Source organism: Chryseobacterium sp. UF-290, assembly GCF_058245615.1.
This window is the reverse complement of the sequence record NZ_JBSICB010000008.1, coordinates 57,672-173,014: the sequence shown is the minus strand read 5'-3', so window position 1 is coordinate 173,014 and position 115,343 is coordinate 57,672. Positions and strand designations below refer to the sequence as shown.

The 115,343-nt window shown below is 38.4% G+C and carries 105 protein-coding genes and 1 tRNA gene (1 of these 106 only partly in view); 32 read left to right on the top strand and 74 right to left on the bottom strand.

Annotated features, from left to right (window positions below; translation table 11 throughout):
• Positions 1-889 carry the 5' portion of a tRNA dihydrouridine synthase DusB gene (gene dusB / locus AC4IF5_RS11765; RefSeq protein ID WP_490734715.1) on the bottom strand. 107 nt of this gene lie to the left of the window's left edge, so only the first 889 of its 996 coding nucleotides appear in the window; it begins with the start codon at positions 887-889; the stop codon falls past the left edge of the window.
• A 199-nt stretch (positions 890-1,088) separates the two neighbouring features.
• Positions 1,089-4,316: a DUF8818 domain-containing protein gene (locus AC4IF5_RS11760; protein WP_490734713.1), complete on the bottom strand. Its 3,228-nt coding sequence runs from the start codon at positions 4,314-4,316 to the stop codon at positions 1,089-1,091.
• A gap of 151 nt (positions 4,317-4,467) precedes the next feature.
• Between AC4IF5_RS11760 and AC4IF5_RS11755 the strand changes: the two genes are divergently transcribed.
• Together AC4IF5_RS11755 and AC4IF5_RS11750 are read left to right on the top strand one after the other, a co-directional pair.
• Positions 4,468-5,241, top strand: a complete 774-nt coding sequence (locus AC4IF5_RS11755; protein ID WP_490734711.1) for a T9SS-dependent surface endonuclease, AS87_RS02955 family — start codon at positions 4,468-4,470, stop codon at positions 5,239-5,241.
• A gap of 130 nt (positions 5,242-5,371) precedes the next feature.
• Entirely contained in the window at positions 5,372-6,175 is an 804-nt protein-coding gene (locus AC4IF5_RS11750; protein ID WP_490734709.1) for a T9SS type A sorting domain-containing protein, read from the top strand.
• Between the two features lie 117 nt (positions 6,176-6,292).
• On the opposite strand, the gene AC4IF5_RS11745 is transcribed toward AC4IF5_RS11750, so the two are convergent.
• The 9 genes from AC4IF5_RS11745 to AC4IF5_RS11705 all read right to left on the bottom strand — a co-directional run bounded on the left by AC4IF5_RS11745 (position 6,293) and on the right by AC4IF5_RS11705 (position 16,603).
• Positions 6,293-9,115: a gluzincin family metallopeptidase gene (locus AC4IF5_RS11745; protein ID WP_490734708.1), complete on the bottom strand. Its 2,823-nt coding sequence runs from the start codon at positions 9,113-9,115 to the stop codon at positions 6,293-6,295.
• 53 nt (positions 9,116-9,168) lie between these two features.
• Entirely contained in the window at positions 9,169-10,548 is a 1,380-nt protein-coding gene (gene pyrF / locus AC4IF5_RS11740; RefSeq protein ID WP_490734707.1) for an orotidine-5'-phosphate decarboxylase, read from the bottom strand.
• 225 nt (positions 10,549-10,773) lie between these two features.
• Positions 10,774-11,370, bottom strand: a complete 597-nt coding sequence (locus AC4IF5_RS11735) for a hypothetical protein (protein ID WP_490734705.1) — start codon at positions 11,368-11,370, stop codon at positions 10,774-10,776.
• Between the two features lie 317 nt (positions 11,371-11,687).
• Positions 11,688-12,029 (bottom strand): YkvA family protein, encoded by a 342-nt coding sequence (locus AC4IF5_RS11730; RefSeq protein ID WP_490734704.1) that lies wholly within the window; start codon positions 12,027-12,029, stop codon positions 11,688-11,690.
• An 83-nt stretch (positions 12,030-12,112) separates the two neighbouring features.
• A complete protein-coding gene (locus AC4IF5_RS11725) occupies positions 12,113-12,652 on the bottom strand; it encodes a TlpA family protein disulfide reductase (protein ID WP_490734702.1) in 540 nt (179 codons plus the stop codon).
• A 10-nt stretch (positions 12,653-12,662) separates the two neighbouring features.
• The gene (locus AC4IF5_RS11720; protein ID WP_490734700.1) at positions 12,663-13,226 is read right to left on the bottom strand and encodes a thioredoxin family protein; all 564 of its coding nucleotides are present in this window, start codon (positions 13,224-13,226) and stop codon (positions 12,663-12,665) included.
• A 17-nt stretch (positions 13,227-13,243) separates the two neighbouring features.
• Positions 13,244-14,314, bottom strand: a complete 1,071-nt coding sequence (aroC, locus tag AC4IF5_RS11715; protein WP_490734698.1) for a chorismate synthase — start codon at positions 14,312-14,314, stop codon at positions 13,244-13,246.
• Between the two features lie 50 nt (positions 14,315-14,364).
• Positions 14,365-15,999 carry an LIC_10190 family membrane protein gene (locus AC4IF5_RS11710; protein WP_490734697.1) on the bottom strand — a complete coding sequence of 545 codons (1,635 nt, stop codon included), beginning with the start codon at positions 15,997-15,999 and terminating at the stop codon, positions 14,365-14,367.
• Positions 16,000-16,051: 52 nt separating this feature from the next.
• The gene (locus tag AC4IF5_RS11705) at positions 16,052-16,603 is read right to left on the bottom strand and encodes a YMGG-like glycine zipper-containing protein (protein ID WP_490734695.1); all 552 of its coding nucleotides are present in this window, start codon (positions 16,601-16,603) and stop codon (positions 16,052-16,054) included.
• A 354-nt stretch (positions 16,604-16,957) separates the two neighbouring features.
• Between AC4IF5_RS11705 and AC4IF5_RS11700 the strand changes: the two genes are divergently transcribed.
• The gene (locus AC4IF5_RS11700) at positions 16,958-17,401 is read left to right on the top strand and encodes a hypothetical protein (protein WP_490734694.1); all 444 of its coding nucleotides are present in this window, start codon (positions 16,958-16,960) and stop codon (positions 17,399-17,401) included.
• 571 nt (positions 17,402-17,972) lie between these two features.
• On the opposite strand, the gene AC4IF5_RS11695 is transcribed toward AC4IF5_RS11700, so the two are convergent.
• The 7 genes from AC4IF5_RS11695 to AC4IF5_RS11665 form a co-directional block, all read right to left on the bottom strand.
• Complete coding sequence (locus AC4IF5_RS11695; protein ID WP_490734692.1) at positions 17,973-18,200, bottom strand: glutathione synthase; 228 nt, start codon at positions 18,198-18,200, stop codon at positions 17,973-17,975.
• Between the two features lie 567 nt (positions 18,201-18,767).
• Positions 18,768-19,103 carry a helix-turn-helix domain-containing protein gene (locus tag AC4IF5_RS11690; RefSeq protein WP_490734691.1) on the bottom strand — a complete coding sequence of 112 codons (336 nt, stop codon included), beginning with the start codon at positions 19,101-19,103 and terminating at the stop codon, positions 18,768-18,770.
• Positions 19,104-19,265: 162 nt separating this feature from the next.
• Positions 19,266-19,697, bottom strand: a complete 432-nt coding sequence (locus tag AC4IF5_RS11685; RefSeq protein WP_490734689.1) for a transposase — start codon at positions 19,695-19,697, stop codon at positions 19,266-19,268.
• Positions 19,698-19,752: 55 nt separating this feature from the next.
• Positions 19,753-20,571 (bottom strand): phage tail-like protein, encoded by an 819-nt coding sequence (locus AC4IF5_RS11680; protein ID WP_490734687.1) that lies wholly within the window; start codon positions 20,569-20,571, stop codon positions 19,753-19,755.
• Positions 20,572-20,582: 11 nt separating this feature from the next.
• On the bottom strand, positions 20,583-21,377 hold the full coding sequence (locus AC4IF5_RS11675) for a phage tail-like protein (protein WP_490734685.1): 795 nt from the start codon (positions 21,375-21,377) through the stop codon (positions 20,583-20,585).
• Positions 21,378-21,388: 11 nt separating this feature from the next.
• Positions 21,389-22,189, bottom strand: coding sequence for a phage tail-like protein (locus AC4IF5_RS11670; RefSeq protein WP_490734683.1), 801 nt, complete (start codon positions 22,187-22,189; stop codon positions 21,389-21,391).
• 10 nt (positions 22,190-22,199) lie between these two features.
• On the bottom strand, positions 22,200-22,865 hold the full coding sequence (locus tag AC4IF5_RS11665) for a hypothetical protein (RefSeq protein WP_490734681.1): 666 nt from the start codon (positions 22,863-22,865) through the stop codon (positions 22,200-22,202).
• A gap of 292 nt (positions 22,866-23,157) precedes the next feature.
• On the opposite strand from AC4IF5_RS11665, the gene AC4IF5_RS11660 reads away from it, so the two are divergent.
• The gene (locus AC4IF5_RS11660; RefSeq protein WP_490734679.1) at positions 23,158-24,396 is read left to right on the top strand and encodes a site-specific integrase; all 1,239 of its coding nucleotides are present in this window, start codon (positions 23,158-23,160) and stop codon (positions 24,394-24,396) included.
• 240 nt (positions 24,397-24,636) lie between these two features.
• On the opposite strand, the gene AC4IF5_RS11655 is transcribed toward AC4IF5_RS11660, so the two are convergent.
• From AC4IF5_RS11655 to thrA, 7 genes are all read right to left on the bottom strand, one after another.
• Positions 24,637-24,707: transfer RNA gene (locus AC4IF5_RS11655), tRNA-Cys, on the bottom strand.
• Positions 24,708-24,765: 58 nt separating this feature from the next.
• A complete protein-coding gene (locus tag AC4IF5_RS11650; RefSeq protein ID WP_490734678.1) occupies positions 24,766-25,275 on the bottom strand; it encodes an RDD family protein in 510 nt (169 codons plus the stop codon).
• Between the two features lie 27 nt (positions 25,276-25,302).
• Positions 25,303-26,667 carry a DUF4403 family protein gene (locus tag AC4IF5_RS11645; protein ID WP_490734677.1) on the bottom strand — a complete coding sequence of 455 codons (1,365 nt, stop codon included), beginning with the start codon at positions 26,665-26,667 and terminating at the stop codon, positions 25,303-25,305.
• 31 nt (positions 26,668-26,698) lie between these two features.
• On the bottom strand, positions 26,699-27,067 hold the full coding sequence (gene folB, locus AC4IF5_RS11640; RefSeq protein WP_490734675.1) for a dihydroneopterin aldolase: 369 nt from the start codon (positions 27,065-27,067) through the stop codon (positions 26,699-26,701).
• Positions 27,068-27,071: 4 nt separating this feature from the next.
• Complete coding sequence (gene thrC, locus AC4IF5_RS11635; protein ID WP_490734673.1) at positions 27,072-28,376, bottom strand: threonine synthase; 1,305 nt, start codon at positions 28,374-28,376, stop codon at positions 27,072-27,074.
• A gap of 22 nt (positions 28,377-28,398) precedes the next feature.
• Entirely contained in the window at positions 28,399-29,325 is a 927-nt protein-coding gene (locus AC4IF5_RS11630) for a homoserine kinase (protein ID WP_490734671.1), read from the bottom strand.
• An 11-nt stretch (positions 29,326-29,336) separates the two neighbouring features.
• Positions 29,337-31,784 (bottom strand): bifunctional aspartate kinase/homoserine dehydrogenase I, encoded by a 2,448-nt coding sequence (gene thrA / locus AC4IF5_RS11625; protein WP_490734669.1) that lies wholly within the window; start codon positions 31,782-31,784, stop codon positions 29,337-29,339.
• A gap of 27 nt (positions 31,785-31,811) precedes the next feature.
• On the opposite strand from thrA, the gene AC4IF5_RS11620 reads away from it, so the two are divergent.
• The 4 genes from AC4IF5_RS11620 to AC4IF5_RS11605 all read left to right on the top strand — a co-directional run bounded on the left by AC4IF5_RS11620 (position 31,812) and on the right by AC4IF5_RS11605 (position 34,044).
• Positions 31,812-32,012 carry a hypothetical protein gene (locus tag AC4IF5_RS11620; protein ID WP_490734667.1) on the top strand — a complete coding sequence of 67 codons (201 nt, stop codon included), beginning with the start codon at positions 31,812-31,814 and terminating at the stop codon, positions 32,010-32,012.
• Between the two features lie 1,116 nt (positions 32,013-33,128).
• Positions 33,129-33,332, top strand: coding sequence for a bacteriocin-like protein (locus AC4IF5_RS11615; protein ID WP_490734665.1), 204 nt, complete (start codon positions 33,129-33,131; stop codon positions 33,330-33,332).
• A 325-nt stretch (positions 33,333-33,657) separates the two neighbouring features.
• Positions 33,658-33,846, top strand: a complete 189-nt coding sequence (locus tag AC4IF5_RS11610; protein ID WP_490734663.1) for a bacteriocin-like protein — start codon at positions 33,658-33,660, stop codon at positions 33,844-33,846.
• A 30-nt stretch (positions 33,847-33,876) separates the two neighbouring features.
• Entirely contained in the window at positions 33,877-34,044 is a 168-nt protein-coding gene (locus tag AC4IF5_RS11605; protein WP_490734661.1) for a bacteriocin-like protein, read from the top strand.
• 130 nt (positions 34,045-34,174) lie between these two features.
• Here AC4IF5_RS11605 and nadA read toward each other — a convergent pair whose 3' ends face one another.
• The 3 genes from nadA to AC4IF5_RS11590 form a co-directional block, all read right to left on the bottom strand.
• Entirely contained in the window at positions 34,175-35,194 is a 1,020-nt protein-coding gene (gene nadA / locus AC4IF5_RS11600; protein ID WP_490734659.1) for a quinolinate synthase NadA, read from the bottom strand.
• Positions 35,195-35,301: 107 nt separating this feature from the next.
• Positions 35,302-35,865 carry a guanylate kinase gene (gene gmk / locus AC4IF5_RS11595; RefSeq protein WP_490734657.1) on the bottom strand — a complete coding sequence of 188 codons (564 nt, stop codon included), beginning with the start codon at positions 35,863-35,865 and terminating at the stop codon, positions 35,302-35,304.
• A gap of 60 nt (positions 35,866-35,925) precedes the next feature.
• Positions 35,926-36,783 (bottom strand): YicC family protein, encoded by an 858-nt coding sequence (locus tag AC4IF5_RS11590; protein ID WP_490734655.1) that lies wholly within the window; start codon positions 36,781-36,783, stop codon positions 35,926-35,928.
• Positions 36,784-36,878: 95 nt separating this feature from the next.
• On the opposite strand from AC4IF5_RS11590, the gene miaA reads away from it, so the two are divergent.
• A complete protein-coding gene (gene miaA, locus AC4IF5_RS11585; RefSeq protein ID WP_490734653.1) occupies positions 36,879-37,793 on the top strand; it encodes a tRNA (adenosine(37)-N6)-dimethylallyltransferase MiaA in 915 nt (304 codons plus the stop codon).
• A gap of 142 nt (positions 37,794-37,935) precedes the next feature.
• On the opposite strand, the gene AC4IF5_RS11580 is transcribed toward miaA, so the two are convergent.
• The 4 genes from AC4IF5_RS11580 to AC4IF5_RS11565 form a co-directional block, all read right to left on the bottom strand.
• Positions 37,936-39,348, bottom strand: a complete 1,413-nt coding sequence (locus tag AC4IF5_RS11580) for an efflux transporter outer membrane subunit (protein WP_490734651.1) — start codon at positions 39,346-39,348, stop codon at positions 37,936-37,938.
• Between the two features lie 234 nt (positions 39,349-39,582).
• A complete protein-coding gene (locus AC4IF5_RS11575; RefSeq protein WP_490734649.1) occupies positions 39,583-42,765 on the bottom strand; it encodes an efflux RND transporter permease subunit in 3,183 nt (1,060 codons plus the stop codon).
• Positions 42,766-42,802: 37 nt separating this feature from the next.
• Positions 42,803-43,963 carry an efflux RND transporter periplasmic adaptor subunit gene (locus tag AC4IF5_RS11570; protein ID WP_490734647.1) on the bottom strand — a complete coding sequence of 387 codons (1,161 nt, stop codon included), beginning with the start codon at positions 43,961-43,963 and terminating at the stop codon, positions 42,803-42,805.
• A 367-nt stretch (positions 43,964-44,330) separates the two neighbouring features.
• Positions 44,331-44,927 (bottom strand): TetR/AcrR family transcriptional regulator, encoded by a 597-nt coding sequence (locus tag AC4IF5_RS11565; RefSeq protein ID WP_490734645.1) that lies wholly within the window; start codon positions 44,925-44,927, stop codon positions 44,331-44,333.
• A gap of 318 nt (positions 44,928-45,245) precedes the next feature.
• Between AC4IF5_RS11565 and AC4IF5_RS11560 the strand changes: the two genes are divergently transcribed.
• Positions 45,246-45,800, top strand: coding sequence for a thioredoxin family protein (locus AC4IF5_RS11560; RefSeq protein ID WP_490734643.1), 555 nt, complete (start codon positions 45,246-45,248; stop codon positions 45,798-45,800).
• Positions 45,801-45,913: 113 nt separating this feature from the next.
• On the opposite strand, the gene AC4IF5_RS11555 is transcribed toward AC4IF5_RS11560, so the two are convergent.
• Complete coding sequence (locus AC4IF5_RS11555; protein ID WP_490734641.1) at positions 45,914-46,204, bottom strand: DUF3892 domain-containing protein; 291 nt, start codon at positions 46,202-46,204, stop codon at positions 45,914-45,916.
• 111 nt (positions 46,205-46,315) lie between these two features.
• Positions 46,316-47,221: an AraC family transcriptional regulator gene (locus tag AC4IF5_RS11550; RefSeq protein WP_490734639.1), complete on the bottom strand. Its 906-nt coding sequence runs from the start codon at positions 47,219-47,221 to the stop codon at positions 46,316-46,318.
• 123 nt (positions 47,222-47,344) lie between these two features.
• Here AC4IF5_RS11550 and AC4IF5_RS11545 point away from each other — a divergent pair, with 123 nt between their 5' ends.
• The 3 genes from AC4IF5_RS11545 to AC4IF5_RS11535 are packed head-to-tail and all read left to right on the top strand — an operon-like array spanning position 47,345 to position 52,510.
• Complete coding sequence (locus tag AC4IF5_RS11545) at positions 47,345-48,574, top strand: MFS transporter (protein WP_490734637.1); 1,230 nt, start codon at positions 47,345-47,347, stop codon at positions 48,572-48,574.
• 1 nt (position 48,575) lies between these two features.
• Complete coding sequence (locus AC4IF5_RS11540; protein WP_490734636.1) at positions 48,576-50,057, top strand: trehalase family glycosidase; 1,482 nt, start codon at positions 48,576-48,578, stop codon at positions 50,055-50,057.
• A gap of 23 nt (positions 50,058-50,080) precedes the next feature.
• Positions 50,081-52,510: a TonB-dependent receptor gene (locus tag AC4IF5_RS11535; RefSeq protein ID WP_490734635.1), complete on the top strand. Its 2,430-nt coding sequence runs from the start codon at positions 50,081-50,083 to the stop codon at positions 52,508-52,510.
• Between the two features lie 93 nt (positions 52,511-52,603).
• Here AC4IF5_RS11535 and AC4IF5_RS11530 read toward each other — a convergent pair whose 3' ends face one another.
• The 7 genes from AC4IF5_RS11530 to AC4IF5_RS11500 all read right to left on the bottom strand — a co-directional run bounded on the left by AC4IF5_RS11530 (position 52,604) and on the right by AC4IF5_RS11500 (position 57,681).
• Positions 52,604-52,843 (bottom strand): (4Fe-4S)-binding protein, encoded by a 240-nt coding sequence (locus tag AC4IF5_RS11530; protein WP_490734633.1) that lies wholly within the window; start codon positions 52,841-52,843, stop codon positions 52,604-52,606.
• A gap of 31 nt (positions 52,844-52,874) precedes the next feature.
• On the bottom strand, positions 52,875-53,378 hold the full coding sequence (locus AC4IF5_RS11525) for a cupin domain-containing protein (RefSeq protein ID WP_490734631.1): 504 nt from the start codon (positions 53,376-53,378) through the stop codon (positions 52,875-52,877).
• 21 nt (positions 53,379-53,399) lie between these two features.
• Complete coding sequence (locus tag AC4IF5_RS11520) at positions 53,400-54,134, bottom strand: pirin family protein (protein WP_490734629.1); 735 nt, start codon at positions 54,132-54,134, stop codon at positions 53,400-53,402.
• A 97-nt stretch (positions 54,135-54,231) separates the two neighbouring features.
• Positions 54,232-54,834 carry an isochorismatase family protein gene (locus AC4IF5_RS11515; RefSeq protein WP_490734627.1) on the bottom strand — a complete coding sequence of 201 codons (603 nt, stop codon included), beginning with the start codon at positions 54,832-54,834 and terminating at the stop codon, positions 54,232-54,234.
• A gap of 137 nt (positions 54,835-54,971) precedes the next feature.
• On the bottom strand, positions 54,972-55,850 hold the full coding sequence (locus tag AC4IF5_RS11510; protein ID WP_490734625.1) for a helix-turn-helix domain-containing protein: 879 nt from the start codon (positions 55,848-55,850) through the stop codon (positions 54,972-54,974).
• Between the two features lie 170 nt (positions 55,851-56,020).
• Positions 56,021-56,776 (bottom strand): hypothetical protein, encoded by a 756-nt coding sequence (locus tag AC4IF5_RS11505; RefSeq protein ID WP_490734623.1) that lies wholly within the window; start codon positions 56,774-56,776, stop codon positions 56,021-56,023.
• A 266-nt stretch (positions 56,777-57,042) separates the two neighbouring features.
• Positions 57,043-57,681, bottom strand: a complete 639-nt coding sequence (locus tag AC4IF5_RS11500; RefSeq protein WP_490734621.1) for an MBL fold metallo-hydrolase — start codon at positions 57,679-57,681, stop codon at positions 57,043-57,045.
• Between the two features lie 71 nt (positions 57,682-57,752).
• Here AC4IF5_RS11500 and AC4IF5_RS11495 point away from each other — a divergent pair, with 71 nt between their 5' ends.
• Both AC4IF5_RS11495 and AC4IF5_RS11490 read left to right on the top strand, forming a co-directional pair.
• On the top strand, positions 57,753-58,973 hold the full coding sequence (locus AC4IF5_RS11495) for a type IX secretion system plug protein (RefSeq protein WP_490734619.1): 1,221 nt from the start codon (positions 57,753-57,755) through the stop codon (positions 58,971-58,973).
• A 327-nt stretch (positions 58,974-59,300) separates the two neighbouring features.
• Positions 59,301-61,268 carry a M4 family metallopeptidase gene (locus tag AC4IF5_RS11490; protein WP_490734617.1) on the top strand — a complete coding sequence of 656 codons (1,968 nt, stop codon included), beginning with the start codon at positions 59,301-59,303 and terminating at the stop codon, positions 61,266-61,268.
• Positions 61,269-61,348: 80 nt separating this feature from the next.
• Here the strand turns inward: AC4IF5_RS11490 and hemH are convergent, their stop codons facing one another.
• From hemH to AC4IF5_RS11475, 3 genes are read right to left on the bottom strand one after another with little or no spacing between them, the layout of a single operon-like run.
• Positions 61,349-62,383 (bottom strand): ferrochelatase, encoded by a 1,035-nt coding sequence (gene hemH / locus AC4IF5_RS11485; RefSeq protein ID WP_490734615.1) that lies wholly within the window; start codon positions 62,381-62,383, stop codon positions 61,349-61,351.
• Between the two features lie 15 nt (positions 62,384-62,398).
• Positions 62,399-62,926, bottom strand: a complete 528-nt coding sequence (locus AC4IF5_RS11480) for an NADPH-dependent FMN reductase (protein ID WP_490734613.1) — start codon at positions 62,924-62,926, stop codon at positions 62,399-62,401.
• 12 nt (positions 62,927-62,938) lie between these two features.
• Positions 62,939-63,817, bottom strand: a complete 879-nt coding sequence (locus tag AC4IF5_RS11475) for a NifU family protein (RefSeq protein WP_490734611.1) — start codon at positions 63,815-63,817, stop codon at positions 62,939-62,941.
• 167 nt (positions 63,818-63,984) lie between these two features.
• On the opposite strand from AC4IF5_RS11475, the gene AC4IF5_RS11470 reads away from it, so the two are divergent.
• Positions 63,985-64,521 carry a gamma carbonic anhydrase family protein gene (locus AC4IF5_RS11470; RefSeq protein ID WP_490734609.1) on the top strand — a complete coding sequence of 179 codons (537 nt, stop codon included), beginning with the start codon at positions 63,985-63,987 and terminating at the stop codon, positions 64,519-64,521.
• 219 nt (positions 64,522-64,740) lie between these two features.
• Here the strand turns inward: AC4IF5_RS11470 and AC4IF5_RS11465 are convergent, their stop codons facing one another.
• Positions 64,741-65,193 (bottom strand): hypothetical protein, encoded by a 453-nt coding sequence (locus AC4IF5_RS11465; RefSeq protein WP_490734607.1) that lies wholly within the window; start codon positions 65,191-65,193, stop codon positions 64,741-64,743.
• Between the two features lie 81 nt (positions 65,194-65,274).
• On the opposite strand from AC4IF5_RS11465, the gene AC4IF5_RS11460 reads away from it, so the two are divergent.
• Positions 65,275-67,401, top strand: coding sequence for a helix-turn-helix domain-containing protein (locus tag AC4IF5_RS11460; protein ID WP_490734605.1), 2,127 nt, complete (start codon positions 65,275-65,277; stop codon positions 67,399-67,401).
• A 33-nt stretch (positions 67,402-67,434) separates the two neighbouring features.
• Here the strand turns inward: AC4IF5_RS11460 and AC4IF5_RS11455 are convergent, their stop codons facing one another.
• Positions 67,435-68,265, bottom strand: coding sequence for a M12 family metallopeptidase (locus tag AC4IF5_RS11455; protein ID WP_490734603.1), 831 nt, complete (start codon positions 68,263-68,265; stop codon positions 67,435-67,437).
• A 627-nt stretch (positions 68,266-68,892) separates the two neighbouring features.
• On the opposite strand from AC4IF5_RS11455, the gene AC4IF5_RS11450 reads away from it, so the two are divergent.
• Positions 68,893-69,255, top strand: a complete 363-nt coding sequence (locus AC4IF5_RS11450; RefSeq protein WP_490734602.1) for a DUF2200 domain-containing protein — start codon at positions 68,893-68,895, stop codon at positions 69,253-69,255.
• A 14-nt stretch (positions 69,256-69,269) separates the two neighbouring features.
• Complete coding sequence (locus tag AC4IF5_RS11445) at positions 69,270-69,707, top strand: DUF1801 domain-containing protein (RefSeq protein ID WP_490734600.1); 438 nt, start codon at positions 69,270-69,272, stop codon at positions 69,705-69,707.
• A 74-nt stretch (positions 69,708-69,781) separates the two neighbouring features.
• On the opposite strand, the gene AC4IF5_RS11440 is transcribed toward AC4IF5_RS11445, so the two are convergent.
• Positions 69,782-70,159 (bottom strand): winged helix-turn-helix transcriptional regulator, encoded by a 378-nt coding sequence (locus tag AC4IF5_RS11440; protein WP_490734598.1) that lies wholly within the window; start codon positions 70,157-70,159, stop codon positions 69,782-69,784.
• An 85-nt stretch (positions 70,160-70,244) separates the two neighbouring features.
• On the opposite strand from AC4IF5_RS11440, the gene AC4IF5_RS11435 reads away from it, so the two are divergent.
• The 3 genes from AC4IF5_RS11435 to ribB all read left to right on the top strand — a co-directional run bounded on the left by AC4IF5_RS11435 (position 70,245) and on the right by ribB (position 73,513).
• Positions 70,245-71,069: an alpha/beta hydrolase gene (locus tag AC4IF5_RS11435; protein ID WP_490734596.1), complete on the top strand. Its 825-nt coding sequence runs from the start codon at positions 70,245-70,247 to the stop codon at positions 71,067-71,069.
• Between the two features lie 240 nt (positions 71,070-71,309).
• Complete coding sequence (locus tag AC4IF5_RS11430; protein WP_490734594.1) at positions 71,310-72,323, top strand: LLM class flavin-dependent oxidoreductase; 1,014 nt, start codon at positions 71,310-71,312, stop codon at positions 72,321-72,323.
• A gap of 68 nt (positions 72,324-72,391) precedes the next feature.
• The gene (ribB, locus tag AC4IF5_RS11425) at positions 72,392-73,513 is read left to right on the top strand and encodes a 3,4-dihydroxy-2-butanone-4-phosphate synthase (RefSeq protein WP_490734592.1); all 1,122 of its coding nucleotides are present in this window, start codon (positions 72,392-72,394) and stop codon (positions 73,511-73,513) included.
• A gap of 168 nt (positions 73,514-73,681) precedes the next feature.
• Here ribB and fmt read toward each other — a convergent pair whose 3' ends face one another.
• The 6 genes from fmt to folK all read right to left on the bottom strand — a co-directional run bounded on the left by fmt (position 73,682) and on the right by folK (position 81,587).
• Complete coding sequence (gene fmt, locus AC4IF5_RS11420) at positions 73,682-74,632, bottom strand: methionyl-tRNA formyltransferase (RefSeq protein WP_490734590.1); 951 nt, start codon at positions 74,630-74,632, stop codon at positions 73,682-73,684.
• A gap of 194 nt (positions 74,633-74,826) precedes the next feature.
• On the bottom strand, positions 74,827-76,734 hold the full coding sequence (locus tag AC4IF5_RS11415; protein ID WP_490734588.1) for a RecQ family ATP-dependent DNA helicase: 1,908 nt from the start codon (positions 76,732-76,734) through the stop codon (positions 74,827-74,829).
• 78 nt (positions 76,735-76,812) lie between these two features.
• Positions 76,813-78,249: an OmpA family protein gene (locus AC4IF5_RS11410; protein ID WP_490734586.1), complete on the bottom strand. Its 1,437-nt coding sequence runs from the start codon at positions 78,247-78,249 to the stop codon at positions 76,813-76,815.
• A 209-nt stretch (positions 78,250-78,458) separates the two neighbouring features.
• On the bottom strand, positions 78,459-79,985 hold the full coding sequence (locus AC4IF5_RS11405; protein WP_490734584.1) for an OmpA family protein: 1,527 nt from the start codon (positions 79,983-79,985) through the stop codon (positions 78,459-78,461).
• A 52-nt stretch (positions 79,986-80,037) separates the two neighbouring features.
• A complete protein-coding gene (locus AC4IF5_RS11400; protein ID WP_490734582.1) occupies positions 80,038-81,153 on the bottom strand; it encodes an OmpA family protein in 1,116 nt (371 codons plus the stop codon).
• 17 nt (positions 81,154-81,170) lie between these two features.
• Positions 81,171-81,587, bottom strand: coding sequence for a 2-amino-4-hydroxy-6-hydroxymethyldihydropteridine diphosphokinase (folK, locus tag AC4IF5_RS11395; protein ID WP_490734580.1), 417 nt, complete (start codon positions 81,585-81,587; stop codon positions 81,171-81,173).
• Positions 81,588-81,607: 20 nt separating this feature from the next.
• Here folK and sppA point away from each other — a divergent pair, with 20 nt between their 5' ends.
• Entirely contained in the window at positions 81,608-83,365 is a 1,758-nt protein-coding gene (gene sppA / locus AC4IF5_RS11390) for a signal peptide peptidase SppA (RefSeq protein WP_490734578.1), read from the top strand.
• 68 nt (positions 83,366-83,433) lie between these two features.
• Here sppA and AC4IF5_RS11385 read toward each other — a convergent pair whose 3' ends face one another.
• The 6 genes from AC4IF5_RS11385 to rpmB form a co-directional block, all read right to left on the bottom strand.
• Positions 83,434-83,688 (bottom strand): GlsB/YeaQ/YmgE family stress response membrane protein, encoded by a 255-nt coding sequence (locus tag AC4IF5_RS11385; protein ID WP_123276559.1) that lies wholly within the window; start codon positions 83,686-83,688, stop codon positions 83,434-83,436.
• 72 nt (positions 83,689-83,760) lie between these two features.
• Complete coding sequence (gene ftsY / locus AC4IF5_RS11380; RefSeq protein ID WP_490734576.1) at positions 83,761-84,714, bottom strand: signal recognition particle-docking protein FtsY; 954 nt, start codon at positions 84,712-84,714, stop codon at positions 83,761-83,763.
• 15 nt (positions 84,715-84,729) lie between these two features.
• Positions 84,730-85,197, bottom strand: coding sequence for a RidA family protein (locus AC4IF5_RS11375; RefSeq protein WP_490734574.1), 468 nt, complete (start codon positions 85,195-85,197; stop codon positions 84,730-84,732).
• A gap of 89 nt (positions 85,198-85,286) precedes the next feature.
• Positions 85,287-85,439 carry a DUF4295 domain-containing protein gene (locus tag AC4IF5_RS11370; protein ID WP_073175385.1) on the bottom strand — a complete coding sequence of 51 codons (153 nt, stop codon included), beginning with the start codon at positions 85,437-85,439 and terminating at the stop codon, positions 85,287-85,289.
• Positions 85,440-85,459: 20 nt separating this feature from the next.
• Positions 85,460-85,642 carry a 50S ribosomal protein L33 gene (rpmG, locus tag AC4IF5_RS11365; protein ID WP_062697831.1) on the bottom strand — a complete coding sequence of 61 codons (183 nt, stop codon included), beginning with the start codon at positions 85,640-85,642 and terminating at the stop codon, positions 85,460-85,462.
• A gap of 7 nt (positions 85,643-85,649) precedes the next feature.
• Entirely contained in the window at positions 85,650-85,889 is a 240-nt protein-coding gene (gene rpmB / locus AC4IF5_RS11360) for a 50S ribosomal protein L28 (protein WP_007841810.1), read from the bottom strand.
• 242 nt (positions 85,890-86,131) lie between these two features.
• Between rpmB and AC4IF5_RS11355 the strand changes: the two genes are divergently transcribed.
• The gene (locus AC4IF5_RS11355) at positions 86,132-87,841 is read left to right on the top strand and encodes a T9SS type A sorting domain-containing protein (RefSeq protein ID WP_490734570.1); all 1,710 of its coding nucleotides are present in this window, start codon (positions 86,132-86,134) and stop codon (positions 87,839-87,841) included.
• Positions 87,842-88,212: 371 nt separating this feature from the next.
• On the opposite strand, the gene lnt is transcribed toward AC4IF5_RS11355, so the two are convergent.
• On the bottom strand, positions 88,213-89,847 hold the full coding sequence (lnt, locus tag AC4IF5_RS11350) for an apolipoprotein N-acyltransferase (RefSeq protein WP_490734568.1): 1,635 nt from the start codon (positions 89,845-89,847) through the stop codon (positions 88,213-88,215).
• A 55-nt stretch (positions 89,848-89,902) separates the two neighbouring features.
• On the opposite strand from lnt, the gene AC4IF5_RS11345 reads away from it, so the two are divergent.
• On the top strand, positions 89,903-90,316 hold the full coding sequence (locus AC4IF5_RS11345) for a VanZ family protein (RefSeq protein WP_490734566.1): 414 nt from the start codon (positions 89,903-89,905) through the stop codon (positions 90,314-90,316).
• Here AC4IF5_RS11345 and proC read toward each other — a convergent pair.
• The 4 genes from proC to AC4IF5_RS11325 all read right to left on the bottom strand — a co-directional run bounded on the left by proC (position 90,306) and on the right by AC4IF5_RS11325 (position 94,144).
• On the bottom strand, positions 90,306-91,109 hold the full coding sequence (proC, locus tag AC4IF5_RS11340; RefSeq protein WP_490734564.1) for a pyrroline-5-carboxylate reductase: 804 nt from the start codon (positions 91,107-91,109) through the stop codon (positions 90,306-90,308). The genes AC4IF5_RS11345 and proC overlap by 11 nt on opposite strands.
• Positions 91,110-91,420: 311 nt before the next feature.
• Positions 91,421-92,434 (bottom strand): UDP-N-acetylmuramate dehydrogenase, encoded by a 1,014-nt coding sequence (murB, locus tag AC4IF5_RS11335; protein WP_490734562.1) that lies wholly within the window; start codon positions 92,432-92,434, stop codon positions 91,421-91,423.
• Between the two features lie 4 nt (positions 92,435-92,438).
• A complete protein-coding gene (locus tag AC4IF5_RS11330) occupies positions 92,439-92,924 on the bottom strand; it encodes a hypothetical protein (RefSeq protein WP_490734560.1) in 486 nt (161 codons plus the stop codon).
• 14 nt (positions 92,925-92,938) lie between these two features.
• Complete coding sequence (locus tag AC4IF5_RS11325; protein ID WP_490734558.1) at positions 92,939-94,144, bottom strand: pyridoxal phosphate-dependent aminotransferase; 1,206 nt, start codon at positions 94,142-94,144, stop codon at positions 92,939-92,941.
• A gap of 215 nt (positions 94,145-94,359) precedes the next feature.
• On the opposite strand from AC4IF5_RS11325, the gene AC4IF5_RS11320 reads away from it, so the two are divergent.
• Positions 94,360-96,165 (top strand): T9SS type A sorting domain-containing protein, encoded by a 1,806-nt coding sequence (locus AC4IF5_RS11320; RefSeq protein WP_490734556.1) that lies wholly within the window; start codon positions 94,360-94,362, stop codon positions 96,163-96,165.
• Between the two features lie 109 nt (positions 96,166-96,274).
• The gene (locus tag AC4IF5_RS11315) at positions 96,275-96,730 is read left to right on the top strand and encodes a DUF1801 domain-containing protein (protein ID WP_490734554.1); all 456 of its coding nucleotides are present in this window, start codon (positions 96,275-96,277) and stop codon (positions 96,728-96,730) included.
• A 189-nt stretch (positions 96,731-96,919) separates the two neighbouring features.
• Here AC4IF5_RS11315 and AC4IF5_RS11310 read toward each other — a convergent pair whose 3' ends face one another.
• The 4 genes from AC4IF5_RS11310 to AC4IF5_RS11295 all read right to left on the bottom strand — a co-directional run bounded on the left by AC4IF5_RS11310 (position 96,920) and on the right by AC4IF5_RS11295 (position 102,955).
• Positions 96,920-98,188 (bottom strand): TolC family protein, encoded by a 1,269-nt coding sequence (locus tag AC4IF5_RS11310; RefSeq protein WP_490734552.1) that lies wholly within the window; start codon positions 98,186-98,188, stop codon positions 96,920-96,922.
• Complete coding sequence (locus AC4IF5_RS11305) at positions 98,178-101,273, bottom strand: efflux RND transporter permease subunit (protein ID WP_490734550.1); 3,096 nt, start codon at positions 101,271-101,273, stop codon at positions 98,178-98,180. Before AC4IF5_RS11305 ends, AC4IF5_RS11310 begins: the two co-directional genes overlap by 11 nt.
• A gap of 94 nt (positions 101,274-101,367) precedes the next feature.
• The gene (locus AC4IF5_RS11300; protein ID WP_490734548.1) at positions 101,368-102,468 is read right to left on the bottom strand and encodes an efflux RND transporter periplasmic adaptor subunit; all 1,101 of its coding nucleotides are present in this window, start codon (positions 102,466-102,468) and stop codon (positions 101,368-101,370) included.
• A gap of 4 nt (positions 102,469-102,472) precedes the next feature.
• Positions 102,473-102,955 (bottom strand): MgtC/SapB family protein, encoded by a 483-nt coding sequence (locus AC4IF5_RS11295; RefSeq protein WP_490734546.1) that lies wholly within the window; start codon positions 102,953-102,955, stop codon positions 102,473-102,475.
• A gap of 479 nt (positions 102,956-103,434) precedes the next feature.
• On the opposite strand from AC4IF5_RS11295, the gene AC4IF5_RS11290 reads away from it, so the two are divergent.
• Positions 103,435-104,280: an EamA family transporter gene (locus tag AC4IF5_RS11290; protein WP_490734544.1), complete on the top strand. Its 846-nt coding sequence runs from the start codon at positions 103,435-103,437 to the stop codon at positions 104,278-104,280.
• A 27-nt stretch (positions 104,281-104,307) separates the two neighbouring features.
• On the opposite strand, the gene AC4IF5_RS11285 is transcribed toward AC4IF5_RS11290, so the two are convergent.
• Positions 104,308-105,675, bottom strand: coding sequence for a sensor histidine kinase (locus AC4IF5_RS11285; RefSeq protein ID WP_490734542.1), 1,368 nt, complete (start codon positions 105,673-105,675; stop codon positions 104,308-104,310).
• Positions 105,676-105,686: 11 nt separating this feature from the next.
• Positions 105,687-106,388, bottom strand: coding sequence for a response regulator transcription factor (locus AC4IF5_RS11280; RefSeq protein ID WP_490734540.1), 702 nt, complete (start codon positions 106,386-106,388; stop codon positions 105,687-105,689).
• A gap of 100 nt (positions 106,389-106,488) precedes the next feature.
• Between AC4IF5_RS11280 and AC4IF5_RS11275 the strand changes: the two genes are divergently transcribed.
• The gene (locus AC4IF5_RS11275; RefSeq protein ID WP_490734538.1) at positions 106,489-107,157 is read left to right on the top strand and encodes a YiiX/YebB-like N1pC/P60 family cysteine hydrolase; all 669 of its coding nucleotides are present in this window, start codon (positions 106,489-106,491) and stop codon (positions 107,155-107,157) included.
• Between the two features lie 156 nt (positions 107,158-107,313).
• Positions 107,314-107,625: a cysteine methyltransferase gene (locus AC4IF5_RS11270; protein WP_490734536.1), complete on the top strand. Its 312-nt coding sequence runs from the start codon at positions 107,314-107,316 to the stop codon at positions 107,623-107,625.
• A gap of 280 nt (positions 107,626-107,905) precedes the next feature.
• Here the strand turns inward: AC4IF5_RS11270 and murA are convergent, their stop codons facing one another.
• Together murA and AC4IF5_RS11260 are read right to left on the bottom strand one after the other, a co-directional pair.
• Positions 107,906-109,213 carry a UDP-N-acetylglucosamine 1-carboxyvinyltransferase gene (gene murA / locus AC4IF5_RS11265; RefSeq protein WP_490734534.1) on the bottom strand — a complete coding sequence of 436 codons (1,308 nt, stop codon included), beginning with the start codon at positions 109,211-109,213 and terminating at the stop codon, positions 107,906-107,908.
• Complete coding sequence (locus tag AC4IF5_RS11260) at positions 109,214-109,864, bottom strand: DUF4290 domain-containing protein (protein ID WP_490734532.1); 651 nt, start codon at positions 109,862-109,864, stop codon at positions 109,214-109,216. It lies immediately after the preceding gene.
• Between the two features lie 187 nt (positions 109,865-110,051).
• On the opposite strand from AC4IF5_RS11260, the gene AC4IF5_RS11255 reads away from it, so the two are divergent.
• On the top strand, positions 110,052-111,485 hold the full coding sequence (locus AC4IF5_RS11255; RefSeq protein WP_490734530.1) for an alpha-amylase: 1,434 nt from the start codon (positions 110,052-110,054) through the stop codon (positions 111,483-111,485).
• A gap of 139 nt (positions 111,486-111,624) precedes the next feature.
• Here AC4IF5_RS11255 and AC4IF5_RS11250 read toward each other — a convergent pair whose 3' ends face one another.
• Positions 111,625-112,035 carry a thiol-disulfide oxidoreductase DCC family protein gene (locus tag AC4IF5_RS11250; RefSeq protein WP_490734528.1) on the bottom strand — a complete coding sequence of 137 codons (411 nt, stop codon included), beginning with the start codon at positions 112,033-112,035 and terminating at the stop codon, positions 111,625-111,627.
• Positions 112,036-112,040: 5 nt separating this feature from the next.
• The gene (locus AC4IF5_RS11245) at positions 112,041-112,508 is read right to left on the bottom strand and encodes a heme-binding domain-containing protein (RefSeq protein ID WP_490734526.1); all 468 of its coding nucleotides are present in this window, start codon (positions 112,506-112,508) and stop codon (positions 112,041-112,043) included.
• 474 nt (positions 112,509-112,982) lie between these two features.
• On the opposite strand from AC4IF5_RS11245, the gene katG reads away from it, so the two are divergent.
• A complete protein-coding gene (gene katG / locus AC4IF5_RS11240; protein WP_490734524.1) occupies positions 112,983-115,262 on the top strand; it encodes a catalase/peroxidase HPI in 2,280 nt (759 codons plus the stop codon).
• Positions 115,263-115,343 lie beyond the last annotated feature (81 nt).

Below are 115,343 nucleotides of genomic sequence, written 5' to 3'. Positions count from 1 at the left end.
AATGAGGAACTCCTCTGAAGTAATTGCTGTAATGCTGTCTCATTTCGACCAGTCCTAATCTTTCCCCTTTCCATTCTACACTCCATTCCGCGTGCTGACGTACTGCAAGCAAACGGTCTGCGATAGAAGGTTCTGGTAAATGCTCGCCTGTTTTAAAGAAATGCTTGATTTCATTAAAGATCCAGGGATAGCCGATCGCTGCACGGCCGATCATAATCCCGTCGCATGCATACTTCTGCTTGTAGGCTAATGCTTTTTCAGGAGAGTCTATATCTCCGTTTCCAAAAATTGGAATCTCAATATTAGGATTTTGTTTGATTCTTGAAATATGTTCCCAGTCCGCTTCACCTTTATACATTTGTGCGCGGGTTCGGGCATGTATCGTCAATGCTTTGATTCCTGTTTCCTGCAGACGTTCTGCTACTTCATCAATATTAATGCAGGTACTGTCCCATCCCAGGCGGGTTTTAACCGTTACAGGCAGATGGGTAGAGCTTACAACGGCTTTTGTAAGACGAACCATAAGGTCAATATCTTTCAAAACTCCGGCTCCGGCCCCTTTGCAGACAACTTTTTTTACAGGACATCCGAAATTGATATCTACCAGATCAGGATTTACGGTTTCAACAATTCTTGCAGACATGGCCATAGCCTCCTCATCACCACCAAAGATCTGTATACCAACTGGTCTTTCATAATCGAAAATGTCCAGTTTTTTACGGCTCTTGATTGCATCACGAATTAACCCTTCGGAAGAAATAAATTCCGAATACATCAGATCTGCACCATGCATTTTACACAAACGTCTGAACGGAGGATCACTTACATCTTCCATCGGAGCCAGCAAAAGCGGAAATTCCGGCAGTTCTATGTTGCCTATTTTTATCATGGTGCAAATTTACGAAATTCTAAATATCCGGAAATATGATATTATCTATCAGTGTGAATGATAAGCTTAGGGAGCTGAGCGTCGGAGAGTTTGAGGGTGAGAGAGTTTGGGAGCCGCGGGAGGGCGGATACGGAAGAGTATAAATAAGAAATACTTTTTCAATAGCGAACAACCTTAGATAAACCTTGAACCTTAACCCCTAGAAACTTGCCTTTACCTGCATACTTCCAATGTGAATTGTTCTTTCTCCGGAATTTCTTCCTTCGTAGTTTAAATTCAGCTGGATGAAAGAATTGATCGCCTGTTGGATAAATACACTCCATACCTGGTTTTTCCCGGGTTTCAGACCGTCAAGCATCTGATTTCCTACAATGCTGAAATTGTTTCCGGTAAAATTGTTGCTGATAAAGGAGAAATTCCCACGGATGGATGTTTTTCTGCGCTCCCACTGAATGGTTCCGGTGACGTCAAATGCTTTCAGAAGTTCTTCTCCATCCAGTCTTTGTTTCTGACGGAAAGCAGAAGAAAGCTCGGCCTGGATAGCATCCGTAAATTTATAAGTGGCTTTAGGCTTGGTTTCAAAATTATTGAGACGGTAATCCCTTGTTGCAAAAAGCTGTGAAGAGTTTTTGATATCATGAACGGAGTTTTCCCAATCTACCCTGAATTCTTTATTGAACCAATATCCTATATTCACAAAATGAGAAGTCTGTTCACGTTCCTCATTACTGAAATTAGCATTGATAAGATTGTCATTGGTGATTAAACGGTAGTTTCCGTTCCATCCTGATTTATCAGTAGGATTAAACTGTACGGAAGCCAGAATATTCTGATTTTTAAGGATTTGATCGCTGTTTTTTTCAAACGGGTTCAGAACCAGAACTTTATCTTTTTTATAGAATGAATTTTGAGAATTTAATGAAATATTGAAATTCCAGCGCTTTAAGAATGCATTTTCAGAATTGAAAACAATAGCTGGGTTTACGAATAATGCCAGCTGCAATTTATTTTTATTGGAAGGAATGTACCTTACAGAATTGGTGTAAATCCTGATATACTGTGCCAGATCAGAATATTCGGCAATTTCAAATTCATCAAGCTGTTGAATGCCGTCTCCATTGTAATCGGTCCATTTGTAAACTCCCTGTCCGTCCGTTACTTTGATATACTGGAACTCTCTTTGGGCTTCCTGCCCGTTTCCAAGCTCGTAAAATGCCTGCAGACGCATTCCGTTTCTGAAAAGCTGCTGATTATAAAGAATGTTACCAACCACAAAATCATTATTTCTGGTTACTTCACCTTCCGCACCGGAATAGAAAAATTTTCTGTAATGAATTAAAGCATTTAAAGTGGTTTTTTCCGTTTTGATGATCTGGCTTTCGGCCATGAATCCCAGAATGTTATTCATATTCTGGAGCCTGTTGTCACGTACCGAGTCATTGTCTCTCATATAGACTTTTGCCAATAGCTTTGTCCGGGTACTGTCACCGATTTTCTTTTGTACAAAGATCTCCTTCCAGCTGAAGCTTGTCACATCCATAAGCTGGGTATCATTGTATTTTTTCTCGTTGTGCTCCATGCTTCCTCCGATCGCCCAGCTCCCTTTTTTGCCGGTAAATTCCGTTGACGCTCCACCTCGTATGAATTTGGTATCCTGAAGAGTGGCATTGGTGCTCAGGTAAGATAAATTCCCTTTGGTAAAAAACTTTCCTGTGATCCAGCCGAAGTCAAGATCGTTTTTAATCCCTTTATAAGAATTCTGTTCATCCAGATAGTTGACGCGGTAATTTAGGGTAGATTTATTATTCCATTTATTCAAAAAGCTGAAAATAAATCTGTTTTGTGTTTTCTTATTGAATTCCTGGGCTAAGTTGAAATCCCTGGAGAATTCCACATCATTGATACGGTCCAGAATATGAAACTGTCTGTCGATATATTGGTATTCGAAACTGGGAGTTCCTTTCCATGCGTTTTTGGTAAAAGTTTTGTTTCCAAAGACCCTCCAGGCATATCCGATATTCTGATCCGAATCTCTTGAAGAGAATAAGTTGACATCATAGTTACTAAGAGAAATATCAGCACCTATTTTTCCTTCATTCAGTAAATATTCCGAGTTCAGGGAGTATACCTGTGATTTTTGAGGAGAAGGAAGCTTTCTTACCGCTCTGTAATCGCCTCCGTTAGGTCCCACATACTCAAAAACACGTCCGTTATTGGTAGTTTGCGCAATTTTATAGTCTCCCTGGTTGACACCGAAATACGTAAAGGAAACCTGATAAAGGGTCAGGTTAGGATCTGTGGAAAATTCATAGAAATTTCCGGCCGGGTTTAAACGGTATAAAATTTTATTCACATCATATTCAGTAATCACTCCTGATGGGGCATACATCAGATCTGGATTATTTCCGGCTTCTGCTAATATCTGTTCATCCTCTTTTGAAAGGTTTAAAGAAAGGGGAGCATTTTTATTATCATTTTCCATGAACCAGTTCAGCCCCACCTTGAATTTTTCCCGTTGATGTTCTAGCTTTCCTGTAAATAAGTATCTTGAATAGTTCCTGTTGGCGTAATTGTAAGAAATCGTAATGAAATTCTGCTGGAAAATAGGCCGGAAACTGGTAAAAGTAACTTCACCGGTATTATAGTTGATGACATAATCCTGATTTTCTCCCCGCTTCATCAGGATTCCGTCGATGAAGACCTGTTCAGATCCGGAGATCAGAGTGATAAACTGCTCACCGTTTTTACCGACCAGGCGGTAAGGTCCCTGGTTACCTTCAACCCCCTGAAAACGGATTCGGTGAAACTCACTTCGTGCAACCCCTGCGGAAATATCTACAAAGGTTTTATTATCCTTACCAAATTCTGTCTGGAACTGAAGTCCCATGCTTCTTCGCTGGTATTTGGCAAAGTAATTTTTAGGTTCTATAAGATCAAGATGTCCGGCTCTGAGAATGGATTTATCCTTAATATTAAGCTGCATATAGATCTTATCAAATTCCTCTAAGGTCTGGGTATATCCGTCAGCCTGAATAGGGAGATTATGATCTGAGATACTTGCTAAAATGGTAACGTCTTTGGAAAGCCGCCCGGAAATCTGAAGATCCATAGAGCTTTGGACAGACTGCCCCTGATTGTTCCCAAATGTGATTCCACGGATGATGGACCCTTTGGAATTGAGCTCCCCTAAAAATCTTTTCTTATCATTTTTTGCCAGTACGGCTTCATCAATGATGATCTTGTTATTGGTTTTTATAAAGTCCAGCGTATCTTTTGCGAAAAGGTCCTGTTCCAGCCTTGCAACGAGTATACTGTCTCTTTTGATACTGTCTTCAGAAACGTTCGGATTTTTCCATGAAAATACCTGAGCACTTCCTGAAAATATGCCTAAGAAAAATAATACGAATAGGATAATAAAATTCCGCAAGTCCTGAAAAATAATCCGTAAAAATAATTAAAAAATATTAAGAGTAATAGGTCAACTATTATTAACAAAAAGTTAACCTATTTATTGTATGAGATCAAAAAAATGGTGTAATTTTGCTACGAAATTATTAATTAAATAAAAAATTTAAATCATGAAAAAACTTTATTCTGTTTTTGCTACAGTAATGGTAGCAAGTGGTATTTTTGCTCAAACAGTTTTCAGTGCTACATTTGACGATGTAACGGGGACAGGTGGAAATGATGGTTTATGGAGCGGAAGTGCTGCTAATAGTGGTTTTACAGATGGAACAAGCTCTTATACAACTGGCGGGAACTGGTCACTAGCAAAGGTTTACAAAGGAAATGGTTGTGTTAAAGCAGGTACAAGTTCATTGAAAGGAATTGTTACTACACCAACTATAAATTTAACAGGATCTGCTACTTTAACTTTTAGAGCAGGGGCCTGGGATGGAGCTAATGAAAAAACTGTTTTGAATATAAGTGCCAATGGAGCTACTTTAAGTCAGTCAACTGTAACTATAGTAAAAGGAGCATTTTCTAATTACACAGTAGATATTACAGGAGCTACAGGGGCTGTAACTCTTACATTTGAGGGATCTACAGCTTCTAACAGCAGATTCTTCCTTGATGATATTGTTGTTACGACAGGAACTTTAGCTGTTGTAGATGCTAAAAACGTAAAGTCGACTAACTTCGTAAAGAATTCTTTCGTGAAAAACAGTGAAATTACTTTCGGAGCAGACGTTAAAGATGTAAAAGTATTCAACATGTTCGGGCAGCTTGTAAAAGAAGCTTCTGTAAAACAAAACGGAACTGTAAACGTTGCTGAATTAGCAAAAGGAAACTATATCGTAACAGGGACAGTGAACAACGAACCGGTATCTCAAAAAATTCTGAAAGACTAATCCGTTTTCTAGATAAAAATATAAAACAGCCATTTCATTGAAATGGCTGTTTTTTTATGGCCTTTATTTCTTAATTTGCTGGTATCGTTTTTGATGTTTTTATAATTAATCCATTTCTAAAATTATTACGATGAAAAAAATCTTTACTATTGCCGGCTTACTATTTATTGCTGTATTTTCCAATGCCCAAATTGTGATCAGTGAGATCTATGGGGGCAGTGAAAAAACAGGTACCCAACCCAAGAACAGCTATATCATACTCAAAAATATCGGTACAAATCTCGTTTCTTTAACAGGGGCGAGTATACAGTATGCCCCGGCAGTAGGGGCTTTTACTCAATATCATACCTTACCTGATCTTACTTTGGGGCCGGAACAGACCTATCTGATTCAGGAGGCTGTGATTGAAGGAGGTACTGAGAACTTGCCAACACCGGATTTTATAGCTACGATCATTACTAATTTTGACGGAACTGCGAATACATCTTCAGGGATAAAGATTTCAGGGGTATCCGGCAAAATTGCCTTAGCGAATAATATTGTACAGGTTACAGGGCCAACGTCTCCCAACGTACTCGATTTTGTTGGATATGGGGTTAATGCAGACCAATATAAAGGAGATCAACCGGCACCATCTCCTACGATAACGACAATTCTAAGAAAAGATGACAAAGCTGATACTATAACTGACCTTCTTTTTGAAGGAAGTGTGAAATCCGGTTTTGTGCAGAACCCTTTTATAAAAGAAGGTAAGATTGTATTCGGTACAGAGGTCCGGGATGTGAAAGTGTATGATTCTTACAGACAGGTAGTGAAAAAAGCACCTACAAAGCTGGCTTCAAGTCTGGATATCGTAGAACTTCCCAAAGGAACCTATATTGTGACAGGAACCATTAATAATGTTCCCATTTCACAAAAGATTATAAAAGATTAATTTTTAAATAGAAAAAGAACAGCTTGTAATTACGGCTGTTCTTTTATTTTAAAGGTACTACAGATATTCGTGTTGAGCAAATACCAGTAATTTCTTATTTGCAATTTGTTCATTCGTCTAATACCATCCTCTTCTGGCAGCATTGACGATAGAACCGAGGTTAAGAACCAATGTATATCTGATACGCTTTGCATAATCTTTGAACGAGGGTTCAAATCCTAAAGAAGACTGTATCGGGAAATATATTTCTAAAAAATCTGGTATAATTCTCACTTTAATCCCACTATCCCAGATAAATTTTGCAGGGAGATTCTTATTTTTATAGACTCCTGCATCGGCATAGACATGGAATATTTTCCAGATGCTGGAATCTACATTCACCGAGGAGATCCATTGATTGACCGTTCCCGGAATAAATGATTTAAATCCTCCGTCAGCCAGGATAAACTGCTGTGAAAGAAGACCGCTGCTTGCACTTTCCCCTAGCAGAGTATAAGAGAAGGAATAATTGGAAACTCTGGAAATCCCATAGTTGAACAGGTCATTTCGGGTATCATTCCTCAAAAAATATCCGGCAAATAAACGTAAACTCAATTTTTGCTTGGGTGCAAATTCCCACCTGTAGAAGCCTTCAGCTGTTATTTTATTGAAATCCTCCATTCCCTGGGTACTCAGGCTCAAGCTTTTTTCATGGATCATCTGGCTGTCGCTGTATCCATATCCGAGACTCCAGAGATTATATTTGCTGTAATCGTTGTTGGCGATCATTTTAGGACTCAGGTCTCTTTCGAAATAATTATATGATATTCCAATATTCCTGCTTACCGTACTTCTCGGATTTTTTCTGAAGCTGATCGATGAGGCTACAGAGATCTTTCTATAGGCTAAGTCATAATCATAATGAAAATAGGAGCCGGAAGTACCAAAGGTAAGGCTTCTGATAATACTTTCAGCAGGAAGGATAGAGTAGGAGACAGCGCCGGAACCCGTCAGCTTTCCTGTTCCTGTACTGTAGGTAGGAGTAACAGAATACAGAAATTTCTGATCAAAGAAAGACTGGTTTTTTAAATTAACTCCTAATAGAAATTTATCATAGGTGTTATTAAAACGTACTCTTGGGCTGATATAGATCTCGTTGTATTCCGGATCAGGAATGTCCTTTATTAATTTTAGCTTGATCTTTTTTGCATTGGAAAAGAGTCCTTTTGCATACAGAAAATTATCTCTGTAGTTCGATTCAGGGAAAATATAACCGCTATTTAAGGTGACCTTATAAATGTTATCTGATACAGGAAGTGATAAGTTGGTGGTGTGCTGATTTTCTTCAGTATCTACCCAAAACATTCTTTTTTCTCCCTCTTTGGTTTCTGTTTCCACTTTTACAGGAATGGAAGCTTCCGTATTTTTTACAATTCTTATCTGTAAGGAATCGTTTTCTTTTCTGACATGTCTTAATTTAAAGTCAACCCTGTTTTTCTGCTTAAGAAAATTAGACAGATAACCTGCCGATTTACTTTTTTCAGAAAGAGTGGTGAGGAATTCTTCAGGATTGATCCTTTTTCCTGAATTTTGAGAAATATAATTTTTTACAATATCATTAAAACCTTCATATCCCATTCTGTCTGCTGAATAATTGAACAGGCTTCCGGTTTCAAAGCTGCTGATCGCCATATCATTAAAGTTGCTTAAAACCGGGAAATGCTCATCGATCTTCTGATCCAGGTTTTGCAGCATAATATACTGATAAGCCAATCCGTAGCGGTCCAGAAGCTTTACTTTGGAAGCATGGAATATTTTTAGAGGCTGTATCCCGAATATTTTGGCGTCAGGTAATGTACCCAGAAGTTTGGTATCATTGTAAAACTGTTTCAGATACTGTATTTCAAGATATGATTTTAACCCATTCTTAAACCAGTGGTCCTTTTCTTTATCTGCAATGATCCTTTCATCAAGGATCTTTTTCGTAATTATTCCGAAATAGTCCAGATCGGTTTTTTCAGCATCTGTGAATAACCGGAATCTGAATTTCCAGAAAGTAATATCATTGTTTCCGAAAAAGTCTTCCTTAGCCCGGAATTTATCAGAAATAAAAATATGCTTCGGAAGAAATCCGATCTTTTCCTTAAGGAATTTCAAATGAAGAGGCAGATAAAACTCCAGATTCTGTTTTTCTTCCGGCTTCAGGTTGTAGCCAAACTTAACTTCGGTATCAGCACCGTCAATATTGGTTGTTATAGAAGGATGTTCATTGGGAGAAATCAAAAACTCCGGATCTGAATCCAGATATCCTTTGAAAGAATTGATTTGTACCTGCGGGAGATTTCCTTCAATAAAAGTGTTCACAGGAATATCAAAATTTACTGTCCAGAAAGTATTAAAGGTTACGGACTCTTCGATATCATGATAGTTTCTTTTGGAAATATTGTCCGGATCAAAATGATCCGGGACAATAAAGAAATATTTTAATGCAGTACTTTGGCCGGATGTTCCGTATCCCGTGAACTTATTGTCGGGAAGCTGCATCCGGTAATGGAGTTGTAAAGTGATGCTTTCACCTGGTTTTAGTGCTTCTTTCAGTGGAAGAAAAAGGTTTTCATCTGAGAGGGCATTGACCGGGATGACTTCATTTTCTGAATTTTTAATGCTCAATTCAAGAAGTTTTCCCAATTGATTACTTTTTGCAAAATGCAAATCGTTATTCCGGTCTTCCAGTTTTCTGTAGACTAAGGAGGTTCCCCGCTTATTATAGGCGGAAACCCAGTTCAGAAGTTTTACTGTATGAAGCTCCTTTTCAGAATGATTGTAATACACAATTTCCTGATTGATCTCAAGGTTCTTTTTGTCAGAAGACAGTTTAGCTTCAATGTATATGCTGTCTTTCTGTGCAGAAACCTGTACAACTCCCCAAAACAAAATAAAGCAAATGCTGATCTTTTTCAAATATTCGTGATAAAGCCCAAATATAACTTATTTTGTATATACTTTATAGGATTTTAACCCTGAATTGCTTTTTTTTCTAAAGAATTAATATACGCATTCCAGCCTTCCGTTTTATAAGTAACAGCAGATGCTTCAGGATCTTCAGATTTATAGATTCCCCTGCCTACAATGATGAAATCAGTATGCAGAGTTTTGAAAACATGTTCCGGTGTATTGTACTGCTGGCCCTTTCCATCGCCTGAATCTGCGAGGTTCACTCCCGGAGTGAATAATAAAAGTTCTTCAGGAAGTTTATTCTGGGATACTCCTCCAATAACGTTGGGGTGGGATAAAGCAACTTTCAGGGCTTCTTCACGATAGCTTGCAGTGGTCAGGGTACCTTTGGAAGACATTCCCACAATAGCTACCACTCCTACATTGCTGAAGCAGTCTAATGATTCAAAACCTCCGATTACCTGAGACGTTACAAAATCTGCCCAGTCGGTAATTTTAAAAACTCCGCTGGTAAACTGAAGCTCCTGCGTATTTCCGATGTCCGCAAATTTTCTGTCTTCCATCAACAGGAACTGATGTTTTGCAGCAATCTCTTTTAATGGAGTGATCGTTTTTTCGTATTCAAAGTCTGAAATGATATCGATATGCGTTTTTAAAGCAATGATATGAGGTCCTACCTTTTCAGCTAAAGCCAATAATTCCTGAGTTGTGGTAACATCAGCAGAAGCAATGAGGTTAGACTTTTTCGCCAGCGCTGTTTCCAGTAATTTTTTTGAAACGGAATGCTGTGTATTCTGAAGTTTCTGTTCATAAGAATCTCTGGTCTCTTCTTTGAACTGAATGTGATTCCCATGAAGGAAATCCTGAATTCTTTTCACCTCTTCGTCAGATAGTTCGCCGGTCTCCTGAAGAATGTCGCATACTTCAGAAATATTGAAAAGCGTGTGCACTCTGTAGCCTTTGCTCTCCAGCAGTTGTTTTCCTCCCTGTTCTCTGTCCAGCACCACAACAATATCTGAAACTTTAAGGTCTTCCTGTTCCACTTCAGCAATTGTTTCTACCAAAGATTTTCCGGAGGTGATCACATCTTCTACCAAAAGACAGTTCTGCCCTTTCTGATAAATTCCTTCGATCAGCTTTTTCGTACCGTAACTTTTTGCTTCTTTTCTTTTAATAATTAATGGAATGTAGCTTTCCAGAGACATTGCAGTAGCCATTGGAAGAGCAGCATAAGGAACTCCACAGATTAAATCAAAATTATCCAACGGAAGCATTTCCAATAAATAATTAGCAAGATTTTTTAAAATTTTAGGATCTGAAGCCAAAGGTCTTAAGTCTACATAAAAAGGGCTTTCGATACCACTTTTAAGAGTAAACCTTCCGAATTTGATGATGCCTAGTTTGTAGCACTCTAAGAAGAATTCTTTTTTACTTTCCATTATTTTTTATTAGATATTGCAAATTTAAGGAATTGAAATAAGGCTTAAAAATTTATAGTCCATTTGCCGGAAAAAACATTTTGATTAAATGACTAAGTTTATGTTTTTAATACAATATAAATAATCATTTCAATCTTATTTGAACGTTTTTTTGACTTTTGATATGGGGGCAGGACAGGCAATTATTGCTTTATTTCAATTCCTTAGACTGCAATTTACCATTAATTATGGAATAGGGTTTGGAGAACTTCCTGATGATCCGGTACTTATAGTTCCACTAATGTTATTTAAGGTATTGACCAAACTGTTATTGATTACCAATAGGTCGATTTTCCATTCATATTGGCCGTTGGTTACGGGAGATGTACTTTTAAAATCAGCATATAGCCTCCATGTTCCATTGGATATAAAAGGATAAGCTGATGGGCCTACCGCTCCTCCATCATACAGCTTTATAGGTGCTGCAAGAGATCCTGCCTTTTCAAGGGAGGCAGAAGTCATGATTACGGTATATTTACTGGATGAGATATTGGTATTCCAATTAGAGATCCAATCTTCATTAGGGGCAGGTTTTATATTGTATGTTATGGTATAGAAAGGCTTTTGTTGGGTTGTTGATCCTCTCAGGATTTTTCCTGTAGCAGCGTCCCATGAAAGAGGAATAGCTGACTCATTATAATCACCTAACGTTTTTATTCTCACTGTTCCCTCAACATCTAATGTTTCTTTTGGATTAGATGTATTGATTCCTACCTGGGAATACAAATAAGCCATTGAAAATAAAATGAAGAATAAAGAAAAAATTTTTTTAGTACTTTTCATAAATGTAATGTGTTTTTATTAAACTGAAAAATTGATTATTTCCTGCAAAAAGACAATAAAAAATTAAAATAGTAAAGTTCATGTATACCACATACGTACTACATAGATACAACTCGTGTTTATCAGGGTTTTTAGCCGCTTTGTTGGTATGATGAAGTGGGCGTTTCATTGAAATTCGGATCAGCTTTTTTAAAGAATAAGGCGCTTCAATGTGATGACTGTTTTTAATAATAAGCAATAAAATGAATCGGAATTTTGTAAATAAAAAAACCATCCCGGAATTTCCGGGATGGTTTTTTAGCTTATTAATAAAACTATTATTTTATGATCTCTGCATCAATGACTTGGGCACCTTTGTATTTTTGCTCGGCTTCCCAGAGTAAAAATTTGTCTACCTCTCTGATGAGCTTTGGAATGGTCAGCGATAAAACTGCCAGGTCATCCATAACTCCGAGTACCGGTATGGCAAATTCAGGAAGCAGGTCAATAGGAGAGATAACATATAAAACCCCCAGTAAAGGAAGAATGATATCGATGGATTTCATAGGATAGATCCCCTTTCTCCACATTCTGACCATTCTGAAAATATCAGGAATCTTTTTTACAAAGCCCTTGTGGCTGATAGCTTCTTTTGCAAGATTTAATTTTGAATATTTCATTTTGTGTTTGGATTAAATAAATTTTTCAACACTATAAATTTCACAAATCCTGTACCAATAAATTATAAAATTTAGTTAAAAAATTATTTGATAATATTATCAATGAACTGATGTACTGTTTCAGAATCCCAATCCTTTGATGCATCTTCCTTAATGAGGATTCTTCCGGTTTTATCCAAAAGAAAAGTAGTAGGAAATACTTTGGGAAGAATTTTTTCAGAAATAGGACTTTGAGCAATATAAACAGGAACGGTATAATTGTTCTCTTTCAGGAACTTTCTTACATCTTCTTCTTGATCATTCATGGCAATGAGTACAAAATCTACATGACCTTTTCTGGAATCATACAGTTTTTGGATGGATGGCCACTCTTTTCTGCATGGCGGGCACCAGGTTCCCCAAAAATTGAGAAAAACAGCTTTGTCCCTGAAGTTTTTAAGATTGGTGCTCGGCGCATTGATTCCCTTGAGATCAACGTCATAATCTTCTTCACTGATATGGACGGCATTTTCAATGGTCGCAACCGGGAAAAACAGATCCTGCAGTTTATTTTTTACCCCCGGAACGAAGGCAATAATACCAATAATGATAATCAATACAAGATAAATAATATATTTTTTCATGTCCGTTTTTTTATAGCAGATCTAATATTTCCTGAACAGCGTCTTTTCCTCTGTTCCTGGCGTAATATATCTGCAGATCATTATAAAAGCTGTCTTTTGGGTACGCTTCAGGATCTGCTTTATATTTCATTAAAAGCTCATATCCGTATTTTGGACGAGGTCCCCATGAATTTTTAACATTCAGGTCATTATCCAGGATCAGAACTTTAGGAATGGATTCCGTACCGTTGGTTAAAAACCGGCTGATCAAACTTTTATCACTGTCTCTTAAAAAGACTCTCACTTCATTATGTCCTTCAAAAAATCTGAAAAGAGCAGGAACCGTTGCGCTGGCATCACCGCACCATGCTTCAGAGATAATTAGTATTTTTCCGTCAAAATTTTTGGCAGCCAATTCTTTCAGCTGTTCTTCATCAGGGACGTATTTTTTTATTGTTCTGTCCATTCTCTGAAGGCCAAGCTCATAATACTGTTTATATTCAGCTTCCTGTTCGTTGGCCGGATTTTCTAATCTTTCTTTTGCAATCTGAAGGTATTCTTCAAAAGAAATCCCTTTATCCCAGTAATTTTTCATTACCAAAAATACTTATATTAAAAATTGTTGATATTTCTCGTTTTATTAATCAGGAACAGATCCGCCAATACAAATGCCGCAAGGCTTTCTACTACGGGAACCGCTCTTGGAACCACACATGGATCATGACGCCCTTTTCCTTCTACTACAACAGGGTTTCCATCTTTATCAATGCTGTCCTGAGGTCTCAGAATAGTAGCTACGGGTTTGAAAGCTACCCGGAAATAGATATCCATGCCGTTGGAAATCCCTCCCTGAATTCCGCCGGAAAGGTTAGATCTTGTAGTAAAATCGGTATTGAAGGCATCATTATGCTCTTTTCCTGTCATTTTGGCACCACAGAAACCGCTTCCATATTCAAAACCTTTGCAGGCATTGATATTCAGCATTGCTTTTGCCAGTTCAGCCTGGAGCTTTGAAAATATAGGTTCACCGATTCCTACAGGAACATTTCTGATCACGCAGGTAATGGTTCCGCCAATGGTATTTCCTTCTTTTTTGATTTCTTTGATCTTTGCGATCATTTTTTCAGCAGTTTCTGCGTCAGGGCAACGTACATCGTTACTTTCGGTTTTAGAAAAATCTAAGGCCTGGTAAGGCTTTTCACAAAAGATCTCCCCTACGGAAGAAACATAAGCATTGATTTCAATATCCGGTAAAAGCTGTTTGGCAAGGGCTCCTGCGACTACCCAGTTCATGGTTTCCCTTGCTGAAGATTTCCCTCCGCCACGGTGATCCCTGAAACCAAACTTCTGATCATAAGTGAAATCAGCATGACTGGGACGATATGCTCCTGCGATATGGTCATAATCCTTTGATTTCTGATTTTCGTTTTCAATGATAAAACCGATAGGAGTACCCGTAGTTTTTCCGTCAAAGATCCCGGAAAGAAACTTTACAGTGTCGCTTTCTTTTCTTTGGGTAACAATTGCAGACTGTCCCGGTTTTCTTCGGTTCAGTTCATATTGAACCTTATCGAGATCTACCGTTAAACCTGCCGGAAAATTATTGATGATACCGCCATAAGCCACTCCGTGACTTTCTCCAAATGTTGTAAGACTAAGAAGATTACCTAATGTGTTGAACATGATACAAAATTACCTTTTTTTCTCCACATAATAAAGTTTCAGGATTTGTTCTATTGATCAATATTTTTGATAGCATTGATCATTTTTTCCCCTTCCTTTTTTTCACTTGGAGACATTTTTTTCCAGATAAATCCTTTGCCGATATCATTTTTATCGATCAGCTGGGGGAAGATTCCGGCTTTACTATCATCAAAAATATAGCTGGTGGAAATTGCCGGAAGTGGGGTGTCAAAATTATAAGGATAATCTTTGGATACGTTAAATTTCAGGTTTCCGACCTTAAAAGTATTGAATTGATGATATTCGTAGGTGGAAGGCTTATAAAGCTGTTCTTTTTGTAAGCCTGCAATAAAGTTCCCGAGCCTGAAACTGGGAACATATTTTTGGATGAAACCGGGAAATGACAGTATTGCAATGATGAATAAGCTGAAAGCAGAAAAAACGATGACCGATCTTTTTTTATCAAGGTATTCATGGAACACAACAAAAAATATGACAAAAAATACATCGATAAAAAATCTGTATTGGGCCGAAAAAATCAATACCAATACACTTTTTATCAATAATGAAATACAGAGTAAGGTGATGAATTTTTTCTTTTTGATCCAGGCAAATACTGAAAAAAGAATAAGGCTGAAAATGAAAAGGATATTAATTTTTGACTTGATTCCTGCAAGAGAAAACCAGTTTTTAATATAATCAACCGCAGAAAACTGTTGAATTTCTTCATAAGAATACTGCATATCATACGTTTTCAGGATCGCATATTGTGAGGAGATCTTTAAAACTTCCGGGCTGGGTTTCCAGGCTATTCCCAGGTCTCCGATTGCTACAGGGAAAACCGGATAACCGAATGCCCAGATATTTTTGATAAAAAATAAAAATAGGATGGAAGTTCCGAAGAGCAGCGACCTGAAATTGGGTTTAAGAATAAAAAGGATATGAAGGAAAATAAATACAGGCAGCCATATCATAGTAGGCTTTATGGCAAAAACAAAGATTGAAAATGCAAAAAGAAGAGCGGTGTTTTTATTTCCGGAAGCTGCTTCATTTAAAATAATTAAAGAAAAGACAATAACGGGAAGATCAGGGCTCGGAGATTGTGAAAACAGCAGGAGAATGGGTAAAAAACACAGATGTACCCAATTTTTTCTTTCAATACTATAAATGGAATAGAGGATCAGCAATACCGTGTTGATTCTTAAAAACGGATCAGAAAAATTTGAAAATCCGGCCTGGAAAATATGCCAGAGAGACATCTGTCCCAAAGTAAGGTCCAGATTGGAGATTCCTTTGACCAGCCCATACTCTGTAAGCCATTTGACTGTCGGAACGTAATAGCCGAAATGATCCAATATATAGGGATGGTATGAGCCTGCCAGTAAAATGATCAAAAATATGATGCCTGCTAAACCATAATCCTTTTTTGAAAACCGGTACAGTGCCAGGTAGAGTTTATCTTTAAAAAAATAAAGCAATCCCAGCAGGATGGAAGGGATTTCTATATAAATATTCAATGGAATGAAAAACGAAAGCGCCGTCCAAATAAGAACGATTCCCAATATCCCGTAAAGGGCTTTGCCGGAAATTCCCTGAAACAGATTTTCTGAGAAATTTTCCATGATCTTTCCCCAGCCCATTAAGACCGGAATAATGAAAATAGAAGAAAGCAGAATCAGTATCATAAAAAAAGATTGCCTAAAAATAAGCAATCTTTATATTGTATCGGGTAAAATATTATCTGCGTGGCTGTACTCTTCCGTCTTTTCTATCCTGAGATCTACCGATGGTATATCCGGTAGCTCCTCCTACAACACCTCCGATGACGGCGCCTAATCCTCTGTTTTTCTTAGCAATGATGGCTCCGGCAGCGGCACCCCCTACAGTTCCGATGATCGTTCCTTTAGCTGCTTTACTCATCCCTTTTTTCTGAGTTGTTCCTTGTGAAGCGCTGCTTCCGTTATCCGCATATCCGCCGTTACTACCTCCTCCGGAATTGGAGCTTCTGTCTCTGTATACAGTTCTGGTTTCTCTTATAACCTGCGGTTTTGAATTATTCTGAGCAGTAGCTTTTGTATTTTTGCTTTCTGAAATACTGTCAGCCTTTTTCTGAGCTTCATATACCAGTTTTTCCTTTTCAATAGCCAACTTTTGTTTTTCTATTTCAAGTTGTCTGGCCTGAAATTCAAGCTTTTGTGCTTCCAGTGATTTTTCTGCGGTTCTGTCATCTTTCTTGCAGGCCGTTATTAAAAAAACGGATAAAAATCCTGCTAATACTATCTTTTTCATAATTCAAATTTTAATAAGCTTAAGCCAAAGCGGCCTTAGTTTTATTATATTTTCAATTATGAAGCCAATTTTAGTTAATGAATGTTAAAATTAGGCTTTGATGCATAAATAAATTATAAATCCTGATAAATATTACATTATCAATAGGGGATTTTGAGTGTTTAGGTACAGAGTTTGTGAATGCATATAAAGTTTTTAGTTATGAAAATTAATCTTCTAAATCAGATTCTTCATAAGCTCTCTAATATAAACCTGGGAATTTTTATCGTAGCCCATTGTAAATTTTAGTTAATCAATAGTTTTTATTGAATTCATATAAGTTGATTATATTTGAAGAACCAAAATTATCTTAATATGAAAAAATTAATTTTTACAGTATCAGCTTTTGTAGGAATACTGGCTGTTACGACTTCGTTTTCTTCCAGAGATATAGTGCAGGGACCATCTGAGACCCGTTCTGAAGTTTCTCATAAAGAATCAAAAACTCAGACCTTTCCCGTTCGTTATGGACTTCTTTCAAAGAATGGAACAAAGATGCTTTCCGGTTCAGGGTATGACTTAGGAGGCTTTGTTGCGGAAAATACCGTTACCGGAGAATTGTATTACAGTAATGGCTATAACCGCTCGCTTCCGCAATATTCTGAAGAGGACCTTCCGGCGGGAACATACAGTTTCTCAGGAATTCAGGGACAAGGAGGCTGGGTAGGTTACGGAACGGTAGTTGCTACTGTTTCTGAAGCTAATGTAGATGCAGATGGGTATATTACGATCTATGTTCCGATCGCATGGGAAGAATAACTTTGCGAAAACAAAATATTTAATTAAATTTACAATCCTCGAAATGAGGATTTTTTACTTACAACTATAAGCACCTGTTGATTTTTATCATTTCTGAGTAAAGATAATATAACAGTATACAATATTCTGTTTGGATTTTTCTAAATAGATTTTTTTCATCATTTGTGTTTTTTAGGCCTCCGAAAGGAGGTCGTTTCTTTTTAGTGTATCTGCGACCGGATGATTTCCACAGAATTATCAGTAGAGGCGTTATCCACAATCACAGCTTTTCAGTTTGTGTAGGTCTGGGAAATTAATGAGCTGTAACAGTCACTTTGTTATTTAACATAATGTGTATGGAAACTTGAAATTAAACCGGAATTATAATCCGGATAAAAAGAAATTTTATGACTATACTCATAAATATGACTACACTCATAAAATAGAAAAAGAGAGTGGTATAAATTTGGTGCTGAATTAAGCGATAAAATAATTTTTATTTCTGATATAAAATTTTTTTTCATCATTTGTGTTTTTTGAGGCCTCCGCTATGGGGGCTTTTTTCATTAGGGTCTAGCCGGGAAGGCTGAGTTTATGTATCAAACAATATTCTACCGTTAAAAGGCTGGTCCCAAACGACAAATACCTTATCGTCAGATCTTCTTACCGGAGCCTGAACTATTTCATATTCTCCTTTTTCGTTCAATCTTTCTACAATGAGATTGATGCCTTCTCCTATTTCATGAATTTTAAATTCAATCTGATATTCTTTTTCATTGTTTTGGATAAAATCTTCTTTATTGAAATCTTCTTGTGGCATGATATTAAATTTTCTGGTTTGGAATATATAGAGAATAAATTATGCCAATTCTCTGTCCATATTTTTTATTGTCATAGTGTGACAGCTGCCAAAAGAATTTCTTATTTTCCGGGATGAACTTTATTTTAATTAAATGTAAATTATTTTCTTTTTAACGATGTCGTTTTTGTTTTCAATTTATTTGAAATAATTATAAATAATTATGATCTTGTTTTTAATGATACAATAAAATCGAAATAAAATAATGAAATGACAAAGATTGTGCTGAAATAATAAATTAAATTTTTTTCCCAATAAATGTTATTCTTGGCACGATTTTTCAATATACATTTGCAACTCATGTTTAATTTGAGTTTTCATGGTTATTAGTTTTTATCCTCGGAATTTCCGAGGATTTTTTTTAACCATATGGCTCATAAATCTGATCAATCAATCTTTTATTCCTGGAGTTGTTTTCTTTTTTAAAATAAAACGATTGATCTTTATCGCTTATAATCAATGGGAGGGAGGCAATTCCCTGATAAAGATTTTACTTCTATTGTGTAAGATATCAATCAGTAAGCGGCGTCACTTAGTATAAAAATATTTCCGCCATTTGCTGACAGTATTTCTACTTAAGCCAAAATGATCGGCTAATTGAGAGTTGTTGAGCTTATTTTTCTTTTGATAATCCAGAATTTTTAAAATATCGGTTTTATTATAAGAGCGATACTTCTGGTTGAGCCTCTCACTCTCCCTATCTGTGCCAAATATCCGTTTGTTGAGTTCAACAATGTCAATTCCTGAAATATTCTTTTTTTCAAGAATGCTTTCGCAGTCCTTTTTTTTATGTGGATATTTTTTGTTGATTATATCTGTGTAAATCTGTTTATAGTCTGGAGTCGTATTATTTTCTGAGAGCATAACTTTATATAAATTTTTCCTATAGGAATGGTAGGTTGAAATGGCAGATTGTTAGGGACCATGTCCCGGTCTTAGCGTATTGAAATCCGCGTCTTTATTTTACGTTAGAGCTTAATGATTTTCTAACGGTAGTGCATCTCCGGCTGCATTGATCCAATGCGGCTAGCCTGGCTTATTTATGTGTTTACTTATCCATTTATGCAAGGTGGTTTTGGGTATTCTATATTTTTCTACGACCTCTGTCTGGGTCATCTCCCCGGATTCGATCTGTTCCATAATGAAATCTATAATCTCTTTGGTATAAATTCTTTTACGAAACTGTGGAAGCAACGATTTTTTTTCCGGGTTTATAAATTTTTCCACAGACGGCGGTGCGTATAATATCAAATGTTGAGAATAGAGTCTGAAAAAGTCATATTCCAAAAGTTTGCTCCATTTGAGTAAAAGCTCTGTATCTATGCTTTTTTGAGTATACATATCCTTGACCTGCTCTTCTGTACATTTAAAAAAATTACAGATGCGGGGTATTTCTACCCCACGTTCTGTAACAAGTTGATTAATTAAAATTCCTATTGATATGTTTTTATAATTCATTGAAAATTTTTTAATAAATAAAAAAAGGTATAAACCAACTATAGTAAGTACCTATCTACTCACCTAAATAAACAAATACATAGGAGCTGAGGTAAGTTGGCATAAACACAATAGGTTGGCTTGCTCCACCTGTAGGTACTGAAAAGGTATGAGTGTGGGCTCCGGCTGTACTCGTGGTTTTGGAAGAAGTCGTAAGGTCATCTACCCTGGGTACATTATTAACTTCATCACCTGTTGCGACACCATTGGCCCTATCGTTATAAGAATGGGTATGGCTGCCGGCAGAGTTAGTGGTTCCCGTAAAACTGACATTCGGTAGATTAGCCTGTGATAAAACGATATTTGCATTGCCTCCCGTACTTCCGGAGGTTTCACTGCTTGCTTTTGCCTTCAGGAACTTGTTGGACGTATCGGGAAGATTTGTTAGAAAGCCAAGTGATACCGCATTTTGTGCAGCGCTACTCCCTAAAGTGGAAACATTTCTTCCATTCAGCAGGTACCATCCGTCATGATCTGAATTCATTGCACTGTATTTTATATCTCCCACATCCGGTTTATTGTTAGACCTTAAACGAAGCCATTGCTGCCCGTTGTTATAATACAGTCCGGGATAGATGTAATCTGCTGCTGTTCCTGAGTTGGCTGTATTATATACCAGCATACCTGCCACATGATTGGTTAATGGCAGAGGAGAAGCAATAGATTGTAACGGGAGTCTGGGCAGAATCAAACCCTTATTGGCGTTCATGCTTTTGAGCTCTAAAATAATTTCACTTTCAGAAGTAGGTTGTGCATCATGACCGTCAGTAATTAAAACCTGACAATATGATAATGTTGATAACAACAATAAGATGGTTACATAAAAACTCTTCATAATTTTGCTTTTTAATTTCCTAAATAAATAAATGACTGTACACTCCAAAATGAAGGTTTAAGATTAATGGGAGTTCCACTACCTCCGGTTGGGATTGTAACGGTATGGGAATGGTTCCCGGCACTTCCTGTTGTTCTGGTTTCTCCATTTATATCCGTATGGCTGTTAATTCCGGATCCGGACCTGTTATGCCACATCGTGGCTCCTCTGTCAATATAAGTGTGATTATGTCCTCCGGCGCTGGCAGTAGTCCCTGTATAAGTTACATTAGGTAAATTTTCTCTTGTTAATGTAAATGATTCGTTTCCTCCGGTTTGTCCGAAATTTTCGGAAGAGTTAATCCCCTTGAAGAACATATTGGCCATATTGGGTAAACTTGTGGCAAATCCTAAGGCTATTGCATTTAATCTTGCCTTTTCGGGTAATGTTGATACATTCCTGCCGTTCATAATATACCAGCCGGAATGATCCGTATCGATAAGGCCCTGCTTTATGTCTCCCACTTTAAGGTTTTCGGTGTCTGACTCAATTTTTAACCATAAAGAACCGTCATTATAATATACACCTGGGGTAACGTTGGCGACAGTTGCCGAATTGTATATCAGCATTCCGGCAATATGACCGGACATCGGTGAAGGGAGGGCTGTTTCTATTAATTTAATATTATCCAGTAAAAACCCTTTCTGATTTCCATTCGTTAAATCCAGTACAGCACTGCTATTGGGGTTGGTATTTCCCATACTAACCTGTGCAGACAGGAATGTGCTGATGCTGATTAAAAGTAGAATTATTTTAAAATTTTTCATAAATATTTATTTTAAATTCCTAAGTAGATAAACATATTTGCTGTAACGTAAGGCGGAGCATAATTTATAGGACTGTTTGAACCTCCTGAAGAAACACTGAGGGTATGACTATGAGCTCCCGCACTGTCTGTATTATAGTTGCCATTTCCTGAGTTAGAAATGGGGTTGTTGCTACCGGAGGCAGAAGCTGCGGTAGCGGAAGAATTGTCTGTGTATGTATGGGTGTGAGCTCCCGTAGCGTTGGTAGTCCCTGTAAAATTTATATTGGGAAGATTTGCCCTTGAAAGAACAACAGCTCCGCCACCTGTGATTCCTGTATTTTCACTGCTTAATTTGGTTTTCAGGAAACGGTTTTGATTGTCGGGTAATGATGAAGCGTATCCCAGGGTAATAGCACTGTTTTTTGCTACTGAGGATAAGCTGTTAATACTTCTTCCGTCTAATAAATACCATCCGTTGTGATCTGAGGATTGGAATCCATATTTCACATCACCTATTTTTTTACTTTCAGCAGCCATTGGAACCCATGAAGTGCCATCATTGTAATACAATCCTGGCTGCACGGCATTATCTGCTGTTCCTGAGGTTGATGAATTATAAACAAGAACTCCTGCTCTGTGAACAGTCATGGGAGCGGGAAGATTCTTTGCCTGTAATTCCAACTGAGGCAGGAGAAAGCCTTTATTGGTGCTAAATAGTTCGAGCAGCGCATTTGAGTCGGGTGTGCTTGTGCCAATTCCCACTTGCCCGAAATAGAATGTAAAGGGCAAAATCATTAGAATGGCAGGTAATATATTTTTGTATTTATCCATTTTTTAGTTTTTAAATTGTTCGTAATATTTTATTCTGAATGTTTGTGTGTACCATTAAAGGCGGAGGCCTTATTTTAAATGCTTTCAAATAAGAATATATCTTTTGGCTGCTCCTGGTATAAGAAATTGTACTGCTTTCAATAAATTTTTTAATCAGCGGATCTGTTTCTGCCTGGTTGAAGATTGCTTTATCGATACGGGAGGTAACAGTGAATGAAAATGACTTTTCATAATAGTAAATAACGGATGAGGGAGTTCCGGATTCTTTAGAAGCCAGTATATTTGAAGAAGGATATGTATTGGTTTTATTTTTACTATTGACCTTCCGGACCTGTTTTGATTTTTTTAATTTTGCTCTTTCAGGTTTGCTCTTTAGAGATGGGGTGTGTGAATTTCTGGTATAAATCAATTCCGGACCGTGAATATATTCCGGATTCCGGATTAAAGTTCCTTCAACTATGTGTACTTGTATGCGTTTAGAACTTTCTTTTTGTAATGTTAAATGCTCAGGAATAGCAGAACCTCTTTGAATAGAATCCCTATTATTCTTCCCGTTGAGAGTCGTGGGGATAGCGGCTGAAGTATAGCAGGACAGATATAAAAGCAAGAACAACAGTAAGTTTCTGTTGCTCTTATAAGCAAAGTGCCTATAGCTATTATATTCTTTTTTTATCATGTGTCTTTAGAATCGTAATAGTCTTCATTAGACTATTTTTTAACTTATTGATTTATAAATTAGTAGGTTTTGTAAGCCCTGTCGATCCATTAAAGTATTTGTGATGTATTTGTTTTCAGAAGAGGGTTTGTAAATGCCAGCTTATTTGATTCCCAATATTTTCTTTTCCAGTGTATTAGAATTTTGCTACTTCAGAACTTTTTATATATCTTTGCTCAAAGAAGTAGTCTAATGAAGACTACTTTTATTATGTTAAATTCGTTGATTATTAATATCCTAAAATTTTAACGAAATGACATTTGAATTCTTTCTGCCGGAAACCGGGACCTTAAAAAACATCCATCTTAGCCTTACCGATACACAAATTAATAAGACTTTTACTTTCAGAACTTCTTTGCGAATCCACGCTGAAAATTGGGATATGGAAAAGCAACGTCCTGTTAATATTTATCTTAAAAATTTTAAGCGGTTAAACGCTAAATTGGATGTACTGAAAAAGCAGCTGGCAGAGCATATTCGTGAAAAACGTTTGAAGAAAAAACAAATTCAACACCGGCCTTTGTCAATACTTGTTAAAACAATTTGTGCGGGACATTCTCCAGAATTATACGACAATTCTTTGCTGTACTATATGCAGAAGTATATTGAGGCTAAAAAAGAACTGATCTGCCATTCAACCTATAAACGATATAAAGTATTTTTTCATTTGCTAGAACGTTTCGAAGGTTTTTTATGCAAGAGGCTGTATTTAGACGAAATCAATTCTGATTTTATAAAAGATTTTATGATTTTCGGAAGGGAAGAAGAATATAGTGACAACACCATTTATCGGACTATTCATTTTGTGAAAACGATATTGAATTTTGCGGAACGGAAAGGAATAAGAACTGCTGTAAGAGAACTGGAGATACGGAGAGACAGGCAGGATAAGGAAATCGTAACGTTGACTGAAGGAGAGATATTGCAAATAAAAAATACAGAAGTGCCTGAAGAGCTGAGGGCCACTAAAGACTGGCTGCTTATTAGTTGCTATACAGGGCAACGTTTTTCGGATTTTATGAGTTTTTCAAAAGAACAATTGATAAAAATAAATAATAAGGCCTGTATCAATTTTACACAGCAAAAAACACATAAAAAGATTTTGCTCCCATTGCATCCTGTTGTTCTTCATGCTATCAACAGGAATAATGATGATTTACCGCCACGCCTGGATATTCTGCACTATAACCAGGGAATTAAGAAGATTGCCAGACTAGCTAATATTACAAAAACAATTAAGGCAAGAAAAAGAATTGGACACAGAGTTAAATCGGTTTTTATAGAGAAATGTGAAATACTGACCAGTCACATTGGCCGGCGAAGTTTTGCCACCAATTTTTACGGGAAAATTCCTACTCCATTACTAATGGATGCTACCGGGCATAGCTCAGAGCAGATGTTTCTAAGGTATATCAATCCAGTTGATAAGGAAAGGATTTTGAGCTTAAGTACTTATTTTGATAAAATGTATGAGGAAAGGGCAGTGTGCTGACTTTCCGGACTATAAAAATAACTTATAATGTAAGGCTTCAATAGGTATGATGAAAGAGAGCTTAAGTCATATCTGCCCTTGTATTGCTTTTTTCCAGGCAAAATGCAATAACCATGTCTTTTTTCTAGCGAATTTTATGCCCGATCCGATCCGTAAGTCGTTATTTTTTGTAATTATAGATGCAAAATAAAAGCCTTTCTATAAATTACTGAAATTCAGTTTTATATAGAAAGGCTTTAGAGGTACCTAGCGGATTCGAACCGCTGTAGATGGTGTTGCAGACCACTGCCTAGCCACTCGGCCAAAGTACCATTTTTACCATTTTTGAGGTGTGCAAATATAGCAAAAATTCTTTATGAACAAAAGTTTTTAAGCAATTTCTTTCGCTCCAAGGCTGTCTATCTCGCTTTTTGATTGAATTTCAGCACTATATTTTTTCATGTCTACAACCCTTGTTTCACTCCATTTATCATGCCATCCGTTTTCTCCTAAAAAAGAAAGGGCATCAAACGGAACAAGTCTGGAAATATTCCGGATAACATAATCATTGAAGGTAGGTTCTGTGCCGTCTATACAAATAACTTTACTTCCTGTAATATACTTACCTACGGACCTTCCTTTGGTAAAATATTCTATAAGAAGCGTGTATATGAAATATACTGTAGAGGTTATCAGTATATCAGTAAATTGATTCGCTTCAGAAATTTTGTGACTAATATTGATGAAAAAGTCAATATCTGCCAACTTATATAGTAAAGACGAAATAAATCCAAAAATAAAAAATAGGGAAATGAGAACAATTCTGTCAATAAGAAAATTCGCAAATCTCGTCCATTTTTGGGATCTGTTTCTATCTACAATTATTAAATATTTTCTCATGGTTGAAATATTAGTTTTTGTTTCATTTTAAAATCCACTTACAAACAGCTGTAATGAGGCATTGGTGTCAATAACGGCCGTGATTCCCGTGTTGCTGAGCAGAATTTTACTTGGCTTAAGGTTGAATACTTTTCCATTCATCTTTAATCCTTTATAATATTCTTTATTAAAGGCATCTTCAATGCTTTTCCTGGAAGTTTCCTCCAGTTCCTGAGTGGGAATTCCATATTCCTCTTCAATCATTTTCACGATCTTTCCCTGAAACAGCATTGAGGCGGTCTTGTATAGAATATTGGCTGTTTTTAATTTAAATTTGGTATCTGACAGCACGATTTTCCTTTTGGCATCATCATACACCGGAATCCCGGAAATGATGGAAGTTCCTTTTATATAGCCATCCGTTTGAGCCTCAATGATGACTCTGTTATCAACACCATAGACCCTGATGTCTGTTACTTTCACTTTAGAATCCCGGATATCAAATTCTTTATTTAAAAAAGTTTTTCTTGCCATATTACTAGCTTCCGTAAAAGGAATATTAGCTGTAGTCTGCAAAATAAACTTATCGGCAACAACAGGAGTAGAGCTAAAATTGGCAACGGCCGTTACCGGGGAAGATGCTGCAGGCTTGCTTCCGGTAAAGGTTTCGGAATAAATATCAACTCCAAGAGTGGCATTGATCTGGTTGGCATAGAATTTCAAAGGGGTAATATTGACTCCGACAGGGCTTACCTTCAGCCAGGTATTATATTCTTCTGAAATATTGAACGGCTGCAGGAAAGTATTCCACGCCATCAGAGCATACTGTTGAAAATTCAGCTGAGTGGCCATTTGTTGATCTATGGTTTTACAGAATTTTTCCTGTTGTTCCTTTAGGCTTTTTTCCACAAAAGAAGTGATAGGAATCTGGATTTTCCCATAGTCAAGTACGGGTTTTGTTACCCATCTGAACCCGTTAGGCTGTGTATTGGTAATAATCGTCCAGTTATTTTTAAAATTAACAGTTGTATTAAAGGACATTACTGTCTCAAAGGTTGTATTCTGATAGGTGTATACTCCCAAAGTTCCGATCCCTTTTTCCGCCCAGATCTTTAAAGGCACTTCGATCAGCAGGTTCTGGCTGGTACCGCCTACAAGCCGGATCGGTCTGGTTTTCCATACCTTTACTTTAAACTGATCGTTATTATTATCAGTATAGGAATCATCCTGGTAGATCAGATCTTTTACAGAGGCATTGATCATATTGCTTAATTCCGAAAGCGGAATTGTTACCGGCATTGTAATGCTGGACTTGATCTTGGGAAAATTATAGGTTGCCAATTGATTATCAACGCTGCTTTGTCCGAGAGCATTGATAAAGATTACTAGAAATAATATTTTAAAGAGTTTCAATTTTTTATGTTTTTATGAACGAAAATAAAGTTTAATTCTCCGGCTTAAAGCTTTTCTCCAGCTCAATACTGGCGCCTTTCATTTCTCCCTGCATTGGGGGAGCGGTTTTGGTGATTTTTAATTTAATATAATCGATCTGTGGAAAACGGCTGTGAATTTTTGCAATGATTCTCCCCGCCACATGTTCCAGAAGCCTGGATTTTATTTTCATTTCCTGGTGGAGGATCTCATTGATGTCTGCATAGCTTATGGTATCATGCAGATCATCAGATCCGGCGGCTTTCCACAGATCGGTATGAAGCTCTATATTCAGAATATAGTAAGTTCCAATGATATTCTCTTCAGGAAGAACACCATGATAGGCATATATTTTTACATCTTCAAGATATATTTTGCTCATCGTTTCAAATTTTATAAAGCAAAAATCGTTTTAATTCTTCAAAATCTGAATTTATTTCAACAGTTTTTTTCTCCTTTTTCATCAGGTCATTCAGGGATTCCGGAATTTCTATGGGAGTACGGGTTGCTTTTTCTACGGCATCAGGAAATTTTACCGGATGTGCAGTTCCCAGAATAAATCCTTTTTTACCGGGATTTTCTTTCAGATATTGGTCCAGAGAAGCAAATGCTACAGCGCTGTGGGGGTCCAGAAGATAGCTGTATTTTTGATATACCTCCGTAATGGTGTTCATGGTTTCATGATCATTAATGGTGTAGGCTGATATTGTATTTTTTAAAGAATTAAACTGATGCCCAAAGAGTTCTAAAATCCTTACAAAATTACTGGGATTCCCCACATCCATTGCATTTGATAGGGTAGGTACGGCTTTTTGCGGCTGAAAATGTTGGGTTTCCAGATAATCAGGGATGATACGATTGGCATTACAGGCTGCAATAAAGTGCTCTGCGGGAAGGCCTCTGAAGTGTGTCAGCAGCCCTGCGCAGATATTTCCGAAATTTCCACTGGGAACACAGATCACCGGATTTTCATTTTCCTGCTGAAGCCATTGCTTATAGGCCAGCAGGTAATAGATCTGCTGAGGGAGCCATCTTGCTACATTGATCGAGTTGGCAGAAGTCAAAAGCAGTGCTGTATTGATTTCCTGATCTGCAAATGCCAGTTTGACCAGATTCTGACAATCATCAAAACTGCCATTCACTTCCAGCGCTGAAATATTTTCTCCAAGGGCAGTAAGTTGTTTTTCCTGTACCGGACTTACCCTGTTCTTAGGATAAAGAATGACCACATTAATGTCCGGAAGTTTATAAAATCCATGAGCAACAGCTCCCCCCGTATCTCCTGAAGTAGCCACAAGGACAGTAACCTTTTTCTGCTGATCTTTCAGAAAGTAAGAGAGACAGCGGCTCATAAATCTGGCTCCAATATCTTTAAATGCTAAAGTAGGACCATGAAACAGTTCCAAAATGGATATTCTGTCATTGATCTTTACAAGCGGGATTTCAAAATTGACCGTTTCAGAAACGATTTCCCACAATATTTCTGATGGAATCTCATCTCCAACAAAGTCCTTCATACATCTGTAAGCAATGTCTTCATTGGAGAACATAGACAGGTTCTGAATAAAATCTTTATCAAACCGGGGAATGCTTTCCGGAAAAAATAATCCTTTTTCTTTTCCCTGTCCTTTTATTGTGGCATTTCTGAAATCAATTTTTTCCAGATGATCTTTTAAATTATAATATATCATTTTCGATTGGAGTAATTAATGGTTAAGATTCTTCGACAATTTCAATACCGGAAGGATTGATCTTGGAAACATATATAAAACTTTCAATTCCGATTTTATCATAGACTGATTTCATCAGCCGGGCAATTTTTTCTGCGGTTTCTTTTTTCTCTGCTAACATAAAGACAGAGGGCCCCGACCCGGATATTCCCCCTCCCAAAGCTCCGGTTTCCAGACTCATTGATTTGATCTCATCAAATTTCGGAATTAAAATACTTCGGACAGGTTCTATAATAACATCATTAAGGCTTCTGCCAATCAAAGGAATATCATTTTTCTGGATTCCGGCTACAAGCCCGGCAATATTTCCCCACTGTTCAACCGCACTTTTCAGCGTGATGCTTTTCTTTAAGATCTGTCTTGCATCCGAAGTCTTTACTTCAACCTGCGGATGTACTGCTGCTACAAATAAATCGGGACAGTTCAATGGAATGATATCGATCGGCTCCGTTGATTTTACCAGTGTAATTCCACCATAGATGCAAGGCGCTATATTGTCTGCATGCCGGACACCGGAAGCTAGCTCCTCTCCGAACATGGCAAAATGGATCATTTCTTCTTTTGATAAAATATTTTTTAACAGGATATTGGCTCCGAAGGCGGCTCCTGCGGCACTTGCCGCACTGGAGCCGAGCCCGCTTCCGGGTTTTATATGTTTACGAATAATGACCTCAAAACCATTGGTTAATTTAAGATGTTCCCGGATTTTCAGCAGCACGATGCCGGCAACATTTTTAGAGGGTTCTTCAGGAAGTCCGAATGGATCTTTATGCCTGATGATGATTTCCGGAGTATCCAGTAATTTGAGTTCCATTTCATCATAGGGTTCATGTACTGCCATTCCCAAAATATCAAATCCACAGACCAGATTGGCAACAGTAGCGGGGACTTTTAATCTTATTTTTTTCATAATTTTTATTTTTAAATGGAACGTATAATATCTGCAAATACTCCGCTGGCGGTTACTTCAGCTCCGGCTCCGGCACCTTTTACTACCAAAGGCTGTTCTGAATATCTCAGTGTCCTGAAAATAACAATATTGTCTTTACCGTAAAGATGAAACAGATCGCTGTCAGAAGCTACATGCTGAAGACCTACTTTTGCTTTTCCGTCTTTAAACTCTGCCGTGTATTTTAATATTTTACCATTGCTTTGAGCACGGTTCAGCAAGCTTTTAAAATGCTCTTCATATTGAGTAAGTTTATCGTAAAAGTCCTCTACGCTTCCCTGCATGCATTCTTCCGGCAGAAAACTGATATTTTCAATATCCTCAAACTGGAGAGGATATCCGGCTTCCCGGGCGAGGATCAGAATCTTTCTTGCTACGTCGGTTCCGGACAGATCAAGCCTTGGATCAGGCTCTGTATATCCTTCTTTTTGTGCCTGGGCTACCACTTCAGAGAATGTTTTGCTGCCGTCATAATGATTGAAAACAAAATTTAAAGTTCCGCTCAGTACTGCCTGAATGGAGATGATCTTATCACCACTTTTGATCAGGTCATTGATGGTTCCTATGACAGGAAGTCCCGCTCCTACATTGGTCTCAAAATAGAAACTGCGGTTGTGGTTTCTGGCAGTGCTTTTTAAAGCTTTATACTGATCAAAATCTGAGGAAGCCGCAATTTTGTTGCAGGCTACGATATCAATGCTTCTTTTCAGTAAACTTTCATACACTTCGGGAACCTCAGAACTTGCCGTAACGTCAACAAATACTGAATTCCTTAAGTTTCTTGCGATAATTTCTCCTGCAAATTCCCGGACGGAAGCTTTTTCACTTTGTTCCTTCCAGTTGAGGTAGCTTTCGAAAGAAATTCCCTGGTCTGAAAACATCATATTACGGCTATTGGAAATTCCTGCAATTCTTAAATTGATGGAGAAGTTTTCCTGCAGATAGGCGTTCTGGTCATAGATCTGCCGGATCAGCTTTGAACCTACATTTCCGATGCCGCAGATATAGAGGTGAATTTGTTTTATTTCTGATTCAAAAAATTCTTCGTGAAGTACATTTACTGCTTTTTTGCTGTCCTTTTCTGAAATGACAATACTGATATTTCTTTCAGAAGACCCTTGTGCTATAGCTCTTATATTGATTCCGTTATTGCCCAGGCACCCAAACATTTTGGCGCTTACCCCACTTCTGCTTTTCATGCTTTCTCCAACCAAAGCGACAATAGAAAGGCCGGTTTCAATCTTCACAGGATAAACTCTTTTCAGATTGATATCATCTGCAAAGATTGTGTTGATCGCATTTTCTGCACGGAAAGCCTCTTTTTCGCTGATTGCAATCGTAATGGAATGCTCTGATGATCCCTGTGTAATAAGAATGATATTGATCTTTTCCTGGCTTAGACATTGGAATAATTTTGCTGAAATTCCCGGAATTCCTACCATTCCGCTGCCTTCTAAAGTCAAAAGAGCAATTTGGCTCATATTGGAAATTCCTACTGCGATCTGCTGTTTTTCATGATCTGCTTTTACGTGATGAGAGATCAGGGTTCCCTGTGCTTCAGGAGCAAATGTGTTTTTAATGAAAAGATCAATATTCTTTACCATGACAGGCTGAATGGAAGGCGGATAGAGTACCTTCGCTCCAAAATGGGAGAGTTCCATTGCCTCATGGTAAGAGATTTCTGAAATAGGTTTGGCATTGGAGGCCAGACGTGGATCTGCGGTCATCATTCCGCTTACATCGGTCCAGATCTGCAATTCCTCTGCATGAATGGCAGCGGCAATAATGGCAGCGGTATAATCTGAGCCACCTCTTCCTAATGTGGTTGTATTATTTTTTTCGTCACTGGCTATGAAGCCGGGTCCAATAATGATGGGGTTATGATGTTGATTCAGATAACTTTTTAAATGATTTTCAGTGCTGACAAAATCTACTCTTGCCTGGGTAAAATTGCTGTCTGTTCTGATCAGCTCCGCAGTGTTCATCCATAAACAGTCAAGCCCTTCATGCTGAAGCCTGGCTGCAATAATGCTGGACGAAAGAAACTCTCCATAGGAAGCGATTTTATCTTTGATTTTACCGGTAAGTTCACCTAAAACGGAAATTCCATTGTAAATATCTTCCAGATCATTAAAATGTTTTTTAACAAAACTTAGCAGGGAACTTTGTGCCAATACAGGAATAAGTTCTTTGACAAGGCTGATATGTTTTTCTTCAAGGTCCTGAACGATCCTGACATAGGTTTCATCTTTAGCGGAAGCGTATTCCGCTGCTTTGATCAATTGATCAGTGACACCTTGGAGTGCAGACACGATCACAACAACTCTGTCTTTTGAAGATTCCTTCTTTATAATATTTTCCACCAGCAGGATATTCTGGGAATGGGCGACTGATGTTCCGCCGAATTTTAAAACTTTCATCAATTATTTATTTGAAGTTGGGTAAAAATGAAGTGCTTACTCTTCGAAAAAAGAGTACAGGTACCGGAAATAATATGTGAAAATTTACCCCGCTATGGGGTAGTTGTTGTAGTTGTGAAAGCAGAAACGGAAGATACTCCTGAAATAGGTAATTTCAGGATAGAAATATCAGATATGTTTCTTAATACATTCATTATAATGAAACAAATGTATAAATTATTTGGATAAAAAAAGCTTTTAAACGGAAAATTAACATTTTCATTTTTTATATCAATATAAATAAAACACCTTGATGCTACTTATTGAAGATGGGGACATGAAAAATGATCTGCATTTTTGCTGAAAATATGCAGAGATACGAAATAACATTACACTTACTGAACAATTGCTTACACTTATTAGGTTGGGCTTTTTTTTATGACTTATGATTCTCATTTTTGAACAACAAATTCTATATAAGCGGTTTCCGAAAAGCTTGAGAGTAGGAGTAATTAAAACCAGTATTAATATGAAAATGCTAAAAAAATTATCAAGATCAAATTTAATGGTGATCAATGGAGGGGCATGTCCCGGGGGCTGCCCTTATCCTCCAGGAACAGGCTATGGACCAAGTAATGGTTCCCGCACCTGTGCCGCTTATCTGGCATTATCCACCTGCTGCCAAAATCAGTCATTTTTAGAGGTGTCGTGTGCCGGGCCTGTTAACTTTTAACCATAAAAAGCACTGCCTGTATTTGCAGTGCTTTTTTATTAATTCTTATGATTGTGATTAATTTATCTTCTTACAATAAAAAGAATTTATTATATTTATAAAACGAACTAAATCAATTTATTATGAGAAAATCAAAGAAATTAAACAGAGAAAATTTAAAGTTGATTAATGGAGGAGATATCAATGATTGTTTTGAATATTGTCCTCCGGGACCTTATGGACCTGGCCAGCCAAGATCATGTGCTGATTATCATGCTTTACCGGAATGTTGCAAAATGAGAGTTTTGGTGAGTTTTGAATGTTTTGGACCTTATTAAGGGGGAATCCAAAACCGTAGCCACTTATTTTATTGGCATTTTAAAGTTAAGGTATTGTGAAAACAACTAAAAAATTATCAAGAACAAAACTGAAAAATGTTAAAGGTAGAGGAGGATGTACAGGATGTTCAACGGCTGGAAATTATGGAGAAGGTCCTGAGTACACGCATAATTGCTGAAACTATTGGGGGGTACCTGCGAGCTGCAGAAGCTGTGTCGATGTAAGTGCAGATTGCTATGGCCCTGATTACTCTGACTTTTAGAACTGAAAAATATTCATTACAAAGTCAATATTTAACGATAATTAAAACTAATATGAAAAATTTAAAGAAATTAAACAGAAAAGAACTTGGTGAGTTACATGGAGCAGCAGGAGCAAGCTGCAACGGATGTCCACGGAACACAACTTACGGAAACGGGCCTAATGATGCTCCATGTGATGCATATCATATGCTTCCTTTACATTGTAAAATGTGTGTGATTGTAAGTATAGAATGTATGGATGGGGGTGTATCCTAATAAGTATTTGATAAATTAAAAAAAGTAAATCACTGTGTTTCACAGTGATTTTTTTGCAGTTGTCCGGAATTTATTGCCCTTCTGATATACAAAACAATTCATATTCTGCTCCACAGATTTTGTGTACTTTACAATTTCAGTTGCAGTTGCTCGTATTTTTTTGGATTGAAAATACAAAAACTATAAAAATACTTACACTTACTTAATCATTTCACACAGATACTAGATCTTACTTTGTTTTACTGTCCTGGAATCTCACTTTTGAGTAAAATAAATATTGAATGATATTCTGAATATTCAAACAAAAACCTAAAATCAAGTTATTATGAAAAATTTAAAAAAACTTTCAAGAGTTGAGTTGAGAACACTTACAGGAGCAGGACCAATTGGAGGGCCATTTCCTGCAGTATGTATTTACACCCATAAATGGTGCGAAAATCTAAAAATGTGTATTCCAAAAAATGGATCTTGTGATTTAAAGCCTTATGAACCCGGTACTGATGGTGGATTTTAACTGTAAAAAATAATGGAAGAATCAGGCTATATGAAAAATATTAAAAAGCTTTCGAGAGAACAACAGAAAAAAGTAAATGGTGGATTTACTCAATTTCAGATTGATACATGTGGAGGTGCTGCTTATGTATGTTTCCGGCAGGGAGGGTGGGGATGTTGGCGTACACCGGGAGGAACCTGTTATGCTCCTATGGTATAGTTGTTTGAATTCTGTATTATTGAAAATAAAAAAAGAGGCTGTCTCAAAAGTTCAAATTCTGCTCTGGGAATTTCCTAAATGAAAAGTTATTAAGGGGTCCGGGAGAGGATACTTTTGAGACAGCTTCTTTTTATTTTATGCTTTTTGAAAGATCAAGCATTGCCTCAATGGGTTTTAATGCTTTCAGTCTTAATTCTTCGTCAATAAGAATTTCAGGAAGCTCGTATTTCATACATAAATACAGCTTTTCCATCGTATTACGCTTCATGTAGAAACATTCTGAACAATTGCAGCTTTCGTCGAAGACTAATGCAGGAAGTAATTCTTTGTGGGGAGCACGTTTTTTCATTTCGTGCAGGATTCCTTCCTCAGTAGCAATGATAAATTTCTGACAGTCGTCTTTTTCCACATAATTCAATAGAGCAGAAGTGGACCCGATGAAATGAGCCAGCTTAAGAACAGCTTCTTCACTTTCAGGGTGTGCAATCAGTTTAGCATCCGGATTGTCTGCCAATTGTTGGGCGATTCTCTCCATAGAGAAGGCTTCATGTACCACACAGCTTCCATCCCAGAGAATCATGTCACGTCCTGTTTTCTTAGATAAATATCTTCCTAAGTTTTTATCCGGAGCGAAAATGATAGGTCTGTCTTTAGGAAGCGCTTCAATGACTGTTTCAGCATTAGAGCTGGTTACGATGATATCACTTTCCGCTTTGGTTTCAGCATTACAGTTGATGTAGGTCGCAATTAAAGCGTCAGGGTGCTGTTCACGCATTTTTCTAAGACCTTCTCCTGAACATCCGTCTGCCAAAGAGCATCCCGCCATAGTATCGGGAAGCACTACTTTTTTAGTTGGATTCAGGATTTTGGCAGCTTCTGCCATGAAATGTACTCCACAGAATACGATCATGTCAGCATTGGTTTCTTTAGCCTGTCTTGCCAGCTGTAAAGAATCTCCCAGGAAGTCGGCAATATCCTGGATCTCTCCCGGCTGGTAATAATGGGCAAGAATGACAGCATTTTTTTCCTCTTTAAGTTTAAGAATAGCTTTTACAAGCTCTTCTCCCTGAGGAATGGCTATATCTTTTATATCCAGAAATCCTTTTACAGGAATTGCAGATTTAGCTTTTTCTAATGTTTCGGTACTCATATCAACCTCAATGTTTTTTATTATCAGAAGTTAGAGATTAGAAATTAGAAGTTAGATTTTCAGAGTATGGTAATGATCTCCGTTTTCTGACTTCTGTCTTCTATCCATTAGTTACTGATAAAACTTTTTATTAAACTTTCTATTTCTTTTTTAGCTACATCAAGATCGGTGTTGATGACGATCTTGTCAAATTCGCCGGCGTAGGACATTTCTTCTTCTGCCTTTGCCACACGGATTTTTATGGTTTCTGCATCATCTGTATTTCTTGAAATCAATCTTCGTTCCAATTCTTCGATGGAAGGTGGTTCTATAAAAATAGACAACGCTTTTTCTCCAAAATATTTTTTCAGAGAAATGCCTCCTTTTACATCTACATCAAAAATAACAACTTTTCCCTGATTCCAGATTTTTTCCACTTCAGATTTTAAAGTACCGTAATATTTATCAGTATATACTTCTTCATATTCCACAAAAGCATCTTCAGAAATCTTCTGTCTGAACTCATCAGGTGTCAGAAAATGATAGTCCACGGCATGTACTTCACTTCCTCTCGGCTGTCTCGTTGTGCAGGAAATTGAAAATTCCAGTTCAGGAAATGTTTCCAAAGAATGTTTTACCAATGTAGTTTTTCCGCTCCCTGATGGTGCTGAAAATATAATTACTTTATCCATAGAGTTGTCACTTGCTGGTTGAGAGCTGGCTGTAAACTATTACCTCTCAACGGTCAACTATTATAATACGTTTAATGTTTGTTCTTTAATTTTTTCCAGATCATCTTTCATCATTACCACCAGTTTCTGGATGGCAGCATGATTGGCTTTGGAACCTAACGTATTGATCTCCCTGCCGATTTCCTGAGAAATAAAGCCCAGTTTTTTTCCGTTGAAAGATTCATTGTCCATTACTTCCTTATAATATTTCAAATGCTGGGCAAGTCTTACCTTTTCTTCTGAAATATCAAGCTTTTCTGTGAAATAGGCCATTTCCTGATAAAAACGTGTTTCATCTACGTTCTCGAACTCTTTCAATGCCTTTTGGTAGCGGTCTTTTACGCTGATGATTCTTTCTTCTTCAAAAGGAATGACCTCACCAAGGTATTTGTCAATATTTTCGATGTTCCTGTTTAATTCTTCATGTAAAATGCTGCCTTCGGTTTTCCTGAATTCTTCAAAACGGTCTACTGCTGCATTAACGATCTTAGCCAATGCTTCCCATTCACCTTCAGTCAGTTCATCAGGTCTGGAGGTGATGGCATCAGGAAGTCTTACCGCCATTTTAAGATATTCGAAATCCGGACCGTCTGAGGCTATATTCTTCAGTTCATTCATGTAAGAATCAATTAAATTCTTATTGATCTTTACATCATTAGACTCTTCAAGATTCTCTAAATTGACATAGCAGTCTACTTTTCCACGGATAATTCTATCATTAAGAATTTTTCTGATTTCAAATTCTTTTTCTTTATAACGCAAAGGAATTTTGATATTTAAATCAAAGCTCTTGCTGTTCAGTGATTTAATATCTATTGTAATTTTTTTTCCTTCAAAAACATCTTCGGCTCTCCCGAATCCGGTCATTGATAAAATCATAGTTTTTTATTGTTCTACAAAGATAAACATTTAAATTAGCACTGTGAAATCTGTAAGATTCCATCTGACCTTATAAAAATAATGAAAGTGAACTGATGAAAAATTTGATTTCTGTAGTAGGACCCACCGGAATCGGTAAAACAAGATTGGCTATTGATCTGGCCAAATATTTCAATACGGCGGTTATTTCCTGTGATTCCAGACAGTTTTTTAAAGAAATGAAAATAGGAACGGCGGCACCTTCTGAGGAGGAGCTGGCTGAAGCCTCTCATCATTTTATCGGAAATCTTTCAGTAGAAGATTACTATTCTATAGGGCAGTACGAAGAAGATGCCTTGCAAAAGCTCAACGAACTTTTTAAAGAACATGATACAGTCATCCTTGTGGGAGGAAGTATGATGTATGAAAAGGCTGTGATCGAAGGATTGCATGATCTGCCTGAAGCGAATGCTGAAAACCAGGAAAAGCTTCAGACCATACTGGAACAGGAGGGCATTGAAAAGCTTCAGGAAATTCTGAAAGACCTCGATCCTGAATATTTTAGTGTGGTGGATATTCACAACCATCGGAGGCTTCTGCGTGCGATTGATATTATCTGGCAAACGGATAAAAAATATTCCGAACACATTGCTGTTTCCCAGGACGGCAGGGATTTCAATGTGATCCGTATCGGAATTGAAGCTTCAAGAGAAGAGCTCTATGACAGGATCAACCGCAGAGTAGACATGATGATGGAAAATGGACTGCTGGATGAGGTAAAAGGGCTGCAAAAATTCAAAGGATTGACCGCTTTAAATACTGTTGGGTATGCAGAGCTGTTCAAGTATTTTGACGGAGAGTGGGATCTTGATTTTGCCGTATCTGAAATTAAAAAGAATAGCCGGAGATATGCCAAACGCCAGCTGACATGGTACAGAAAAGCGGACGATATTCATTATTTATCATTGGGATACTCTCAAAAAGACTTTGAGGATCTGATCCAATGGATTACGGAACAGTTTCAAAAATAATTGGATAAATTAAATCTGCTCAATTTGCGAGATTTTTATTGTTTCATGCAGATCACGGAGATTTCGCAGATACTTATGTGATCATTGAGAAATAAAAATGCGGCTCAATAAGAACCGCATTCAAACAATATAATTTAATTTACTACTTCCAACCGCCGCCCAGCGCTCTGTATAGATCTACAATGCTGCTTAATCTCTGTCTCTTAATGGAAGCCAGGTTCAGTTCTGCCTGTAGGGAATTTCCCTGTGCTGTAATCACTTCCAGGTAATTAGCTGAACCTCCTTTGTAAAGAAGTTGTGCACTTTTGATTCCGTCTTTTAGTGTAGTAGCCTGTTCAGTAGCCTTCTGTTCCTGAATTTTTAAATTTTCATTGGAAACCAAAGCATCAGAAACTTCACCTACGGCATTCAATACCGACTGGCGAAAAGCCAGAACGTTTTTCTCTCTTTGAATTTTAGCTACTTCCAGATCCGTTTTCAGCTGTCTTTTCTGGAAGATAGGCTGGGTAATTCCTCCCAGTACTGATCCGAACAGTGATGCCGGAATCTGGAACCAGTTATCGAATTTGAATGAGTTTACCCCTCCGTTAGCGGTAATCTTTAAAGCCGGGTACATACTGGCCTGAGCAATTCCCACCATTGCATTGGATTCTAATAGTACCAATTCCTGCTGTCGTACATCCGGTCTGCGGCTTACCATAGCTGCCGGAAGTCCTGCTGTGATGTTTTGGGGAAGGGAAGTGTCAGACATTTCAATCGTTCTGTTCACCTTATTAGGTACTTCACCTATAAGAATGCTTAATGCATTCTCCTGAATGGCAATATTTTGTTCCAACTGTGAGATCAGAAGCTCTGTGGCCTGCTTCTGAGCAGCAGACTGTTGTACTCCCAAAGAAGTAGTATCCCCGCTTTCCCACATTTTTTGTGTGATCAGTAAAGTATTGCTGCTCAGTTCCAGATTGGATTTTGCGATGGCCAGCTGTTTGTCCAGCATCAACAGGTTGTAATATCCCTGGGCAATCGCTGCCACAACCTGAGTCTGGATAGCTTTGGAACCTTCATAGGTCTGCAGGTATTGCATTCTTGACACTTCCTGCTGATTTTTGATTTTCCCCCAGATATCCGCCTCCCAGGAAAGGTTGAAAGCTGCATTATAATCCTCAACATGACTTTTTCCTAAAAACAGATTTAAGCTTTCTCCATTCATGCTGTTTTTGGATGGCCTTGAAATCTGAGCCGCCACTCCGAAGCCAACGTCCGGATATTGCATATACTTTGCCTGCTTCAGTTTTTCCTGTGAAGAAGCAACCTGTTTCAATGCGATTTGCAGGTCATAATTATGTTTGATCCCTTTTTCAATCAGTTCCTGTAAAATAGGATCATTGAAAAATTGTTTCCACTCCAGATTGGCAATGCTTGCTGTATCGGCAGTGGCTGTATACTGGAATTTTTCAGGAAGCGGAAGGTCCGGTTCCTTGTAGGCCAGTTTTGACACACACGAAACAGCTCCTATAGCTATTGCAAATGTTAGTATAATATTTTTTACTCTTTTCATAGTTTTTGTTTGATAGACTTTTAATGGATACAAAATTTTAAGAGTTATAGTTTTATTTTAATCACAGATTGCACAGATCTTCACCGATGATCATGATGGTATTGAGCCTGGAAAATCAGAGATTTTCAAAAATTTATATGGACTTCTTATATGCAATGTTTGTAGCTTAAAATAAATAAGATGCTAAAATTTTTATGATTTTATAAATCTCACTTTTTTGTTCATCCTTTTTTATTAATGAGTAGAAGCCAAAAGTTCTTCCTCCATCTGTTTTCTCAGAAGTCTTTTCTTTTTTCTGCTCGGCATTTTTTCATGCAGGTACTGGAAGACCACATACATCACCGGAATAATGAAGATTCCGAATACTACACCGGTAAGCATTCCTCCTACAGTGCTGTAACCGATCGAGTGGTTCCCTTTTGAAGAGGCTCCCTGTGTCCATACCAATGGAAGCATCCCTACGATAAAGGCAAAAGAGGTCATTAAGATCGGTCTCAGACGTAATCTTGATGCCTGAAGGGCTGACTCTATCAATGATTTTCCTGCTTTTCTTCTCTGGACAGCAAACTCTACGATCAGGATGGCATTTTTGGCCAACAATCCGACAAGCATGATCAATCCTACCTGTACATAGATATTGTTGTCAATTCCTGCTAATCCTGTGAAGGCGAATACTCCGAATATCCCTGTTGGAATAGTAAGAATAATGGCAAACGGAAGAATATAGCTTTCATACTGGGCTGCCAGCAGGAAGTACACAAATAAAATACTTAAGAAGAAAATGAAGGCAGTCTGCCCGCTTGTTTTGATCTCTTCACGGGTAATACCTGTCCACTCATATCCATATCCTCTTGGAAGTGACTTTTGGGCTACTTCCTCTACAGCTTTGATCGCATCTCCTGTACTATAGCCAGGTTTTGGCGTTCCGTTGATGGTTACCGCATTGAAGAGATTGTTTCTGGTTACTGTTTCAGGTCCGAAAGATCTTTTTAATGTAACCAGTGTTTTTGCTGGAACCATTTCTCCTGATTTATTTTTTACATAAATTCCTTCCAGAGAATTTACATCTGTACGGTAAGGAATATCTGCCTGCGCCATTACTCTGTAATATTTTCCGAATCTGTTGAAATCCGATACAAAGCTGCTTCCGAAATAGATCTGCATGGTCTGCATCAGCTCTGTAACGGAGACTCCCAGCTGGTTCGCCTTATCGGTATCTACATCAATGGTATATTGTGGATTTCCGGCAGCATACGTCGTAAAGGCAAAAGCGATTTCAGGTCGTTTCATCAATTCTCCGATGAATGCCTGGGTAGTTGTTCCCAGTTGCTCAAAAGAACCGTTCGTTTTATCCTGAAGCATGAATTCAAAACCGGAGACGTTACCGAATCCCTGTACCGTAGGGAAGTTGAAGAAAAATGCATTGGCATCTTTCACCTGGCTTACCTTTCCTGTCAGTGTTGCAGCAATCTGGTCCGGATCTTTCATTTCACCGCGCTTGTCATAATCTTTAAGTTTAATAAACCCGGCTGAATAGGGAGAAGCATTAGCATTACTGATAAAGTTCATCCCGTCTGCTACCCAAAGGTGGTTGGTCGCTTTTTCCCCATTGATGATCTTATCGATCTGTTCCGTTGCCCGGTGGGTTCTTTCCAGTGAACTTCCCGGAGGAGTGTTTACCGCATACAATACGAATCCCTGGTCCTCTGTAGGTATAAATCCTGACGGAGCTTTTTTGATCAGGAATACACTTGCAGCAGTAATAACGACAAGACCTCCTATAGCTACCCATTTATTTTTAATTAAAAATTTAAGGCTGTAAATATACTTTCGGGTCATGCTGTTGAAGCTTGCATTAAAGGCATTGAAAAATCTTGCTCCAAACCCTTTTTTGTGATGATGTTCCCCATGCTCTCCCTGAGGATCATTTAAGAACATGGCACATAAAGCCGGGCTTAAAGTCAATGCGTTCACTGCTGAGATCAGAATAGCAATGGCTAAGGTGAAAGCAAACTGTCTGTAGAAAACCCCTGCAGGTCCCTGCATGAAACCAACCGGAATAAATACGGCACACATCACCAGGGTAATCGAAATAATAGCTCCTGAAATTTCACTCATGGAGTTCATCGTAGCGTGTTCTACGGGCATTCCTGTCTGTTCCATTTTGGAATGGACGGCTTCCACCACTACAATGGCATCATCCACTACGATACCAATCGCCAGTACCAATGCAAACAGGGTAAGCATATTGATACTGAATCCAAACAGCTGCAGGAAGAAGAAGGTTCCGATGATCGCAACCGGTACTGCTATGGCAGGAATCAATGTAGATCTGAAATCCTGGAGGAAAATATACACCACGATAAATACCAGGATGAAAGCAATCACTAATGTTTCCACCACCTGATGGATGGATGCATCCAAAAAGTCTTTGGAATTATACATAATGATTGGATTTACTCCCTTCGGCAGGGTGGTTTCTATTACCTTTACCTGCTTTTCAATTTCAGTCAGGATCTCATTGGCATTGGAGCCTGCTGTCTGCAAAATAGCAAATCCGGCAACCGGTTTTCCATCCACTCTGTTTGTCGCGGTATAGGTATATGAACCGAACTCTACTCTTGCCACATCTTTTAGTCTTAGGAATGATCCGTCACTATTGGCCTTAATGGCAATACTTTCGTAATCTTCCCCTTTATTCAGTTTTCCTTTATACTTAAGGATGTATTCATACGTTTCTTTGCTTCCCTGCCCGAGACGTCCGGGAGCCGCTTCAAGGTTATGATCTTTGATCGCTGCAAGAACTTCCTGTGGAGAAAGATTATTGGCAGCCAGTCTATCAGGCTTCAGCCAGATTCTCATGGAATAATCCCTTGTCCCGAATACCTGGGCCTGTGCAACTCCCGGAATACGCTGTATCTGAGGAATAACATTGATCTTCAGGTAATTTTGAAGAAAAAGCTCATCATATTGCTTGGCATCTTCACTGGACAGTCCCATGAACATGATCATACTGTTCTGAACCTTCTGTGTGGAAATTCCGGCCTGTACCACTTCCTGGGGAAGCTGGCTCATGGCTTTCGATACACGGTTCTGAACGTTGACGGCTGCATTATCAGGGTCTGCTCCCTGCTTGAAGAAAACGCTCAGGGTCATCGTACCGTCATTGCTGGAGTTGGAGGTCATATAAGTCATATTCTCAACTCCGTTTACAGCTTCTTCGATCGGAGTCGCTACTGAACGGGCTACCACTTCAGCATTCGCTCCCGGATAGAAAGCCGTTACCTGTACACTTGGCGGAGCAATATCCGGAAAGAGGGCAATCGGTAAATTAAAGAGAGACAGAGCTCCCAATAATAAAAGTATTATGGAGATGACCGTTGAAAGGACCGGTCTTTCTATAAATTGTTTTAACATAAGAAGTTTATTTTTTTAAGTCTTCTGTTGGAAAGGATTATAAAGGCTTTGCTTTTAACAGGCTGTCAGAAGAAATATTTTTAGGATTGATCGATGCGCCTTCTTTTAAGTTTCCAATCCCTGTGAATACGATCTTTTCTCCTGGAGAAAGCCCTTCGGAAATGAAATAATAGCTATCGGTCTTTCCTGATATTTTTATCGGTCTTCCGGCTACCTTCTTATTCTTATCCATGACATATACATAGGTTTTATCCTGGATCTCGAAAGTTGATTCCTGTGGGATGACCACTGCATTAGAGATCAGCTGAGGCATACGCACCCGTCCTGTATTTCCTGTTCTCAAAGCTCCGTTGGTATTGGGGAAAACAGCACGTACACTGATCGCTCCGGTTGTTTTGTCAAACTGTCCGTCCACAATGCTCAGTCTGCCTTTTTCAGGATAGGTACTGTTGTCGGCAATGACCAGTTCTACCATTGGCATATTTTTCAGCTTCTCTTCTAAAGTGGCACCAGGATATTTATTCTGGAAAGCAATGAAATCAAGCTCACTTAAGGAGAAATAAGCATAAATCTCACTGATATCTGATAATAATGTCAACGGATTCGGGTCTGTTCTTGAGATCAGGCTTCCTTTTTTGTAAGGAATTCTTCCGATATATCCGCTTACCGGTGCTGTAATCGTTGTAAATCCTACATTGATTCTGGCATTTCCTACGGATGCTCTTGCCTGTGTTGCGGCTGCAACCGCTGCTTCATAATTTGCTTTTGCCGTTTTAAGCTGTACATCGGAAACTACTTTTGCAGCAACCAATGGCTGAAGTCTGTCTACTTCCACTTTCGCCTTTTGTATGTTGGCATTGGCAACCTGAAGATTGGCCTGAGCCATATTCACCTGCTCACCGTAGCTTCTTGAATCTATTTTGAATAAAGGCTGTCCGGCTCTTACATAAGCTCCTTCCTCTACATAGATTTTATCAAGATATCCATCTACCTGTGATCTTATTTCTACGTTGTTTTTACCTTCCAGGGCAGTTGGAAATTCCTGATATGTAGTGGCGGGTGAGGTGATAACGGTATAAACCGGAAGTTCAGGAGCTGGCGGTGCGGCATTGGATCCTTCTGCGGCTTTGGTGCAGCTCTGTAAAAGAATGATACTTGAAATAAGTACTATTAACCTTGTTTTTCCAGGTATTTTCATTTTGGTTTAATTTTTTTAATGAAGTGTTAGATGTAATAAGTAATGTTCTTTGTAATAAATGCTGTTTTTTTTCCTAACAGTGTTAATGATTTGTTCAAAAAAAATTACAGAATTTTTAATGGCTGATCAGATCAATTGTTCCCATAATTGAAATTGTTTTAATAGGTTTAAGTATATAAAAGATGAGGTGTATCTATGTTAATTTTACTAACAGTGTTAATTTATTAAGCAAAAATGCTTACTTTTAAATCCGGTTTTATCAAATGTGGCATAAATGGTTTTCGTTTTAAATTAGTTTTTATATGAATTTTTAAATTAATTCAGTGTTAAATTTCCTAACGGTGTTAATTTTTAGTTCAAAAAAAAATTATAATGACTTAATAAATGCCGAAACAGTTTCGTCCAATGTCGTTTTATTCATCGTAGAAGGGATATCCGCAGTACGCATCATCATAATGGAGATCATACCATGTACGGCAGAAAACAGAGCATGAGACATATGACAGGCATTATCTGGATTAGATCCATTCTTCTTGATAATGTTATAGGTACATTCATAGATCAACTCCTGGAATGACGAAAATTCTTTTTTCATCTGCCCTTTTCCACAACATTGCATTCCCAGACCAAACATCAGCTGATAATATTCTTTATTCTTAAAAGCAAAGTTCCAATATGCATCCACGATGGCAACAAGCTGCTCCTCCGGAGTGTCATGCTTCTGCTGAGCTTTTAATAATTCTATATGTAATTTGTGAAAGCCATCCAGAGAGATTTCAAACAGAATGGCTTCCTTGTTTTCAAAATAATCATACACTACCGGTGCGCTGTATTCAATAGCATCTGCTATTTTGCGCATGGAAAGCGAACCCCAGCCTTCGGTTTTTGCCAAAGTAAAAGCCGCCTGCAAAATATTTGCACGAATGGATTCTTTTTCTCTTTGACGACGTTCATGTAGGCCCATGATTTGATTTCTAACAGTGTTAGCAAAACTACAAACTTTTTAATATAACTTCCAAAGGATATTATAAATTTAATTTCCAAAGATGGTTTATAGAAGATTTAATTAATTGGCCGACAGCTGGAGGAATAGGCATTAGAGGTAAGCTCGGGTTTAAAAAAGACCGATAATAGAATTTGACTATAACTATTTTTGAGGACTGAATATCTTCTTTCTTCCAGCTTCCAGTCTCCTTACCATGTTAAAAATAAAATGTCTGTTTCAGAACTCAGCTTAATTAATAAAAGAAATATCTATCTTTGCGGGTAAAGAAAAAAGGATATGAATACTCCCTCAAATATGCTGGCATTAGGAACAAAAGCTCCGTTTTTTGAGCTTCCTAACCCGTCAAAAACGAATGAAATTCAGTCTTTGGAAGAGCTGAAAGGAGAAAAAGGAACACTGGTGATTTTTATGTGCAACCACTGTCCGTTTGTTCTTCATGTGATCGACAAGATCAATGAACTATACGAAGATTACAACGAAAAAGGAATTGAATTTATTGCCATCAATGCTAATGATATTGAAAAATATCCGGCTGATTCTCCTGAAAAAATGATCGAATTCCAGATCGAAAGAAAATTTGATTTTCCTTATCTGTTCGATGAGAGCCAGGCGGTAGCCAAAGCATATGATGCGGCCTGTACTCCTGATTTTTACTTCTTTGATGAGAAGCTTGATCTTATCTACAGAGGTCAGATGGATGATTCAAGACCGGGAAATAATAAAGATGTCACCGGAGAAGATCTGATCATTGCTTTTGAAAATCTTTTGGCAGGGGAACCGCAGGAAGAAATTCAGAGACCGAGCATGGGGTGCAATATTAAATGGAAGTAGTGTTTAATTGAAAATAGGGAATTGAAAGTTGAAATAATTTTTAATTGCCAATGTTTATAATATAAAATATAAGCTGTTCTTTTGGAACAGCTTTTTCTTTAAAGAGATGATTTCTATTTACATTCGGGAAGTGATAATAAATTGTTTTTTGTTGTATTATCTGCCTCTGTTTTTAAATATTGAGTACCATTATATGTTTCTGCAGTAATAACTTTTGCTCTGTTGCCATAGATGTCGGTAACATAAGCTTCACCATTTTCATTTTTTATCCAATTATATATTTCTAATCTGGTGTTTTTCCCTGATTTTCCATCATCTCTAACCCATCCTAAATGAGTAATTGCTAAATTTGGATTTTCATGATAGCCACTGTTTTTGTTAATACATGTAATTCTAATTGCCATAATTTGTAATTTAAGATTGTTAATAAATTATTTTTTACGAAAATAATCTATGTTAATTGCTTATCCTTACGGTTTTCCATAAATTGGAAATTGTTTTAATGGCAAGATTCGTTAAAAACTGGCTGTAGTTTTAACTTCGCTTTCAACCTTCAAATCCACATTCACTTTATTATGAGAGTAATTCTTAATGAACTCTGAAGGCGTTTTCCCGGCATATTTCTTAAACATTCTGTTGAAGTAGGTCACATTATTGAAGCCGCAGCTGTAGCTGCATTCGGAAATACTCATATCCTGGGCCATCAGCAGGCAGGCTTTATTGATCCGATAGCGGTTCACGAATTCTGTGAAGGTAATCTGCGTCGCTTTTTTAAAGAAATTACAGAATGCAGGTAGTGTGAGATTGGCCAGCCTGGCTACATCTTCAATATCGATCTCCTTATCATAATGATGTTCCACATACGTGAAAATGTTTTCAAGGCGGGTTTTGTTCTTCGAAATAATGGTGTAGGGCATGATTTCTTTGTTCAAAAGCTCATAATCTTCACATTTCGATAGCTCGAAAAGGATCTCAAGCAGCAATAAATATCTTTTGTATCCTTCCGATTCCAGCATGAGCTTTAATTTCGGAAGCATCAGTTTTTTTACTTTCTGATGAAACTGAATGCCATATTTTGAAAGTTCAAGTAAATTTTTAATAGACCTGGCTTCCACCTCCTGCTGAGGAAACTGGAGGATCTCTTCTTTGAACTGCAATACAATCTCTTCATGAGGATCTGTAGAATTCAATCCAAATCCAGAATGGGGAATATTAGAACCGATCAGGACCAGATCTCCATTGGTATAATTGCTTTTATGATATCCAACATGACGGGTACCATTTCCGGAAATAACACATACCAGCTCTATTTCCGGATGATAATGATATTCCCACTTGAATTCCGAAATAGGGGAGTTGTTATGAATCGTACGGAATGAGCTCTTTTCATTCGGAATTACTCTTTCAAAAGTAACTTTCATTTAATTAATCATATTTAATTGCTAAAAATACTAATTATATTAATATAGTTCAAATATTGATTTACTGTGTTAAATTATCGTTAACACAAATGCTTCTATCTTAGCCGACAAGAAATAACCTGAATGAAAAATCTTAACATCAAGGCAGTTTTATTTTTAAACTATTTTGTCTTTGCCATTCTCCTGAATTCTGTGGGAACAGTGATCCTGCAGGTACAGCAGAACTTTGGGATCTCAAAATCTTCTGCCAGTGTTTTGGAAGGTTTCAAAGACCTTCCTATTGCGATATGTTCATTCATTCTGGCTTCATTTCTTCCAAAGATAGGGATCAAGAATTCTATGTTGACCGCCTTGTTTTTGGTAAGCGGTATGTGCTTTGTCATGCCATTTGCCAATGATTTTTGGTTCTTTAAATTATTATTTGCCATTGTAGGGGTATCCTTTGCATTAATCAAAATCTCTGTATTTACCTCTATTGGGCTGGTAACAGAAACAGATAAGGAGCATTCCAGCTTTATGGGATTTCTGGAAGGGTTTTTCATGATCGGAGTATTGGCAGGCAATCTTTTGTTTAGCTTGTATATTGATGATCATAATCCGAAATCTACTCACTGGCTGAATGTTTACTGGGTTTTGGGAGGACTTTCTGCACTATCATTCCTGTTTTTATTCTTTTCAAAACTGAATGAGAAAGAAGCTAAAAGCGAGAAAACTGATCTATTGGGTGATTTGAAAAACAGTGTCAGCCTGTTCAGCTATAAAAAGGTATTGTGTTTTCTGTTGTGTGCCTTCCTTTTTGTATTGGTAGAGCAGAGTTTTCAGACCTGGACACCTACATTCTATAAAGAGATCTTAAAAGTTCCGACTTCAATGAGCATTCAGGCGGGAGCAGTACTGGCGGGAGCTTTTGCTTTGGGAAGATTTCTATCAGGCTTCTTTTCCAAAAAGTTCAGCTGGATCTATGTGGTTTCCTTTTGTGTTATTGGTTTTGCGATAAGCTTACTCCTGGTATTGCCTCTGACTCACAATATTCATATTGATGCCGGCACAAATTGGTTGAATGCACCTCTGGTAGTGTATCTGTTTCCTTTGATGGGTGGTCTGCTGGCGCCGATCTATCCGAGCATTAACTCGGTGATCCTGGCTTCAATACCTAAATATCTACATAGTGCAATGTCTGGACTGATCGTGGTTTTCTCAGCGATCGGAGGAACGATAGGTTCGGTCATTACAGGTTTTGTGTTTCAGGAATTTAGTGGGCAACGGGCATTTTACCTTTCTCTGATCCCTCTTTCACTACTGATCACATCAGCCGTTTTCATGAATAAATTAAAAATAAACCCTAAGAAATAAAATGAGTAATCAGCTTTACATCAACGAAATTCAAAATCTTTTTGATGCTGTGCAGAGATCTGAAATCTTTGAAGATCAAAAAATGATGACAGATGCCGTTCCATTATTCCCAATTGCTAAGATCAATGAGGACTATGAGAAAGCAAAAGATGCTGATGGTTTTGACCTGAAAGATTTTGTCATGACTCATTTTGATTTTCTGGGAGCAAAAGTTTCTATTCAGAGAGAAGATCATCTCCCGATTAGGGAACATATTGAAAAGCTTTGGGATGAGCTTACCCGTACAGCGTATGAAGAAAAGGGTACACTTCTGAAATTGCCAAAACCTTATGTTGTTCCGGGAGGGCGTTTTAATGAATTCTTCTACTGGGACAGCTATTTTATTATGTTGGGACTTCAGGTTTCAGGCAGGGTGGAGATGATGGAGAATATTATTGAGAACTGTTCTTACCTGATCCGCAATGTAGGCTTTGTCCCGAATGCGAGCAGAACTCACTTTTTGAGCCGTTCGCAGCCTCCTTATTTTTCATTGATGCTAGATCTGCTTTTTGAAACGACAAATGATGAAAGAATCTACGTACAATATTATGATACATTAGAAAAAGAATATGCTTTCTGGATGAATGGTGAGGATGGGCTTAAAAGAAATTCAAATGTAAAGAGAGTGATCAGAACTGAAGAGGGGGATCTTTTGAACCGTTACTATGATACGGAAAATACTCCCCGCCCTGAAAGTTATTTGATTGATATTGAAGATCATGAGAATGCTTCGGGAGAGGAATTTTACAGAAATATAAGAAGTGCCTGTGAATCCGGTTGGGATTTTTCCAGCCGGTGGTTTGCAGATGGAGAACATATACAGACCATAGAAACGCTGAACCTTGCAGAGGTTGATCTGAACTGCCTTTTATGGCATCTGGAAATGACCCTTGCAAAATCTTCAGCGCTTCAGAGTCTCAACGAAAAAGAACAATTTTTTTCTGAAAGAGCAGCAGCGAGAAGACAGATGATCAATAAATACTTCTGGGATGAAAGAATGAAGATTTACAAAGATTATCACATCAAAAAAAACACAAAAACACCGTCTGAACATATTGCTGCTCTTTACCCTTTATTTCTTGGTCTTGCAGATCAGGATCAGGCTGAAGCTGTCGCGGATACGATTGCTGAAAAGTTTTTGTACCAGGGCGGATTGGTTACAACAACCAAAAAAACGGGCCAGCAATGGGATCTGCCCAATGCCTGGGCTCCCTATCAATGGCTTGGCTTTAAAGCGATGAAGAATTATGGGTTCAATGAGCTGGCAGAAAAAATTAAAAAAAACTGGTGTTCCAATGTAGAAAGAGTTTATAAGAACACCGGAAAACTGATGGAAAAATACAATGCATTAGATACAGAAACAATAGCAGGCGGCGGGGAATACCCCAATCAGGATGGATTCGGTTGGACGAATGGAGTGTATTTGAAATTACAACAAAACTGAAACTAACAATAAAAAATATGGCTATGAAAAAAAAATCAATCTTTTTAATCGCCGCAACAGCTACGTTATATTTTAATAATGCTTATGCCCAGGAAACGCCGCAGGATTCTGCAAAAGTTTCTTCTATCGATCAGATTGTTATTACAGGAAATTCCAATCCAAAGAAAAAAATAGAATCCAGTACTGCGATTTCAACATTCAGTGCCAAGGAGATTCAGAAGCAGAATCCTATCAGTGCAGCGGCTTTGCTACAGAGAGTTCCGGGATTCGCTGTGGAGACTTCAGGAGGTGAAGTGGGGAATAACCTTTTTGCAAGAGGTATTCCTTCCGCCGGAGCCTATGAATTTGTACAGGTACAGGAAGATGGTCTTCCGGTCTTTGAGGATGGTGCGCTTCAGTTTGCCAATGCAGATAATTTTTTCCGTGTGGACAACTCGGTAAGCCGTCTTGAAGCTTTGAGAGGAGGTTCGGGCTCTATCTATGCCAATAACTCCCCGGGAGGGCTTATCAACTTTATTACCAAAGAAGGAACCAACGATTTTAAAGGAACGGCAAAGCTGGAAACGAGTACTTACGGGCTTATGCGTACAGATCTTAATATCGGAGGGGCTTTGGTTGAAGACAAATTGTTTTTCAATGTAGGCGGTTTTTACAGAACTGATGACGGAATCAGAAAGACAGGCTTTAAGGCGAACAACGGAGGACAGATCAGGATGAACCTTAAATATGTATTTGACAAAGGTTATGCTAAGGTGTATTATAAAAAACTGGATGACAGAAATACATTCTTCCTGCCTATTCCATTGGTACAGAATGGAAATGATTTAAAAGGATTTCCAGGTTTTAACCCTAATTATGGAACTTACAGCTACAGAGCCATCAGCCAGTTGAATATTCCACAGGCCGAAGGTGGTTTTTTCAGCAGAAACCTCGAAGATGGAATTCATCCGAAAGTTGATGTATTGGGAGCTGAATTTAAGTATGACCTTGGAAATAACTTCAGCGTTCTGAACAAGACCCGATATACCAATATCAATATGAACTATACGGGAATTTTCCCGGCAGGAGGTCCCAAAACGGCTGCTGAGTTTGCTGCAGATAATGGCATTGCCGGAAATGCATTCCAGTATTCACTGGTGAGCAATGGAGCCGTGGTGAATCCTGCTCATGTCCAAGAATTAGGTTTCTGGGCTATTGACAAGAAGATGAACAACTTTGTAAACGATCTTCAGTTCAATTATAAATTCGACAAAGGGAATGTAACCGCAGGTTTCTATAAATCTAACTGGAAATCCCAGCAATACTGGAACTGGAGTAATATTCTGACCACTGCTACAGACAGACCGGAGCTTTTAAATTTAGTAGATACTTCTCTTCTGCCGACTGATGATGGTTATTCTAAAACCTATAATGGAGTGACAGATATGACCTTCTTACAGAGAAATACACAAACTCAGGGAAGCTTAAATGACCTTTATGTAAATATAGATTACAATGTTACTGATGATCTGAGCCTTAACGGAGGTATCCGTTACAGCCATGATTACTATAAAGGAAGCTTTGCCAATACGACAACTTCAAATCTGAATAACTCGGGACTTACCACAGATGGAACGCATGGTTTCTCAACGACTACAGCGGATGATAATATGAGTGTGCTGGGAAATAAATTTACTTACTGGAATTTCAATGTAGACAGGGTTTCATTCACATTGGCAGCTAATTATAAGATCAATAGGGAAAATGCGGTTTACGCCCGTTTTTCCAATGGGTTCAGATCTCCTAATGAGGAAGCTTATTATAATTATTTCTCTACCCCGAATCCGGATAAGCCTTTGAAACCGGTGTCAACAAATCAGCTGGAAGTAGGATATAAGTACTATTCCCGTACTTTTGACGTAGCAGTAATTCCGTTTTATTCTACATTGAAAAACCTTTCATTCACTGATATCTTATCAAGCGGTGCTTCAGAAAATACTTTTGCAAACACTGAAAACTATGGGGTTGAGCTGGAAGGATACGCCCGTTTATTCAATAATATAGTGGAAATTACATTCAACGGAACCATTCAGAATCCAAAATATAAGGATCTGGAGGCTGGAAGCCTTTTGGAAGGGAATACCGTACGAAGAATACCTAAGTTCTATTTTAATATTGCTCCTGCAGTGAATATCACAAAGTCATGGAGAGCGTATGTAAGCATGAACTATTACGGAAAACGCTTCCAGGATGAGCTGAATGTACAAACTTTACCTTCTTTCACGGAGTTTGGAGCAGGAATGTCTTATCAGCTAGGCAAGATACGTTTTGCAGTAGACGGTACAAATATCTTTAATACCATTGGTATTACGGAAGGTGACCCTAGAGCCGGCTCACCGACAGGAGACGGTATCATTATGGCAAGACCTATTATGGGGGCTGCTGCAAGAGCTTCCATTACTTTAGATTTCTAAATTTTCTATTTCTTTTATAATAATGAACCCGCTCAATTGAGCGGGTTCATTTATGTTCAGTTTATTATAAAAATTTTAACCGATAGAAACTTATTATTTTTCCAGGGCAGAAGTGCCGGAGTGGGGTGCCGTATAAGATAATGCACCGGTAGGACAGTTGTCAATCTGCTTTTTCAGTTCTTCTGCTGTAGCTTTTTCCGGAGTGATCCACGGTTTATCTTTGGGATGATAAACATTGGGAAGCATTTTTACACAGATAGCAGCATGCTGACATTTTGCAGGTTCCCAAAGTATCATAAGATCTTTGTTTTGGGTATATTCATGTGTTGCCATAATAATAGATTTTAGAAATTTTTCAACATTCTTAATCCAAATAGTCTAACGGGTAACTTTTCTGCCCATATTTTTCGTTAAGCATTTCCAGCTTTTGTATGTATTCAGGAGTAAACTCTGGAACTGGTAAAAATTCACCGGGCTTAACTGATTCTCCAAGTTCTTTAAAGAAATCTTCCAAACCTGCCGGCCTTACAGTACAGATTACCCGTGCGTTCTCTGTGGAAACGTTTTTAAAACAATGAACGGCTCCTCCTTCGGGAATATCTACAAATCCACCCACTGTTACTGTTGCCTGGCCATTCTCTGTTTTGTATAAAAGCTCTCCTTCTGTTACAAAAAAGGTCTCATGAATATCCGAATGGGAATGCGGTGCGGGCCCTCCTCCGGGTGGAACGATCATGTCAATGACAGCATATTCACCGTTAGTTTCCTTACCTGACACAATAATGCGGTAGTTATCTCCCATGACACCGACGTACTCACCTTCAGTAGGGGACGTTATTTTTATATTTTGTGAATGCTTATTCTCCATATTATTAAAATTTTGTGTGAATTAAACCTGTCGTTTATTGCCACTATACATACCTCCATCATAATAAGGAGCTTTTGTATCAGTTTCAAACAGAACAAGCTCTGCATTGTCTTTTGTTTCAAACTGTATGTTTTCATCCCTGATAAACAAGCTTTCCCCCTTACTTAAGTTTATCATTTGATTGACAATGATATTTCCCTGGAAAACATAGAGTAAGTAACCGAAATCAGGCTTAATCTCATCGGGGAGAGAAAAACTTTTTCCGGGGATAATCTGCATATCATATATCCATGTATTGCTGCTTAGCTCAAGAGGTGTTTTTTCTTTGTCCGGGGAGGCTATCAGGCGCCATTCATTAAGGCTGTGTACAACATCCAGTTCCTGAAAAATTACCTCAGGAGCATTATCTTTTTTTCCCGGGCGGATGAAAATCTGAAGACCTTCCTGTTCTTCCAGTATCTCTTCCTCATGATAGAACTGCTTTCCTGCTTTCATCAGCATCAACCGGGTTGGGGTGATCAGTTCTGTGAAACCTTCAGAATCTGTATGCTTAACTTTTCCGGTCCTGAAATAGGATAAAATATCATCGTTAACATGCGGATGCATTTTGATGACCACACCTCCCCGGATATGGGCCTGATCTATCCGGCCGATGCTATAATACCCTGTGTCATTATCCGTAAGCTCTGTACCAGGATATAGAATTGAAATATGGCTGTTACCTGCCTTTTTAGAGTTATCTATTTTTTTTATCATATACTTTACTAAATTTTAAAACAAGGTATCACTATAATGGTTTCTGGTTTTCTTACTATTGGGAATGTTCTGTAGCTCTTGGGGATTTGTTTTGTTTTTAAACGAATTTCCCAATAGTAGAAATCACTTCTTCACCTATAATCTGCACCAGCTTTTCTCCGTCTTCGGTTGCCCAGCTGGAAGTCAGCTCAGCTACCAGCTGATTAATTGTCGTTGTACGTACTCCATGGTTTTCCCAGGTCTGCTGCGCTATGTCATCTGCAATCTGTGTAGGTGATCCGCCGGCATCAATAACTACCTGAACATCAAAGCCTTCATCCACCATCGATCTGGATGGGTACACAATGCATACATCATGCGTCAGACCGGCCATGATTACATTTTTGCGTCCGCCGGCGGCATTGAGAACGGCAGCTTTATAATTCTCATCGTTCCATGCATTGGTAATACCCTCGCGTTTAATACGGTTTTCATATTCTTCCGGAAGCAGCTGCTGCAGTTCCGGAATGATAGGTCCCTGCATACGGTCCTCCTGGCTGCTGGTAAGTACTATAGGAATTCCTATTGCCTTCGCTATTCTGGCCAGTGCTTTGGTTCTGCTGACAATCATTTCCTGAGGTCTGTTGGCACACCATTGAAGGGTCCCTGTCTGATGGTCAATTAAAAGCATTACGGTGTCTTCTTTCTTAAAAAATTTCATAATAATGGGATTTTACAATTGATTATTGAAGAATTTTGTATCAGTTTTTATTCAAACTGTATTGACAAGATAGAGACATTTATGATGGTTCGCAATGTCAGAAACGGACTATTATTGGTCAGAAATTTCTATTTATTTTAAAGAAGGTTCTGTGTAAATAACCGGTATTCTTTAGGAGTCATTTTTGCATATTTTTTAAAATATTTACCGAAGGTGCTTTGATCAGGGAAGTTAAGGATGGAAACGATATGCGTTAAAGTCAGATCGTTTTTTTGTAATAATACTTTTGCTTCCATGATGACCTGCTTCCGGATCCATTCACTTGCAGGTACGCCTGTTTCTTTCAGGACCATACGGCTCAGGTATCTTGGATGCACATGCAAAGTATCTGCGTAAAAATTAACGCTTCTTTCTTTCTGGCTGAATTCTGAAACTAATTTTCTGAAGCGGATACTCAGTATACCTGAGGTTTTTTCAGGCTTATGCTCCCGGGTATAAAAATCAGCTATACTATTCAGCAGGCTGTACACGGTTCCCCGGATAATTTCTATCTGAAAAGAGTTTTGTGGTGAAGGATAAGATTCAAATATGTCGAACATCTTCTTCACGCTGCTAAACTCTTCCTCCGTTAGATTTGTTATATAGGCCCCATATAATGGAAGGTCAGAAAAGGCTTTTAAAAGACTGGACTCAATTAATTTTTCTTGTATAAACGTTGAAGGAACCAGAATACTGGAAGCATCATACACTGCTTCAGATTTATCCCATCTCTTAATAGCGGTGGGTTCAGCAAAAATAAGCGCAGGAGCTTTAATATGATGTTGTATAAGGTTCGTCTGTAAAAACATTTCGCCCTGTTTCAGAAGTCCGATACAATAATAGTCTGATCGGTAGGGCTCCTCCTGGCTGGCTGCAATTTTAAAATGAGGAATATAAATATATCCGCCATTCTGGAGATTAAGGTCTTCAAAATCATTATTTAAGGAAGCAAGAGAAAAATTTTTTATTTCATTCATATGATTTTATGCCGGTAACAGCTATGAGATTTTCAAACCTTTCAGAAGAATAGATTTTTTATCTCATCAATTGTACCTGATCGTGAAGTAATGGATAATAAATATAAATATTTTTTACAAAGTATTGTATATTTTTGTTTTTAGGTATTTTTTGTTTGAGCAGTTGAGTTTTATAGAGGATTATCTTCGCTGTCCCCTTCCATCCACCTTCTCATCTGAACCCGGTGTGCCGGAGTTTCCTGGATTCCTCCTGCGAGTATGTCTAAGAACTTATCCCATAGATTCTTTTTCTTGTAGGCTTCCTGTTTTAATTCGTTATATGCCTGAATATAATCTTTCTCATAGGTATATGCTTCTTCAACGGTGTAATTTTTCGGCATATATTTTAGTACTTCCTGAGTAATTTCGTCAATTTCTTCAGGCTTTAGCTTTTCGATTAATGACAATTTAATATTTACAGTTTCGGCGATATCTAAAATTTTTTCCAGGTTTTCTCTTATTTTTTTCCAGATTTCATTCCAGTTTTGAAGTTTGCTGTCTACAAACACCACCTTTCCTAGGTTATCCATGTCGGAAAGCTTTAGCTGAACGGTCTCAACGTTCGTTTTATATTGGTTCCATAATTCTGTCAGACGATCTGCCTCTTTATTCTTAAGCTTCTGAGATAATATCTCTAATCTTTCTCTTAAAAGAGTTACATTTTCAACAAGTACTTCTTTTTCCTGCAGCCAAATGTCAGTCAGCCCTTTTTCGTTAATAATACTTTTCCCGGCTTCTTCTATCAGGTCAAGTATTTCTTTATCAAGCTTTAGAATATCTGATTCTATATCGCCAATTTCATTGACTGTCTTCCTGATAGTCAGCACTGATTTAATGACCGGATTGAATGTTTGGGGCTGTTTGTGTTCGAAATTTTGATTTTCCATTTTGTGTTAGTGATTATTTTTAATTTGTTAAGAAAATGATAATAGGCTTATCAGGACAAATTAGAAATATTCATAAGTGAAAACAATGTCAAGAATGGATTATTTTTGGTCAAAATATTCTATTTGTTGGTAAGGAGGAAAAAAGATATGGTTACCACAGGTTGATCAATGGTAAAAGTGTATATACATTATATTTAGTGTATTGAACGTTTTGGCTGTCCCTGAATAGAATTTACGATATTATTGGAGATGAAGATTTGAACCCGTTATTTAAAAAACGGGTTGTACTGCTTTTCAAAACCAATCGACGTAGGATTTCCATGGCCTGAAAATACCTGGGTATCATCATTTAAAATAAAAAGTTTAGTCTTAATACCGTCGATCAGTTGTTCGTAGTTTCCTTTATACAGATCTGTCCTTCCAATGCTTCCTTCGAAAAGAACATCACCTGAGATCATAAATTTCTGGTTTTCGTTATGGTAAACCACACTTCCCGGAGAATGTCCCGGAACATGGTATATCCTGAACTTTTCTCCATCCAGATCCAGTTCATCACCTTCTTTTACATATTCAATATCTACTTTTACAGGATCGATCTTCATTCCGAATCTTATTCCGCTTGCCTGGAGCATGCCAAGTACTTCCTGGTCTTCCTGATGCATTTGGACCGGAACTTTGAAAGTATCAAAAGCCCATTGAAGGCCAAGTACATGATCGATATGGGCATGGGTCAGCAGAATTTTCCGGATCTTTAAACCGTTTTCTGTAATAAAATTACCAATAGCCTGAGTTTCCTGCTCATTCATATTTCCCGGATCAATTAGCCAGGCATTTTTATTTTCGTTATAGATGATATATGTATTTTCGCTCGCAAAGTTGAATACGAAGCCCTGGATCTGAAGCATATCTGAATTATTTTTATTTCAAAAATACAATATTATTAAGAAAATGACGATTTTTCGCTATCTTCGTCATAATGAAAACTTTGCGAATACTCTTACTCTCTTTGGGCGGACTGGTTTATGGACAAAATATCCAGAGTATCCAGCTGTTTAACCCACAGACCAATGACGAAACACCTGTCATTAAATTTGGTGAACAATTGGTTTTAAGCTTTGATGATCTTACCAATAGAAGTGATATCTACAGGTATACGATTAAACATTATGACCGGAACTGGAATGATGATAACCTGTTCTTTACAGAATTTGCCACAGGAAGTATGAATGCGCTTCTTGACCAGTTTCAGTATTCTTTCAATACCCTGCAGGCCTATACCCACTATAAGCTGACTTTTCCGAATGATAAGATACAGCCGAAAATTTCAGGAAATTATGAGCTGATCGTCTATAAGGATTCTGTAGATAAGCCTCTTTTCAAAAGGAGATTTTATTTGGTGGAGGATATGGCTGCTCTCGGGGTAAATATTTCAAGAATTGCGGATGCCAAAAACCCTAATGTAAATCAGAGGGTAGAGGTGAAGGCTTCTCCTAAAGGAGGGGATATTTCTTCCAATGTCAATTCCATCACCCTGAATGTGATGCAGAATAATAACCCGAATATGGTTATTACGAATCAGAAGGCGAGTACGGTGTTAGGAAATCAGCTTCTTTTCCAGCAGATGAATCTTGTATTCCCCGGAGATAACGAGTTCTATTATTTTGATAATAAAAATATGAATATGGCGGCGGATATGGTTCGCGCTACAGAAATAAAGGATGATGTCAATCAGACGTATCTTCACCCGGTATGGGCTTTTCCGTTGAATTACCAATACCAGCCTGATGTAAACGGAGCATGGTATTACAGAAGAAATGACCTGGGAAGAGAACGGGATGCGGAAAGGGAAGCAGATTATTCCATGGTCCATTTTTATCTGGAATCTGATCCTGTAGATAAAGAAATTTATGTTCTGGGAGGATTCAACAATTTCAAGCCGGACAAAGAAAATCAGATGCAGTATGATGCTACCACCAGGCAATATGTTGCTAAAATATTCCTGAAACAAGGTTTCTATAATTATGTTCTGGCTACCAAAGAAGGGAACGGATCTTTAAATTTTGGTGAAGTGAACGGTAATTTCTGGCAGACAGAAAACTTATATCAGGCATTTTTATATTATGCGCCTTTCGGAAGAAATTATGATGGGCTGATGGGGTATGGAGAATTCAGAACCCCTGTCGGTAACAAACGTTAAAGATTTATTTTGAAATAAGAATGAAGGCTGTCTCTCCCGAGGCAGCCTTTACTTTTATAAAGTGAGCTTTGAAAATGTAATACCCAATATCAAATATAATGCACAGCATAGTGAAAAATAATAATTCACAAAATTTTGATTTTTATTAAATATATTAATTAAAAATATTTTTATTAATAAAATTATATTCAATTAATTCTCTTCTTTTTAAAATCGTTATTGTGTTTTGTTTAATGATTTATTTTTTCAATTGAATTTTATTTAATAAATATGTCATTGTATTGTGAAAAGTTTATAAATTCGTTTTCACATTTAACAAATATTATTATGAAAACAAAATTTATCTTAGTGGCAAGCGTTGCTGCCTGCTCTTTTGTTTTTGGACAAAACACTCCATCAAAATTAATTCCTGGTAAAAGCGGATTACACGCTGAATTTATGCGATTCGAAAAAAACGGGCCTGCTTTTCAGGGAAGCCCTGTTTTATTTGATGAGGCTTCCCAAAGACTTTCTCCTGGCCAGGGCCGTAAACTGGGTCAGGAAAAAGATGAGTTGGGATTTGAAACTTATCGTTTTCAGCAGACCATTAATGATATTCCTGTAGAGTACGGAATGATGGCGGTACAGACCAAAGGAGGCAAGATCCTGGGGCAATCAGGTTCATGGATCCTTAAAACACCGAAAGAAGTTGAAAGAAAAGCTAATATTTCTGAGAGTGTAGCATTGCAGAATGCATTATCATTTGTGGGAGCCGATTCATACAAATGGGAGAACAAAGAGGAAGAAGATTTTGTTAAAAAGGAATCTAACAATACGAAAGCCAGTTTTGCTCCGAAAGGTGAGCTGGTATACTATTCAGATCCAACCGATGACAAATTGAATGATTTAACATTAGCTTATAAATTTGATATTTACTCAGAAAAACCATTAAGCAGACAATATGTTTTCGTAGATGTTAAAAGCGGAAAGGTTCTGGGAACGGATGCCATTATCCATGAAGTCAATACACCCGGAACCGCTACAACGGTATACAGCGGAAACCGAAATATTATTACTGATTCTTACAACGGAAGCTACAGGCTGAGAGAAACAGGAAGAAATGGCGGAACATCAGTTGAAACATATAATGCAAAAAAAAGTACTAACCTATCCGGAGCTGTAGATTTTACCGATTCGGATAATGCATGGAATAATGTGAATACCAACAAAGACCAATATGCTACCGATGCACACTGGGGAGCTGAAATGACACTGGATTATTATTATACAAAGTTTGGAAGAAAAAGTATTGACAACAACAATTTTGCGATAAAATCCTATGTGCATTACGGAAATAATGTATTTAATGCTTATTGGGATGGATCAAGAATGCTTTACGGAGACGGAAGTCCTACAACAAATGGAGGAAAGCCATTGACAGCCCTTGACGTTTGCGGTCACGAAATTACCCATGGAATGACTTCCAAAACAGCCAATCTTGTATACCAGAGAGAACCCGGCGCATTAAATGAAGGATTCTCTGATATTTTCGGAAATACAATAGAACGTTGGGCAAGACCAACTCAGGCAAGCTGGACATTAGGAGAAGATTTCAGCTATGTGATCAGAGATATGGCTAATCCAAATGCTTATAGCCAGCCGGATACCTATAAAGGAAAGTATTGGAAAGATGCAAGTAATTCCTGCACACCTCAAGGAAACCCAAATCTGCCAGGATATAATGATTATTGTGGGGTTCATACTAACTCGGGAGTTCTTAACTTCTGGTATTATTTGTTGGTAACCGGAGGATCAGGAACCAATGATAATGGCTTTGCCTATAATGTTTCAGGAATAGGGCTGGATAAGGCCGGTGCCATTGCCTATAGAACATTGACTACTTATCTTACCTCTACTTCTACCTATGCCAATGCGAGAACGTATTCCCTTCAGGCTGCGGCAGATCTATACGGAGCAGGCAGTAATGAAGTGACTCAGGTTACCAACGCATGGAATGCCGTAGGAGTGGGCGGAGGAACTTCGGCAGCGGGACTTGTTGCGGCAGCTGCCAATGATTCTCCTTATACCATCAGTCCAAATCCGGCAACAGACAGGTTTACGGTGAATTTTGAAGGAAAAGCGGGTAAAGGAACTGTAGAACTGATTAGCCTTACAGGAAAAAGAGAAATCTCCGAAAAAGTTAATATTAAAGATGGAGCGAATAAAGTAGAAATACAGCTTCCGTCTAATATCCTTCCAGGAGTATATATTGTAATGGTAAATGGACAGAATGCAGGAAATCTGATTAAAAAGTAAATCAAACTTTAATATATTTTTAGCAAAAAGGCCACAAGTAATTTTCTTGTGGCCTTTTGTATATTTTGAACAGATGAGAATTATACGAGATAAAAATCATTCAGTTTTTCCTCACAAAGCGTCTTTACCACCTCAATCCATCGGTCTTCATCATTCAGACAGGGAATGTAGTGGAAGTTTTCCCCTCCTCCGTGTAAAAACTGTTCTTTTCCTTCTACAGAAATTTCTTCCAATGTTTCTAAGCAGTCTGAAACGAAAGCAGGGCACACAATGGCTAAGTTTTTAACTCCTTTTCCTGGAATTGTTTCCAGTGTTTCGTCTGTATAAGGCTCTATCCACTTATCTTTTCCCAACCTTGACTGGAAAGAGACAATTGTCTTTTCCTTGGGGAGTCCTATTTTGGCAATGACAGCTTCTGTGGTTTTATAGCATTGATGCCTATAGCAATATGCATTATGAGTATCTACCTGGCTGTTGATACAGTTGGCATCATCAATTTTACAGGTCTTTGACGGATCTGTTTTATAGAGATGCCTTTCCGGAACCCCATGGTAGGAAAACTGCAGGGCATCAAAATTTTCAGGAAGTTTTTCCTTAATGCTTTCTGCCAGGCAGTTGATATAAATATCCCTGTTGTAGAAAGGCTGGATATAATTGATCTTTACCTGCGGGAATTTCTTTTTCCTTACCTCTTCAGCTTTCTCAATAACGGTTTCGGTAGTGCTCATCGCATATTGGGGATATAAAGGGAAAAGAACGATTTCTGAAATCCCCTGATCGACCAATTTGCGGATACCGGTTTCAATACTCGGTTCAGCATATCTCATTCCGATTTCTACCGGAACATCTACCAGCTTCTGAAGCTTTTTCTGGATTTTCTCTGTAATGACGATCAGCGGTGAACCTTCGTCTGTCCAAACCGTTTTATAAGCTTCAGCGGATTTGGCAGGTCTTGTCTTCAGAATAATTCCCTGGACGAGAAGGGCACGAAAGATCCAGCGGTAGTCGATCACTCTTTCGTCCATCAAAAATTCATCAAGATATTCCTTTACATCGTTTACAGCCGTGGATCTCGGTGATCCGAGATTGACCAGTAAAATTCCTTTATTATTCAATACTTTATATTTTAATTATGAAACAGAGGTTGCAAAATCTGTTACTAATTCTGATACTTTGGCAAAGGTATTACTTTCCACCAAGCCATCACTATTAAACTTCCCTTTTATCCCTTTTATTAAAAGCTGGTGGTGCTTTTCTGCTTTGGCACCAAGTGTTTTTAAAAGCAATAATAATTCTTCATGGCCTTTTTCTCCATTGGCGGAAGCCGTAATCACAGCAACCGGTTTTTCAGAAAAAACAGTTGTGGAAACACACCATTCCAGTAAATTTTTTAATCTGCCCGGAATGCTGAAGATATATTCAGGGGTAGAAAATATAATACCTGCTGCATGATCAATATCTTTTCTGATCTTATGGATTTCCTCCGGAGTACCAAAGTCCGTTAATGAGGTGTCAAAGTGCGGAAGAACAGAAAGATCATCATACATCTGGAAATCAATACCGGTATGGTGTTCCATGATCTGTTCCATTAATCTCTGATTGCCGGAGTTTTTTGTAGCACTTCCAATGATCACCAGGATTTTCTTTCCGGAATGCATTTTAAAAAGGGGTTATCCGTTTACCGCTTCTACTTTTTCCACAAGCTCCGGAACGAATTGTTTTAGAATATTTTCAATTCCGTTCTTCAAAGTAGCCGTAGAGCTGGGACAGCCTGAGCATGCTCCCTGTAAAAGCATTTTTGCTGTTTTGTGCTCCTGGTCATATTCCATTAAAGAAATTTTTCCACCATCGTTCTCTACAGCAGGAGCTACATATTCATTTAGAATATCAGAAATCTTCTGCTCATCTTCCGTATAGTCCCTGTTGATAATTTTTTCAACAGGATTTTCATGTTTCTGAGGTTCAACGTTTGAGATTTCACCTCCGTTTTGCAGATATTCAGCGATGAGAGCACGAACAGTCATCATAACCTGGTGCCATTCTACAGAATTGTCTCTTGTCACCGCTACGAAATTATCAGAAATAAAAACTTCCGTTGCAAAATTAAACTCATCAAAAATAGCCTGTGCCAAAGGAACTTCCCCGGCAGCTTCTTTCGATTTTACTTCTACAAAACCTTCTATCAGCAATTTGTTTGAAACAAATTTCATCACATTGGGATTGGGAGTCATTTCAGCATAGATCTGATACATCTCCTTTTTCTTCTGAAGATAAATTCTGGGATTAGCCAATAATTCATCCTCAATTACATTTTTCAGACTTTCCGCCACATGTTCCCATTCAATAGTATCCTGCTTGGCTACCGCTACAAAATTGGCAGTAATGAAAATTCTTTCCACAAACGGATAATTAAACAGCTCCTGTGCCAAAGGAATTTCTGAAATATCTGAATTTCTGTCCAACTCTAAAGACCCTGGAATCAGGTTGTAATCAGCGACAAATTTCATCACTTTCGGGTTTTCGGTTGGTTCTATAAGTATGGTACGCATTTTTTCGTTAAATTTGAGATACAAAAATACGCATTAGAAGTTAGAAGCTGAAAATTGAGAGTTAGATTTTTGCTATCGCTATAATTTAGAAGTTAGATGCCGGAAATTAGAAGGAGGCAAATCGTAATTTTCAAATCGGCTTATTTTCAAATATTCAAATTAAAACTATGGCACTTTTAAAAGAACTTTTAGGAAAAATACCACAGATCGGAGAAAATACCTTTTTAGCTGAAACAGCTACAATTATTGGAGATGTTACCATGGGAAGAGACTGCAGCGTTTGGTATAATGCTGTGATCAGAGGAGACGTTCACTATATCAAAATGGGTGATAAGGTAAACGTTCAGGATAATGCAATGCTGCACTGTACTTATCAGAAGCATCCGTTGAATATCGGTAATAATGTTTCTATCGGACATAACGCAATTGTTCATGGTTGTACCATCAAAGACAATGTACTGATCGGGATGGGAGCGATTGTGATGGATGATTGTTTAGTGGAAGAAAATTCTATTGTAGGAGCAGGCTCAGTAGTGACTCAGGGAACACATATTAAATCCGGAGAAGTCTGGGGGGGCGTTCCCGCAAAAAAAATCAAAGATATGAATGCTCAGTTACTGGAAGGGGAAGTGAACAGAATTGCGGATAATTACGTGAAGTACTCTTCCTGGTATAAGGAAAATGTGAAGGATTACGGGTTGTAGGCGGGTTCAGGAATCCGGGATTTGGGTGAGAGAATTTGAGAGTGGTTATATTGATTATTCACTTGTGAAGCAAATTATCCTAAACATTCAATGTTTAAAAATGTTTGAAGTAGTTTTAACTTATCTGAGATCCGAAGTCCCTCTAATATAAAAATACAAAAAGCTCTGTTTTCATGACAGAGCTTTTTTCGATTTGATATAGAACCTTTGCTTTATTTTTTACTCATTGTCTGAGGTAATAAGCTTTATTTTTCCCTTGATACATTTGAGAGAGGCAGGAGGCATGATCATCATACAGTCAGACGTGATATTATATTTTTCATTAAAAACCCTTACTTTATCTGTATAATCGTTTACTCTGGGTAAGAAGGCAGCTTCTATTTTTTTAGGATAGGCAATATATTGTTGAGGTCCGTCACAGGATTTCACCCCCATTGGTGCAAATGTCCATTCACCGGCATCCGTACATTTTAGTCCTGAAACTTCGGATTCAATAGATGCTTTTAGTTTATCCAGCTGAGCCTGATCATATTTCTGACTGTCTTCATCAGCGGGTCTTTCTGCAATATCTATGGGAAGATTGGTATTGGTATATTTAGATGTATTACAGGAAATCAGAGTAAGTGTAGTACATAATGCTAATGTAGGGATGTATTGTAAAATTTTTTTCACAGCGGACATTTTTCTTTTTAAGAATTTTCAAAACTTATGCCAAGGTAAGAAATTCAATTGATTTCCGTATTTTTGACAACGATGAACAATCATTTTTTTGACTTATTAGAGTACACCAGCAGAAGCGTTTTCCTGACCGGAAAAGCAGGAACAGGAAAAACGACATTTCTTAATGATTTTGTAAAACGGACAAAGAAAAAGCATATTGTTGTAGCTCCTACAGGGATCGCAGCGATCAATGCAGGAGGGGTTACGATCCACTCGATGTTTGGCTTACCGTTGAGAACCTTTCTTCCTACTACAGAGAGGATAGATACCAGTTTGGCCAATAATATCGCTGATCTGATGCCTCATTTCAAATACAGAAAAGATAAGCTCAAGCTTTTAAGAGAGGTGGAGATTATCATTATTGATGAGGTTTCCATGTTAAGGGCCGATGTGCTGGATATGATGGATTTTTCCTTAAGATTTATCAGACGGAATAATCAAAGATTTGGTGGCGTGCAGATGCTGTTCATCGGAGATTTATTTCAGCTTCCGCCGGTGGTAAGGGATGAGCATATTCTTAAAATGTATTACAATTCACCCTTCTTTTTTGATAGTCATGCGATCAAGGATATCCCTATCGTTACCATTGAGCTTACAAAGGTTTACCGCCAGTCTGACCAGGAATTTCTTGAGATCCTGAACGCCATCCGTGATGGTGATGTAGCCAATATAGATTTTGACCATCTTAATAAAAGATATGATCCTGATTTTGATATGGGGAAAGAGTCCTACGTCTATCTATGCTCTCACAACAGGATGGCGGATGAGATCAATCAGGAAAAATTAGCGGAGATCAAAGTGGATGCCCGGATCTATGAAGCAAAGCTCGTAGGAGATTTTAAGGAAAATCAGTTTCCCAATGATCAGTTTCTGGAATTGAAAGTGGGTGCGCAGATCATGTTTATCAGAAATGATGTTTCCGGGGAAAAGAAATACTTTAATGGAAAGCTGGGGGAAATCATCGGTCTGGATGAGAATGAAATCAGGGTTGCTCTGGATGAAAGTGAAAGGGAAATTGTTGTAAAAAGGGAAACCTGGGAGCAAAAAAAATATTTCCTGGATACCGATAAAAATATCAAAGAAGAAGTATTGGGAAGCTTCGAACAGTTCCCGATAAAGCTCGCATGGGCTGTTACGATCCATAAGAGCCAGGGATTGACGTTTGACAAGGTGATCATTGATGCCGGGAAAAGCTTTACCTCCGGTCAGGTATATGTTGCCTTGTCCCGTTGCAGAACATTGGAGGGAATTGTGCTAAAATCAAAAATTACCCCTGAAGTTATCTTTAAAGATGACAGGATCCTGCATTTCCATACGGATACTGTTGCCAATGATCATGTTGAGGCGATCCTGAGTCAGGAAAAATATGACTACAGCATCAGAAAAGTGCTCCGTACTATAGATTGCTTATGGTTTTTAAAAGAGATTGAGGATTGGAATAATCTTTCGATTGTCACCAAAAATATTGATCACGTTAAGACCAATCAGCTCTATCTTCAGCTGAAGCATGAAGCTGTCAATCTCGGAAAGATCTTTGAAAAGCTGGAACGTGTGATCTTTCAGAAGGTTAATAACTTCATTGATCAAAAAGAAGAATGGTCAGAAATTGAAAGCAAATCAAAAGGAGCGGTTAATTTCTTTTTTACGGAAACCAGAAATAAGATTTTCGATCCTTTAAAAGAATTTTATGCTGAGATCAAAGGAGCTAAAGGTTTAAAACAATACAACGAAGAATTCAGGAGCTGGCTGGAGGATATCGAAGAATATTTAAACAGCCTGAAAGAGGTTCATCTTCTTGAAACGAAACTTTTAGATGAGAAAAATGATAAAGAGATCAACCTGAAAATTGTAAAGGTTCCGTCACAGGTACTGACCTTCCAGTTATTTGAACAGGGAAAAACCATTGGAGAAATTGCATTGGAAAGAGGATTGGTAAAAGAGACCGTGATCGGGCATCTGGCAAAATTTGCAGAACAGGGATTGCTGGATATTTCAAGGGTGATCACTTCAGATAAGATCAAAGCTTTTGAAACGGAGTTCTATAACAATCCTCATGAAACACTAACAGAGTGGAAGAATGCATTGCCAAGCCATTTTGAATTCAATGAAATCAGGATTCTGATCAATCATTACAAGTATAAAAAGGAAAAGAATTCATAGCGAATTCTTTTTCCTTCCTGAATTATGAACTTTTTAAGGGTACATCGCATTGATTGTATTGATATCTCCGCTTGTGAATCCGGACCTGGTATAGGTAAAGTTTGTGTTGTTAGCTCTTTTAATTGTGGGCAATCCATTTTTAGAATAGGAATTTGGCCAGTACATCATTACAGAATTGATATTGAAAGGACCTATGTCTGTTCCTGAGCTGTAGATATTGAAATTATGAGCCTGTCCATCCTGAATATTATTCCATTGGATGCTGAGATATTGATCTCTGTCTTTACGGCAATGTTCATGATAGAGCCCTACGGTATGACCCATTTCGTGAATTACCGATCCCACAGAAATATACTGATCCAGAGAAATCGTCTGTCTTCCTCCCTGATATCCGATATGTGCCCATCCATCAGACCCTGATGAGCTTCCGAAAATAAATTGTACATAATTGGATTGGTTGGTGCGGGGAATCCATTGAGTATTGGTTTTTGTATTGTACTCATTAACGGCGGTCGTTATTTTATTAGCATTTATCGACCCCATGTTGCTGGCGACGGTATAGTAAATTTTACCTCCCGGCCATCTTGAAAAACTTGCTCCTCCTTTTTTCTGGGAATGCTCCTGTAGCTGCTCATCAGTAAGAACGATGTCACCCTGGAAAAAATTCTTCCCATCCTTTCTGATGTAGGTAATAGGCTGACCATTCAACTGTCCTTTTCTGACTTCTTCCTTTTGAAAAGGCTGATCTGTGTTGGCCGCTAAATCATCATTGCTCTTATCACAGGATGATAAAATGGCTGCTGCCATAAAGCTCAGACAAAGCACTGCTTTCGAGTAAAAAAATACTTTAGATTTTGTTTTCATATTAATATTTTAAAATTGTTGGTAAATACGAATTTACTAATTAATTCTCTAATAAATGAATTAATAATATTAAAAAGTATATATTTTTGATAAGTTTTTAAATAAAGAAAGAAAATTGAGATGAATTTACTTTAGTGTTCTGAAAGAAAAGGTTCTGGCAGACATTTGCTGAAACCTTATTATTTGTTAATGGAAGGTATTTTAAATTTCAATATCTAATATGAGCTTTCTACGGCTATTATCCTGAAAAGCAGCATACAGTTGTCTGATCCCGGATGAAGTTCTCTTTATGATCATCAGATCCTAACCAAATTACTTTTTATCCCGATGTGTTCCTAAAGCGATTTAAAAAAAAGAAAGATTAAGTCCGGACTTCGTATTTTAAATACCTGCAAATATATAAAGCTGTAAGATGTTGATCAATTGATAGATAAATGGATTTGTGTGTCTTGTGAAACTTTCAGATATTTGTGCGTTATGCAGCAGGATACACTGCCCCTTTTCGTTTTAGCTCTCAGAAGCAAAAATAAACTAAAAACGTAACAATTAAAAAACAAACGAATTTTGGGATGGTTAAGGAAGGATTAATACGACTGACAACATTTCGCAGACATTAAAACATACGATATGAAAACAACCCCCAAACACGATGAGCGAATTGCAAAAATGACATTTGCCTCTGTGTATCCGCATTATATTACTAAAGTTGAGAGCAAAAACAGGACAGTAGAAGAATTGCATCAGGTAATAAAATGGCTGACAGGTTTTGATACCAAAAAATTACAAGAGCTCATTGATGAGAAAGTAACTTTTGAAACATTTTTTAAGAGGGCTGAATTGAATCCCAATGCACAACTCATAACAGGTGTAATTTGTGGCTATCGTATAGAAGAAATTGAAAATCCATTGACAAAGCAAGCAAGGTATTTAGACAAGCTGGTAGACGAATTGGCGAAGGGTAAAAAGATGGAAAAGATTTTGAGACAGTAATTAAAATCAGAATTATGGCAAAAACAAAGACAACGTATACAGGGCAAGACGTGATAGATTTTGTAAACTCATATGTTGACAACGAACAGAAAAAAGCAGACAGTTTTCAATTGATTGAGCTGATGAGAGAGTGGTCTGGCTCTGAACCTAACATGTGGGGGCCAACCATTATCGGATTTGGAAATTACCATTATCAATATGCAAGCGGACATGAAGGTGACGCGCCGGTTCTTGGATTTTCTCCGAGAAAAGCAGCACTTACGTTTTACATTTATTCAGACACGGAAAGAAGTAAATTAGTTTTAGCAGACCTTGGTAAATTCAAAATGAGTAAAGCCTGTATTTATGTGAAAAAACTTTCCGATATTAATTTATCAGTTTTGAAAGAACTCTGTATAGAATCAATAAAATACATTAGTGAGCATCACGAATGTTCTTGCAGAGTAAAATAGCAGAGACATTGACGAAAGGCAGAATCTGCAACCCGTTATAAGCCATTTTAGAACAAAACCCTACGCACAGAAATTTACGATAACGGACACACTGAAATCTCTTTCCCTTCTGCATAAGTTTTCCCCCAATCGCACAGACTTTCCAAAATAGGAATTAACTCCAGCCCTTTATTGGTCAGTATATATTCAATTCCGACAGGAACGGTATCAGGAATTTCTTTCTTGACAATTATTGCATGGGTTTCCAATTCTTTGAGCTGCCGGCCCAAAACCTGTTCCGAAATATTCGGCAATTCCTTTTTTAACAAATGAAAACGATTGTTTCCTTGTGAGATAGAATAAACAATTTGCGACTTCCAACGCCCGCTAATCATTGCAATCGCTGAATTTAATTCGCAGACCTGAAACAAGAATTGTTCATTTATTGAATGGGTGGAGTTTTCTTTTCGCATAATTATCATCTTTAATAGCTCACAATTTTGTTCGTTATTGCACACGACAAAATGCTTGCTGAAATTTGTAATAAAAATACAAAATATGGACAAGGTGATATTTATGATCGTTGGATTATTGACAGCAATTTCTTTTCAAGCACAGGAAAGATGGGTTTTAAAATCTGAATTTTTAGCGCAACCCGACACCGTTTTGGTTTTCAAACCCAAAGTATATAATGAAGCGGAAAAATTCTCTTTGGTCTATCTTTTACACGGATACAGCCAGGATTATAAGCAATGGCCGCAGACAGCTGATTTACAAAAGCTGGCTGACCAATATGGCTTTATCATTGTTGCACCTGACGGCTTTACATCTTTTTACATCAATAGTCCGGTAAATAAAGGATCAAGATATGAAGAATTTTTCTTTAAAGACTTAGTTTCTAAAGTTCATCAATCCTTTAACATTGACGACAAAAATATTTTCATAAGCGGTTTGAGCATGGGTGGTTATGGAGCTTTGAGATATTTCATTCTGCATCCTGACTATTTCAATACAGCAGGTTCTACAAGTGGAGCTTTGGAAATTGATTACCCAAATCTTCAGAAAGTAAGTCAACTATTTTGGCAGACAAACAGAGTGATAGACGACTTAACAAAAAACATTGGAAATCCGAAAAACGAAAATTGGAACACCTACAGCATATCAACACTTCTAAAACAAAACCCTGAATTCAAAAAGCCGTTTATTTTTGATTGCGGAACGGAAGACATTTTATATCCCATCTCTGAAAACTTAAAATCACTAACCGACAGTTTGAATATTCCGACAACTTTTATCAGTCAGCCAGGCGATCATAATACGGAATACTGGAATAAGTCTATTGAATATCATTTTGTGTATTTCAAACAACATTTGAGGAAATAATGAACCGAAACACCGGCAGAAGATAACGGTATTGGGAGAAGTTTGATTACTTTAAGTCTTATTATGTCTTTACATTTCAAATTTAAATAAAGCTTGTATACCTAAAAAGAAGAAAATACAAGTTGTATTCCAATAGTTTTTCCCTGAACTTATCAATCAATCCTATCAATTACAAAAAGTAACTAATACGGTTTTTATGTTTTAAATTTGTTTGGTTTTTTAAGACCTCAATTTAGAATTATGAAAAATTTTGAAATTTCTGTTTTAGACCTTGCGCCGGTAAAGCAGGGGAAAAGCATTCACGATACTTTTCAGGACAGCTTATCATTGGCCAATCACACTGAAAATTTAAACTATAAAAGGTTCTGGCTGGCCGAGCACCATAATATGGAAAGCATAGCCAGTTCTGCGACTTCAGTATTAATCGGCTTTATTGCCAACGGAACAAAAAAGATCAGAGTGGGTTCAGGAGGAATTATGCTCCCGAATCACAGTTCCCTGATCATTGCAGAACAATTTGGAACATTGGAATCTCTGTTTCCCGGAAGAATTGATCTTGGACTGGGAAGAGCGCCGGGTACGGACGGGCTGACAGCTCAGGCATTAGGAAGAAATCCTGCCATTATCAATGAGCAGTTTCCAAGACAGGTCCTGGAGCTTCAACGGTATTTCTCCAAAGAGAATGCGGATGCCATGGTTCGTGCCATTCCCGGAGAAGGATTGGAAATTCCTCTTTATATCTTAGGATCAAGTACCGATAGTGCATGGCTGGCTGCTGAACTTGGACTGCCGTATGCATTTGCAGGGCATTTTGCTCCTGAGCAGATGGAAATGGCTTTTAAAATTTACAGGGAACATTTTGAACCTTCAAAATATCTGACTCAGCCTTATATCATTGCCTGTGTGAACGGAGTGGCAGCGGAAACTTCTGAAGAAGCGCATAAAATGTCCACTACTTTATTCCAGGCATTCATCAATATCGTAAGAAATGACAGGAAGCCCTTTGCTCCACCGGTGGATGATATGGATGATATGGATGATATCTGGTCACCTATGGAGAAATCTATGGTTCTGCAGAAGCTGAGATATACTTTTATAGGAGATCAGGCTGAAATCCGGGAAAAGCTTAAAGATTTTCAGGAAAAATTCAATGTAGACGAGCTGATGATCAACTCGCATATTTATGACCATCAGAAAAGACTGAAGTCTTATGACATTTTCAGAGAGGCCGCGGACTCTTTATCCAATGCGTAATAAACCATTCATATTAATTGGCAGATGCTTATTTTTATAAGTATCTTTGCACAAAATAAAAAGTAAAGATGTCTGATATTAAATTAAATACTATTCCGGAGGCTATTGAAGACCTTAGAAATGGTAAAATAATCATAGTAGTAGATGATGAAGACAGAGAGAATGAAGGAGATTTTCTTTGTGCCGCAGAGCTTACAACTCCCGAAATTATCAATTTTATGGCGCTTCACGGAAGAGGGCTTATCTGTATGCCGCTTCCTGAGAAAAGATGTGATGAGCTTGGATTGGAAGTAATGGTGAGCAGAAGCAGCGATCCTAAAGAAACGGCTTTTACAGTATCTGTTGACCTTTTAGGTAACGGTACCTCTACAGGGATTTCTGCAGGAGACAGAGCGAAAACTATTTTGGCTTTGATGGATGAGAAATCCAAGCCTACAGATTTCATGAGACCTGGTCATATTTTCCCGCTTCGTGCAAGAAAAGGAGGGGTATTGAAGAGAGCAGGACATACCGAAGCTGCTATCGATCTTACCCATTTAGCTGGCTTGAAAGAAGGAGGAGTGATCTGTGAGATCATGAATGAAGATGGTACAATGTCCCGTTTGCCTGATCTTCATGCTTTTGCACAGAAACATGATATGAAAATTGTTTCTATCGAAGACCTGATCCATTATCAGCTTAAAAAAGGTAACCTGGTTGAAAGAATTGAAGAGAGAAAAGTGAAGACCCATTACGGTGATTTTGATTTTTATGCTTTCAGAGAAACTTCAAATGATCAGATCCACTTTGCCTTGACAAAAGGAGCCTGGACAGTGGATGAGCCTGTTTTAGTGAGGGTGCAGTCTTCAGATTCTTATTTTGATGTATTGACAAGACTGAATAACGGTGAGAAACCTTTATTGGAAAAAGTAACCAATATGGTCAATGAAGCCGGAAAAGGAGCTATCATCTTTATCAATAACGTTTCCAATTCTGAAAATACATTAAGAAAGCTTCAGCAGTTCCTGAACTATCAGGACGGGCAGGAGCAGCATCCTACATTGGCATACAACTACAGAGATTATGGTATTGGAACGCAGATCTTAAAGAATTTAGGGATCAATAAGTTTAAGGTAATCACCCAAAACCCTAATATCAAACCTCAGGTTGGGGGATATGATGTAGAGGTTACCGAGTTGGTACAATTATAATAAGTGAATAGTGAATTTGCTTCGCAGTGAATGACTGTTTACAATATAAAATAAAAGGTTTAGAATTTTTCTAAACCTTTTTTATTTTTAAATGATGACCGAATATTAAAAAAGACACATAGCTTAAACACTTTTGTAATTTCTTTGTATTGAAAGGGTAATCCGGATTTAATCCTTCAGTGATATTTCATCAAAGTTTCTGAAACCGTTCAGGAAATCTTTCACATTCATTCTTTTTTTACCTTCCAGTTGAAGTTCCTGTGGGTAATACATTCCGTCTTTTGTGTAGATTTTAAATTCATTCTTTGAAATCTCTAAGGTTCCTGAATGTTGTCCGTGATCTGAAAGTTCAAATCTGCCTGCGAATATCTTCAATCCTTTTTCTTCGTCACCTATCTTTAAGGTGGTAAAAGCGGCAGGATAAGGAGACATTCCGAGGATGAACTGGTGTACTGTTTTTGAAGGAGCATCCCAGTGTATTTTCGTATCTTCTTTAAATATTTTGTAGGCATTTTTAGGATGTTCTACCTCTGGCTGAGGTTTTTCCTCAATAGCATTTTCAGCCAGTCCATCCAATGTTTTAACAACCAATGCAGAACCCATTACCATGAGCCTGTCATGAAGGCTGCCGGCATTTTCATCCGGTAAGATTTTCATCTCTTCCTGAAGAAGAATATTTCCTTCATCGATCTTTTCATTGATAAAGAAAGTAGTGGCCCCTGTTTTCTCTTCCCCGTTGATGACAGCATAATTGATAGGAGCGGCTCCCCTGTAATCCGGAAGTAAAGATGCATGAAGGTTGAATGTCCCCATTTTAGGCATTTCAAACAGAACCTTCGGCATCATTCTGAATGCTACGACCACGAATACATCAGCATCCAGCTTTCTGAGCGCTTCTAAAAATTCAGGGTTTCTTAATTTTTCCGGCTGAAAAACAGGAATATTATTTTCTGAAGCGTAGATTTTTACCGGTGACTGGTGGATCTTCTGCCCACGTCCACTAGCTTTATCAGCAACGGTTACTACACCTACAACATTATGGTGAGATTGGTGGATGGCCTCCAAAGAAGTTTTTGCAAACTCAGGAGTTCCTAAAAAAACGACTTTCAATGATTTCATAATGCAAAGATAAGTTTTTGGTTTGAGAGTGGAGGGTTCTCTGGTGTGTAAGGGTAGGAGAGCGGGAGCGTTTTAATGTTATGGATTTAAGATCAGGAAAGAAAATTTATTTTACCTAAAGATCATCCTTAAACTAAAATCTTGACTCTTGACTCTTGACTCTTGATTCTTGGCTCTTGGTTCTTTACTCTTCATCACTCATGATTAAGCATATAAGTTCTGAAATTCAGCATCCTTACCTTTCCGGAGTCTAAAAGATAGATCAGGTTCTCTAAAATATTTTCTTTAGGGTGATAGCTTAGCTGTATGGAAAGCTCTTCGATGGTTGATGGCTTTTTGGCTAATAGATTGATGATCTGCTGAGAAATGTTCTTTCCGAAAATAGACTGTTTATTCTTTTCACAGACAGAACAATGGTCGCAGTTTTTTGTATTCTTTTCTCCAAAATAGGCAAGGATCAGCTTCATTTTACAGTAATCGTTATTTTCTACGTAAAATTTCATCTCCTCCCATTTTTGGATCTTGTTTCTCTGAATATGTTCAAATAACTTCCAGTAAGCACTGTTCACAGCTCTTTCATCACGGGGTCTAAGAAACTTTATGCTGGAGAGCGCACCATCTATATATTCAAGGTAATTCTTTTGCTGAAGCTCTTTCAGACGTTCTTTGATCAAAGGAACACTTACGTTGATCTTATTGCTCACCTGTTGTTCACTGAACATAACCTTGTGGGTTGTGATACCTGATATGGTACGGAAAAGAATCTCTATGAAATAGGCATCCTTTTGTGGCAATTGGTCTATTTCATCAGCCTGAATGAATAGTTCCAGGGAAGAAAGGCTCTTATTGTCATTATAATAGATGATCTCCTGATTGTGCAGGAAGTTGAGAACGTTGTTGATCTTAGCCCTTGATAATTTTGTGAAATTCTGGATACCGGTTGCATTCAGCTGAAATGTTTTCTCAGGCAGTTCAAATTCCGCTACCTGAAAGATAGAGTAGAGGTAGCTGATGATCTTTAAAAATTCAGCTTTATTGGGAATCTGATTTTTTAGGATCTGGTCAAAATTCAAAAGCTCCTGCTTGTTCCAGAGCATGAAAGCGAAGCTTTCTTTTCCATCCCTTCCGGATCTTCCGATCTCCTGATAATAATTTTCCAGAGAAGCTGCAGGAGAATAATGAATAACAAAGCGTACGTTGTCTTTATCGATTCCCATTCCAAAGGCATTCGTTGAGATCAGAACATGGTTGTCACTATTGTTCCAAAGGTTCTGCTTGGCATTTTTTTCTTTGGTGGTAAGTCCTGCATGAAAGTAATCCACATTTTTCAGCTGATTTTTTTTCAGAAATTCTGCAAGCTGTTCAGCTTCTTTTCTTGTTCTTACGTATACAATTCCAGAATCGTTATTGTATTTTAAAATATCGAAAACACGCTGGAATTTATCAGAAACCTCTTCGGTAAAGATCCTGATGTTATCTCTTTTAAAGCTTTTCTGGAAAACGGATGGATTTCTGAGCTCCAGTTTACTTTTGATCTCTTCCAGCACTTTAGGAGTGGCAGTAGCCGTTAAGGCCAGGCAGGGTATTTTGGGATTATTGCTTCTGAATCCTTTGATGTTCTGATAGCTTGGGCGAAAATCCTGTCCCCATTCTGAAATACAGTGGGCTTCATCAACAGCGATAAACGAAAGCTGGATCTCTTCAATATTTTGAAGAAATTGAGTGTTGGTCAATCTTTCAGGAGATATATAAAGCAGCTTTGTAAGACCTTCCTTGCATCGGTTATAAATCGATTCGGCATCATATTCATCGAGCTCGGAGGAAAGGTATTCAGCTTCTATCCCCCGGAATTTAAGCTGATTCACCTGGTCTTTCATCAAGGCAAGCAGGGGAGATACCACAAGGCAGGTTCCCTCTTTAAGTAAAGCCGGCAGCTGATAGCATAGTGACTTTCCTGCTCCCGTGGGTAAGAGGACCAAAGTGTCTTTTTCATTGATCACAGCATTGATAATTTCTTCCTGAGAATCCCTGAAGCCGTTGTAGCCCCAGAAATACTTAAGAGTATCATATTTCAGCTTTTGAAAATCCTGTGGAGAAATCATGTTGTAAAAATAAGGAAAGTATGACAACAAAAAAAGCCACGCTATGCGTGACTTTCATATAATAAATTAATACGTTTATTATTTAGCTTCGAAGTATACTCTTCTGTTGGCTCTGTTTTTCCATTCAGGGCATTTGGTAGCTGGTTCACATTCAGGGTATTTAAGGTCTTTTTCACCTTTACCTATTGCATTGATCTTACCAGACTGAACACCATTTTTGATCAGATAGTTCTTCACGTTGTTTGCTCTTCTTTCAGAGAGTTTTTGGTTGTACGCATCAGTACCTCTTGTATCAGTAGCTCCGATTACGCTGTAAGAACCATTTGAAGAATTGATATAGTTGACAGCATTATTTAAGATTGGAGTGTTTGAAGGTAAAATTCTGTCAGAATTTAAGTCAAACTCAATTCCTTCCAACTTAGTTTCTGTTTCTATTACCGGTCCGGTCGTTGTCGTAGGACATCCGTTGTTTTCAACCGGTCCAGGAACCGTTACACACTTATCGTAAAGATCGATAACTCCGTCAAGGTCAGTGTCAAGAGCAACTCCGGCACCATCCACTCTTGCTCCTGCAGGAGTGTCAAGCTGTCTGTCCCAATCATCGCAAACACCGTCGTTATCAGCATCTCCTTTCTTACATACTTCGATATCCTGGTTTTGATTCGCCAAAACATCAAGTTTGTAATAGATCTCCTGAAGCGGGTCATGCCACATTAGGTGAGATTCGTGTTTTCCTAATTTTAAGGAAAGACCTAAAGTCGCGTTAAAGAAGTTGTCTGAAACCTGCTCAGAACGCTTGTTGACAGCGCTGTAAGCATCACCGCCTCCATCGAATTCATCATCACCGGTTACCACATACATTAATCTACCTTCAATATCGATTCTTCTGCTTACTTTGAATTTCAGTCCGGCACCTGCCTGCATGAACATTGAACCTATCTGAAACGGTTTAATTTCAGTCATCAGTTGCTGTACTTTGCTGTTTTTCTGGTATGCTCTGTAAGCGATTGTACCGATACCCGCATATCCATGAAGTGCCCATCTGTAAGGAGAGTGGTTGTCTACTCTTCTCAACAGATTAGAGAAGTTAACATCTCCTAAGATCGAAATAGCGTCATACTGAGTTCTACCAGCTATTGCAGCTCCATCCGGAGCAGCATCCTTAGTGTTGAACCATCCTTGTCTGGTTTCACCTCTGTCATATTGTAAATTGATCCCAAAAGCATGGGTAATCGCTTTATCAATACTTACATAGGCTGAATATCCAAAAAGGTTTTTACCGTTACCGTTTTTGATAGAGGTTAAATCCGCTGATTGAAGGAGTGGAACACCAACCCCTGCAGAGATAGACCAATCGTTGAATCTTTTAGATTGATTGGTGAATGGGGAAACATTAGCAGACCCAGAAGAAAAAGTATTTGGGTACTCTCCATTTGAAACTGCCGTTGAGTCTTGTGCATAGCTGGCAGTAGGAATAGCCAAAGCTAGAGCAACAATTGCTAAACTTAATTTCATAGTGTTATTTTTTTAAGTTAAGTTATTTTAAATGATTTTTTACGTTAAAAAGTGATTTTATATTATTTTTTTCAAAACGGTTTTATTGGTATTTACCAATTATATACCTATAGTCCTGAAAATGATATAAAGGTATGTAAAAAAATTCGTAGTAGAAAAAAAAATAAACCGAAAAGGCAATTCCTTCCGGTTTATTATATAGTAAGAAATTACTTTTTCTTTTTCTTAGCCGGTACTTTTTTTACCGGTTTTTTTACAGGAGCATCTTCATAATCTTTCTTTTTGATAGCATCCCATTGTGAACTTTCTATAAATCTTACAGTAACTTTTCTGTCTGCCAGTCTTTCAGCATCTGAAGCTGAAGCAGGAATCGTAGCTTCCGCGGATCCTACTCCTCTTGATTTCAGTACATTTTCATTGATGCCTCTGCTTTCTAAAGCGCTTACTACAGCAGCAGCTCTTTCTTTAGACAGTCTGAGGTTGTAAGCAGCATTTCCTTTAATATCGGTATGTCCTGTCAGCAGGTAGTTTCCTCCGTTTTCTTTAATGATCGAAGCTGCAAGATCCAGTTTGCTGTTAGATTCAGGTGTGATTGTAGCCTTATTAAAGTTAAAGTAAATATCTTTAAGCGTTTTTTCTACTTCTATAGCTGTCTGGTTGTTATCTTTTTTCTCCACCGGACATCCGTTGTTTTCAACCGGTCCGGGAACCGTTACACACTTATCGTAAAGGTCAATAGTACCATCAAGGTCAGTGTCAAGAGCAACTCCGGCACCATCCACTCTTGCTCCTGCAGGAGTGTCAAGCTGTCTGTCCCAATCATCACAAACTCCGTCGTTATCAGCATCTCCTTTCTTACATACTTCAACATCCTGGTTTTTATTCGCCAAAACATCAAGTTTGTAATAGATCTCCTGAAGCGGGTCATGCCACATTAAGTGGGATTCGTGTTTTCCTAACTTGAATGAAAGACCTAAAGTCGCGTTAAAGAAGTTATCTGAAACCTGCTCAGAACGCTTGTTGATAGCGCTGTAAGCATCACCGCCTCCATCGAATTCATCATCACCGGTTACCACATACATTAATCTACCTTCAATATCGATTCTTCTGCTTACTTTGAATTTCAGTCCGGCACCTGCCTGCATGAACATTGAACCTATCTGAAACGGTTTAATTTCAGTCATCAGTTGCTGTACTTTGCTGTTTTTCTGGTATGCTCTGTAAGCGATTGTACCGATACCCGCATATCCATGAAGCGCCCATCTGTAAGGAGAGTGGTTGTCTACTCTTCTCAACAGATTAGAGAAGTTGATATCTCCTAAGATCGAAATAGCGTCATATTGTGTTCTACCAGCTACTGCAGCTCCATCCGGAGCAGCATTCTTAGTATTGAACCACCCTTGTCTGGTCTCACCTCTGTCATATTGTAAATTGATCCCAAAGGCATGGGTAATCGCTTTATCAATACTTATATAGGCGGAATATCCAAAAAGGTTTTTACCGTTACCATTCTTGATAGAGGTCAAATCAGCGGATTGAAGAAGCGGAACCCCTGCTCCTACTGAAATAGACCAGTCATTAAATCTTTTAGATTGATTGGTGAATGGGGAAACATTAGCAGATCCTGAAGAAAAAGTATTTGGATATTCTCCGTTGGAAACTGCCGTTGAGTCTTGTGCAAAGCTTACGGCAGGGACAGCCAAAGCTAGAGCAACAATTGCTAAACTTAATTTCATCGTGTATTATTATTTGATTTTTTTTCTTGAAAAAAAATATTTTAATTTTTTATTATTTGGTAGGGCATCCGTTATTTTCAACAGGTCCTGGCACAGTTACACATTTATCATAAAGGTCAATAACTCCGTCAAGGTCCATATCCAAAGCAACTCCGGCACCGTCTACTCTTGCTCCTGCAGGAGTATCAAGCTGTCTGTCCCAGTCATCACATACTCCATCATTATCAGCATCTCCTTTTTCGCAAACAACAAGGTCTGTAGCTGCATTTTCAAGAACGCTGGTTCTGTAGTAAGCTTCCTGAAGCGGATCATGCCATGCCAGATGAGATAAATGCTTTCCTAATTTGAAAGATAAACCTAAACTTACTGTCCATGCATTATCAGATCTTCTAGGGTTGAGCATATTATATTTTGAACCTGGAGTGGAAGGATCATAGTCGTTAGGATCAGCCCATCCGCCACCATCGAACTCATCATCTCCACTGATGATATACATGGTTCTTGCTTCAATGTCAATAAGTTTTGAAACATTGTATTTTATTCCAATACCTCCCTGGTAGAATATGGAGTTAATATCAATGTCCTGCTTAATGAACAAAGGAACTCTTTTGGGAGCATTACTCCATCTGAACTCATCATTGTCATGTAGTGAGGTCCTGAACCCTTGAACACCAATACCCATATATCCGTGGAATGCCCATCTGTATGGAGAGTGATTGTCAACTCTTCTGAACAAGTTTGAGAAGTTGATATCTCCCAATAACGATATATTATCGAATTGTGTGGTTGCGGTAGCTATTCCCGCTGTTTGCCCTGCAGCACCCGGAAGTTGTGCCGTCTGTTTCGTTTCTCCTCGCATATACATTACGCTTAGAGCGAATGCATGTGTGATTTGCTTATCTACACTGATGTAAGCATTATATCCCCAATTGGTCTTATCCTTACGGATCGACTTAAGGTCAGAATGCACCATAAATGCAGGTCCCCCTCCAACGGAAATTGACCAGTCTCTGAAGCGTCTGGCTTTGTTGTCAAAAGGTTGTACGTTAGCTGATCCCGAAGAGAATGTATTAGGATACTCGGTAGAAGAGTTTACTGTAGTGCTGCTGTCCTGTGCGAAAGCTGCAATCGGCAATGTTGTAGCCAATAATAATAAACCTAATTTCATACAATATGTTTTATGTTTTAAATAAAATCTTTTAATAATATTCTGGAAAAATCCCTTTCAAAAAGATGTTTTTTATGAGGGATTTCTAATCTTTCTGATGTAAAATTTAATTCATTATACTTAATGATATCAATATCTATGATCCTGTCGGTATAACCTCCGGATACTTTTGAATCATTAATTCTTCCCATTTCAACCTCAATTTTCTTAACACAATCAAGCAGTTGAATTGGTGAAAGATGCGTGAATATTAATGCTGCAATATTACAAAAAATATTGGAACTGGCAAATTCTACGGGATCTGATATTAAATATTCGCTGATTTGTGAAATGTTATTTCCGGCATCACTTATTTTCTGCAAAGCGAGCTCTATATTTTTTTTTTGCTCTCCAAGGTTACTTCCTAGTAACAAAACTACCTTATGCTGCGACATATTGGAAAATTGATTGATTTATGAGAAGTTTCTTAAAAAATGTTTTGGCAAATATAGTAGCAATAATCATACTTTGCGCTGTATTTTTCATCTTTTTCATTATGATGCTTGTGTTCAGTTCCATGGGAAGTGATAAGTCGGTGGCGGTGAAAAAGAATTCGGTTCTGACGATTAATTTAAAAACCAATATAATAGACAGCCCTACTGAAGAGGAAATGGGACTGTTCGGAATAGGTAACCAGAACAAAAGCGTTCTTCTTTATGATGCGCTGGAAGCTATAAATAAAGCCAAAACCGATAACAATATTAAAGGGATCAGTATTGAAGCTGATGATCTGAGTGCGGGACTGACCCAGATTGATGATCTCAGAAATGCGATTGAGGATTTCAAGAAAAGCGGAAAGTTTGTATATGCTTACGGAAACGGGGTATCACAGTCTGCCTATTACCTGGGATCGGTAGCTGATCAGTATTATCTTCACCCTGCGGGAGCTATAGAGCTGAAGGGTCTTGCCACTGAAGTTACATTCTTTAAAGATTTTGCGGATAAGTATGGTATAGGGATTGAAGTGATCCGTCATGGTAAGTTTAAATCAGCGGTTGAGCCTTTTTTAAGAAATGATATTTCGCCTGAGAATAAGGAGCAGCTAAGCACTCTTTTAGACGATCTTTGGAAAAATACATCCAATAAAATGGCGGTTTCAAGAAAAATCGATACAGCCCAGTTCAGAACAATTGTTGACAGTTTATACGGAATGATTCCTGAACAGGGATTAAAATACAAACTTGCAGATAAGCTGATTCAGAAATCTGAATATGAAAATCTCCTGAAGTCTAAATTAAGTTTAAAGGAAAAAGAAAAGCTGAACAAGATCTCTTTGACCAGCTATATCAGTTCCTATGCGGATGAGGATAAATCAGGAGAGAAAGTAGCTGTGCTGTATGCTTCGGGATCTATCAACAGTGGGGATGGATATAATGATATTTCCTCTGATAAATATGTAAAATATATTAAAAAGCTTCAGGATGATGACAAGGTAAAAGCTGTAGTATTCAGAATCAACTCTCCTGGCGGAAGTGCAAATGCTTCAGATGAAATTTTATTTGAATTGCAACAGTTAAAAAAGAAAAAGCCTTTGGTGGTTTCCTTCGGGGACTATGCGGCTTCAGGAGGATACTATGTGGCAATGGCCGCAGATAAAATTTATTCTGAGGCTAATACCCTTACAGGTTCCATTGGAGTTTTCGGTGTGCTGCCTTATTATAAAGATATTGCGAATAAAAACGGAATCCGTGCAGATGTTGTTGCTACAAACGCCAACTCTATGTATTACTCAGGATTGAACGGAGTAACACCTTATGGAGTGAATATGATGACGAGAAGTGTGGAAGGAACGTATAAAAGATTTGTACATTTCGTTACCCAAAACAGGAAGCAGACTTTTGAGCAGATCGATAATGTAGGTGGTGGTAGAGTATGGAGCGGAGCCCGTGCAAAGCAGATCGGTTTAGTGGATGACCTGGGTACCTTGAATGATGCTGTAAAGTTTGCGGCACAGAAAGCAGGATTAAAAGCTTATCATGTAGAAGCGTTCCCTAAGAAAATGTCACCGGTTGAGCAACTGTTTAAAGACCTTAATGAAGAGGATGTTTCTGCAAGGATCATTAAAAATAAAATAGGAAAGTCTAACTATGAGATCTTGCAGCAGATCACGGACAAAAAATTACAGGCTGAAGTAAAGATGGAAATGCCTTACCAGATTAGAATCAACAACTAACTAAATTATATTGTACACAAAAATCCCGGATCTGAATTTCAGATCCGGGATTTTATTTTTTATAAATATCAGCCTTTCTTCGTCGCCATTCCGTAAATCCAGAGGACGATAAGTGATCCTCCTATTGCAAGCAGCATACTTCTGAAATCGAAATTGTCAACTGTTCCCCAGCCAATAGCACTTCCTATAAATCCTCCGACAAAAGCTCCTACGATTCCCAGGATAATTGTCATTAGCCATCCGCCTCCTTGGGTTCCGGGCATTATTAATTTTGCAATGGCTCCCGCGATAAGACCAAATATGATCCAAGTTAAAATTCCCATAGTTTTAAAATTTTAATTGTTAATATTTAAAATGATTTGTTTTTGCTAATATATGGGAAAACATGATATAAATCATCTCTTCTTGAAGAATGAGTCTACAAATTCCGTACCATTAAAAAGCTGAAGATCCTGCATTTTTTCACCTACGCCGATATATTTTACCGGAATCTGGAACTGGTCGGAGATCCCAATGACAACACCTCCTTTTGCTGTTCCGTCCAGCTTGGTTACTGCTAAAGCATTGACTTCTGTCGCTGCTGTGAACTGTTTTGCCTGTTCAAAAGCATTCTGTCCTGTAGAACCGTCAAGAACCAAAAGAATCTCATGAGGCGCATCAGGAATTACTTTCTGCATTACTCTTTTGATCTTGGAAAGCTCGTTCATCAGGTTGATCTTATTGTGAAGTCTTCCTGCCGTATCAATGATAACCACATCTGCGTTTTGCGCCACAGCGCTTTGTACAGTGTCAAATGCAACTGAAGCGGGATCTGAGCCCATTCCCTGTTTTACGATAGGAACATCAACTCTTTCACTCCAGATGGTGAGTTGGTCAACCGCAGCAGCCCTGAAGGTGTCAGCAGCCCCTAATACAACCTTTTTGCCTTCCGACTTGAACTGGTAGGCAAGCTTTCCGATAGTGGTTGTTTTTCCCACTCCATTTACCCCTACTACCATGATGACATATGGTTTTTTGGAAGCATCGATATTTCCCGTACCCGCATGTGGATTTTCAAGCAGTAATCCTGAAATTTCTTCACGGAGAATTTTATCAAGCTCGTTGACACCGACATATTTGTCTCTGGCAACACGCTCTTCAATTCTTTCTATGATCTTGATGGTGGTAGAGGCACCTACGTCAGATGCGATCAGTACTTCCTCAAGGTCATCCAGTACTTCATCATCTACTTTGCTTTTACCGACTACGGCTTTCGTCATTTTTTCAAAGAATCCCTGACTGGATTTTTCCAATCCTTTGTCTAAGGTTTCTTTTTCTTCCTTTTTGAAAATATTTTTAAACCAACTCATAGTTTTAGTTTATTCTTATTTATTTTTAATCACTGCTGTGGCTTCCACCTCTATAAGGACATCATCTCTGAAAAGCCTGCTCACTTCCACAAGGCTGCTTACAGGAGGGTTTTGAAGGTTGACATACGCATCCCTGACCTTTCTGAAATCCGGAGTTTTAGAGATATCGGTGATAAAGATTCCAAGTTTGATCACATCCTTTCCCGTCCCTCCATATTCTTTCAGAACATGTTCAATATTTTTAAAAACCTGATGGGTCTGCTCCTCTACATTTTTTCCCACAAGATTACCTTCTGAATCTAAAGGAACCTGTCCGGATAACAAAATCATTTTAGAATTTCCACAATCAATGCTTACTGATTGTGAAAGTCCTTTGATGCTAAAAACTTTCGGCGAACTTTTATATTCTGTAGGGTTCATTGTTTTCTGACTGAATGAAAATAGAAAAGTTGCGGTGCAAACCAGAACAAGAATCTTTTTCATATTTTATTGATTAATAATCTGGTGCACAAAGATAACAAAAAAACTACCCAAAATATGAGTAGTTTTTTATATTGTAAATAAAGTAAGGATTATTTTTTCAAATAACCATCTACTTCATCAGCATTCATTACTTTTTCTTCGAAAACGTAAGCTCCTGATTTAGAAGACTTAATCATTTTCACCACTTTAGTCATTTTCTTAGATTGACCGCTTTGTAGGGTTGCTACTACTTTCTTTGCCATGGTAAGTTATTATTTATAAATTACTTGATTTCTTTGTGAACAGTATATTTTTTAAGAACCGGATTATACTTCTTAAGCTCTAATCTCTCAGTAGTGTTCTTTTTATTTTTAGTAGAAATGTATCTAGACATTCCTGCCATACCGCTTTCTTTGTGCTCTGTACATTCAAGGATTACTTGAACTCTGTTTCCTTTTTTTGCCATGATTCAATTACTTTTTAATCAATCCGTTTCTTACAGCTCTTTCCAGAGCCTCTTCGATTCCAATCTTGTTAATCACTCTCAATCCATGAGCTGATACTTTCAGTGTTACGTGCTTATCTTGCTCTGGAAGGTAAAACTTCTTCTCTAATAAGTTAATTTCAAAACGACGCTTCGTTTTGTTATTAGCGTGAGAAACGTTGTTACCAACCATTGCACGCTTTCCTGTTATTTGGCAAATTCTTGACATATCTCGATGTTCTTATTTGTATAATATTTGAGAGTGCAAAATAACGAAGAATTTTTTAGATAGACAAATCTTTTAGAAAATATTTGTAAATAAGTAGCTGATTAATAATATTGAATTTTTAAAATAGCCGAATTTCCGGGATATAGCAGATAATCAGTGCTGATATATTTCATACAGGCTTTTTTTCACTCAGAGAATTTAATATTCTATCTTTGTTTTTAATTAATCTAAATAAAAACAAAATGAAGAGGATTTATATTTTATTGTCGATGCTGCCCGTAGGACTGATGGCGCAGAACTTTTCTGAGATGCCGACGGGTATTAAGAATTTTTACTATTCAGCAGCTGATATTGCTGATATGGATAACAACGGAACCCTGGATATTGTGCTTAACGGTGCTATAGATTCTGATGGAGACGGAAGTGCAGACAGTACTTACAATGAGGTTTATCAGAATGATGGTACAACATTACAGCCATATGTGGGATTGGGAAGTGATGTGACCCACCTTGGAGATATCAGGTTTATCGATTATAATAATGACGGTTTGATGGATATTGTTTCAACCGGACTTAGTTATATGGATATTGTGAATTATAAGCAATACCGTTTCAAAAATACCGGATCGGGGTTTGTGAAGCAAGATGAGCTTCAAGGTAAGGTCTACGGATCATTGGAGGTCTTTGATTTTAATCACGACGGAAAGCAGGATTATGCACTCAACGGTACTCAATATGCGCACGGTGATGGCTTCGTAAATACATTGGATTACTATAAAAATACAGGCTCAGGTTTTGATATGACAGAGAACTGGGTTGACGGGACGCAAAACGGAAGCTTTAAAGTGGTTGACCTTAATAATGATAATCTTCTGGATCTTATAATTGTTGGATCGGATATTAATGGGAGTCCGGTTTCCAAGGTATATATGAACCAGGCAGGAACATTAACACCTACTCAGGATCTTTTCCCTTTGTCTGCAGGAAAAATTGAATTTGCGGATTTTAATGCTGATGGTTTTCAGGATATTGTAATGATCGGAAGAGATGATAATGATGATGCGTATTTTGCTGTTTTAATGAATGACGGAACGGGGACGCTGACCCCTCAGCTGATCTCAGATAGTGATATTTCTGATGTCTCCTTAAGCGTAGGAGACCTGAATAATGACGGATACTATGACTTTATTATTTCCGGAAATGAAGATTACGATGCTGTTGTAAAAACTTATATTTATAATGTCTCCAATCATAATTTTACTGAAGGTACACTAATCGGATTAACACCTCTTGGAGGTCCGGGCCTTGTACATCTGTTTGATTTTAACAATGATCATCATCTGGATGTTTTGCTGGGAGGATTTGACTGGTCAGGAGTCGATTATCCTTCGCTGACGAAGGTTTTTAAAAATAATTCCACAGAAGCGAACGCCAAGCCGACAGCACCCACTCATCTTAATCTTACAAAAAACGGAAACAGGTTTAATTTTTCATGGAGCGGAGCTTCAGATGATAAAACACCGGTGAATGCTCTACGTTATGAAATAACAGTGGGAACTGCTCAAGGGGCACATGATATCGCCAAATATGTGGTGACAACACCTTCATGGTTCCTGGACCTTGATCCGGCAGTTCAGAACGTATACTGGAGCGTAAGATCAATTGATGCTTCAAAAGTATATTCTGACGCTTCTACGGAAAGCACACTGGGAATAAAAGAAAACAGAACGGCAGCGCAGCTGGCCATTTATCCGAATCCCGCCTCTGATAAAGTATATATAAAAGGAGAGAGAGTTTCTGAAGTTGAAATGTATGCAATGGATGGAAAGAAGCTGAACGTTAGTTTGAATGGTGATCAGTCCGTTGATGTCTCTCATCTTCCGAAAGGAGTCTACTTACTAAAACTGAAAATAAAAAACGAAATAACCACCCGAAAACTTACGATTAAATAACTGAATCATTCTATCATGAGAAAAGCCAGACGTCCAGCTGGCTTTTCTTTTTTTTATACCCCAAACATCTATAGAAAAGAATCTGCATGATCTGTTAAATCAGCGAGCAAAATATAAGCTCCCACAGATCCCGCGGATTGCGCAGATGATTGCGTTTATTTGTGCATAGATCAGTGGAATTTGTGTTTAAGAACTATGCTTTCTTTTTTGTCCTCAAAATATCTAAATCGATAGAATAATTAAATTTTATCAGTAAAAATCAGCGTGACCTGCAAAATCAGCGAGCAAAATATAAGCTCCCACAGATCCTGCGGATTGCGCAGATGATTGCGTTTATTTGTGCATAGATTAGTGGAATTTATGTTTAAGAACTATGCTTTCTTTGTTTTATTTCTAAACCATTCTATAAGGAAATAAAATAATAAAAACCCTAATGCAAATATTGAAAATCTCGAAAGAAGATCTCCGGCCCTTGTATAGAATGTCATGGTATCATAAAGGTTGACCTTTGCAAATAAGGTGGTCTGGTCTCCATAGAAGGTATCAGCGGTTACCTCACCTTTGGCATTGATGTGTGCAGAAATACCGCTGTTGGCTGCACGGGCAATTTCCCTTCGGGTTTCAATCGCCCTTAATCTTGCATAGGATAATAGCTGTTTGTGTCCTTCTGTAACCCCCCACCAGGAATCGTTGGTCATAATTCCTAAAAAGTTGGCCCCTTTTCTTACATAATCCGTTACAAACTCACCATAGATACTTTCATAACAGATGATAGGAGCCATTTTACCTTTGTTGTAAGGATTGGAAAAGGCAATTCTTTCTTTGTCTGTCCCAAGAGAGGCTACCGTTCCGCCCAGATTGAGCATGGCATTCCCTAAGATAGGTTTCAGAACACTTATATAAGGGAAGATTTCAACGCCCGGAACCAGCTTCCCTTTATGGTACGCTTGTACCTTCTGGTTAGGAGCGATCTGAACAGCGGTATTATAGCTTGTGATCCATAGCCCCGGATTGATTTCGTAAGCTTCTTTAGGCATGGTAGCCGGATCAAAATAAAAACGGTGCGACGAGATCCCTGTTGCAAAAACAGAACCCGGATGTTTGGATAAAAAACCTTTGATATTGTTTAAAAGTAAGCTCTTTTCAAAAGCGGTTTCAGAAATAGAGCCTCGTCCCGGAAGAGCTGTTTCCGGAGCCATATAATAATCGATCTTTCCCGTTGAATTTTTTTCAGCAAGCGCTAATAGGTCCTGTTCAATGGTCAGACTGTCTTTAGAATATTTTTCAGCATAAGGATCAAGATCAGGCTGTAGCATCAGTACATTGACCTGTCCGGAAAGTTTCTCATCAAAGCTGTTATATTTAATGACTGAAATGATCATTGGAAGAATGATCAGGCCTGCAACGATTGACGCGTTTCTGATCAGATCTTTTTTCTTTCTTCCGGCTTCCCAGGTTCTTACAGTATAAAAGATCAGGATATTGATCAGCAGGATCCAGAAGCTGCCACCCGTTGCACCCAGGGTATCATACCACTGAATCAGTTTCGGATATTCTGAAAATACATTCCCTAAGTTCAGCCACGGCCATGTCAGTTCCCATCCCAAATGAAATTTTTCAAAACTCATCCAGATGGCAATAAAGAATGCCAGTCCCCAATAGGTTCCCTGCGCATTTTTGTACCAGTGGTAGCACTGGAATACCAATGAATACAAGAGAGAATTGACAAGTACGGGAAATACAACAGCCATCATCGAATGACTTCCGTCAGGATTCTTTGAACCATACAGCCATCCCGTGGTCACCACATTCCAAATGACAAAGCAGAGGTAAGACAGCCAGAAGATGATCCAGCCTTTTCTTTTATAATCTGAAAATTTTGAAATTCCATGCTCCATCATCAGAAGAGGAACAAGGGCAAAAAATATAAAAAACGGAACCCCATAAGTTGGCCATGAAACCGACAGCAGCATTGCTGAAATAAGGGTAAGCAGAACGTATTTCATTAAATTATTTTATGACACAAATTTAATATTTTTGAAATGAATATATTAGCACCTGATGTTAAAGAAAATTTATAAAGCTGTTATTGTGCCTTATACTGTATTCATTTTGTACCTTCTGTTTTTGGGGATGGGCAGATTTCAGTATGAAGATAACCTGATTACAGTAGAGCCGGTATTCTCTACCGTGAAATTTGTTCAGAATAATATTGACAGGAAGTATACCTTCAGGATCATTCTTGGTAATGTGATTATGTTTATTCCTTTTGGTTTTTCAGGCTGGGTCTTTCCAAAGCTGAAAGATCTCAGGTCCCTTATCTATGCTTTTATTTCAGCAATGTTCATCGTAGAAGGGCTTCAGTACTTTACGAGAATGGGAATATTTGAAATAGACGATATCATCCTGAATACTTTCGGAGCGTATTTAGGATGGCTGCTTTGCGGATTTGCTGATAAAAGGTTTAATTATTGAGTTCTTTAGCCCGCTTTTCGGCATTCAGAATTCCCTGTTGTAAAATTTCTTTAAAACTGTTTTCTTCAAATGTTTTTAGAGCAGCTTCTGTAGTTCCGCCTTTGGATGCTACATCTTTAATAAGTTCTTCAAGGTTCTTTTCAGAATTGTTGATCAGGTGATAAGCTCCCAGCATGGTCTGTTTTACAAAAAGTTTGGAAAGATTTTCTTCAATACCCATCTCAATTCCTGCTTTGATCATCGCATCAATGATATAATAGAAGTAAGCAGGACCACTTCCTGAAAGAGCAGTTACCCCATCCAGAAGGTCTTCATTTTCCAGATAAACGGATCTTCCTGTGCTGTTCAGCAATCTTTCGATATTGATCAGTTGGCTGAAGGAAATACCGTTTGCCGCCGTATATCCTGTAATTCCCATTCCTAAAAGAGTAGGAGAGTTCGGCATAGCTCTTACCACAAGAGGATGGTTCAGCAGTTTTTGAATTTTCTCAATATTGATTCCGGCCATGATGGACAAAATCATCTGGTTTTCTTTGAAGGTAAACTGAATATTCTGAGCCACTGTCTGGAAATCCTGAGGTTTTACAGCAATAATAATCAGATCAGCATCAAGCTCACGAACTTCTTCAAAGGTGGAAATTTTCGATTGGGGAAACTCATCAGCTATTTTGGAAATTTTTGCAGGATTTCTGATGATCAGATGAAGATCTTCAGGTTTGATCAGCTCGTATTTGAGGAACGACTTTGAAAAAGAAAGGCCCATATTTCCGGCTCCAAGAATAGCTATTTTCATTGTTGTGCTTTTATTTTTTAGCTAAAATAATGATTTTTTGGGATATGATATTTCTAAGATGTAAGGAAATAAAGTGTTCTCGCAGATAAAGGAGATCGGGCAGATTTTTCTATAAATGTCCTCATCATCTTCAAAATCAATGGGAGATAATATTACTTAAAATATATCGTACCAGATAAAATCCTTGCGCCTTAAAAGCTATATTGTAGCTTAAAAAGCTTAGTGTCTTTGCGTTTTCAGAGTCTATTTAAATGATCAACAATTAAAAAGGCTGTACTCATCATGAATACAGCCTTTGAATATTTTTAGATTTAAATAATATTTACCTCCCGCTCAAGTTCTATCCCGAATTTCTCTTTTACGGAGTTGATAATCTCAGTAGAAAAATCAAAAATTTCTTTTCCGGTGGCATTTCCGGTGGCATTGATGATGACCAGAGACTGAAGCTTGTGTGAAGCTACATTTCCGATCTGCTTACCTTTCCACCCGCATTGTTCAATCAGCCATCCTGCAGGAACTTTTACCCTATTTCCGCTGGGATAGCCCTGGATATTTTCAAATGTATGCTTTAAATCTTCAAATTGAGTTAAAGGAATTGTCGGGTTTTTAAAAAAGCTTCCTGCATTTCCGATTTCTTTAGGATCCGGCAGTTTGCTTTGCCTGATGCTGATGACAGCTTTGGAAACATCCTGAATGGTGGGTTTTTCAATCCCCATATTTTCCAATTCGGACTTGATGGCTCCATATTCTGTTTTAATATGATGGTCTTTCCGGGTAAGCTTAAAAGTAACTTCCAGAATGACATATTTTCCCTTTCCTTCCTGCTTGAAAATAGAATCTCTGTAGCCGAACCTGCATTGTTCAAGATTGAAAGTTTTAAGTTCCATATTTTCTAAGTCCAGGACCTGGCAGCTGACAAAAACATCCTTGATTTCCGTGCCGTAGGCTCCGATATTCTGCATAGGCGAAGTTCCTACATTTCCGGGAATTAGAGAAAGGTTTTCCAGTCCGCCATAGTTTTTTTGCAAACAATACATCACGAATTCATGCCAGTTTTCACCTGCTTTTGCAGTAACAAGAACCTCATGATCATTGATGCTTTCTTCAGAAATTCCTTTTAGATTAAGCTTGATGGCAAGACCGCTAAAGTCTTTTGTGAGAAGGATATTACTTCCGCCTCCGAGCAATAAAAGCTGAAGAGACTGCGCCTTTGCAAAGTTGAGGACTTCTTTTAATTCTTCAGTGCTGTTTACTTCAGTAAAGTATTGCGCTTTGGCATCAACACCAAATGTATTGTAAGGCTTTAAGGAAAAATTTTCTTGCATGTTCTTATTGGTATTCTTTGGGAAGAATTTTATCTAATTGTTCTTTAAGCTGCTGGAGTTGCTTATAATGTGCGGTGTCTGCAAAAGAGTTGACATAGATGTGTGCCTTTTTCGGGGTACGGATCTGAAAGGTTTCATCTATTCCATCTACCGACTGCTGGCTGGGAGAGCTTTTTATATGATCCAGATCTTCAATATTGATAGAAGAAATGAGCAGCTTCCAGGTATCAGGGGTAATGGCTGAACTCCATTCCTGATGAGTGCGGTTGCCGGTAGCTCCTTTTTCCGCAAAGACGGAGTCTTTTGTAGCTTTAATGATCCTGTATTCTCCAAGCGTACCTCCGATGTGCGATACACTGATAAAAGTTATTTCGTCATGATTCTTGTAAGAAACAGTTGGCTTCTGCTTTTTTGTGTCACAGGAAAAAAATGCCGACAGCAAAAAGATAGAAAACAGTATTTTCAGATGGATATTTTTTGTTGTCGGCATTATTATATATGGTTTTACAGGCTAAATTCTTCCTTGTACTTCTTTAAAGCCTCTTTCAGGATCTCAGCACTTCTTTTCAAATCTTCTTCTTTCAGAACGTAGGCAATTCTTACCTGTTTTTTTCCTAATTCAGGATCACTGTAGAATCCTCCTGCAGGAGCCACCATGATCGTTTCGTTATTAAGGGAATATTTTTCAAGCAGCCATTGTGCAAATTTTTCAGTATCATCTACGGGAAGCTCAGCAACACAGTAGAAAGCTCCTTTAGGCTTAGGGCAGATTACTCCCGGAATAGCATTTAAGAGGTCAACCAATACATTTCTTCTGTGTGTATATTCCTCTCTTACGGCCCTTATATAAGGTCCGTCATTCTGGTGCGCTGCCGTTGCGGCAATTTGTCCTAAAAGAACCGGGCTCAATCTGGCCTGCGCAAAAAGGATGGCTGCATTACGGATCTTCTGAGAACGGGTAACCATACATCCGATTCTTACACCGCACATGGAATAACGCTTAGACTCTGAGTCGATCACAATACAGTTTTCGCTCAGTTCCGGGAAATCAAGCATTGAGATCTGTTGCTTTCCGTCATATACATATTCTCTGTATACTTCATCAGAGATGATGACGATATCATATTTTAACGCGATTTCAGCAAGCTTTTGAAGCTCTTCACGGGTATAGAGATATCCTGTAGGGTTTCCCGGATTACAGATAATGATCGCTCTTGTTTTTTCTGTGATCTTTTTTTCAAATTCCTCAACAGGAGGTAGGGCAAAACCTGTATCAATAGTGGAAGGAACTGCTACTACATTCACATCGAATGTGCTGGTGAAACCATTGTAGTTAGCATAATAAGGTTCCGGAATAATCACTTCATCACCTTCATCACATAAAGTGGAAATGGCAAAGTTCAGGGCTTCAGAACCCCCATTGGTAACAATGAAACTGTCAGGTGTTAAATCTGAAAAACCTAATGAATGATAATATTCTGTAAGAGCTTTTCTGTATTCGATATTACCTTCAGAAAGCGCATATTCCAATACTTTTAAATCGATATTCTTTAAAGCATTTAAAGCGGTTTCCGGAGTTTCAATATCAGGCTGTCCGATATTAAGGTGATATACTTTTATTCCTTTCTGTTTTGCTTGTAATGCAAAAGGAACCAGTTTTCTTACCGGCGATGGCGGCATATGCAGTGCTCTGTTTGAAATATTTGGCATTGTTCAAAAAATTTGTATGACAAAAATAGGATTTAATTTCTCAATAATAAAATTCAGGATCAATAAGAAACTATTCGTTGATAACATGGATTCGAAATAATTTTAACATTTTGACTATTAATATTAGATTATTTTTTAAATAATATTGGCTTTTTGTTAAAAATAATATTTTTATATTGATATTTTTCTTAATTTTCGGCTTAAATGTGAATAAAATGACAATAAATTTATTTTCTAGAGCATTACCTGCTATCGCTCTTTTTTCAGCCTCTGCCTTGATGGCCCAAAATTTTCAAACAATGCCTGTTGCTTCAGGATATACTTCTGATGTGATCGCTAACGGAGTTGGCCCCGCTTCTGCATCTACAACAATAGATGTAGACGGAGTTTCCTATGCTTTTATATCGAGGGATTATCAGGCAACAGCAAGCAGCACGCCGCTTACTTATGGTCTTCCTGCTAATGGTACGATCAATTCAGTAGTGGCATCCACTCCGGGATTAAGTTTTCAGCTTAATGATTATTCCGGAAACAATTCCTTAAGGATTGCCAGTAACACAGCAGGCAACAATACGGGAACGATAGTATTCTCCACACCGATACCGGCTTTTAAACTGTATATGCTTTCCACCAGCGGCAGTGGGGCCTCTACAGTGGATATCATCGTTAATTTTACAGATAATACCTCACAGACTTTTACAGGACAAAGTATTTCAGATTGGTATGGAGGAAATGATTTTGCAATTCAGGGAATCGGAAGAATTCTTATAACTACCAATGGGCTGGAATCCAGTACAACCAATCCAAGACTATATCAGTCGGCTCTTACCATTGATGCTGCCAATCAGACCAAGCCTATCCAGAGTGTAACGGTTACAAAAACCAACAGTTCGGGAGTTGCTAATATTTTTGCTTTTTCAGCCGAAGCATATACAGACTGCCTGGCACCGGTATTATCAGCCACAGGAACGGTCAGCTCAAATACGGCCGAAATTTCATGGACAGATCCGGCAGGAAATCCGGGGGTAAGTTATGATATTTACTACAGCACGAGTGCTACAATTCCTAACAGTGCTACAGTTCCTAATCACTCTGATGTTGTTGGAACCTCTTATACCCTTGCCAATTTATCTCCAAGTACTACTTATTACTACTGGGTACGAACCAACTGCAGTGGAGCAACGAGTAAGAGCGCATGGTCATTTTCAAAGTCATTTACTACACTTTGCGGGTCTGTAGTGCCTTCTTATACCAATAACTTCAGCAGCTTCCCAGGCACATGCTGGGCGGCCAATCCTTCAGGGGGAACTCCAGCTACAGGACCTACGGGAACAGCCTCTTCTCCTTATTGGACACAGCGTAATTTTTTAAATACTGCGGCTAACGGACCTTCAGCATATATGAACATATATTCTGTAAACAGAACAGGCTGGCTGAAAACAGTGCCTTTTGATCTTACTGCAGGTGGATATAGAGTGACGTTCAGATATGGGGTAACGACTTATACCGGTACATCCGCATCTGCGATGGGTTCCGATGATGTTGTTCATTTTCTGGTTTCTGATGACGGAGGAAGCACATGGACAATACTGCAAACCTGGGATTCCGGTAATGCACCATCCAATACATCTAATGAATATGTCTATAATTTAACGGCCAATACAAGCGCCAATACGGTATTTGCTTTTTACGGGACTTCCGGAACAACAAATAATAACCTGGATTATAATTTTTATGTAGACGATTTTACAGTTGAATCGGCCCAGCTGAGTACTTCTGAAGTGAGTGCTTCTGCCAGGAAAGCAGCTGTACACCCAAATCCTTTTAAAGATATTCTCTATATATCTGATACCAGAGATCTGAAATCTGCGACTGTTGCAGATGTGTCAGGAAGAATAGTGAAAACTATTGACGGCCCTGCAAAAGAGCTTAATCTAAGCTCTCTGAATTCCGGATTGTATTTTGTCACTCTTTACTTTAAAGACGGATCCCTGTCTACTGTAAAGGCGATAAAAAAATAATTTTTTGAGTTAATAATTTCATGAGGCGGCTATACCAGATGTAGCTGCCTTTTTTATTTGAATGTATAACCATTTCATAAAATAATTGTATTTTAGAAAAAACTAAAATATGCAGATCCAGGCAGTTTCCATAGAAGATTATATTTCCAGGATCCCTGAGGACAGACAGGAATCTTTTAAAAAACTTTTTGATACGATCAGTAACAATTTACCGGAAGGTTTTGAAGAGAGTCCCGGCTCCGGAATGGTAGGATGGTCGGTTCCGTTGAAAACTTATCCTGCGGGGTATCACTGTACTCCCGGCAGCCCTTTACCATTCATGGGATTGGCTTCTCAGAAGAATTTTATCGCGCTATATCATATGGGGCTGTATTCCAAACCGGAACTTTTGGATTGGTTTATAACGGAATTTCCAAAACATTCGAAGAAAAAACCGGACATGGGGAAGTCCTGCATCCGTTTCAAAAAAGTGGAAGATATTCCTTTTGAGCTGATCGCTGAACTGAGCCGGAAAATGACTCCCGGAGATTGGATCAGTATTTATGAATCTCAATATAAAAAATAAATAAAGCTCTGAAATCCAATCGATTTCAGAGCTTTTTATCTAAGGAGTCCGGAGAAAATAGGATGAGGTAGATTTTGTGTTCTTAAAATCTTGACGTCATCTACTATATAACAAAACATAATAAAATTGAGGGTCCGGTTATTCTCCTGTTCTTTAGAAATTTCCATGTTCCTGCTCTCATTTTCCTTCCTAAAATTTGATATCCCAGATTCCCGCTTTACGTTCAAGTTCAATTAAAGCGATTGCATTATCTGCAAGCGCCTGATAATAGTCTTTTCTGATTCCGTTGTAGGTTCTTTGGGCATTCAGGACTTCAAGGATGGAGCTTTCCCCTCGCTTATAGCTGTAAGTAATGCCATCCAATATGCTTTTGGCTTCTGTGAGCATTCCATTATGGAATTGTTTTACTTGCTTCTGAGTGGCTGTATACTGTTGATAGGCCTGTATTACTTCTGCCTGTATGCTTTGTTCGATCAGCCGGTATTCAACCTCTGTCTGTGAGTGGGCCATTTCAGCGATTTTTAATTCTGCATTTCTTCTGTTTGAAAATTTAAGCGGAATGCTTAGTCCCAGTTTTACCGCATTGACGGTGGGTGAAGGGGCTGTTTCATTCGTGGCTTCGGTATGGCGTTCCGCACCTGCATTGATACCTAAATCGATCATGCGGTTGGCTTTTTCAAGATTGATCCGGCTTTGGGCAACCTGTGTATTTTGTCTGGCTGCCAGTAGATCTGCTCTTTCATTCAATGCATGGAGGATCAGGCCATCCATGTCAAAATCCCTGTTGAACGTATTGAAATCCCCTGCTATGTCTCTGGCTGCTATTTTGCTATCGCTGAGAAAGACCGATAGCTGGGTGAGAGCCTGCTGTTCGGCACTTTCTGCCTGGTAGACTTCATTGAGCAAGGCTGCTGCCTCCAATTTACTCTGCTTTGAAGTAACGAGTGATAGGGTTCCCAAACGGTACCGGATGCTGTCTGATTTTGCCAGTTGCAGGACATTTTGATAAGAATCCTGCTGTACTTCCAGAAGAGCTTTATATCTTAAAGCTTCGATATAGCCTATGCTGGCTTCTGCCCGGAGATTTCTGAAAAAGTCCTGCAGCTGTATTTTACTCAGTTCCGACTGGTTTTTAGCCAGATTGATTCTGGCTTTTCTTTTACCTCCCAATTCCAGGGTCCAGCCAATGGAAGTTCCATAGACATATCCCATGTTTTGACTCACTCCGTTATTGGCCGTTTCCACTTCCAGCTGAGGATCAGGAAACATGCTTGCAGTCTGAATAGCAGCTTCGGCTATACTTACATTATATTTTTGAGACGCATATCCAAGATTTTTCTTTCCAACCAGACTCAGATATTCTTCGAAAGATAAAAGCTCTTTTTCCTGTGCTTTTACCCAATCTGTTGTAATAATCAGGATTGTAATTATTATGATAAAATAAACTCTAGTTTTCATCTGTTTTCAGATTTTGTTTTTCGTTGCGATGCTCAGCCATAAAGTAAATGGCGGGCAGTACAAATAAGGTTAAAATAGTAGAGAACATCAATCCATATACGATGACTGTAGCCAGAGGTCGCTGTACATCTGATCCGATACCTGTTGCCAATGATGCCGGGAATAATCCGATTACCGCAACAGTAGCTGTCATCAATACCGGCCTGAAGCGGTCCCTTGCCCCTTTCGTCACGGCAGGCTTCAGGTCATACCCTTTCTTGCGCAGATCGTTGATGTGAGAGATCATGATCACCCCGTTCTGAATGGCAGCCCCGAATAGGGCAATAAAACCCACCGCCGAAGATACATTAAGGGACATTCCTCGTATATTGAGGGCCAGCATTCCGCCAAATAATGCCAATGGAACAATCGACATCAGTACCAAAGCCTGCCTGAAGTCTCCAAAAGCACCGTACAATAAAAGAAACATAATTGCTAAAGCCAATGGAACAATAAATGCAAGCCGGGAATAGGCCCTGTTCTGGTTTTCAAACTGACCTCCCCATTTGATCTGGTATTTTTCATGATCGTATTGAATATCTTTTTCAATTTTGTCACGTGCCTTTTTCAGGAAAGAAGAAAGATCTGTTCCTCTTAAATTCAGCTTTACCGTAAGATGCCTTTTGTTCATTTCACGGGTGATCGTACTTTCTCCGGTACTCAATTTTACCTCTGCAACCTGTGATAAAGGAATTTTGGCTCCGGAAGCCGAGGTCAGCATCAGGTTTCCGATCTTATCAGGAGTATCACGGCTATCTTCAATATAACGACAGGAGATATCATAAACCTTATTGCCGATAAAGATCTGAGAAATAGCCTTTCCTCCCAAAGCAACCTCAATAAGATCTGCCACATCCGAGACATTCAGTCCGTATTGGGCGATTTTATCCCTGTCTGCAATGATCTGCAGCTGGGGTAACGGAGGTTCCTGATCAATGGCAAGATCAGCGGATCCCGGAATCGTATTCAATGTAGATAAGACATTTTCAGCAATTCTTCGGGTTTCTTTGAAGTCTTCTCCATATACTTTTACCACCAGTTCACTGTGGGCTCCTGAGATTTTGTCCATCACCCCATCGATCATCGGCTGCGAAAAACCAACTGTGAATCCTGGCATATTTTTATAATCAGCTGCCAGTTCGTTGATCAGATCAGCTTTTGTTTTTCCGGCAGGCCATTCGCTGTAAGGCTTTATTCCGATAGAAACTTCAAAATGAGAAGCTGTCCATGGATCGGTACCGTCATCATTACGCCCTGCCTGAATCATCATGTAAGTAACTTCCTGATGTTTCAATGTCCGGGCACGCAGGGTGTCACTCATTTCTTTTGACTTAGCCAATGAAATACCGGGAGGAAGCTGTACCTGAAGCCATATGGAACCTTCATCCAGTTCGGGAAGAAAATCTTTTCCTACGGTATAGGAGAGGATTCCGGCCGATAATAGAACGATGCCCAGGGGTACAATGACCTTCTTAGGAGTCTGCATTATTTTATCAATTCTTTTTCCATAGGCATTGCTTATTTTTTCCAGCCATTTATTGTGATATATTTTCTGCGGTTTGCGGTAGATCACATAGGCCAGCCCGGGAATTAAAAGCAACGCTACTGCAAGTGCTCCCAAAAGAGCATAACCTACTGTGAATGCCATAGGTGTAAATAATTTTTTCTCAACTCTTTCAAAAGCGAACAGGGGCAGATAAGCGGTAATGATGATGATGGTAGAAAAGAAAATAGGCTTTGCCACCCCGATCACTCTTTGTGTAATTGTTCTTTCTTCCAGTGTCTCTTCTGAATTCTCCTCTCTCTTTTTCAGGATTGTTTCCAGCATAACGATGGCACCATCTACAATAATCCCAAAATCAATGGCTCCTAATGAAAGAAGATTAGCCGGGATATTGGTAAAATGCATCAGAATAAATGCAAACAGCAAGGAAAGCGGAATGGTAATGGCTACCAGCAATGCTCCCCGCCAGCTTCCAAGAAATACGATCAGGACAATAATGACTAAGACGATTCCTTCAGTAAGGGTATGGGAAACTGTGGTCAGTGTGGTTTTTACAAGATCTGTTCTATCCAGGAAAGGATGGATCTTTACACCGGGAGGAAGGATCTCGTTATTCAGTTCGTCTACGGCCTGATGAACGCCTTCCAGAACCTGCGATGGATTTTGCCCTCTCAGTAGAAGTACAATGCCTTCCACGCTTTCAGAGTAATTCCGTTTTCTGTCGGTATAGCCCAGAATCCCTTTTCTTTCCAGATTTCCATACTTTAAGGTTCCTACATCATTGAGGAAAACAGGAACGCCATTTTCGGTTTTGACTACAATTTTTCCGAGATCATTCAAATCCTTGACAAGACCTATTCCTCTGATGACATACGCCAGATTTCCACGGGGAAGCATGCTTCCCCCTGCGCTTACGTTATTTTTGGAAATAGTTTCTGTAACTTCGGATAGTGAGAGTCCGTATTGTTCCAGCTTATGGGGATCCAGTTCAATCTGAAACTGTGTGGTAATTCCTCCGAAATTGGTGACATCGGCAATTCCTGAAACCTGCTTGATCCTTGGGATGATCACAAATTTCTGCAGATCCGTCAGTTCCCGAAGGCTATGATCGTTGCTTTCGATGATATAGCGGTATATTTCGCCGATAGGAGAGGTCAGGGGATCAAGACCTGGCTGTGCATCATAAGGAAGTGTTACTTCTGTTAGTCTTTCCTGGATCCGTTGCCTTGCCCAATAGTCATCTATACCATCATCGAAGACAATGGTAATAATGGAAAGCCCAAAGGTGCTTTTGCTCCGCATCACATGCATTCCCGGAAGCCCGTTCAGAGAACGTTCCAACGGAATGGTGATCTGTTGCTCCACTTCTTCGGCAGCAAGTCCCGGAACCTGCGTCACTACCTGTGAGGTAACATCGGCTATATCGGGATATGCTTCTACGGATAGTCTGGTCCAGGAATAATAACCGAAGAATCCCAGCAAAAGGAAGAGGGCAAGCATCAGCCATCTCTTCTGTATAGAGAGTGTAAGTAATTGTTTCATAGTTCTTGATTTTGCATAAAGGAAAAAGCAGCATGGGTAAAGTTTTCGCTTTGAAGAGCCTCATACTTTATGCGTTTGCATTGTACGTTTTACATTATTTTGCATCCAGCATATAAATTCCGCCTTCGGTCATGATCATTTCTCCGGCCTTTAGTCCTGATGCTATTCTTACCATTTTCTGATCGGTTTCTCCTGTAATAACCGGACGTTTGGCAAACTGATTTTTACCCGTTCTTATCCATACATATTGAGAATTGTCCTCCTGCATCAGAGCGGTGACGGGAATCATGATTGTTTTTTCAGGAACAGTTGAGAAATTAACAGTAGCATACATGCCCGGTTTGAGTTTCCGGTCGGGGTTGTCACATTCAATAAGGACTTTTATACTCCGGGTGGCTTCATCTACAATTTCATTGATGTGATATACTTTTCCGGTGATATTCCTGTCCGGGTAGGCGCTCACCTTTACTGAAACCTGATCTCCGGTATTTACAAAACGGATGTCCTTTTCTTTCACATCTCCGGAAATCCATACTTTAGAAAGCTCTGCAATAATAATGACAGGATCTGCATCTCCTTTCAGGTATTGACCATTCACGATTCTGTTGGAAATAATTTCCCCGTTGATGGGAACCCTCACAATAAGAGGGCTTCCGATGCCTCCACCTTTACTATTGTAAACTTTAAGAGCAGAGGTTGCATTAGACAGTGAGGTCTTTTTATTTTTAAAATCTGTTTCCGCTTCATCCAGTTCTTTCTGAATACCCACGCCATGTTTTACAAGATCCTGCTGGCGCCTGTAGTTTTTCTCTGCAAGCTGTACCTCGTTCAGCGCATCCGTATAGTCTTTCTGAACCGAAAAATAATCGGAAGAAAGAATTTCAAAAAGAGGACTGTTGGCTGAGATACTTTGCCCGAGCCGGATAAAGGATCTTGTGATCCTTCCGGAAAAAGGACTGGCAATTTCTGCATAATGATTAGGGATTGCCTGAATTGTTCCGGCAGAAACCACTCCATCGCTATGTTCCTGTTCAGTTACTATTTCGGTCCTGATCTTTTTGAAAACAGGACTGTTTTCAGGAACGGTGACCAGCCCGTTTTTGAAGGTAATCTCTTCTGCCTGGCTTTTTGGAGAAGAATTGTCCTTACAGGAAGCTGTAAAGAGAATGATAATGCTTAAGATTATTTTTTTCATGACCTTAATAAAATTGAGTGCTGTTGCTGATTTTTGCTTTTGTATTGTTCTTTTTCCTGATCATGACCAGCTTTTTGCTTCGGGCATTCTTTTGAGGAGTTAAAGAGGGTCTGAGGAATATATTCGTGGAGACAATGAAGAAGACCATAATGAGTGCTTCTTTAGAGTAACCCAATGCACACAAGGCTCCTGTAGCCGCAGAACACCATAAAGTAGCTGCCGTATTGAGTCCCCGGACGGTAAGACCATCTTTCATGATTACACCACCACCGAGGAATCCTACACCACTGACGATATAAGAGGTAATTCTTCCGGCTGCATCACCACCAATCTTGATGGCTATCAAGACGAAGGCTGAGGAACCTATACAAACCAAAGTATTGGTACGGAGGCCAGCGCTTTTTTGTCGCCACTGTCTTTCGAAACCTATGCCGGCACCCAGACAGAATGCGGTCAATAATCGAAGGGTAAATTCAAATGTATTCATAACTTTTCCTGTTTTTATAAAGCTGTTCAGCTGTACGGGAAAAGCAGGTACAACTAAAGCTTTTAAGGTTGATAATTACTGTAAGGATCTGAGTCCATATGCTTTATTTTTTACTGTGCAAAAGTAAAAATGAAGTCCTTTTTTTACCGTTAGAAAAGCTTTAGAATGTTATTAGAAAACTATTAGAATTGAAATTTTTGAAAGGATTAATGAATGATCTTTTCCATTATTTAAAACAGGATGATGATTTGCAAGGATTAACCGAATGTAAGCTCTTACGAGGCTAATGATTGTTAACCTTGTCTATTATTTAATATTTCAATTATAAAGATCTTACTTTTTTTTAAGGCATAAAATCAATAAATTTGAGGAAAAACTACTTTTATATTATGGATCCCGGTTTATAATTTATAGATATGATTTTATTTACCCTGGCAGTTGATGCTTAAGAGGACTTTTATGAATTATAAATGTTACAAATGAAACAATCAAATATAGCCATACCTGCTACGCTCTTAGCGATCATTTGTGTACAGGGAGGAGCATCTATTGCCAAACAGCTTTTTCCTGCCATAGGAGCTATTGGAACTGTTACTTTAAGAATTGTACTGTCAGCTGTTTTGCTGACACTGATTAACCGACCGAAATTCCTACAGTTTACGAAGCAGAAATGGAAGTATTGCGCCTTGTACGGAATTGGCCTGGCGGCAATGAACCTTATTTTTTATATGGCCATTCAGCGGATTCCCTTGGGATTGGCGGTTACGGTAGAATTTGCTGGACCTTTATTTCTTGCTTTGGCGCTTTCCCGGAAATTATTGGATGTGATTTGGGCATTACTGGCCTGTATCGGAATTTTACTTATCGTTCCATGGCAGAGTAATAATGTTGACCTGACAGGGCTTGGGCTGGCATTTCTTGCAGGAATGTTTTGGGCTGTTTATATTGTCATGGGAGGAAAGGTTTCCAAAATAATGGATGGGAAAGATGCTGTTACTACAGGAATGCTGTTTGCCAGTCTGGTGATTATTCCTTTTACCATATGGGATGGAGCTGTTTTCAACCTTACGCCGGCTATTTTTGTAAAAGGGTTGGGAGTCGCTATTTTATCAAGTGCCCTGCCTTTTTCTTTAGAAATTATGGCCCTTAAAAGGCTTCCTGCAAAGACCTTCAGTATTCTGATGAGTCTGGAACCTGCATTTGCAGCGCTTTCGGGATTAATATTTCTGGCTGAGGAGCTGACTTTTTTACAGTGGATCTCCATTGCCTGCGTAATTGCAGCGAGTATAGGAACTACAGTTTTCAGTAAAGTTTCTCATGATTAAATTCTATGTTCTTATAACATAAAAAGCTTAAACAGTCTCAATACCAAATATCACTATAAAAACAGTCTCATCATTTTCTGAGGCCACTGCAATGCCGGCATGGTGAAGATGGATAATCTTTTTTGTAAGGTAAAGCCCGATTCCATAGCCTTTTTCCTTTCTGGAGGTTTCACTTCTGTAAAAGGGTTCAAAGATATGCTGTAAATCTTCCTGTGATATGGTGATTCCGGTATTGGAGAAACTGATGTGAAGCTTTTCTTTATTCATTTTGACGTCGATAGAGCACCTGTGTTCAGGTGAATATTTACAGGCATTATCAATAAGATTATTAAATGCAACCTGCAGCAGGTATTCATTTCCCTGGATGATCAGTTCATGCTCATTAACGGTATTTTCAATATTCAGAGAGACTTTATATTCAGAATTTTCCTTGATGATTGAAGCATAAGATTCCAGGAGAACCTCATCAAGGCGAACTTCAGAGAAGCTGATTTCATTGGGATCATAGCTTGCTTTGGCAAGATCCATCAGGCTGTTGGAGAGTTTGACCATATTGCGGGCATCCTCCAATGTATACCGGATGGTCTGCTGATATTCTTCTTTGGTCTGTTCTTTTCCGGAAGCCAGTTCAAGTTCTGTGATAATCGCAGCTAACGGAGTTCTGAGCTCATGTGAAATGTTAGAGACAAAATGCTTTTGGGAATCGAAGGAATTTTCCAGACGTTCCAGCATTCCGTTGAAGTTTTGGGCGAGTTCATTCAGCTCGTCCTTTTCTCCTGTGGTTTTTAAGCGTAGCTGCAATTTTCCTGCGGTAATTTTCTTGATCTGATTCACCATTTCACTTAAAGGGCTCAGTGCCTTTTTAGAAAGAAAAATCCCCACCAGATAAGTCAGGATCAGAATGCTGATAAAAGCAATGATACTGATGGTAAGCAGGTGACTGATCGAATTGTATCCATACTGGTCATATCCGGCAGCAGTTATGATATATTCCTTGCCGTCATGAGTGTAGACCATCCCAATGGCCTGAAGATCATCAAGAAAAAAACTTATTTCCTTCTTTTTGAAGATATTGGAAAGCATTTTCGGATCTTCTTTTACATAATCTACCTTTGAATCATCATGGTAGATGAGGTTAAATTCCGGATCATAAATAGCGACCTGAACTTCATTAAGCGTTTTTGTGTTGTTTTTGTAAAGACGGTGCATTTCTTTTTCACTCAGTGTACTCTGGAAAAAAAGATTGGCCTTGGCTACCGCTTCATTTCTGAGCTGTGCATAGAAAGAGGTCTCCCGTGCTTCACTGGAAGAGTAATAGACGGCAATACCATAGAATATCATCAGTGTGGCGGTGACAAATGTAAAGAGTAAAGTAAGTCTTGTTCTGACCTTCATGCCTTAAAATGCTATTGTTGATGTTCCTCGTATCCTTTTTTTAAAATAAAACCCATTCCTGCTTTGGTATGGATCAGCTTATTTTCGAAATCCTTGTCGATTTTCTTTCGCAGATAATTGATATATACATCAATAAAGTTGGTTCCGGTATCAAAATGGGTTTCCCAGACCTTCTCAGCGATCTCACTCCGGGAAAGGACTCTTTCGGAATTTTCGAGCATAAATTTCAGCAGGTTAAATTCTTTAGGGGTCAATTTGATTGGGGTTTGGTCCCCGCTGACGGTTTTCTGATCCAGATTCATCTCAATGCCTTCATAGCGGAGAACAGAAACTTTTTGCTGTTTCTGCTGTGAAAAGCGTTTGAGAAGGACTTTAATCCTTGCTGTCAGTTCTCGCATCTCAAATGGTTTGGTCATATAGTCATCAGCTCCGGCATCAAATCCTTCCAGCTTGTCATCTGTAGTTCCTAATGCAGTAAGCATTATTATCGGAAGATCGGGCTGTAAGGTTTTGATTTCATCACAGAATTCAAGACCGTTTTTTTTAGGGAGCACAATATCGGTGACCACCAGGTCAAAATCGGTCTGTAGAGCCAACTTCATACCTGTCATTCCGTCATAGGCCACAGTCACATCAAACTCTGATTCCTGAAGTCCCTTTGCAATAAGTCTGGAAAGCCTGTCGTCGTCCTCAACTAATAGAATGTGTGGCATAAAAATGTTGAAATGTTTGGGTTGGTGTGAAGAATAGCTTAATACTCTTCACAAATGTAATGAATTCTATTTTGTAATTTTGGACTGAAACAATATTGCGATGCCTGAATTTAAAATACCTTTTAATAAAAAAATAAATAAAGCTGCTGTAGCAGGAATTCTGTTCTTTCTTACTTTGCTGCTGCTGAATTGCAGTTCTTTTCAGACGACATCTCTTAAAAATGGTGATCTTCTTTTTGTAACCGCGAAAGAAACAGGACTTTCGGGAGCCATTAATAATGTGACTCAGAAACAGAAAACAGCTTCTTTTGATCATATTGGTATTTTGGAAAAAGAAGGGAGTAAGATGTTTGTCCTGCATGCAGCACCTAAAGGAGGTTCTCAAAAGCAAGCTTTAGAGGAATTCATTAAAGATCAGAAAGATGACGGGCAGAACGTAATTGTTTATCGTTTGAAACCTGAATATCAAAAAGCAATTCCGGAAGCCCTTAAGAAGGCAAATGCAATGCTGGGTAAACCTTATAATTTCAATTATATTCTGGATGAAAATTCATATTACTGCTCAGATTTTATTGAGAGAGCTTTCAGGAATGAGCATATTTTTACATTGGAGCCGATGACATTTATTGACCCTAATACAGGAAAAACGAATACATTCTGGGAAGATTTCTATCAAAAGAAAAGCCTGAAAGTACCGGAAGGAGAGCCGGGATGCAATCCTAATGGATTAGCTACCTCAGATAAACTGGAAAGAATCAAGGAGCTTTAAAATCAGGAAAGAAGCTGATAAAGTTTCTTTTTATGTTAAATTTTAAAAAATATTAGTCTACTAATTTGGTGGACTAATATTTTTTTATATTTTTGTCACAGATTTAATGCAGAGAGCAATAAGATCTAAAAGTGTTTAACCCCAAAATGTTTAATGATGATTACACCTAATCCTGGCCTGCAGGTTTTGCAAAGCAAACTGAACCTGCCTAAAAAAGAATTGATCCTGGAAATAGAATTGAATGGCAAAATGAAATTTGAGCATTTGATGAATACGATCTACAATCAGTTGGGGATCTGCCATAGAGTGTTGTCAGCCAATGTGGAATATGTGAACGGGTATAGTTTTGGGACAGTACAATTATACATCAATGTCAATTCAGAAGATTATCAGCAGCTTGAGTTCTATCTGAATAAAAATAAACTTTTGAGTACAACAGTGGAGTATATCTGCCGTAAATATTCTTAAGAGAGATTCATATAGTTTTAATTACGAAAGTGTCCGGTTTTTTACCGGGCACTTTTATTTTGATATTTTGTTGTTAAAAACTATATAGGTTATTATAGTATCGCTGCTTATTTAGGGAAACAAAAAAGAGGCTGTCTCAAAAGTCAAATAATTCGGCTTTTGTCATTCTGACGAAGGAAGAATCTCATTGATGGTCAGTTGTTTGAGATTCTTCATTACATTGCATTTCATTCAGAATGACACTTTTGAGACAGCCTCTCTATAAGTAATAAAATAATTTTTAAATTCTTTCAATATCAGCACCAATTGCTCTTAGCCTGCCATCAATATTTTCATATCCTCTGTCGATCTGTTCGATATTGTGGATAATTGATTTTCCTTCTGCAGAAAGTGCAGCGATCAGAAGCGCATTTCCGGCTCTGATATCCGGGGAAACCATTGTTGTTCCTCTTAACGGAGCTTCCTGATTCAATCCGATTACGGTTGCTCTGTGCGGATCACATAAAATGATCTGAGCTCCCATATCAATTAATTTATCTACAAAGAATAATCTGGATTCAAACATTTTCTGATGAACAAGAATGCTTCCTTTTGCCTGGGTTGCCACTACTAAAATAATAGATAACAAATCCGGTGTGAATCCAGGCCATGGAGCATCTGAAATGGTAAGGATAGAACCGTCGATAAATTTCTGGATCTTATAATGTTCCTGAGCAGGAATATAAATATCATCATTGCTCTGCTCAAGCTGAATTCCTAATTTTCTGAATGTATTTGGGATAACTCCCAATTGGTTCCAGTTTACATTTTTGATGGTGATTTCAGATTTTGTCATGGCTGCAAGACCGATCCATGATCCGATCTCTACCATATCGGGAAGCATGGTGTGTTCTGTACCTCTGAGGTAATCTACCCCTTCGATGGTTAGAAGGTTAGAACCGATTCCGGAGATATTGGCTCCCATCCTGTTCAGCATTTTACATAACTGCTGAAGGTAAGGTTCACAGGCTGCGTTGTAGATCCTGGTTTTTCCTTTGGCTAATGCCGCAGCCATTACAATATTAGCAGTTCCGGTAACAGAAGCTTCTTCCAGTAGAATGAATTTCCCTGTAAGTTCCTTGGCTTTTAAAGAATAGAAATATTCATCTTCATCATAATTGAACGCTGCGCCCAATTCAACCAATCCCTGGAAGTGGGTATCCAATCTTCTTCTTCCGATCTTGTCACCTCCCGGAGTTGGCATATAAGCTTCTCCATAACGGGCCAGCATAGGACCCATCAGCATGATAGAACCACGCAGCTTTGCCCCATCCTTTTTGAATTCATTGGATTTGATATAGTCAAAGTTTACCTGATCTGCTTTGAAGGTATAGTCTCCCTGTCCGTTCTTGGTAACTTTTACACCAAAATCCCCCAAAATTTCAATCAGTCTGTTGACATCATGAATATCCGGAATATTTTTAATTCTTACTTCTTCATCGGTTAACAGAACCGCACATAAAATCTGTAGAGCCTCATTTTTGGCCCCTTGTGGAGTTATTTCACCCTGCAGTCTTTTTCCTCCTCTTATTTGAAATGTCCCACTCATTTATTTTCTGTTTTTATGATTGTTATTGTGCCTTCTCTTGTTGGGTTGGTTCTTATTATTGCTATTGCTGTTTTTGTTATTATTCCTGTTGTTATTGCTGGTATAGTAAATCTTACTCTTTTCAAGAGATTCAATTCCTGTAAGGTCTAACCTGTTTTCGGACAATTCTTTCAGGTGGCGGAAGATCACATCATCTGTCACATGTTCCTTATTATATACATTATAGGATTTCTTCATATTGTTGGCGATCACTTCGATAAGGGCTTCTTTTTCATCTCCCGCTTCCAGTTCGATTGCTTTTTCGATCAATTGAAGAATACTTTTTCCGTAAAATTTAAAGTCACCCTGAAGTTTCGGGTATTCCATCTTTTTAGGACGTTCTGCCAATTGTTCTCTGGTAGGGAACGGATAAGGCGATTCCACATCCAGGTCATACTCTGCCAGAATAAAAAGATGATCCCAAAGTTTATGTTTATAATTTTCTTCGTCGCGAAGTTGCGGGTTTCTCTGACCCATAAAATCGATGATTGCCATAGCCATTTCGTTCCTTTCTTCTTTGGAAGGAAGTTCTTTGCAGCGCTCAACCAACTGTTGTATAATTCTGCCGTATTCTGGCATATGAAGCTGAGTTTTTTGGGTATTGTATTCCATAGTATGCAAATATATGGATTAAAAGAAAAATTGTTTCGAGAATCTTAAAAATTTATGATTTTTTAATGAAAATTTCAAATGTCTTTCGCTTTGATTTATTATTAAAAATTAAAATATTTCTCATTGAATTGAATTTGTTTTCAATAAAATTGTAACTTGGTTGTTATATTGATAATTATATTTTACGATGAGAAAAACACATTTTTTCCTTTCCCTGCTGGCCTTAGCACTTGCTTCTTCATGCCAGAACAGTGATGAACTGATTACGGAACCTTCCAGACAGGAAGAAGTTCATGATAAAATTGTAAATGTGACGAACCACGATGGCCGGCCCTTCAGTACGGGATCAGAATCTGTAAAAGGGAAATTTGTTGCCGGACCCGGAGGAGGAGTTCTTATGCAGGGTTTTTACTGGGATGTTCCTGATGGCGGAAACTGGTGGAATACCGTGAAGGATAAGCTGACTGCATGGTCTGATGCTGGAATCGGCGCAGTATGGCTCCCTCCAGCTTCAAAAGCACAGAACGGCGCTTATTCTATGGGATATGATCCTACAGATTATTACGATTTTGGAAATTTTAATCAAAACGGGAGTGTAGAAACCCGCTTTGGCTCCAGAGCTGAACTGGAAGCGCTGATTACCAAGGCACATGCTGAAAATATGCAGGTTTATGCAGACATTGTCATTAACCATAACAGTGGAGGACAATCTGAAGCGAATCCGTATACAGGAACCAATACATGGACCAATTTTTCAGGCATTGCTTCCGGAAAATTCCCGAGGAATTATAACGACTTTTATAAAAACGCTTATGGGAACAATGATGAAGGCGCTTTCGGCGGATTCCCGGATCTGTGCCACGCGAATCCCTATGTACAGGACTGGCTTTGGGAAAGAGATGATTCTGTTGCGAAATACTACAAGAATGTCATGAAGTTTGATGGCTGGCGTTTCGACTATGTGAAAGGATTTGGCCCATGGGTCGTTAATACCTGGAATTCAAAGGTAGGAGGGTTTTCTGTGGGTGAGCTATGGGATTCGAATGTAAACACATTAGAATGGTGGGCTAATAATGCGAACAGTTCCGTATTTGATTTTGCTGCTTATTATAAAATGGATGAAGCCTTTGACAATGGAAATTTAAATGTTCTGAATGATGATATGATGTGGAAAAGAAATCCGTACAAGGCAGTGACCTTTGTCGCCAATCACGATACGGATATTATTTACAATAAAATGCCGGCATATGCTTATATTTTAACCCATGAAGGCTATCCGACCATCTTTTACAGAGATTATGAAGAATGGCTGAATAAAGAAAGACTGAATAACCTGATCTGGATTCACAACAATAAAGCTACCGGAACAACGTCTATTCTATATACCGATAATGACGAATATATTGCCAGAAGAAACGGGTATAACGGAAATCCAGGGCTGGTAGTCTATATCAATACTTCTTCAAGTTGGCAGGAAAGATGGATCCAGACCAATTGGGCCAGCCAGCAGATCAAAGATTTTACAGGAAGTTCAAGCTGGTATCCGACAACTCAGGCTGACAAATGGGTGAAAATTCAATGTGCCCCGAATTCTTATTCTGTTTGGTCACTGAATCAATAAATTACAGAGAATAAGAGCTGTGGTATCTTTATATTAAAATACTTTTTACCAGTAGGAAAGTCCTTACAGATCAATCTACAGAAACAAAAAAGACTGCTTCACATTAGGGAGCAGTCTTTGCATTTATTTGTGTAAAAAATTAAACCTGGATAAATTTCTTTTTCTGATGCTGATCCGGCAAATAACATTTCTGGTTGGCCAGTTTCATCCGGTTTCTGGAGATCATATCATAGACCTTATCACTTAAGAATGCAGGCAGAACTTTTCCAATGGCAGACAATTTATAAATACCCCCCAATAAATTGGCAATGGCGAGTACTGCCCGTGATTTTATCAAATAAAATTGACCAGGTCTCCACAGGTACATCGTGTTGAATTCTGTGGTTTTCAACCCCCTCTCGGACAAAAACTGCTGTCCGAAGTCTGATTGTAAGGAAGCAAACATGAATTTGTCCTTTTTATCCCTTTCCAGAATCCACTGAACCCAGAAATTGCAGACTCCGCAGTCTCCGTCAAAAAATACAATATTTTTGTTTTCCCAGTTTTCCATGACATTTATTTATTAAACATGATCCTTCTCTCAGTATCTTCTTTTACTCTTTTGAAATATTGAACAAGTTCTGCACGCTGCTCATCTGACAGTTTTGCATCCTGGTGTCCCAGATAATAAGATTCAAGCGGCATTTCCTTTTTCTCGATCATTTCTATACATTCTTCGATTTTATGAAGCTGTCTTTTAGGTTCATACACTGCAAAGGTAGAAAAATTTAAATGTTTTCGGCCTTCATTAATATGGTTTTTCAGAAACCATGAAGCAGGTGATATACTGGAATACCATGGATATCGGGTTTCATTGGAATGGCAGTCGTAACATGATGTTCTGATGATCTTTGCTACTTTTCCGGGAGTATTTTTAATCTTTAAAAAATCCATGCCGGGCGTAGGAGGAGGGTTGGTTTTATCGATCGGAAAAAACTGGATAATAATGAATGCTACGAGAATGACAACTAATACTTTTTTCATAGATGTTCATGTTTCTTATGATAAAGATAGCTAATTTATTTTTAGTTTGTATCGGGATCAGATTGGAGTATTATACAGGAGGCAGGAATAAAGGGAAAAGATTATTGGGAGGAATTGATGCGCTTGACAATAGAACGGGTTTCTATGAAATACTTCAATGATTATTACGATTTTAAAAAAATATCCTCTTTCGGTTTCCTCTTTCATCATTACTAAAAACGTTACTTTGAGCTATTCTAAATAAGAGGGGATATTGGTGTTTTTTGCCAGGAATCATACTAAAAATTAGTAACTTAATACCACAATTATATCGTAGACTTAGTGCTGACGAAAATATTTTGTTATAGTTTTTAACTATCGTTGAAATAATTATTAATAGATTGTATTTATTGTACGAACGTTGTAAGTTTGTCATGTTCTTATAACAGAGAATTACTTTAAACTGTATTAATCAAAAAATAAAAATAAACGACAATGGAAAAAGATTTGAATGACATCAGCAAATGCCCGTTTCACAACGGAACAATGAAGAAGAATGTAGCAGGTGGAGGAACTCAGAATTTAGATTGGTGGCCGGATCAGCTTAGAGTAGATCTTCTGCGCCAGCATTCATCGCTGTCTGATCCAATGGATAAAGACTTTGATTATGCCAAAGCTTTTGAAAGCCTGGATCTGGACGCTGTAAAAAAAGATCTTCATGCTTTGATGACAGATTCACAAGACTGGTGGCCGGCTGATTTCGGACATTACGGACCTTTATTTATCCGTATGGCATGGCATAGCGCAGGAACCTATCGTGTGGGAGACGGAAGAGGAGGTGCCGGGGCAGGACAGCAACGTTTTGCGCCGCTAAACAGCTGGCCGGATAATGTCAGTCTCGATAAGGCAAGAAGATTATTGTGGCCGATCAAGCAAAAGTATGGTAAAAATATATCCTGGGCAGACCTTCTGATCCTAACCGGAAATATAGCTCTTGAATCTATGGGGTTCAAAACATTTGGGTTTGCAGGAGGGCGTGCTGATGTATGGGAACCGGATGCTGATGTGTATTGGGGCTCAGAAAAAACATGGTTGGGAGGTGACGTTCGTTATGCCCACGGTTCAGAAGGAGTAGTAGAGGGCCATAGCGCAGTCCTTCCTACAGATGATAACGCAGATGGAGACATCCATTCCAGAAATCTTGAAAATCCGCTTGCAGCCGTACAAATGGGACTTATCTATGTAAATCCTGAAGGCCCGGACGGAAATCCGGATCCTATCGCGGCAGCCAAAGATATCCGTGATACATTCGGACGTATGGCGATGAATGATGAGGAAACGGTTGCATTGATTGCCGGAGGACATACTTTTGGTAAAACCCATGGTGCAGGACCGGCTGATCATGTAGGAAAAGAACCTGAAGCAGCAGGAATAGAGCAGCAGGGGCTGGGCTGGGCAAGCAGCTATAAATCCGGAAGCGGAAAAGATGCTATTTCCAGCGGTCTGGAAGTAACCTGGACAGAAACTCCGACCCAGTGGAGCAACTATTTCTTTAAAAATCTTTTTGAGAACGAATGGGAACTGACCAAAAGCCCTGCCGGAGCTCATCAGTGGGTGGCAAAAAGCGGAGCTGAAATTATTCCTGATGCATTCGATTCTTCTAAAAAGCATAAACCGACAATGCTTACAACGGACCTTTCATTAAGATTTGATCCCGTTTATGAAAAAATATCAAGACATTTTTATGAAAATCCTGATGCGTTCGCAAACGCATTTGCAAGAGCATGGTTTAAGCTTACTCACAGAGATATGGGACCCCGTGCCCGCTATCTGGGGCCGGATGTACCACAGGAAGAACTAATTTGGCAGGATCCTATTCCTGAAGTGAATCACGAACTGGTTGACGAAAACGATATAGAAACTCTTAAATCAAAAATTTTAAATTCAGGATTAAGTATTTCTGAACTGGTATCTACAGCCTGGGCTTCAGCTTCTACATTCAGGGGAAGTGACAACCGTGGTGGAGCCAACGGAGCCAGAATCAGACTGGAACCTCAGAGAAACTGGGAGGTAAACAATCCTTCACAGCTACAGAAAGTATTGGGGATACTGGAAGGAATTCAGAAAGAGTTCAATGATTCTCAGATTGGAGGAAAGAGAATATCATTGGCAGATATCATTGTTTTAGCAGGGAGCGCTGCCGTGGAAGCCGCTGCAAGAAATGCGGGGCACAATGTGAAAGTTCCTTTTGCGCCAGGAAGAATGGATGCCTCCCAGGAGCAAACGGATGTAGAATCTATGGGATATCTTGAACCGGCAGCCGACGGATTCCGTAATTATCTGAAAAGAAAATTCACAGTATCTACAGAATCCTTGCTGATCGATAAAGCTCAGCTGCTGACCCTTACTGCTCCGGAATTAACAGTATTAATAGGAGGTATGCGTGTTTTGGATACCAATTTCGACGGTTCAAAACATGGTGTATTTACCAGCCGTCCGGGCGTTCTTACCAACGATTTCTTTGTAAACCTTCTGGATATGAAAACACAATGGAAAGCAATGTCAGAAGACAAAGAACTGTATATAGGAAGTGACCGGTCAACAGGTCAGCCAAAATGGACAGCAAGCCGTGCCGATCTGGTTTTCGGATCCAATTCCGAATTAAGGGCAGTGGCTGAGGTCTACGGAAGTGCCGATGCGCAAGATAAGTTTGTGAAAGACTTTGTGGCTGCATGGACGAAGGTGATGAATCTGGATAGGTTTGATTTGAGATAATCAATGACTTTGATAATGAATTAAGAGGCTGTCCCTTTTGAGACAGTCTCTTTTTTTATTATTTTTGTCTCGTCCTAAAAG

What these genes read in the sequence shown, in the direction of transcription:
- AC4IF5_RS11275 (WP_490734538.1), top strand. Translation starts at nt 106,489, where the DNA reads ATGCCTGAATTTAAAATACCTTTTAATAAAAAAATAAATAAAGCTGCT.
- AC4IF5_RS11540 (WP_490734636.1), top strand. Translation starts at nt 48,576, where the DNA reads ATGAGTAATCAGCTTTACATCAACGAAATTCAAAATCTTTTTGATGCT.
- AC4IF5_RS11705 (WP_490734695.1), bottom strand. Translation starts at nt 16,603, where the DNA reads ATGAAAAAGATAGTATTAGCAGGATTTTTATCCGTTTTTTTAATAACG.
- ribB (WP_490734592.1), top strand. Translation starts at nt 72,392, where the DNA reads ATGTCTGATATTAAATTAAATACTATTCCGGAGGCTATTGAAGACCTT.
- AC4IF5_RS11615 (WP_490734665.1), top strand. Translation starts at nt 33,129, where the DNA reads ATGAAAAATTTAAAGAAATTAAACAGAAAAGAACTTGGTGAGTTACAT.
- AC4IF5_RS11375 (WP_490734574.1), bottom strand. Translation starts at nt 85,197, where the DNA reads ATGAAAAAGATTCTTGTTCTGGTTTGCACCGCAACTTTTCTATTTTCA.
- AC4IF5_RS11480 (WP_490734613.1), bottom strand. Translation starts at nt 62,926, where the DNA reads ATGCATTCCGGAAAGAAAATCCTGGTGATCATTGGAAGTGCTACAAAA.
- lnt (WP_490734568.1), bottom strand. Translation starts at nt 89,847, where the DNA reads ATGAAATACGTTCTGCTTACCCTTATTTCAGCAATGCTGCTGTCGGTT.
- AC4IF5_RS11295 (WP_490734546.1), bottom strand. Translation starts at nt 102,955, where the DNA reads ATGAATACATTTGAATTTACCCTTCGATTATTGACCGCATTCTGTCTG.
- AC4IF5_RS11565 (WP_490734645.1), bottom strand. Translation starts at nt 44,927, where the DNA reads ATGGGCCTACATGAACGTCGTCAAAGAGAAAAAGAATCCATTCGTGCA.
- AC4IF5_RS11290 (WP_490734544.1), top strand. Translation starts at nt 103,435, where the DNA reads ATGAAACAATCAAATATAGCCATACCTGCTACGCTCTTAGCGATCATT.
- AC4IF5_RS11720 (WP_490734700.1), bottom strand. Translation starts at nt 13,226, where the DNA reads ATGAAAAATTACTGGGATAAAGGGATTTCTTTTGAAGAATACCTTCAG.
- AC4IF5_RS11300 (WP_490734548.1), bottom strand. Translation starts at nt 102,468, where the DNA reads ATGAAAAAAATAATCTTAAGCATTATCATTCTCTTTACAGCTTCCTGT.
- AC4IF5_RS11270 (WP_490734536.1), top strand. Translation starts at nt 107,314, where the DNA reads ATGATTACACCTAATCCTGGCCTGCAGGTTTTGCAAAGCAAACTGAAC.
- AC4IF5_RS11550 (WP_490734639.1), bottom strand. Translation starts at nt 47,221, where the DNA reads ATGAAAGTTACTTTTGAAAGAGTAATTCCGAATGAAAAGAGCTCATTC.
- AC4IF5_RS11260 (WP_490734532.1), bottom strand. Translation starts at nt 109,864, where the DNA reads ATGGAATACAATACCCAAAAAACTCAGCTTCATATGCCAGAATACGGC.
- AC4IF5_RS11245 (WP_490734526.1), bottom strand. Translation starts at nt 112,508, where the DNA reads ATGAAAAAAGTATTAGTTGTCATTCTCGTAGCATTCATTATTATCCAG.
- AC4IF5_RS11435 (WP_490734596.1), top strand. Translation starts at nt 70,245, where the DNA reads ATGGACAAGGTGATATTTATGATCGTTGGATTATTGACAGCAATTTCT.
- AC4IF5_RS11415 (WP_490734588.1), bottom strand. Translation starts at nt 76,734, where the DNA reads ATGATTTCTCCACAGGATTTTCAAAAGCTGAAATATGATACTCTTAAG.
- AC4IF5_RS11685 (WP_490734689.1), bottom strand. Translation starts at nt 19,697, where the DNA reads ATGAATTATAAAAACATATCAATAGGAATTTTAATTAATCAACTTGTT.
- AC4IF5_RS11385 (WP_123276559.1), bottom strand. Translation starts at nt 83,688, where the DNA reads ATGGGAATTTTAACTTGGATCATATTTGGTCTTATCGCGGGAGCCATT.
- AC4IF5_RS11475 (WP_490734611.1), bottom strand. Translation starts at nt 63,817, where the DNA reads ATGCGTACCATACTTATAGAACCAACCGAAAACCCGAAAGTGATGAAA.
- AC4IF5_RS11545 (WP_490734637.1), top strand. Translation starts at nt 47,345, where the DNA reads ATGAAAAATCTTAACATCAAGGCAGTTTTATTTTTAAACTATTTTGTC.
- AC4IF5_RS11355 (WP_490734570.1), top strand. Translation starts at nt 86,132, where the DNA reads ATGAAGAGGATTTATATTTTATTGTCGATGCTGCCCGTAGGACTGATG.
- miaA (WP_490734653.1), top strand. Translation starts at nt 36,879, where the DNA reads ATGAAAAATTTGATTTCTGTAGTAGGACCCACCGGAATCGGTAAAACA.
- AC4IF5_RS11730 (WP_490734704.1), bottom strand. Translation starts at nt 12,029, where the DNA reads ATGAAATATTCAAAATTAAATCTTGCAAAAGAAGCTATCAGCCACAAG.
- AC4IF5_RS11310 (WP_490734552.1), bottom strand. Translation starts at nt 98,188, where the DNA reads ATGAAAACTAGAGTTTATTTTATCATAATAATTACAATCCTGATTATT.
- AC4IF5_RS11670 (WP_490734683.1), bottom strand. Translation starts at nt 22,189, where the DNA reads ATGGATAAATACAAAAATATATTACCTGCCATTCTAATGATTTTGCCC.
- AC4IF5_RS11675 (WP_490734685.1), bottom strand. Translation starts at nt 21,377, where the DNA reads ATGAAAAATTTTAAAATAATTCTACTTTTAATCAGCATCAGCACATTC.
- AC4IF5_RS11320 (WP_490734556.1), top strand. Translation starts at nt 94,360, where the DNA reads ATGACAATAAATTTATTTTCTAGAGCATTACCTGCTATCGCTCTTTTT.
- AC4IF5_RS11590 (WP_490734655.1), bottom strand. Translation starts at nt 36,783, where the DNA reads ATGATTTTATCAATGACCGGATTCGGGAGAGCCGAAGATGTTTTTGAA.
- AC4IF5_RS11470 (WP_490734609.1), top strand. Translation starts at nt 63,985, where the DNA reads ATGGCACTTTTAAAAGAACTTTTAGGAAAAATACCACAGATCGGAGAA.
- AC4IF5_RS11285 (WP_490734542.1), bottom strand. Translation starts at nt 105,675, where the DNA reads ATGAAGGTCAGAACAAGACTTACTTTACTCTTTACATTTGTCACCGCC.
- AC4IF5_RS11330 (WP_490734560.1), bottom strand. Translation starts at nt 92,924, where the DNA reads ATGCCGACAACAAAAAATATCCATCTGAAAATACTGTTTTCTATCTTT.
- rpmG (WP_062697831.1), bottom strand. Translation starts at nt 85,642, where the DNA reads ATGGCAAAAAAAGGAAACAGAGTTCAAGTAATCCTTGAATGTACAGAG.
- folK (WP_490734580.1), bottom strand. Translation starts at nt 81,587, where the DNA reads ATGTCGCAGCATAAGGTAGTTTTGTTACTAGGAAGTAACCTTGGAGAG.
- AC4IF5_RS11445 (WP_490734600.1), top strand. Translation starts at nt 69,270, where the DNA reads ATGGCAAAAACAAAGACAACGTATACAGGGCAAGACGTGATAGATTTT.
- AC4IF5_RS11695 (WP_490734692.1), bottom strand. Translation starts at nt 18,200, where the DNA reads ATGCCACAAGAAGATTTCAATAAAGAAGATTTTATCCAAAACAATGAA.
- AC4IF5_RS11440 (WP_490734598.1), bottom strand. Translation starts at nt 70,159, where the DNA reads ATGCGAAAAGAAAACTCCACCCATTCAATAAATGAACAATTCTTGTTT.
- AC4IF5_RS11280 (WP_490734540.1), bottom strand. Translation starts at nt 106,388, where the DNA reads ATGCCACACATTCTATTAGTTGAGGACGACGACAGGCTTTCCAGACTT.
- AC4IF5_RS11535 (WP_490734635.1), top strand. Translation starts at nt 50,081, where the DNA reads ATGAAAAAAAAATCAATCTTTTTAATCGCCGCAACAGCTACGTTATAT.
- AC4IF5_RS11405 (WP_490734584.1), bottom strand. Translation starts at nt 79,985, where the DNA reads ATGAAATTAAGTTTAGCAATTGTTGCTCTAGCTTTGGCTGTCCCTGCC.
- fmt (WP_490734590.1), bottom strand. Translation starts at nt 74,632, where the DNA reads ATGAAATCATTGAAAGTCGTTTTTTTAGGAACTCCTGAGTTTGCAAAA.
- AC4IF5_RS11680 (WP_490734687.1), bottom strand. Translation starts at nt 20,571, where the DNA reads ATGAAGAGTTTTTATGTAACCATCTTATTGTTGTTATCAACATTATCA.
- aroC (WP_490734698.1), bottom strand. Translation starts at nt 14,314, where the DNA reads ATGTTCAACACATTAGGTAATCTTCTTAGTCTTACAACATTTGGAGAA.
- ftsY (WP_490734576.1), bottom strand. Translation starts at nt 84,714, where the DNA reads ATGAGTTGGTTTAAAAATATTTTCAAAAAGGAAGAAAAAGAAACCTTA.
- AC4IF5_RS11250 (WP_490734528.1), bottom strand. Translation starts at nt 112,035, where the DNA reads ATGGAAAACTGGGAAAACAAAAATATTGTATTTTTTGACGGAGACTGC.
- folB (WP_490734675.1), bottom strand. Translation starts at nt 27,067, where the DNA reads ATGAGCAAAATATATCTTGAAGATGTAAAAATATATGCCTATCATGGT.
- AC4IF5_RS11570 (WP_490734647.1), bottom strand. Translation starts at nt 43,963, where the DNA reads ATGAAAATACCTGGAAAAACAAGGTTAATAGTACTTATTTCAAGTATC.
- AC4IF5_RS11400 (WP_490734582.1), bottom strand. Translation starts at nt 81,153, where the DNA reads ATGAAATTAGGTTTATTATTATTGGCTACAACATTGCCGATTGCAGCT.
- AC4IF5_RS11700 (WP_490734694.1), top strand. Translation starts at nt 16,958, where the DNA reads ATGAAAAAATTAATTTTTACAGTATCAGCTTTTGTAGGAATACTGGCT.
- gmk (WP_490734657.1), bottom strand. Translation starts at nt 35,865, where the DNA reads ATGGATAAAGTAATTATATTTTCAGCACCATCAGGGAGCGGAAAAACT.
- AC4IF5_RS11345 (WP_490734566.1), top strand. Translation starts at nt 89,903, where the DNA reads ATGTTAAAGAAAATTTATAAAGCTGTTATTGTGCCTTATACTGTATTC.
- AC4IF5_RS11510 (WP_490734625.1), bottom strand. Translation starts at nt 55,850, where the DNA reads ATGAATGAAATAAAAAATTTTTCTCTTGCTTCCTTAAATAATGATTTT.
- AC4IF5_RS11500 (WP_490734621.1), bottom strand. Translation starts at nt 57,681, where the DNA reads ATGCTTCAGATCCAGGGCTTCGTATTCAACTTTGCGAGCGAAAATACA.
- proC (WP_490734564.1), bottom strand. Translation starts at nt 91,109, where the DNA reads ATGAAAATAGCTATTCTTGGAGCCGGAAATATGGGCCTTTCTTTTTCA.
- AC4IF5_RS11690 (WP_490734691.1), bottom strand. Translation starts at nt 19,103, where the DNA reads ATGCTCTCAGAAAATAATACGACTCCAGACTATAAACAGATTTACACA.
- AC4IF5_RS11575 (WP_490734649.1), bottom strand. Translation starts at nt 42,765, where the DNA reads ATGTTAAAACAATTTATAGAAAGACCGGTCCTTTCAACGGTCATCTCC.
- thrC (WP_490734673.1), bottom strand. Translation starts at nt 28,376, where the DNA reads ATGATATATTATAATTTAAAAGATCATCTGGAAAAAATTGATTTCAGA.
- AC4IF5_RS11430 (WP_490734594.1), top strand. Translation starts at nt 71,310, where the DNA reads ATGAAAAATTTTGAAATTTCTGTTTTAGACCTTGCGCCGGTAAAGCAG.
- AC4IF5_RS11460 (WP_490734605.1), top strand. Translation starts at nt 65,275, where the DNA reads ATGAACAATCATTTTTTTGACTTATTAGAGTACACCAGCAGAAGCGTT.
- AC4IF5_RS11505 (WP_490734623.1), bottom strand. Translation starts at nt 56,776, where the DNA reads ATGGAAAATCAAAATTTCGAACACAAACAGCCCCAAACATTCAATCCG.
- pyrF (WP_490734707.1), bottom strand. Translation starts at nt 10,548, where the DNA reads ATGGAAAGTAAAAAAGAATTCTTCTTAGAGTGCTACAAACTAGGCATC.
- AC4IF5_RS11520 (WP_490734629.1), bottom strand. Translation starts at nt 54,134, where the DNA reads ATGATAAAAAAAATAGATAACTCTAAAAAGGCAGGTAACAGCCATATT.
- murA (WP_490734534.1), bottom strand. Translation starts at nt 109,213, where the DNA reads ATGAGTGGGACATTTCAAATAAGAGGAGGAAAAAGACTGCAGGGTGAA.
- AC4IF5_RS11370 (WP_073175385.1), bottom strand. Translation starts at nt 85,439, where the DNA reads ATGGCAAAGAAAGTAGTAGCAACCCTACAAAGCGGTCAATCTAAGAAA.
- AC4IF5_RS11450 (WP_490734602.1), top strand. Translation starts at nt 68,893, where the DNA reads ATGAAAACAACCCCCAAACACGATGAGCGAATTGCAAAAATGACATTT.
- AC4IF5_RS11630 (WP_490734671.1), bottom strand. Translation starts at nt 29,325, where the DNA reads ATGAAAAAAATAAGATTAAAAGTCCCCGCTACTGTTGCCAATCTGGTC.
- AC4IF5_RS11255 (WP_490734530.1), top strand. Translation starts at nt 110,052, where the DNA reads ATGAGAAAAACACATTTTTTCCTTTCCCTGCTGGCCTTAGCACTTGCT.
- AC4IF5_RS11315 (WP_490734554.1), top strand. Translation starts at nt 96,275, where the DNA reads ATGCAGATCCAGGCAGTTTCCATAGAAGATTATATTTCCAGGATCCCT.
- AC4IF5_RS11490 (WP_490734617.1), top strand. Translation starts at nt 59,301, where the DNA reads ATGAAAACAAAATTTATCTTAGTGGCAAGCGTTGCTGCCTGCTCTTTT.
- AC4IF5_RS11605 (WP_490734661.1), top strand. Translation starts at nt 33,877, where the DNA reads ATGAAAAATATTAAAAAGCTTTCGAGAGAACAACAGAAAAAAGTAAAT.
- AC4IF5_RS11305 (WP_490734550.1), bottom strand. Translation starts at nt 101,273, where the DNA reads ATGAAACAATTACTTACACTCTCTATACAGAAGAGATGGCTGATGCTT.
- rpmB (WP_007841810.1), bottom strand. Translation starts at nt 85,889, where the DNA reads ATGTCAAGAATTTGCCAAATAACAGGAAAGCGTGCAATGGTTGGTAAC.
- AC4IF5_RS11495 (WP_490734619.1), top strand. Translation starts at nt 57,753, where the DNA reads ATGAAAACTTTGCGAATACTCTTACTCTCTTTGGGCGGACTGGTTTAT.
- thrA (WP_490734669.1), bottom strand. Translation starts at nt 31,784, where the DNA reads ATGAAAGTTTTAAAATTCGGCGGAACATCAGTCGCCCATTCCCAGAAT.
- sppA (WP_490734578.1), top strand. Translation starts at nt 81,608, where the DNA reads ATGAGAAGTTTCTTAAAAAATGTTTTGGCAAATATAGTAGCAATAATC.
- AC4IF5_RS11555 (WP_490734641.1), bottom strand. Translation starts at nt 46,204, where the DNA reads ATGGCAATTAGAATTACATGTATTAACAAAAACAGTGGCTATCATGAA.
- AC4IF5_RS11660 (WP_490734679.1), top strand. Translation starts at nt 23,158, where the DNA reads ATGACATTTGAATTCTTTCTGCCGGAAACCGGGACCTTAAAAAACATC.
- nadA (WP_490734659.1), bottom strand. Translation starts at nt 35,194, where the DNA reads ATGAGTACCGAAACATTAGAAAAAGCTAAATCTGCAATTCCTGTAAAA.
- AC4IF5_RS11710 (WP_490734697.1), bottom strand. Translation starts at nt 15,999, where the DNA reads ATGATACTGATTCTGCTTTCTTCTATTTTCATTATTCCGGTCTTAATG.
- AC4IF5_RS11525 (WP_490734631.1), bottom strand. Translation starts at nt 53,378, where the DNA reads ATGGAGAATAAGCATTCACAAAATATAAAAATAACGTCCCCTACTGAA.
- murB (WP_490734562.1), bottom strand. Translation starts at nt 92,434, where the DNA reads ATGCAAGAAAATTTTTCCTTAAAGCCTTACAATACATTTGGTGTTGAT.
- AC4IF5_RS11725 (WP_490734702.1), bottom strand. Translation starts at nt 12,652, where the DNA reads ATGAAAAAATATATTATTTATCTTGTATTGATTATCATTATTGGTATT.
- AC4IF5_RS11650 (WP_490734678.1), bottom strand. Translation starts at nt 25,275, where the DNA reads ATGAGAAAATATTTAATAATTGTAGATAGAAACAGATCCCAAAAATGG.
- AC4IF5_RS11410 (WP_490734586.1), bottom strand. Translation starts at nt 78,249, where the DNA reads ATGAAATTAAGTTTAGCAATTGTTGCTCTAGCTTTGGCTATTCCTACT.
- AC4IF5_RS11735 (WP_490734705.1), bottom strand. Translation starts at nt 11,370, where the DNA reads ATGAAAAGTACTAAAAAAATTTTTTCTTTATTCTTCATTTTATTTTCA.
- AC4IF5_RS11325 (WP_490734558.1), bottom strand. Translation starts at nt 94,144, where the DNA reads ATGCCAAATATTTCAAACAGAGCACTGCATATGCCGCCATCGCCGGTA.
- AC4IF5_RS11620 (WP_490734667.1), top strand. Translation starts at nt 31,812, where the DNA reads ATGAAGTGCTTACTCTTCGAAAAAAGAGTACAGGTACCGGAAATAATA.
- AC4IF5_RS11515 (WP_490734627.1), bottom strand. Translation starts at nt 54,834, where the DNA reads ATGAAATTTTTTAAGAAAGAAGACACCGTAATGCTTTTAATTGACCAT.
- AC4IF5_RS11455 (WP_490734603.1), bottom strand. Translation starts at nt 68,265, where the DNA reads ATGAAAACAAAATCTAAAGTATTTTTTTACTCGAAAGCAGTGCTTTGT.
- AC4IF5_RS11530 (WP_490734633.1), bottom strand. Translation starts at nt 52,843, where the DNA reads ATGGCAACACATGAATATACCCAAAACAAAGATCTTATGATACTTTGG.
- AC4IF5_RS11560 (WP_490734643.1), top strand. Translation starts at nt 45,246, where the DNA reads ATGAATACTCCCTCAAATATGCTGGCATTAGGAACAAAAGCTCCGTTT.
- AC4IF5_RS11580 (WP_490734651.1), bottom strand. Translation starts at nt 39,348, where the DNA reads ATGAAAAGAGTAAAAAATATTATACTAACATTTGCAATAGCTATAGGA.
- AC4IF5_RS11665 (WP_490734681.1), bottom strand. Translation starts at nt 22,865, where the DNA reads ATGATAAAAAAAGAATATAATAGCTATAGGCACTTTGCTTATAAGAGC.
- AC4IF5_RS11610 (WP_490734663.1), top strand. Translation starts at nt 33,658, where the DNA reads ATGAAAAATTTAAAAAAACTTTCAAGAGTTGAGTTGAGAACACTTACA.
- AC4IF5_RS11755 (WP_490734711.1), top strand. Translation starts at nt 4,468, where the DNA reads ATGAAAAAACTTTATTCTGTTTTTGCTACAGTAATGGTAGCAAGTGGT.
- katG (WP_490734524.1), top strand. Translation starts at nt 112,983, where the DNA reads ATGGAAAAAGATTTGAATGACATCAGCAAATGCCCGTTTCACAACGGA.
- AC4IF5_RS11750 (WP_490734709.1), top strand. Translation starts at nt 5,372, where the DNA reads ATGAAAAAAATCTTTACTATTGCCGGCTTACTATTTATTGCTGTATTT.